Genomic DNA, 115343 nt, shown 5'->3' on the forward strand with positions numbered 1-115343 from the left:
TGGTTCATTCGTACTAACTGATGAGCATTTCCGTGCTTTCTTACACCATACAGAAAGAAAAGAACAAGTCCGCATCGGGGAGCGTGTAACCGGCCGTATTATTGACGTGAAAGATGATGGTACAATTAACATTTCACTTCTTCCTCGTAAAGAAGAAGGAATGGAAGACGATGCGGCAGTAATTTATGCATATATGGAAGAACGAGGCGGAGCAATGCCGTTTTGGGATAAGAGCCATCCAGAAGATATTAAAGAACGCTTTAACATGAGTAAAGCTGCATTTAAGCGCGCACTTGGTAAGTTGATGAAAGAAGAAAAAGTTTACCAAGAAGAAGGTTGGACTTACTTTAAAAAATAAAGTAAATGAAAAAAGAACTATTCTTTCTCTGAATTTTTAAGAGAAGGGATAGTTCTTTTTATTTTTAATAATGTATTCGCTCTATAAGGTAAACATTGAAAGAAGTAGGCAGGATGGAAGCTAAAGTTATAGAAGAGGTATGTTATAAAATTTTAAAAATATATGGTTAATTATTATATAGTTTTTTAAGTAAGATTTTGATTGTAGTATTTCTTATGTGATTCATTAAAAAGAATATAAGAATATAAGAGATTTATCGCAGTGTTTGTACTGTTTATCCCGCTATTCACCGGGCAGTAAGATCCTCACTGATTAAAGTTTCACTTTATGTATAAAATCTTGATAGCTTTTACACTATGTTTTGAATTTTTACAACGCTGACAGTATTAAAAATATAAAATAATTAGGATGATTATATGCATATTTGGACACTAACAAATTGGCGGAAATATTATAATTTAGAAGAGAAGAGTCATCGCATGGGACTACGATTAAAATTCGATAAAGATGTTGATCCTGAAGTGAGAAGAGCTATTAAAGAGTTTTGCAAATGGATACGCCGAGAATATTTTTTCCCGATTAGAGTACCTATTTATGTGAAATCTTCATATAAAATAAAGGCGATGGATGGTGAGTTGGTCTATGGTACTTTCTTTGAACCATTTAATCGGAATGATGAGCCGTATATTCGTATTTCGACAGGAGATTATTGTGATGAGCTAGAGAAAAGAGGAAAAGATGATGCTTTGGGAGGATATTTGTTTACTATTGCGCATGAACTAACGCATTATTTCCAATGGATTAATGATATAAAACTAACGAGAATTGGATATGAGAGGCAGGCTACTACTTATTCAGGGTATATTATTGATGAATATAAAGAAACTAGAGAGCATCCGTGAAATAGAAACTTTATAGGTAATTGGAAGTATGATAATAAGCAATGTGCTTGAATGAATGCCCTAATATTTAGAGGTTATCTGGAAGTAGATATCTGAATTATCAAACGAAAGTGAGTGTGAGTAATACGCTTTGACAAAGAGGTGAGCATATGAAATTTTATAATGCCGTATATCTTATAATTTCTTATGATAGAGAACTTATCAATAAAAGTTGTATGATTGCGGGGATCACAAAAAAATTAACAATATGTAAATAAGTTTGGCCTACATTTCAGGATTATTGATTTTTTCCCTTGGTGTAATAACATGAAACTGGAAATGTTTTAATAGTTTCTGATGTATTTTGTATACTTTTAGTTACAAGTGATCGAGAGAGAATAGATGAGATATTGAAAGAGAGGTACGAAAATGCAAGATAATGTACTGGAACAATTAATAAAGAGTCTCTCAGTATTATCCCTTGAAAAAGAACGCGAAATAGCAGCAGTTGATTTACATGATATATATGAGAGTGCTGAAAGGTTTGAAAAATGCTTGAAAATATTATGAATTCGAAACATTCTAAAGAAGACTTAATAGATGCGTTAATTGAAGTGGAGATAGAATTAGATCACATCAATTGGCATTATAAAAGCTTGAAGAAACAGTTGAAAATATTGATGAAAGATTAAAAAGCACAACCTTATGTAAAAAGATAAGGTTGTGCTTTTTTTAATTTCCTTGCGGTGAAACAAGAGTAAATGTATCTTTCAAATCACTATCATTTATTTTAATATTTGCCTTTTTTAATTCATCTTGTAACAATTTTTGGCTGAATGTAGGATCAGCAGTACGTTCTTCCTCTAAGTTTTTGCGAATAGAGTTTTTTACCTCATCGTAAGGTTTTAGATCTTTTTTATCAGTTAATTTAATAACGTGATAACCGTTTGATGATTTTACGGGATTGCTAATTTGTCCAACATTTAGTTTGTAGGCAGCGCTTTCGAATTCAGGAGCCATTGTACCTGAATTGAAGTATCCAAGGTCTCCACCTTTATCTTTTGATAGTAGATCTTGTGATTCTTGTTTTGCTAATTCTTCAAATGAAGCACCAGCATCTAGTTTACTCTTTATTTCTTTCGCTTCATTTTCGTCACTTACTAAAATGTGACTCGCTTTAATTTCTGGCTTATAGTGGTCTTTTACGTCTTTTTCTGTAATGCTTTTCTTAATCGCTTCATTCATAGCAAGTTTGAACTTAATTTGATTTTTGAAATCCTCTTCATCTTTTAAACGATTGTTTTCTAATACTTTTTTGAATTGATCTCCATATTGTTTTTTTACTTTTTCTACTTCTTTATTTACCTCTTCATCAGGTACTTTATATTTTTTTGTGATGACGTCTTGTGCCATCATTTCGTATAGCATGTCTTTTCCGTAACGATCTTTCAATTGTTTTTCGAAGTCGTCCTTCGTAACAGTCGAGTCTGTTGCTGTGGCGACTGTAGCTGATCCGTTTTTTTGTCCGCAAGCAGATAGCATCAATATACTTATTAGTGCAGTAATAATGAAAATATGTTTCCCTCTCATGCCAACACCTCATCCGAATATGTTATCGCTATTGTAGAATATAGAAGTGAACATGAAGTGAATTTTTAATGTTTTTTTCCTTTAAAATGTAAAAAAGTACATCAACATAATTGTTGATGTACGATGGAATCAAAGGTGATCGGTCTTTTTAGAGTATGCACGTTTACCTTGCTGAATATTTTTTTGCTCTTGCTCATTTTTTTGTGTGCGTTTTGCATTATTATCGCGTGCTTTTTTGTCGTTATCACCCGTATGTGGCATATGTATCAACTCCATTTCTAAACGTTGTACGTTTATCATTTCCTTTTTCGTAAAGACTATGTATAGCGGTGCATTTATGAAGGGTAAAGGTGGATTCGAAATGGATTTGAAGTTGAATTATACTGAACTTATAAAGAAGTTAATCGTTGTAATCATCGCAGGTTTATTAAACGCGATTGGGATGAATTTATTTTTAACGCCAGCGAAAGTGTATGCGAGTGGCTTTGCTGGATTGTCTCAATTATTATCACAAATATTAGGTGATTTTTTATCGATTCACATATCTACAGGAGTATTGTTTAGCTTATTTAATATTCCTGTCGTTATTTTAGCGTGGAAAAAGGTTGGAAAGGCCTTCACCTTTTTTAGTTTTCTTTGTGTTATATTTATGACTTTGTTTCTAGAAATCATCCCTGTTAGAGCGGTTTCGAATGATATCATATTAAATGCGATTTTTGGCGGGATTATTTCGGCAATTGGAGTAGGGATTGCTTTAAAGTGGGGTGCTTCTACAGGTGGATTAGATATTATCGCCATGATTTTATCGAAAATAAAAGATAAGCCTGTCGGTACATACTTTTTCTTTTTTAATGCAATTATCATTATCGCTGCTGGCTATGTATATGGATGGGAAAAAGCGTTATATACGCTAGTGACTTTATATGTATCAACGAGAATTATTGATGCGATTCATACTCGTCATGTAAAGATTACAGCATTAATTGTTACGAAGAATGGGGCGGACGTAAGAAAGGCGATTCACTCGCGATTAGTAAGAGGGATTACAACGATACCAGCAACAGGTGCTTATACGAATGAAAATAAAGAAATGTTAATGATGGTTATTACTCGTTATGAGTTATACGAATTAGAGAGGATTATTAAACAAGTGGACCCAAGTGCATTTACAAATATACTGCAAACAGTTGGGGTGTTCGGATTGTTTCGGAAAGATTAAAGAGGACCAAAGTTGGTCCTCTTTTTTAATGTACATTCGTAATGTTTTGCAATTGCTCTTGCATTTCACGGAGCTGAACTTTTTCAGCAGTTGAAGAGTTTGCGTAAGCGGATTGCAAAGCATTTTTTGCTCTATACACGAGATCTTGTTGCTCAGTACCGCTTGAACAAGATACGGCATTTTCAACAGCATCTTTAGCTTGTTGGAATAGTAAGTTCCCCATTTAAACCCCTCCAAAAGAAGAGTTACTTCTTGCCTTTTCTGCCTCAGCTAATGTACCTCTGTACGGGAATCTTGCATCATGCTTCATAACAGCATCGGCTCCTTGCTGGATAAAACGTTTTGATTTGTTCTTTTTACCCATTTGAAAAACCCCCTTTATTTAGCTGAAAACAATCGACGCGATGTCTCATGCGTCTACTTATAGTATGGACATTTGGCAGGAAACTATAAGTAGGGAATTTTTAGATTACAACCCAAGAACCTCTTCTAAATATAAAGCAATACCATCTTCTTCATTCGTTAACGTCGTATGGTTTGCGAGTGATTTTAATTCAGGTATGGCATTTCCCATTGCGATGCCGTGACCAGCAAATTCAATCATTTCAAAATCATTATCCTCATCACCGAAAGCGATAATTCGCTCTTGTGGAATGTTGTAATGACTAGAAATTTTTTGTAATCCAACCGCTTTATTTAATCCGCTTTTCACAATCTCAATAATCGGCCAAGGTGCGCCCCATTTTCTATGGTCGATTACTTCCGCGTGCATATCCGTTAAATGTTGACGAATTGCAGTGGAATGCTCGTCATGTGCATCAATTAATAAGCAGGTTGGATGATCGTTTAAAATATTTAATAAGTCTCCTGTAAAAATCTTAGGAGATCCGAATTCGAAAATATGTTTTTTATCTTCATCAATTTCACGAACATACACATCGTCCATAACTTCAGCGTATATATTTTTCACGCCGAAATCAAAGCAAGCTCGTACAATTTCTTGCGCTGTTGCTAGCTCAAGAGGGGAGTGATGTATACCCCAGTTTGAATCAAGAGGATGGTGTACGTACGCACCGTTAAAGTTTACGATAGGTGTATTCAGACCGAGTTCTTTATAGTAATCATAACTAGCGCGGAATGGACGTCCTGTTGAAATAACGACAACGTGTCCTTGTTCCTTTGCTTTTGCAATTGTATGTTTCGTTCGAGTGGAAATTATTTTGTTGTCTGTTAATAAAGTGCCGTCTAAGTCTAATGCGATTAAATGTTGTTTGTTCATAATTTCACCTCTTATAATAATTTTTTTATTTCTATCTGTATTTCCGTCTTTAATATGCAGAAATAAGAGGTTAGACCTGGTGAAATGACCATAGATGAAAATTTCACTATATATCCATCTTACGTCTCAAAGTGCTGCGGTGTCTACTATTTCTCGTTGGAAATTAAGAAAAGTCAACATCTTTTTAGAAAGTTCAAACAATGTTTCTTTCATTATGTACAAATTGTGAAAAGGGTTACATTGCCCGTGTGATGAGACTTATAATGAACATGTAATCTTCTCGTATATGTTTGACTCTCCTTTGAAACTAGCCTAGAGTAGGTTGGTTTCTTTTTTTTTCTACAAGTAGGAAAGAAATCCCTGCTTACGCTTGTGTCATTCATATATATGTACAAGAACGAGATGTAGTACTGTTTCCTAAACATGACAGAAAAGCTTTCTTTTAAAATGGATATACTAATGAGGCAAAGACGTCATGGAAGGAGAATGAAAATGGGACAAAATCGCAGGTTTCGTTCTGGACAAAAAGCGCCAAATGATGGGGTTTATGTAGAAATTGGTGAAACGGGAAGTATGGTGAAAAATCCGCAAATGGTACAATTAACTGCCGGTGAAAAGTTTCCAGATAATACGAATCATAACCGTCAGTGGACATATAAAAGAAAACCGTAACAGAAGCCGCAATCTTTATTGCGGCTTTTTTGTCATGACACATTATAATTTCATTTACCGCACTGTTTTGAGCAGCGTAATGAATGTTCCTGTTTTCTTTTTCCAATAATAAGTTTGAAAATACATAGGCAAAATTATTGTATAAAAAAGTCAGTTGGCGTATAATCAAATCAAAGGTCAAAGAAAGTCAAACTTTTGGAGGGCTGTAAAGATGGACTTAAATCAAATGACAACAAAAACACAAGAGGCGATTATGAGTGCCCAATCTTTAGCGGTATCTCATCATCACCAAGAGGTGGATACTGTTCATCTATTACTTGCATTATTAGAAGAGCAAGATGGATTAGCGGTACGTATATTTCAAAAAATGAATGTTGATATAGAAGCGTTAAAGCAAGGTGCTGAAAGCTTAATTAAAAAGAAACCTTCTGTAACGGGAAGCGGTGCAGAAGTTGGAAAATTGTATGTAAAGAGCGCTCTGCAACAACTGCTTGTAAGAGCAGGGAAAGAAGCAGAAAAACTGCAGGATGATTACATTTCAGTAGAACATGTATTGCTTGCTTTTTCTGAAGAAAAAGGCGATATAAATCAATTATTTACAACATTGCATATTACGAAAGATAACTTATTACAGTCTTTAATGACAGTTCGGGGGAATCAAAGAGTGACTAGTCAAAATCCAGAAGCAACTTATGAAGCGTTAGAAAAATATGGCCGTGATTTAGTGGCAGAAGTGAGAGCCGGGAAAATTGATCCTGTTATCGGCCGAGATAGTGAAATTCGACGCGTTATCCGCATTCTTTCACGTAAAACGAAAAACAATCCTGTTTTAATTGGGGAGCCAGGTGTTGGTAAAACAGCAATCGTTGAAGGATTAGCACAGCGTATTGTGAAAAAGGATGTACCTGAAGGATTGAAAGATAGAACGATTTTTGCGTTAGATATGAGTGCGCTCGTAGCTGGTGCGAAATTCCGTGGTGAGTTCGAAGAGCGTCTGCAAGCTGTATTAAATGAAATTAAAAAGAGTGAAGGACGCATTTTATTATTCATTGATGAACTTCATACAATTGTTGGTGCTGGTAAAACAGAAGGTGCAATGGATGCAGGGAATATGTTAAAACCGATGCTTGCGCGTGGTGAACTGCATTGTATCGGGGCGACAACGTTAGATGAATATCGTAAATATATTGAAAAAGATCCAGCGCTAGAAAGACGTTTCCAACAAGTATTAGCAGAAGAACCAACTGTTGAAGATACAATCTCAATTTTACGTGGATTAAAAGAACGCTTTGAAATTTATCACGGTGTAAATATTCATGACCGAGCGATTGTAGCAGCGTCAGTTTTATCAGATCGATATATTTCAGATCGCTTCTTACCGGATAAAGCAATTGACCTTGTTGACGAAGCATGCGCAACAATTCGTACAGAAATTGATTCTATGCCGACAGAATTAGATGAAGTAACGCGTCGTATTATGCAGTTAGAAATTGAGGAAGCAGCTCTTGGAAAAGAAACGGATCGTGGTAGCCAAGAGCGCCTAAAAACATTGCAACGTGAATTATCGGATTTAAAAGAAGTTGCAAGTGGTATGAGAGCGAAATGGGAGAAAGAAAAAGAAGACATTCACAAAGTTCGTGACTTACGTGAACATTTAGAACGTTTGCGCCGTGAATTAGAAGAAGCAGAAGGTAATTACGATTTAAATAAAGCAGCCGAACTTCGTCACGGGAAAATTCCTGCAATCGAAAAAGAATTAAAAGAAGCGGAAGAAATGGGCGCGCATAATAAACAAGAAAATCGTTTATTACGTGAGGAAGTAAGTGAAGAAGAAATTGCAGATATTGTTTCACGCTGGACTGGTATTCCTGTTGCTAAACTTGTTGAAGGAGAACGCGAGAAATTACTACGCTTAGAGCAAATCTTATCAGAGCGTGTCATCGGACAAGAGGAAGCAGTAAGCTTAGTATCAGACGCGGTTCTTCGTGCTCGCGCTGGTATTAAAGACCCGAATCGTCCAATTGGTTCCTTCATTTTCTTAGGCCCTACGGGTGTTGGTAAAACAGAACTTGCAAAAACGTTAGCGCAGTCTTTATTCGATAGTGAAGAGCAAATGATTCGTATTGACATGTCTGAGTATATGGAGAAACACGCAGTGTCACGCTTAATTGGTGCACCTCCTGGATATGTAGGATATGAAGAAGGCGGTCAATTAACAGAAGCGGTAAGACGTAAACCATATTCCGTTATTTTATTAGATGAAATTGAAAAAGCACATCCAGAAGTATTCAATATTTTATTACAAATGTTAGATGATGGACGCATTACAGATTCGCAAGGTCGTACAGTGGACTTTAAAAACACAGTTATTATTATGACTTCAAATATTGGATCTGCTCATTTACTAGACGGATTAGAAGAAGATGGTTCGATTAAAGAGGAATCAAGAGACCTTGTAATGGGGCAATTAAGAGGGCATTTCCGCCCTGAATTTTTAAACCGTGTTGATGAAATTATTTTATTCAAACCTCTTACAACGAATGAAATTAAAGGCATTGTTGATAAAATTGTAAAAGAATTACAAGGTCGTCTAGCTGACCGTCACATTACAGTAGAATTAACAGATGCAGCAAAAGAATTTGTTGTAGAAGCTGGTTTCGATCCAATGTACGGAGCTCGTCCGTTAAAACGATACGTACAACGTCAAGTGGAAACGAAATTAGCAAGAGAATTAATTGCAGGAACAATTACTGACAATTGTCACGTAGTTGTTGATGTAGAAAATAACGAATTAGTCGTTCATGTGAAATAAAAATAAAAAGAGTTCGGATAAAATCCGGACTCTTTTTTTAGTGTTGTTCTACTGGCTCGTTTGGAATTGCAGCTGAAATTGCTAGTACTAATACAGCAAGAACAACTGAGAAAATAGACGCTTGGTTAAAGTCGTATGTACCGCCAGTCATAGAGCCGATTACATAGCTCATCATATGTACAAGTAAGAACGACCAAATTAATGCCCAAATGAAACGCATATTTTACACCTCTATTCGTTCAATCTGTCCTTATTGTAACACAATTGAAAAAAGAATATAGAAAAATATTTGTAGATTTTTCAACGCAAATTTGCATTCCGTTCATACATTATAAAAGAGTGGTTTTATATGTTTAGAAAATAAGGCGGGGGAAAAATGAGTATTACGGAACGTTTTTTTTACTTAGAAAAAGAACCATGTGTTATTTATTTACCGGAGAAGCCAAATGGATTTTCTGTTATGCTCCTCGGTGATTATAACTACTTTATTGAGAATGGTACAAGTTTATGGACGCAACATGCGGGTAAATCTTATTTCTTACATGGTCTTATTGAGCAAGGCTACACGGTCTTTTCCTCTAATTTATACGGAAGACATTGGGGAAACGATCAATCTGTTCGTCTGGCAAAACGTTTATATGATGTTGTTTTGAGAAAAGAGACGTTAAATGCGAAAATGCACATTATGGCAGATGGTATGGGAGCGCTTGTGGCACTTGAAATGATGAACAAATATCCTGAATGTATTCGTTCTGTTGTTATGTTAAATCCGTGTTTAGATTTACCAGAATATGTGAGTTTTGAGAAAGAGCATAAGTTTTTTTACAAGAGACTCGTGAAGGAATTAAGTTTGGCGTATGATTCCAAAGAAGAAGAATTAGAATTAAAAATAAATAAGAAATCATTTACGCTTCTTCCATCTTGTGTACCTGTTAAAATTTTTGTATCAACACAAGAAAAAAGAGGGAGAAAACAACAGTTGCGTAAATATGAGAAAATGAGGCAATTAAATCAATGTGATACTTCTGTCTTGTTCCATCTGCAAGATGTGAAATATAAAATGGTTAGGCAAACGACCGATTTCTTTAAAAAATATGAAGAAGAATTGTGAAGCTCCCATATACATAAATGAGGAGCTATTTGCTTCAGAGGGAAAGGGTTGGTGGTATGGAACGCGTGCTGATAATAGGTGCACTTACGTTTGTAGGTTATCACCTTGTGAATAAAATGATCGCAGAAGAAGTAGAAGTGTATGGTCTTGATTTTGATGAATTCGATAGTATGACCAAAATTAATGAAGAGAAGTTATTGTTAATTGGGCGAAATGCGTTATTTACGTATTATTCGATAAGAGATGAAGATGGATGGAGATCGGTAGAGGAAGAGAGATTCGATACTGTCTACTTTTGCTTATATGAGCCAAATCAGCAATGTGGATTTCGGAATGAAAGAGTCATATTACAATATTTAAAGCGAATTATAAGAATGTGTGAAGAACAAAAAGTGAAGTTAAATTTAATTTCTTCTATTGAAGTAAGTAGTACAGGTGAATCCGAAAATAAGCGCCTATTTTTGAAAGTAGAAGAAGGATTGAAAAAAGGGAATTTAAAATATAGTGTATTTCGAGTTCCTACATTATATGGACCGTGGCAACCATCCTTTATGATGTATCATCAGCTCATTTTATCAGAATTAGACGAGAAAGAGTGCCGTTGTACGAGTGAGGAAAAAGGAAGTGATTTGCTTTACATTGAAGATGTATGTGAATACTTATGGGAGAATGGAACGAACGGGGCGCATCTTGGTATATACAATTTACTTAGTGGTAAACAGTCATTATGGGAAAAAGGTATGAATCTTTTACGCGCGGATGATAAAGTAAATAAAAATAATAATAATAATGAAATAAGAGATGAGGCTATTGAAGTCATTTCGATAAAAAGAAATACTCCGTTAGAATACGGTTTAAATAAGCAACTGGCACACATGAAAAAATATAAAGAGTTATACGAAGAGTAGCACGCGTGTTACACTATTGTATGTGAAAGTTTTAATGGAGAGGAAGAGTATAATATGAACGAAAAAAGCATGCAGTTTTTACAAATCGCAATGAAGCATTTACCAGAAGCAAAGGCAATTTTAGATGATAACGGAATTGCACTTGATATGGAGAAGGCACAGCCGGTGTTAGAATTGTTAATGAAAGTTATGAACGAAGCTTATGAGCTTGGGAAAGCAGATAAAGAATAAAATCCGTCTTTTTTGATGGAGGAGAGGCTCGAATCGTGAGTAGAAGCGGTTCGGGCCTTTTTATTTGGAATGAAATACGAAAAGGTATGATTCTGTTTCTTTTAATGAAAAATAAAGTGGATAATGCGTTAGCTTTCTGTTTTATGCGAAATATATTCTAGACAAAAATACATTTATGTTTTAAAATTAGTACCAAGTCATAATAATTGATATAAAACGGAGGGCTGCGATGTGAACGTGGGCATTTTAGGGATCGGAAGATATGTGCCAGAAAAAGTAGTCACAAATCACGATTTAGAGAAAATAATGGAAACATCCGATGAATGGATTCGTACGAGAACGGGAATTGCAGAAAGACGCATTGCCGATGATACAATAGATACTTCATATATGGCCGTAGAGGCTTCTAAAAAAGCACTTGAAGATGCAGGAATTAACGGAGAGGATATCGATCTGATTTTAGTAGCGACAGTAACACCAGATCGTGCTTTTCCAGCAGTTGCTTGTGTAATTCAAGAAGCAATAGGAGCGAAACATGCAGCTGCAATGGATTTAAGTGCAGCATGTGCTGGCTTTATGTACGGAATGATTACAGCGCAGCAATTTATTCAAACAGGAACTTATAAAAATGTATTAGTAGTTGGTAGTGATAAACTATCTAAAATTGTAGACTGGAACGATCGAAATACAGCAGTACTATTTGGAGACGGAGCCGGTGCTATCGTAATGGGAGCTGTTTCAGAAGGTAAAGGCGTTCTATCTTTTGAATTAGGAGCAGACGGAAGTGGCGGCAAGCACCTTTATCAAGACGAGTATGTTATGATGAATGGCAGAGAAGTGTTTAAATTTGCCGTTCGTCAACTTGGTGATTCTTGTCTTCGCGTTTTAGATAAAGCTGGTCTTACGAAAGAAGATGTAGATTTCTTAGTACCGCATCAAGCAAACATTCGTATTATGGAATCTGCAAGAGAGAGGTTAAATTTACCACAAGAAAAAATGAGTATGACAATTGAGAAGTTCGGTAATACATCAGCTTCTTCAATTCCGATTGCAATGGTAGAGGAATTGCAAAACGGACGTATTCAAGACGGTGATTTAATTATACTTGTTGGTTTTGGCGGCGGATTAACATGGGGAGCAGTCGCTCTTCGTTGGGGTAAATAAGGACTGAGAGAAAAAAAGGAGTGTATTTTGTATGGAAAAAAAGAGGGTCGTAATTACAGGACTAGGAGCTGTTACACCGGTCGGAACAGATGTTGAAACAGCATGGGAAAACATTAAAAAGGGTGTATCTGGAATCGGGCGACTTACAAGAATTGATCCAGAACTATTTCCAGCAAAAGTAGCAGCGGAAATTAACGACTTTGAAGTCGAGAAATATATTGATAAAAAAGAAGCGCGCCGTATGGACCGCTTTACACAATATGCAGTAGCAGCAGCGAAAATGGCAGTTGCAGATGCAAAGCTTGAAATTACAGAAGAAAACGGACCTCGAATTGGTGTATGGATTGGATCTGGTATTGGCGGTATGGAAACATACGAAGAACAATTTAAGATTTTTACTGAGAAAGGCCCGCGCCGCGTGAGCCCATTCTTCGTGCCAATGATGATTCCAGATATGGCAGCAGGTCAAGTATCAATCGCAACAGGAGCAAAAGGAATTAACACTTGTTCTGTAACGGCTTGTGCATCTGGTGCAAACTCAATTGGTGATGCATTTAAAGCAATTCAGCGTGGTGATGCTGATGCAATGATTACAGGCGGAGCAGAAGCACCGCTAACAAGTATGGCATTCGCAGGATTTAGCTCAGCGAAAGCATTAACATTTAATGAAGACCCAGCAACGGCTTGCCGTCCATTTGATAAAAACCGTAGCGGTTTCGTAATGGGTGAAGGTTCAGGGATTCTAATTCTTGAAGAATTAGAGCACGCATTAGCACGAGGTGCTCACATTTACGCGGAAATTGCTGGTTATGGTGCAACTGGAGATGCGTTCCATATTACAATGCCTGCTCCTGGTGGTGAAGGCGGAGTGCGTGCAATGCGTCAAGCTTTAGCTGATGCAGGCCTACAGCCAGAAGATATTGATTACATTAATGCGCATGGTACAAGTACGGATGCGAATGAAAAATATGAAACGATGGCAATTAAAGAAACTTTCGGTGAGCACGCGTATAAAGTAGCAATTAGCTCAACGAAATCAATGACAGGTCACTTATTAGGAGCAGCTGGTGCTGTTGAAGCGATTTTCTCTATTAAATCAATTACAGACGGAGTAATTCCTCCAACAATTAACTATGAGACACCAGATCCAGAATGTGACTTAGATTACGTACCGAATCAAGCGAGACATCAAGAAGTAAATGCAGTATTAAGTAACTCATTAGGATTCGGTGGTCATAACGCAGTGTTAGTATTTAAATCGTATAAATAATAGATGAAATAAGGAGTTTTTCCGCAATATATTGCGAAAAAACTCCTTATTTATTTTTACGTCTTTTTCTCCTGTAGCATATACATAAGAAAAAAGGAGGGATAAAGATGGGGGTTATTGAAACAGCTGAGTGGCTACATTTATATTATGGACGGCCAGAAAAACTTTGTGAGAAATTTACGAAGTATATTCCGTTGCCAAAAGAAAGGTTGTATCGCTTTTTAATTTCAAAAGGGATGTATCGTCCGGTCATGCGTGGGGAAAAGGAAATTAAAGAATTAGAGGAAAAGGAAATTTGGAAAGAGTTGAGCCTGGAGTATGATAAATTGAAAAATTGGTTGAAGGGTCCGGATGTCCCTGTCTTTATTTTATTATCAGATTCCTATAATCGAACTGTGCAAGAAGAGTATAACGGTAGGGCTGGATTATCTATGCGTCATGTTATTTTCTTATTCGTATGTGGACGGAATTCGGTAGAAGAATTAAAAGTGTTATTGGCGCATGAATATCATCACATATGTAGGTTACATCAAATTGAGACGAAAGAAACAGAATATACATTACTTGATACGATGATTATGGAAGGGCTAGCTGAGCAAGCAGTGACGGAAAGATATTCAGAAAAAAACAATGCACCGTGGACGGCGTATCTTTCAAAAGAAGAGGCTATTTATTATTGGAAAAATGTTGTACATGAAAGAATAAGTATAAAACGAGGAACAAGGGAACATGACATCTTATTAAATGGATTTCACTCTTATCCGAAGATGCTTGGCTATGCGCTTGGATTTCATATTGTCAAAGATTGTGTAACTTTGGAAGGAGAAGATACACTTTCTTTATTATCTATAGATGCAAAAGAAATATTGAATAAAGCAAATACATTTCATATATAAAAAAACAGGAGCTTGATTTCCTGTTTTTTTTAGTATTAATAGAAGAAAAAATAATAATTAGAATATATTTCCTTAAGTGGAATAAAGTTAAGCAAAAATGAACATAATGATTGGTACAAACAGTAGTGAAGTGAGGGGTAGTGAATGTTATATCTACATGATGTATGGGTAAATTGGTTTGAAGGTGAAGAAAATGGGTATAACGTTTGTCATTTTTACGAATGGCGGAAAGATGATACGATTGAGCTATTAGATCAAGTGCCATTATTAAAAGTAGATGCCACATTATATCATTACATCGAGAACGAATTGTTAGAGCTTCCGCAAAAAATGCTGGAAGACGTACATCATAAGGCTTATATTCGTAAAAATCATGAACGTTTGCAGCAAGAGTATTGCTTTGTTGTTACAGATGGAAAAGGAATTATTGCGATTGACACAATTGGTTACAATGTACCAATTCGCAAAAGCAGACTTATACCACGCCAAGAGCAGATGGTATATGAGATGGTAGAAAACGTACAAGCAGAAAAGTATGAGTTCCAAGTAGAAGAAACAGAAAAAGAACACCACATTTTATCACCATCGCCTTTCATTATGAATGGCTTGACTCGTAAAGAACGACAGCTAAAACAATTATTATTTATGGCGTTAGATCAATTACATACAACGAAAAATACAGCAGAGATTCGCTATTGGTACACAGAGTGGGATCCATCAGCATATGGAACGGTTCAACATATGGAGTTCGAGGATATTTGGGCTAGACTGTATGATGAAGCGAAAGCTGGCTGGTCTGAGAAACATGAACAATTATGCGAGCGTCTCGTAAAAGGACAGCCATTTTTTGAAAAGTTATGGGAAATGGAAAATGAGCAAAAGGTAAATTAAAAAACCGCCAATTGGCGGTTTTTTAATTTTGTAGAAATCCAGCTCCAGCAGCGAGCTCTTCGTGTCTAAGAACCTTCCGCATAAGAAGACAAAAAGCGTCTTCTATGTGAAAGAACCTTAGCCAGTCAGAGCTGAACGAGCCGCTTTCGCTTATATGAAATCCGGCTCCTAGTCCTTCGCGTCTAAGAACCTTCCCCACGAGAAGGTAAAAAGCACCTTCTGTGGGAAAGAACCCTAAGCAGTCGCCTCCGCTTTATATGTTACCTACGTTTTCTGCTTAGTCCCATTGCGTTTTCTACTTTGCGTAGTTGTTTGAATGCAACGCGGTTTGCTTTTTCTGCACCTTTGTCTAGAATTTCGTCTAGTTCTGGTGAGTTGATTAGTTCGTTATATTTGTCTTGGATTGGACGAATTGCTTCTACGACTACTTGCGCTAGGTCGCCTTTGAAGTCGCCGTATCCTTTTCCTTCGTACATTGTTTCAATTTCTTCAACTGTTTTTCCAGAGAATGAAGAGTAGATTGTTAATAGGTTAGAGATACCAGGTTTGTTCTCTTTATCAAATTTCACAATACCTTCAGAGTCAGTAACAGCACTCTTAATTTTCTTTTCAATTGTTTTTGGCTCATCAAGCATACTGATCATTGATTTTGGATTCGGATCAGATTTACTCATTTTTTTCGTAGGTTCTGTTAATGACATAACACGAGCTCCTACTTTTGGAATACGAATTTCAGGCATTGTGAAGATTTCACGGTAACGTTTGTTGAAACGCTCTGCTAAGTCACGTGTTAATTCGATATGTTGCTTTTGGTCATCACCAACCGGCACGATTTCAGTGTTGTAAAGCAAAATATCAGCAGCCATTAATGGTGGATACGTAAGTAATCCAGCTGGAACTGAATCTCTACCAGAAGCTTTATCTTTATATTGCGTCATACGCTCTAATTCTCCAACGTAAGCAACAGATTGCATGATCCATCCTAGTTGAGCGTGTGCTGGTACTTCTGATTGTACAAATAAAGTAGCTTTTTCAGGGTCAATGCCACATGCTACATAAAGTGCAGCAAGACTGCGGATGTTTTTACGAAGTTGTACGGGATCTTGAGGTACTGTAATCGCATGTTGGTTTACAATACAGAAATAACAGTCGTGTTCATTTTGAAGCTCTGTAAACTGCTTCATTGCTCCTAAATAGTTTCCAAGTGTAATCGTTCCACTTGGCTGAATACCAGAAAAGATAACTGACATAAGTAATTCCTCCTAAAATAGAATGCGTGATGGGGGAAGAGAAGGCAAACAAAAAAGCCCATTCATCCCAAAAACTATAGGGACGAATGGACCGCGGTACCACCCTAATTATTTCACTACCGTGAAATCTCTCTAATCCATAATAACGTTTGGATATAACGCCAAAGCCTACTACTTTCGGTTCGGTTTGGTGCTCAAAAGCCCATTCCATACTGTACAATTACTTGTTCACACCAACCACAAGCTCTCTGAAATTGCCTCAATATGTACTCTTCTTTATCATCGCATACATATAAATTTATTTATTGTTACTTTAGCTCTTTTAATATGAAAGAACTAAAGTTTTATAACAAAATGTTTTGCTGATTATTATATCATATGGGATAGTGTTTGCAAACTACATCAAAATAGTAAAGCTAATGAGGGTCGAGAACAACCCAAGAACGATACCTGTAATACAAATTGGATATGTCCATTTGAATGAATATGTTTTATAAATACGTTCTTTCTTATCTGTAGGCTCCTCGACTTCTTCAATTAAAGAGTCAATCTTTTTGTTCGTACCAAATACTCTTTGGAATGCGTAAATGGTTACATTGAAAAAACCATTTTGAAATATGTATAAAAAACCACCGATAAGAATAAAAAACAGTGCAATATAAAACAAGATGTTGACAAAATTCAACAAAAATTGCGATGAAATGAGGAATGCGCCAATACTAGAAGCGATTATCGCTATGAAAATTAGTATACAAGTATGAAAAAAAACTTTATTCAAAATGTTCCCCTCCGTCAAAATATTACTAGAATTATTATACTATAAAAGCTATAATATGTACTAGAATTAATTTTTTGAAAATTATACGCAATTAAAGGTCTGATTTCAAGATGATGGTAGCAATGTTAACGTATCCCTTTACAAAAAAATAAAAATATAAACATTTTATTAAAAATTTTAACAAAAAAACAAAAAACTATATTCACAATTGTTATATTATATGTATAATGAAAATTGTAGAAACTTGGAGATTATTCTTTCAATTCTACTTTTTAACAAGTGAGGGTACAGGAAGTGCAAGTAGGGGAGGTAACACAACATGAAGAAAAAGATACCGTTATTAGTTGCATCGACGTTGACAGTCAGTATGTTAGGGGCTTGTAGTTACCAAAAAGAGGATAATAAAGCAGGCGCAAAAGAAAAATCCTCAAACAAACAAGTGTTAAATTTAACCGAAACAGCTGAAATTCCAACTATGGATACGACGTTATCAACAGATGCAACATCTTCTAACATCATGAATAATACAATGGAGGGATTATATCGTCTGGGGAAAGATGATAAACTTGTTCCAGGTGTCGCGAAATCTTATGAGAAATCAGAGGATGGCAAAAAGTATGTATTTAAATTACGTGAAGATGCGAAATGGTCTAATGGTGACCCTGTAACAGCGAAAGACTTCGTTTATTCTTGGCGAAGAGCTGTAGATTCAAACACGGGTGCCAAGTTTGCTTACATACTATTTGATGTTAAAAATGCGGAGAAAGTTAACAAAAAAGAATTACCAGTTGAAGAACTTGGTGTAAAGGCAATTGATGATCATACACTTGAAGTGGAATTAGATAATCCTGTTCCTTATTTTGTAAGTTTAACAGTCTATCCAACATTGTATCCTTTGAATGAGAAGTTTGTAACAGAACAAGGAGCAAAATTTGGATTAGAATCCAATACGACACTTTATAATGGTCCATTCGTATTAAATGAATGGAAGCATGAACAAAGCTTCAAACTTAAGAAAAACCCAACGTATTGGGAAAATAAAGAAGTAAAACTTGAGGAAATAAACTTCAATATTGTTAAGGATCGTTCAACTGCTATAAATTTATATGAAACGAAAGCAATTGATCGTGTAGTGTTAACATCAGAGTTTGTAGATAAATACAAATCAGATGCTGATTTCAAAACGATTAAGAGGCCATCTACACAATTTATTCGCTTAAATGAAAAGAATAAATTTTTAGCAAATAAAAATATCCGAAAAGCAATTGCAATGTCCTTTGAACGTGAAAATATCGGAAAAGTTATCTTAAACGATGGTTCAGAGGGGATATATGGTTTTGTTCCGAAAGGCTTAGCAAAAGGTCCGAATGGAAAAGACTTCCGTGAAGAGAACGGAAAGCTTATAAAAGAGGATATTAAAGAAGCTCAAAAGTACTGGGAAGCTGGTAAAAAAGAACTTGGTGTAGACAAAGTAGAGTTAGAGCTATTAAACTTTGATACTGATGATGCTAAAAAAATCGGAGAGTATTTAAAAGGCCAATTTGAAAAGAACTTACCTGGTCTAACAGTTCCGACAAAAATGCAGCCATTTGCACAAAAATTAAAACTTGAAGCAAGTGGAGATTATGCGATGTCGTATGCCGGATGGAGTCCAGATTATATGGATCCAATGTCATTCCTTGAAATGTATACAACAGGTAATGCGCAAAACAAAGTAAATTATGCAAATTCAGCGTATGATGATTTAATTAAAAAAGCAAAAACAGAAGTTGATGTACAAGCTCGCTGGGATGCACTATTAAAAGCGGAAAAACAACTGCTTGAAGATGCTGCGATTGCTCCAGTATATCAACCTGGAAAAGCATATTTACAACGTGGCTCAATTACTGGCCTATTAGAACATAAATATGGCGGAGAATTTAGCTATAAGTGGGTTGAACTCAAAAATTAAAAATGGTTTCCATCATGAATAAGGGTATATGCCTATGATGGGCATATGCTCTTATTTTAAAAAAATAAAAGTAAGAATATTTTAAACTATCTTATTGCTTTTGAGAAAAACGGGGAGGTGCTTGACTATGGGACGTTATGTATTAAAACGTTTCGTGTACATGGCTTTGACATTATTTTTAATTACTACACTGACTTTCTTTTTGATGAAATTACTTCCGGGTTCTCCGCTTAAAAACCAGGAGAAGCTATCACCGGCACAAAAAGAAATCATTCTTGAAAAATACGGATTGAATGATCCGGTACCAGTTCAATACGCACGTTACTTAGGTAACTTAGCAAAAGGTGATTTAGGGGTATCATTCCAATATGATAACCGTCCAGTAACAGATATGATTGTGGATCGTATTGGACCATCAGCACAGCTTGGTTTACAAGCGATTATATTAGGAACATTTATCGGTTTAATTTTAGGAATCGTTGCGGCACTTCGTAACAATACGTGGGTCGATTATGGAGCGACAATTATTTCCGTACTCGGGATGTCGGTACCATCATTCGTATTCGCCGCTTTACTACAATATTTCGTAGGGGTAAAACTTGGTTGGTTCCCAGTAGCGTTCTGGAAAGGACCAGAGTTTACAGTAATGCCTACAATTGCTTTATCGATGGCAGTTATCGCAACAATCGCACGTTTCTCTCGTGCAGAATTAATTGAAGTTATGCAAGCCGATTACATTTTAACAGCGAAAGCTAAAGGAATTAGCCAAGGCGTTATCATTGTCAAACACGCACTTCGTAACGCATTAATTCCAGTAGTAACAATTTTAGGACCAATGGTTGCGGCATTAATTACAGGAACACTTGTTATCGAGCAAATTTATGCTGTACCAGGACTTGGGGAACAATTCGTTAAATCTATTACAGTGAATGACTATACAGTTATTATGGGAACTACGATTTTCTATAGTGCGATCTTCATTTTAGTTATTTTCATTGTCGATATTTTATACGGAATTATTGATCCTCGTATTCGTTTAGCGGGAGGGAAAAAATGATGAAAGATGTACAAAAATTATCTCCAGATTTATTTCAACAAGCCAATCAAAATAATGTTGATAATGAAGTCATTGCCCGTCCAAGCTTAACGTTTTGGCAAGATGTAAGAAGACGTTTGTTCCAACATAAAGGTGCGATGCTTGGTTTCGTATTATTAAGCCTTATTATATTACTAGCGATTTTTGGGCCGATGGTAAGTAAACACTCGTATAAAGAGCAAGATTTAGGTCGTGCGAAAATGCCACCAAAAATTCCAGTTATTGAAAATGTTCATTGGTTACCATTTGACGGTACAGATCAATATGGTGTTGACCAATATGAAAAACGTGATATTAAAGAGTACTTCTGGTTTGGTACAGATGATCTTGGTCGTGATTTATGGACAAGAACATGGGAAGGTACACGCGTATCATTATATATCGCTCTTTTAGCAGCAGCGATTGACTTAGTAATTGGGGTTGCATACGGAGGTATTTCAGCGTTTTATGGCGGCAGAGTAGATAATATTATGCAACGTATTATGGAGATTATTAACGGTATTCCATACTTAATCATCGTTATCTTAATGGTAATCATTATGGGATCTGGTATATGGTCAATTACACTCGCAATGGCAATTACAGGTTGGATAGGGATGTCGCGTATCGTTCGTGGACAAATCCTGAAATTAAAAAACCAAGAATATGTATTAGCATCTCGTACATTAGGTGCAACAAATACACAATTAATTGTGAAACATTTAATTCCAAACGTAATGGGACCTATTATCGTAATGACAATGTTTACAATTCCATCAGCGGTGTTTGGTGAAGCGTTCTTAAGTTTCATCGGTTTAGGAATTCAGCCACCATTTGCGTCACTAGGTTCTCTTGTAAATGATGGTTATAAATCTATTCAAACGTATCCGCATATGATGTTCATCCCTGCGGTTGTCATCAGTATATTAATTTTAGCGTTTAACTTAATGGCAGACGGATTACGCGACGCGTTAGATCCAAAAATGCGTAAGTAAAAGAGGGGAGAGGCAAAGATGAAAACATTGTTAGAGGTAAAAGATTTACAAGTCTCCTTTGATACACATGCAGGTGAAGTACAAGCTGTACGCGGCGTTACTTTTGATTTGAAAAAAGGAGAGACATTGGCGATTGTAGGAGAATCTGGTTCAGGGAAATCAGTTACTTCTAAAGCGTTAATGGGATTAATTCCGAATCCTCCTGGACGCATTAAAAATGGTGAGATCGTATTTGAAGGTCGTGACTTAACGAAATTAACAGAAAAAGAAATGCAGCAAGTACGTGGTAAAGATATCGCGATGATTTTCCAAGATCCAATGACATCATTAAACCCAACGATGACAATTGGAAATCAAATTATGGAAGGCCTTATTAAACACCAAGGGATGAGTAAAGCAGACGCACGTAAAGTTGCTTTAGAATTAATCGACCTTGTAGGTATTCCAAATCCAGAAGCTCGTTTAAAACAATATCCTCACCAATTCTCAGGTGGTATGAGACAGCGTGTAGTTATTGCGATGGCGTTAGCTTGTAACCCGAAATTATTAATTGCCGATGAGCCGACAACAGCGCTAGACGTTACGATTCAGGCACAAATTTTAGAACTTATGAAAGACATTCAGCAAAAAACAGAAGCGGCAATTATTTTCATTACGCATGACTTAGGTGTAGTAGCAAACGTTGCTGACCGAGTGGCAGTTATGTACGCTGGTAAAGTTGTTGAAATTGGAACTGTAGATGAAATTTTCTATAATCCGAAACATCCATATACTTGGGGCTTAATCGCATCTATGCCAAGTTTAGATGGCTCAGAGGAAGAGTTATATGCAATTCCTGGAACGCCTCCGGATTTATTAAAGCCGCCAAAGGGTGATGCTTTTGCACCACGTAACCCACAGGCACTAAAAATTGATTTTGAAATGGACCCACCTTTATTTAAAGTAAGTGATACACACTATGCGGCAACTTGGTTACTTCACGAGCAAGCTCCAGAAGTAAAACCGCCGGCAGTTGTTGAAAAACGTATTCTTCAAATGAAAGCAGGTGAACAACATGACTAAACAACGTGAGAAATTAATTGAAGTAAAAAATGTAAAGCAGCACTTCGACGTGAGTGGTGGTGTTGTCAAAGCGGTTAATGATATTTCATTTGATATTTACCGCGGAGAAACATTTGGTCTTGTAGGAGAATCAGGTTGTGGTAAATCAACAACTGGAAGAACGATTATTCGTTTATATGATGCAACTGCTGGTGAAGTATTGTTCGATGGTGAAAACGTACATGGTAAGAAATCACGCGCAGAATTGAAGAAATTCAACCGTAAAATGCAAATGATTTTCCAAGATCCATACGCATCATTAAATCCTCGTATGACAGTAGGGGATATTATCGCAGAAGGTATTGATATTCACGGATTAGCGAAAAGTAAAAAAGAGCGCATGGATCGTGTCCATGAATTATTAAACACAGTTGGTTTAAATAAAGAGCACGCAAACCGTTTCCCGCACGAATTCTCAGGTGGACAACGTCAGCGTATCGGTATCGCTCGAGCGCTTGCTGTAGAACCAGAATTTATCATTGCCGATGAGCCGATCTCAGCACTTGACGTATCGATTCAGGCGCAAGTTGTAAACTTACTGAAAAAGCTACAAAAAGAAAAAGGTCTAACATACTTATTCATTGCCCATGATTTATCGATGGTAAAATACATTAGTGACCGCATCGGCGTAATGTACCGTGGGCAAATTGTAGAACTTACAACAAGTGAAGAGTTATATGCGAATCCAGTTCATCCATATACGAAATCACTATTATCAGCAATTCCGCTACCAGATCCAGATTATGAGCGTAATCGTAAACGTATCGTATACGATCCATCGCAGCATGATTACGGTAGCGAAGTGCCAACAATGCGTGAAATTCGCCCAGGACATTTCGTACTATGTTCTGAAGCGGAGTATAAGAAATATAAAGAGATTTATCAATAATAAAAAAAGCCATTCTTCCATTAAGGAAGGATGGCTTTTTTCTACTATATAAATGAGTTGTCGGTAAGTCGATATAAATTGCATTTATTAATAACTACATCATGATCAAACAAGTGCTACTGTGCCTGAACAGAACCAATCTCGTCTTGCTCTTCTGGTTTCACAAGTGCGTAACGTTCCCACGCCCTGCTTTTCCAGCGGAAGAACATAATAATGGCACGCGTCCATTCGTCGATGGCGATCGCTAGCCAAATACCAACGAGCCCCATATCTAAATGAAAGGCGAAAAAGTAACCTAGTGGTAAACTCATTAACACCATAGAGAATGCACCGATTAAAACAGGATATTTTGCATCACCAGCTGCACGAAGCGAATTAATGATGACGATGTTCATCGTACGTCCCGTTTCAAGTAATACACTTAGTAAAAGAACACTTGCGCCTAACCCGATAATGTGCGGATTATCTGTAAACAGTCCCATTAATTGTGTACGGAATGTAATAACGAGAGCGACCATACATAAAGTTACACCAATCGCCCATTTTACACTTTTCCACAAGCGTTCGTATGCTTCATCCTTTTCCCCACCACCAACAAGGCGGCCAATAATAATGGCTGTTCCCATACCAATCGCAATTGCAAATAAATAAGTGAACATGGAAATGTTAGTAGCGTATTGTCTAGCAGCTAATGATTCCGTTCCTAAGTACGTTGCGTAATAAAGGAAGACGATTTGACAAGCTTGATACATCACTTGTTCAAATGCAGATGGAATGCCGATTTTTAAAATTTTCCCAATGTATTCTTTGGATAAAGTGAAGTAATATTGTAATTTCACACGATATTCCATAACGCGGTATAGTAACCAGAAGAAAACAATAAGTGCGATCAATCGACTGATAGCGGAAGAAATTGCAGCCCCTTGTACACCGAGCTCTGGGAAACCAAATTTCCCAAAAATGAGTGCGTAGTTTCCAGCGATATGAATAATATTCATTCCGAGTGAAATAAACATCGCTTGCTTTGTAAAACCGTGTACACGGATAATTGCGGCTAATGAGTTAATGATAGCTTGCAGGAAGATAGCCCCTCCGACGATAGATAAGTAGTTTTGCGCATACGATAGTACATCGCCTTGTAAGTTCATTGCGAGCATCATATGTTTCGAAAATAAAAGAAAACCAGCGCTTATAACGAGCCCAACTATTAAATTTAATGTGACGGCTAATGCTGATATTTTAGATGCTTCCATAAAGCGTCTGGAACCGAGGTATTGAGATACAACGATAGCAGCGCCGTTCCCGATGACTTCTAATACCAAAATCGCAATATGAAGATATTGATTCGCTGCACCAACCCCAGATACAGCATCGTCTGATAATGCACTTAACATGAACGTATCAGCGATCCCCATCAACATAAAAAGAAAAACTTCTAGAAAAATAGGCCATGTTAATAAGAATAAACTTAATTTCTCTGTCGGCCCATTTTTGGCCTGAATTGCTGTCATGTCCGTCCCCTCTTTACCGATATCTATTTTTAGCAAAATGTATCGTAACATACTTTCTTATCCTTTGCACTCATTTTAGCCTACATATTTTTAATATGAAGGGACTGCTACTTTATGTTAAAAAGGGTGGGATAATTATACATAAAGTATTATGAAATATAAAATTTGTTTTTCTCTGATAATTTAGAAAAATATAAAAATAATTATTTCCGGCACTTTAGTAAGGGGAAACAGCAATATAAAACGTTTACAAAGATATATTTTTTAACAGAAAACTTTAATGAAATAGAAATATAAATATACAAAAAATATATTTGTGTGTATAATATGAATTATTAGAACATATATATATTTCTTTCTGTTTGAAAATGAAAGGGCTAACATTTTTTTGGAGGGTGGAAGTATGAAAAAAAAGATACCAGTTTTTGTAGCATCAACAGTAGCGATGAGCATGATGTTAGGGGCATGTAGCTATCAAAAAGATGAACCGCAAGCAAACGCAAAAGGGGATAGCGGGAAAAGCGGTGCGAAGCAAGTTATTAACTTAATTGAAACACAAGAAATTCCAACGATGGACACAGCATTATCAGCTGACGCAGTTTCTTCAAGAGTAATGAACAATACGATGGAAGGCTTATACAGTTTAGGAAAAGATGATAAGCTAGTTCCAGGTGTAGCGAAGGAATTTAAAAAGTCAGAAGACGGTAAAAAGTATACGTTTAAGTTACGTGAAGACGCGAAATGGTCAAACGGTGAGCCTGTGACAGCGAAAGATTTCGTATACGCATGGCAAAGAGCGATTAATCCAGATACAGCTGCGAAATCAGCTTATATTATGTACGATATAAAAAATGCAGAGAAAATTAATAAAAAAGAGATGAGTCCTGATCAACTAGGTGTAAAAGCAATTGATGATTACACATTAGAAGTTGAATTAGACAATTCCATTCCATATCTTGTAGATTTAATGGTATATCCAATCTTCTATCCTGTGAATGAGAAGTTTGTTAAAGAGCAAGGTGCAAAGTTTGGTTTAGAAGCAAATACAACACTTTATAACGGACCATTTACATTAAGCGATTGGCAGCATGAACGTAGCTTTAAAATGACAAAGAACTCATCATATTGGGACAATAAAGAAGTGAAGATTGAAGAAGTAAACTTTAATATTGTAAAAGATACATCTACGCCAATTAACTTATATGAAACAAATGCAATTGATCGAGCGTCGTTATTAGCGGAGTTTATCGATAAATATAAAGGAAAACCAGATTTCCAAACAGTAGAAGATACATCTGTATTCTTCCTACGTTTAAATCAAAAAGATCCAGCTTTAGCAAATAAAAATATTCGTAAAGCAATTTCACTTGCTTTTGATCGTAAGCCGTTCGTTGATACATTATTAAACAACGGTTCTAAGGCCGCGACAGGATTAATTCCTGATAACTTCATTAAAGGACCAGATAAAAAAGATTTCCGTGCTGTAAATGGGGATATTGTAAAACCAAACGTGAAAGAAGCGAAGAAATATTGGGAAGCTGGTAAAAAAGAACTTGGTAAAAATGAAATCGAATTAGAATTATTAAATGAAGATGTAGAGTTATCAAAGAAAACTGGTGAATATTTAAAAGGTGAATTAGAAAAGAATTTACCAGGTTTAACAGTGAAAATTAAACAACAACCATTCGCGCAAAAACTAAAATTAGAAGATGCGGGCGATTATGTCATGTCATTCTCTGGATGGAGTGCGGACTTCCCAGATCCGATTACATATCTTGATATGTTTGTAACAGATGGGTCACAAAATAAGATGAAGTACTCTAATCCGAAATACGATGAAATCATTATGAAGGCGAAAAAAGATGGAAGCGATGTAAATGCTCGTTGGAAGAACTTATTAGAAGCAGAAAAAATGTTACTTGATGACGCTGCGATTGTTCCAGTATATCAACGTGGTAGAGCATACTTACAAAGAGAAACAATTAAAGATATGTACAACCATAAATATGGCGGAGATTTAAGCTTTAAGTGGGCATCCGTAGGAAAATAAAAAAAAGCAGGCTAATGAAGTGACCCCTAAAAGTTAGACACGGTTATTTCATTAGGCAGCTTGATAAAAGTGAGTCCGGTATTGTACCGGGCTCATTTTTAATTTTGCCTTAATCCGTTTCGTATTATAATAATCTATATATTTTTCTAATTCTATTTTAAAGTGCTCTACATTTTCAAATTCTTTTATGTAGAGGAACTCCGACTTCATAATCCCAAAGAAATTTTCTATTACTGCGTTGTCGTAACAGTTGCCTTTTCGAGACATACTCTGGACGATAGCTCTTGATTCAAGTGTACGGACGTACTGTCTCATTTGATAATGCCATCCTTGATCCGAATGCATCAGTAGCTGGTGGGTTTCAGGTAGACGTTCCAATGCTTTCTCTAACATGTCTGAAACAAGCGAATACGTCGGTCTAGAACCAATTGTATAGGTAATAATTTCACCATTATACAAATCTAATACAGGTGATACATACAGTTTTTCTCCAAACAATTTAAACTCCGTGATGTCTGTTACCCACTTTTGATTCGGTGCATCTGTATAAAAATTACGCTCTAAAATATTAGGTGCAATTCTACCGACTTTTCCTTTATAGGATTTATATTTCTTCATACGCACAACACACTTTAACCCAAGCTCTTTCATAATGCGCTGAACCTTCTTGTGGTTCACTTTCTGGCCACGATTCGTTAATTCATCACGAATGCGACGGTAACCATAACGACCTTCATTTTCCTCATAAATCGCTTTAATCTCAGCTTTCAAATCGGCATCTACATCTGGACGATTCATTTTCTTTACTAAATCATAATACGTGCTTCGAGGAATAGTAACTAGCTCCACGAGTGCCTTCACCGAATATTTATGCCTTAATTCGTAGACTACTTGCGCTTTGTCTTGTTTTGTGATTTTTCCTTGTTTTGAACTAAGGCATTTAACTTTTTTAAGTACTCATTTTCCATCTCAAGCTGTTTAATGCGTGCTTCAAGTGCTTCGACTGACCCTTCAGCTAAAGGTTGTTTTAATTGTTTATTTGAATCTTTTTTCATGGATGGACGCCCCTTTTTCTTAGATTGAAGAGCATCAATTCCTTGTGTTTCGAGCTGTTTTTTCCAAACAGAAATCGTTGAAGGGGCAGGAATATTAAAGATAGCTGCCGTCTCAAATAAGGACATACCGTTTTCAATCATAAAGTTTAGTACGTCTAGTTTAAATTGTTGTGTGTAATTTGTACATCGTTTTAGAAAAGCTTCCAGACCATTCTGTTTATATTGGTTTACCCAATTCAAGATGATTGTGTCATTTATACCGAGCGATCTACCTATTTCTCGATAACTTTCATTTCCGTTCAAATAACGTAGAACGATTTGTATTTTTTCATCAGCTGTAAATTTAGCCATAGAAAAACTGCACCCCCAATTGTTAGACTGTGTCTAACAATTGGGGTGCAGTTCATAACTACCTGCTTTTTTTTTAATACGTGCGTTTCTTATAAATGCCTTTTCCGCCAACTTGATTCCAGCCGGATTGTACATCCAAACTTTTGTTAACAAACTTCATTTTTTCTTTTCCACCAAAGAGCTTTTCGCCGATGCTATTTGTAATAACACCAATCAATGCTGTTATTCCGATGATGAGGGCAGCAACCGTAATAAAATCAATAAAAAAAGCAATCATTTGCAAACTCCCCCTTTGCCTGTCTGTATGTTTATTGTATGAGATAAAAAATGAAAAAGAAAGAAATGTCAGAAAAATTTTTAGTTTACTTTAGAAATCGTGTAGACAAGAGGGAGAATGTTTGTTAAGATTAGAACAGATGTTCCTTTTTATTCTCATTTATATAGTCTTACATTTCTTAATTGAATTATCAAGAAAAAGTAAGAAAACGTTCTCTTTTTCATAGGGAAGATTATAGATAAATAACTATATATTATATGAAAAATCTATGGGAAGTGAGTATTAAAGGGATTGAAAGTTATTGTTAAAGTACAGCTGAAGTGAGCATAATCATGTTACATAGCAGTGGAATACACGGAAGAGTTTTCTCAACTAGCAGGAAATTTACTGTATATTTCTTGCAAAATCTATTGTATAATGATTATAGAAGTTACTTATTAAAAGTAATTGTTGTTTATTATAAGTTGTTGCTTACATGAAATGCGAGTTTTGTACTTTTCAATAAGACAAGTTATCGCGAAAAATTGCTGAAGTTAGAAATTAAAACTGTATTTAGTACAGAATTTGTACTCTTTAAGGAGAGTGAGCTTTGTATGGTAACATTATATAGTTCTCCAAGCTGTACGTCTTGTAGAAAGGCGAAATTATGGCTAGAGGAAAATCATATTCCTTATACAGAACGTAATATTTTCTCAGATCCATTAACGATTGAGGAAATTAAAGAGATTTTACGTATGACAGAAAGCGGAACGGATGAGATTATTTCTACTCGTTCGAAAGTTTTCCAAGAATTGAATGTAAACTTAGAATCTTTACCACTTCAAGATTTATATAAGATGATTCGTGACTATCCAGGGATTTTACGTCGTCCAATTATGATTGACGAGAAACGCCTTCAAGTTGGTTACAACGAAGACGAAATTCGCCGTTTCTTACCACGTACAGTAAGAACGTTCCAATTACGTGAAGCACAACGTCTTGTAAATTAATTATAATAATATGAAAACCTTCTACCTATTATATAGTAGAAGGTTTTTTTTAATGTTTCACATTGCGTAATCGAACTTGTTTTACGATAAAGCCGATGCATAAAATAGTGAAAATGAACAAATAAGGAAGGCTTGCAGTGAAACTTGGGTTGTTATGAAAAAAGGTTGCAAGTCTGTCTTCATGTGTAACCATTTTCCCTGCAGTATAGGCAAGAATCGCTGCACCGCAATAAATGAGGAATGGAAATCGTTCCATAAGTATTAAAATAAGTTTACTGCCCCAAATAATAATAGGGATAGAAATGAGTAAGCCGATTATGACGAGTAAAAATCTCCCGTGAGCTGCACCTGCAATGGCAATAACATTATCAAACCCCATAACGAGATCCGCGAAAACAATTGTCCGCACGGCTTGGAATAAAGTTGTTTTTCCTTGAATAGCAGAAAGGTCGTTGTTATCATCAGTTAATAAATTGACCGCAATTAATGTAAGTAAAACCCCGCCAATCAATTGTAGAAATGGAATGTCGAGTAAATAGACAGCTAGTATAGTAAGGACAATTCTTAGTACGATTGCTAAAAGAGTACCAATCAAAATAGCTTTATTTCGTTTTGATTCAGGTAAATTTCGGCTGGCTAGTGCGATGACGATTGCATTGTCACCACCTAATACAACATCGATACCGACAATCATTAGTACGGATGTTAAAAACTCTAAGTCCATTCGTCTGCCTCCATTTATGATGTTTTAATAAGCGAACTATATGTATGTGATGAAGAAAGTTGTTGTTAAATAATCTCTTCCAATAGAAGTTTCACTTTATTACAGTGTACGGGGGAATGTGGAAATGTATGTCCAAATTTTTTGTGAATAAGAAATCGCTATAATAATATATTTATGTAGAGGATCGAGTAAGGTAGGCATATAACTATTTTTGTAAAATAAATCGATTTTATTTCCCTTCTGGAGAATCTTATCATAAAATGAGAGTACAAGAATCTATTGATTTGTCATATGAGTGGGGAATCCCTTCATAACAATTCTAAGCAGGAAGGGAGAGTTGTATTTTGGATATTGAAAGAATTAATGATTATACGATGAAATTTTTTATTACGTACATTGATATAGAGGACAGAGGGTTTAATCGTGAAGAAATTTGGTATGATCGCGAACGAAGTGAAGAGCTCTTTTGGGAGATGATGGACGAAGCTCGTGATCATGACGATTTCTTTATTGATGGGCCGTTATGGATTCAAGTGCAAGCAGTCGATAAAGGGATTGAAGTACTTGTCACGAAAGCAGAGCTTTCAAAGGATGGACAAAAGCTGGAACTACCGATAGGGGTAGACAAAATTATAGATATTCCTCTAGATGAAGGCATCGAATCATTATTTCAACAAGAATTAGTCGAAGAGGTAGAAGAACAAACAGGAACAAACTTTAATGAAGATGGTACGTTTGGCTTTTTAATTAAATTTAATGATTTTGAAGATGTCATTTCATTAAGTCATCGTCTTATCTTTGAAGATATAAAAGATGAGCTGCATTCATTTGAGGACCGCTATTATGTATATGTGGAATTCGATGAAGTGCTACATGATGAAGAAGAAATCGATCGTATTTTAAGTATTATTTTAGAATATGGAGAAGAATCAACTTTAACAATTCATCGTGTAAGTGAGTATGGGAAACAAATTGTGAAAGAGCATGCGCTTGAAACGATTCGCAATAATTTTCCTGCTAAAACGTAGGCCGATTTCTGTAGTATGAAATCGGCTTTTTATATGAAGAATAGGAAAGCTTTCTTAGTTAGGAGGTAAGAGATGAAAAATACGTTAAAGCTGATCTTCTTTGTCCTGCTATTGTTCGCATTATTTGTTTCGTTACGTATGTTTATTGATGTAGCATTTTATTCAGATGTGATTGGGATAAAAGATGTTTCGATTTTAGGTATTATTAGTATTTTGTTTACAGTATCTGCATTTTTGATTGGTTGTGTTATTTTCTTAGAAAATCGGCATCCATCTAAAACACTTACATGGTTAATTGTGTTAGGTATTTTTCCGGTATTTGGCTTCTTTGCTTATTTATTATTTGGACAAAATTTTCGGAGAAAAAGAATGTTTCAAAAGAAGGCATTACTCGATGAACAGGCATTTTTACAATATAAAGGGCATGAAGATCATGAAGAACGAATTTTGCGCAATCACAAACATCAGGAGCTATTATTTCGTTTAGCAGATCGATTAGGTGCTTTAAATATTTCATTTCAAACTGAAACGAGAACATTAACAAATGGAGATGAAACGTTTCGGGCTATTTTAGATGGGCTAAAACGAGCGAAACATCACATTCATATGGAATATTACATTGTGCGTGATGATAAATTAGGAACAGAAATTAAAGATATTTTAATACAAAAATCAAAAGAGGGCGTTGTTGTTCGCTTTTTATATGATGCGGTTGGAAGTTTTAAGTTATCGAAATCGTATATTGATGAATTAAACGATGCAGGTGTAGAAATGATTCCGTTCTTTCCTGTGCGCTTTCCGATTTTAAACGATAAGATTAATTATCGAAATCATAGGAAAATTGTTGTGATTGATGGGAACGAAGGGTTTGTAGGCGGATTAAATATCGGTGATGAGTATTTAGGGAAAAATAAATATTTTGGCTTCTGGCGAGACACGCATTTGTATTTACGTGGTGAAGCGGTTCAAAGTTTACAGCTTATTTTCCTTCAAGATTGGTTTTATATGACTGGAGAGGCTGTGCTAGCCCCTGAATATTTACAAGCAAAAGCAGTTGAGGGTGATCATTGGGGAGGAGTGCAGTTAGTCGCAGGTGGCCCTGATAATAAGTGGGAAACGATTAAGCATTTATATTTCGCAATGATCGCTTCTGCTCGGAAATCTATTTGGATTGCAACGCCGTATTTTATTCCGGATGATGATATTTTATCCGCATTAAAGGTTGCTGCACTTGCTGGTATTGATGTTCGTTTATTAATGCCGAGTAAACCTGATAAGCGTACTGTCTTTTACGCATCGAGATCGTACTTCCCAGAGCTTTTAGACGCAGGAGTAAAGATATATGAATACGAAAAAGGTTTTCTTCATAGTAAAATTGTCATCGTTGATTCTGATTTAGCTTCAATTGGGACAGCTAATATGGATATGAGAAGTTTTCATTTGAATTTTGAAGTAAATGCCTTTTTATATGATACAGATAGCATTAAAAGACTTGTTCAAGACTTTAAAGATGACTTAGAAGAATCAAGTGAAATTCATGTTGATCATTTTCATAAAAGACGTCTTCATAGACGAATTGTTGAATCAACGTATCGGTTATTATCACCTTTATTATAAAAAGAGATGTCCGAAATTGGGACATCTCTTTTTTAAAAGGAATTTGTAACAAATTGTAGAATATAAGGAGCTGAAAGGGTGTGATTACGATATTTATCGCTAAAAGAGAAACTGGAGAAAAAATTCATTTACTCTATAATTGTAATGAAGAGCTTTTGCGCCGTATGCGTCAACAGGAACGATTCTTTTGTGTAGCTTGTGGAAAGGAAGTGCAAATGAAATTAGGAAAACAAAAAAGTTGGGATTTTGCTCATAAAAAAGTGGATTCATGTCTTGCCTTTTATGAAGCGGAATCAACGTATCATATGCACGGTAAAGAATTGTTATATAGATGGTTCAAACATCAAAACTTTCAGGTGGATATAGAGTACTACCTTCCAGAAATTAAGCAACGACCAGATGTTTTTGTAGAGAGGGCGGGCAGAAAAATTGCAATTGAATACCAATGCGCAAACCTCGCTATAGAGCAGCTGTATAAAAGAACATATTCGTATTGGCAAGCTGGTATACAGGTCATTTGGATCGCTGGTGGAAATCAATTGAAAAAGCAATCTGCATATTGGATGAAATTCTCCTCACTTATGGCTTTCTCCTTACAATCTTATCCTCAACCATTTCTTATTTTCTTCTGTTCGAAAGAAAAATCATTTATGAAATGTGCATTTGTCACTCCATTTTCTACAAACATCTTTTTCGCGCATACTGTATATTTACCAACCGATAAAACTACTTTTGAAATGCTTTTTTCTCCGGTTCCTTTCGAGAAAGAGATACTAAGGGAAGAGTGGAAGAAGAGAAAGAAATACTTTCGCCAAAATGCCCTGCCGATTTGGAATTATAATTATAAGTCATTATTACGCCTCTTATATCAATTTAAATGTACCCCAGCGAGCTTTCCTTCTGAAATTGGTGTTCCACTTCCTTCTGGATTTGCTTTTCAAACAAACCCATTTATATGGCAAGCTTTTCTATATATGAAGTGTATAGGGGAGCTTGCAGTAGGAGAGTGTATTTCTCTTCAATACGTGTGTAGTTATGTAAAAAGGTATACGAAAAGGCGGATACTTCCGTACTTTTCACAGCAAACATGGAAAGTGGCAGTTAATGAATATATGACATTTTTATGCTATATAGGTGTATTGCATAAAGTGGGAACTTATACGTACCGAAAAATAAGGGGTGTAGTGATGTTAAAAACAGAGGAGGAAATTATGAAACATGATGAGATTTGCTTAATACATGCGCTATCTTTATTTGAGGCAAATTTTAACATGAGAGGAGGAAAAGGGGATATAATAAAGAATGATTGTGAAGGAATTACATAAGAAAAAAACGAATTGTACTTAAGTAGAGATATTTAAAGGAGGGCTTAAAGGATGTCTGAACAAAACAAAGCGAAAGCATTACCAGATCGCAACGAGATTGAAGAAGCAAGTACGTGGCGATTAGAAGATATTTTCCAAACGGATGCAGAATGGGAAAAAGAATTCCAGGCTATTAAAGAGCTATTACCGAAGTTAACTGAATTTAAAGGGAAACTTGGTGACTCTGCGGACAATTTACTTGAGGCATTGCAATATGAAGATGAAATTTCAATGCGATTAGGTAAGCTATATACATATGCTCATATGCGTTACGATCAAGATACAACAAACTCTGTATATCAAGCATTAAATGATCGCGCAACAAATTTATATTCACAAGTATCTAGTAGCACAGCGTATATTGTGCCTGAAATTTTATTGATTTCAGAAGATACACTGCAAACATTCTTGAAGGAAAATAGAGATTTAAGTGTATATGAACATGCATTAGAAGAAATTACACGTCAACGCCCGCACGTATTATCAGAAGCTGAGGAAGCTTTATTAGCGGAAGCATCTGAAGTAATGAGTTCATCAAGCAATACTTTCGGTATGTTGAATAACGCGGATTTAAAATTCCCATCTATTAAAGGTGAAGACGGAGAAGAAATAGAAATTACACATGGTCGTTACATTCAGTTTTTAGAAAGTGATGATCCTCGTGTTCGCGAAGATGCATTTAAAGCTGTATATGAAACGTATGGGAAATTTAAAAACACATTCGCAAGTACGTTAAGCGGAGCAGTAAAACGTAATAATTTCAATGCACGTGTTCGTAAATATGATTCTGCTCGCCAAGCTGCACTGAGCAATAATAATATTCCGGAAGCAGTATACGATCAACTCGTTGAAACGGTAAATGACAATTTACATTTATTACACCGTTACATCGATATTCGTAAGCGTGCATTAGGACTTGATGAGCTTCATATGTATGATTTATATACACCACTTGTACCAGAAGTGAAAATGAATGTGAAATACGAAGAAGCGCAAGACCTTTTATTAAAATCTTTAAACGTACTTGGTGATGAATATGTTGATATTTTGAAGGAAGCATATGAAAATCGCTGGGTAGATGTGTATGAGAATAAAGGAAAACGAAGCGGGGCATATTCATCTGGTGCATATGGAACAAATCCGTATATTTTAATGAACTGGCATGATAATGTAAATAATTTATTTACACTTGCTCATGAGTTTGGTCATTCGGTGCATAGTTACTATACAAGAAAAACACAACCGCACGTATATGGTGATTATTCCATCTTCGTAGCAGAAGTGGCATCAACTTGTAATGAAGCGCTTCTAAATGATTATTTACTAAAAACGACAGAAGATAAGAAAGAGCGTCTATATTTATTAAATCATTATTTAGAAGGATTCCGTGGTACTGTATTCCGTCAAACGATGTTTGCAGAGTTTGAACATATTATTCATAAGAAAGTACAAGAAGGACATGCAGTTACGCCAGATATGCTAACGGAAATCTACTACGATTTAAATAAGAAATATTTCGGTGAGGCTTTAGTAATCGACGAAGAGATTGGTTTAGAATGGTCTCGTATTCCGCACTTCTACTACAACTATTACGTATATCAATACGCAACAGGATTTAGTGCAGCGACAGCTCTATCTAAACAGATTTTAGAAGAAGGACAACCAGCAGTAGAACGTTATATTAACGAGTTCTTAAAAGCAGGAAGCTCTGATTATCCAATTGAAGTGCTGAAAAAAGCAGGAGTAGATATGGCATCTCCTGAACCAGTAAAAGAGGCATTACAAGTATTTGAAGAGAAATTAAATGAGTTAGAAGCATTATTATTTGAAGAAAAGTAATGAAAAAAGACGAGGGATTGTACCCTCGTCTTTTTTGTTGAATAGATTCTATGTCGATATTTGTCGAAAAAACAAGGTGGATTTCTTTGTTTTTTTAACTGAAAGGATAGTTTTACGGCTGATTTTTGAAATTAAAACCCTTTGAATCGTTTTTTATGATTGAAATAAGAGAGAGTGATCACGATGATTCCGAATAAAAGAGGTAAGGCAATAATTTTAGGAAAAGCTTGTAGCAGAGAGAGGATGTACAAGAAAAAAGAAACGATGACAGCTAGAAAGAGAAGAGCAATATAAGATTTTTTCATAAATAAACCCCCTAAATGACCTTTTTTATAGCTTATTCAAAAATGAAAACGTTTAGAATGTGACAAAAGTGTGAAATTCGACAAAAGGGGTTGTCATCTGGCGTCGAATCTTGTAATATAATAAGCGTGAACGAATTCACATACAAACATATACCCCTTTGTTTGAACGTGAAAATTTCTCCCATCCCCTTTAATATTTTTATAAGCCGTAAAGAAAAAGACCTGGTGTTTACACCAGGTCTTTTTCTTTTGCTATCCATTTCCAATAACGTTCGCATTTTACTTCAATCATTTGTACTTTTCGTTTCAGTTGTAATTTTTTAAGTTCGCGCTCAATTTCTTGTTGCGAACAGTCATAAATAAATGCTACTTCTTTTGAAGATATAAATTGTGTTGCTTCTAGTAACACTTCTAAAGGTGGTAATGGTTCTGGCTCAATTTCACATTTTACAAGTTCTTTTAATAATTGTACGTATACATCGTAGGAATAATTTCCAGCGATTTTAATACCTTCTTCATCTGAATTCGCATGAAAAAAGACGAGGGAGGGTATTTCTGTAATATGCATCTCATTCGTGAATTTCAAGTCACATTGGAAAGCTTTTTTTGCACTAGCAGAATGTAGATCTTTTTTAAATTCTTCTACATCAATATTGCTATCTTTCGCACATGCAAGTAATAGTTCGCAGTCAGGGTTTGATACATTTTCAAGAAAAATGTATTCTTGGAGTTTTCGCAAAAACTTCGAACCTGCTTTTCGGCCCTGTAACTCCGCTGCCTTAATTGCCATCGAAACTAAATATGGTGTTGACGATGCTTCTTGCATATGTACCTTTCCATCACATGAAAAACCTTGTAAACTTGTTGTCTTTTCCCACACAAATCGAATATTAGCAGGTTTATTCCATTTGTGTGAGGAAGCGTTCGTTCCATCCACTTTTCCTGTTACGATATGACGAATAGAGAAGTATTTCCCGTATTCAAGCCATAGTTTAATAATAAAAGGCTCAATTTCCCAGCAATCTTTACAAAGTGGATCAATAAATAAATATGCTTCTACAGACTTATGCTCGCATGCGGAAGGAGATGGCATATTTATATGCTTTGCTTCCTGCTTATCCATTACACTTCACCTGTTTCGTTTGGAGTATTAACCATATGCTGAGCGGTTAATGCTAAACGTTCAAAAACAAACTCTCTTATATGACCATGCACCCCAGTATCGTCCATTGCTTGCTCCATACATGATAGCCAAGCCTCTGCTCGTTTTGGAGTAATCTCAAACGGAAGATGGCGTGCTCTTAACATAGGATGACCATGTTCTTCAGTGTACAAATTAGGACCACCTAAATATTGTGTTAAAAATTGCTTCTGCTTCCTAGCGGTTTCTGTTAAATCTTCCGGGAAGATGGGAGATAAGTCAGGGTGTTTACTGACATAGGAATAAAATGTATCTACTAATATTGCAATGCATTGCTCACCGCCAATTGCTTCAAATGGTGTCATCGGTTGCTTGCTCATCCTTTATAAACTCCTTTTTCCATGAAATGTATATCTATTGTAGCAATGGAATGTTCGAGAGGGCAAATAAACAGCCTTCTCAAACATTCTTTGCTTATTCTACGGATGTAAATTTTTTTAGTGAGGTATATCCACTAGCGAAACATATTCACTAGTGGAATTTTCACTTTAGCGTGCTTTGTTTTGTTTGGCAAGGAAAAAGCGTTTTACTTTGTTATTTGTATGACGAACAGGTATGTTATGTTGCGTTAATAAATGAATAAATGCAGCTTTTCCTGTTTCTTCATCTTGCACTTCAAATTCAATTTCATAATCATCGTGATTGTAATAGAAACTATGATCAAAGACAAGCGTTCCACCTTTAAATAATGTTTCGGCTCTTTCTGTTGTTAAACTACCCATATATGTTAAAGCAGAAACAGGAATTTGTAATTTGTGTAGTTGATCTACTACTGCTCCTTGAATGATTGTGTTTGTTTCCATCATCATTTTTGCTTCGTCTTCTGTTACGACTTGATGCGTTTCTAATAAGCCGATTTCTGCAGGTTGTTTCAACGTTAACGTATAAGTTTCTCCTTTATGACGAATACGAAGTGCAGAGCCAGCTTCTTTTAAAGAGAAGTCAGGTGTTTCAAAGTAGTGATTCACTTGTTTCGTAAATGCTTCAATAGAAAACGATTTACATAATGTATCGAATTCTTCTTTTGTAACGATATTTTTGAATTCAATTTCAATTTCTTGTGTCATTGTATGATCTCCTTTTGAAAAATAATTCTTTACACATTATCGCTTTTTCATAAATTTGGTTCAATGTTTTATTTGTTTGCGTCCATGTTATGATACAATAATACTGTTAAGTAAGACAGGAAGTTGAGATGGAGGAGTTAGAGCATGCAAAATAAAATCCAAGTTAAGAGCGTAGAAAAGAGAGAGAATGCTCTTATTTTTTGTGCGGAAAATAGTGAAATAGAGGTAAAGGAGTTAAGTGCGCGTAATCACGTACTTGTAGACTCAGACAATTTATCATTTTTATATATCTTAGAAAACGAATCATCTTTCATTTATGTAAGTATTCCGCACACATGCTGGGAAGCAATGCATGAAGCGATGAATAATGATGTGGTCATGTTCGTCCGCGTGAATGACATTGAAATGGAATTAGAAGGATTAAAAGAAGAAGTAGAATATTTAGTTGAAAATATTGAAGGTAATGCAAATTACGGAGAAGAACTAGTAACTGCTGTAGAAAAAGTATTTCTATAAGCAAATGGATTGATTTTGGTGGTGGTTGAAATGAATCGAAATTGGGAAGAATTTTTAGCACCTTACCACCAAGCGGTGGCAGAGCTGAAAGTGAAACTAAAAGGAATGCGTACTCAATTTGCAATGTTAACAGAGCATTCTCCAATTGAGTTTGTAACAGGAAGGGTAAAGTCGGTTGCAAGTATTATTGATAAAGCGGAGAAGAGAAATGTACCGCTAGACCGATTGAGAGAAGATATGCAGGATATTGCTGGGCTTAGAATGATGTGTCAATTTGTTGATGAGATTAAGCCTGTTGTAGAATATCTTCGAAAACGAAATGACTTTGAAATCGTGGAAGAACGTGATTATGTCACGCAAAAGAAAGATAGCGGTTATCGTTCTTATCATGTTGTCATTAGTTATCCTGTTCAAACGATTCAGGGTGAACAAAAAGTATTGGTAGAAATCCAAATACGCACGCTAGCAATGAACTTTTGGGCAACAATTGAGCATTCTTTAAATTATAAATATAGTGGACGTTTTCCTGAAGATATTAAAATACGCTTGCAACGTGCAGCTGAAGCGGCGTTTTTATTAGATGAAGAAATGTCTTCTATTCGTCTTGAAATTCAAGAAGCGCAAAAGGCTTTTTCAAGAAAGCAAGAAACGAAAGATTCCGAATCATAAACTAAAGGGTGTTGGGCGATGAAATTTACAATTATGTCAAAGGGAGATCAATCATCAGATACACTGGCAAGCACGATGAAAGAGTACTTGCTAGATTTTGGATTTATAATGGATGAAAAGGAACCCGATATTGTAATTTCTGTTGGGGGAGATGGAACGCTTTTGTATGCGTTTCATCGTTATTATAATCGATTGGATGAAACAGCATTTGTTGGTGTACATACAGGACATTTAGGTTTCTATGCAGATTGGTTACCGACAGAAGTAGAGAAATTAGTAATTGCGATTGCAAAAACACCATTCCAAGTGGTGGAATATCCGCTTTTAGAAGTTATTATTCGCTATGTGAATGGAAGTAAAGAGTCACAGTATTTAGCGATGAATGAGGCGACTGTAAAAAGTGCAGAAGGTACATTAGTAACAGAAGTAGAAATACGCGGAGAATATTTTGAAACATTCCGCGGGGACGGCCTTTGTATTTCTACTCCTTCAGGAAGTACTGCGTATAATAAAGCGCTTGGCGGAGCAATTATTCACCCATCTATTGAAGCGATTCAAATTGCAGAAATGGCGTCCATTAACAATCGTGTGTTTCGTACCGTAGGATCGCCACTCGTATTGCCGAAGCATCATACATGTGTGTTAAAGCCGGCTGCAGGAATGAACTTACAAATTACAGTGGATCATTTAACGATGGTTCATCAAGATGTGAAATCAATCCAGTATCGCGTCGCAAACGAGAAAGTACGATTTGTTCGTTTCCGCCCGTTCCCGTTCTGGAAACGAGTTCGTGACTCGTTTGTTGCAGATAAATAGAAAGGGTTATATATTTGAACAGATTTACATTGAAATGGGATATAGGGCTGGCTGAAGAGGGAACTTTAGTTAGGGAATTTTTGAAAACGAAAGGTATTTCTAAAGCCGCTTTAACGGATATAAAGTTTCACGGCGGGGCAATTGAAGTAAATGGTCAACATGCGAGTGTTCGTCATCAGTTGCGCGCTGGTGAAGAATTACGTGTCTTTTTTCCAGTGGAGGAAAGAAGTGAAGGGATGATTGCAGAAGATATCCCTTTATGCATTGTATATGAAGATGATGCGGTTCTTATCATTAATAAAGAAGCGAACATGTCAACGATTCCGTCTAGAGAACATCCGACAGGGAGTGTTGCCAATGCGCTTTTATCTCATTATGATAAGCAGCATCTTGCAAGTACAGTACACATTGTAACACGGTTAGATCGTGATACTTCAGGGCTTATGCTTATTGCAAAAAATCGTTTCGTGCATCATCTTTTATCGAAGCAACATCAACAAAAAGCTGTGAAACGAACGTATGAAGCAATTGTTCACGGTGAGATGGTAGAACGAGAAGGAATGATTGATGCGCCAATTGGTCGAAAATCTGATAGCATTATTGAGCGAACGGTTTGTGAGGATGGACAAAGGGCAGTTACTCATTTTAAAGTAATTGATAGTACATATGATAAGACACATGTAGCGCTGGAGCTTGAGACAGGAAGAACGCATCAAATTCGTGTGCATATGGCTCATATAGGACATCCATTACTCGGTGATAACTTATATGGAGGAAGAAGAGATGAAATGAAACGGCAAGCACTTCATAGTAAATCTTTGACGTTTTATCATCCTATTTTAGAGAAAGAAATGTCTTTCACTATAAAGATTCCAAGCGATATGCAAGAATTACTTATGAATACTTAAAAAGGGAGCAAAATTCTTATATTATAAAGAATTTTGCTCCCTTTTTTCTTAGCGGAATAATATTAAAATTTGGTTTTCACCCGTACGCTTTATAACGAAAAATCCACTTTCGGCTTTTGTAGCAATGCCATTGTCATTTGGACGACAATATCCATGCGTTTCGCAAGTGCCGTCATCACGTACTAATATTTGCCCAATTAATCCGACAGGAAGCCACTCCGCGCGATCTTTTCTTGCTACATATTTGCAAGCTGGATCCCATTCTGTATTTAAAAGAGGTTGTATTTCTTCGGTTTCCGTCCATACATATTGGCGTTTTCCAAAGTTATCTGTTTTATAACGTTTTTGCCAACTTAAAGCCCCGCTATTTCCTATAAGTGCAGGGGTTGCACTAGATATTCCTAAAATGAATGAATCGTGTGAAGTAGCTATCCGAATTTTTTCTTCGCTACTAAATGTAACGAAATAACCGATATCAATAGGTTTATGGTCTTCTGTTTCAAACATTTGTGCAAAATCCGTTCCGCTTGCATTGTAAGACGCGCCCTCAATGTACATTTCTCCATTATGGGCAAGCCATTTAGCACCGATATTATGGTCGGTGTCGTTTACACCATTTGCAATAAACCAAGAATAAGCTTCTTCTGCAGTGCCGAAGCGCCCCATAATATGGCTACCTGCAAAATGAGCTGTTGATGTATGATGACCTTCCGCATGAGAAGAGGATCCGTTAGCGATAGTTGCGGTTCCTTCTGCGTGTGCTGCTTCGCCTAAAGCAATCGTCTGTTTACCCTCCGCATGAGAATAAGCACCGCCTGCTGTCGTTTCACTTCCCTCACTATGCGAACTATGTCCAGTTGCTTTTGAGTTTGATCCTTCTGCATGAGAGAATGAACCTTTTGCGTGTGTTAATAAGCCTTCCGCATGTGCTGCCATGCCCTCCGCATGAGAGTGAAGCCCTTCCGCATATGCATATCGGCCGCCCCTTTTAACTTTTGTATTTTCAGGTGTAGGTGTCTCAATTATGAGTGGTTTTTCAGTTTGTATATCATTCGATGAAGCTAATGCTTCTTTTATTTTTTTTACTTTGTTTATAATAGCAGCTGGAATTTCTGGTTCCACTTTTTTATTTATTGCTGCAGAAATATTTTCTTCCGCCTTTTCTTCTGTTTGGTTAGAATGTAGTACCTGTTCATCTTGATTTGAGAGCTGTTTATTTTTTTGTTGCATCTTTATTTTTTTACGATCGATTATGCGGCTCATCACAGCATTTTCTAAAGAGACATATGTTGGTTTTACTTTGCTTTTTTTTGATGACTCTTGTTCTTCCAGTTCTTCTATCGCTGCAGCCCGAATACTACACCAGTTGTTAATTCCGTACATGGGCAGATATAAAGGGGGAAATTTTCTTTTTTGTTTAGAAGATTTTTTCTTCATTCTGTCACCTCCTGCGACATTATATGTAGGGTAATTAAAAAAAGATGCACTTTATTGCATCTTTTTTTAATTACTTTACCTAGTTTTATATGAAATCTGCCTAAATAATACAGTAATCTCTCGCTAAGTAAGGTAGTTATGAAATTGGACGGAATTTCTCAGCGACAAAAGGTAACGAAGAAGGGACAGAGATAGTCTCCATTTCAGGATAACGTAATCCGGTTAATTTGCCTCCAAATACAGCACCAGTATCAATATTGACTGTCTGATTGACGAATCGAGGTTCTTTTACTGGTGTATGTCCATATACAATCCAAGCTTGTCCCTTGTATTCTTGCGCCCAATCGCGACGGACAGGTGAGCCATCGGCATGCTTTTCTCCTGTAATATCGCCATATAATACAAAGGTTTGTACTTTTTTATCTCGTCTTCCTATGTAATCTTGCTGAATCCCAGCGTGACATACGATTACTCTTTTTTTATCTAGTATGTGGTAGAGCGGTGATTGCTCATAAAGAGTGATAAACTTTTCTTTTATAATGTTTTGCTTATGAGAAGGAAGTGCCTCATATTCAGCAACAGTTGTTTCAAGTCCGTGAGCGATTGTTACATTACGCCCAAGGAAAAATCGATATAGTTTATTACAGTGATTTCCAGGAGCGTAATAAGCTTCTTTTTTATGTATGACAAGTTCCCATACAATTTCAATCATACGTAATGAATGAGGACCACGGTCTGTAATATCACCAACGAATGCAAGTTTACGTTGTTCAGGGTGAATCGGTAGACCGCTACTCCAGTTATATCCTAGTTTCTCTGTTAAATTTTGAAACTCTTGGAAGCATCCATGAATATCTCCTATAATGTCATATTTCATATTTAAACCTCCATCGTATTTTTCATTAGTATATCTAAAAAAAGATAGAGATAAAAATATAGCGTTTTTCTGTTGTTCATTTAAACATAAAGATTTTCGTTCTTGAGCGAACATTTAAAATGAATCCAATCGCAATCATGTATGTAAGCAGTGAACTTCCTCCGTAGCTCATAAGAGGTAATGTTATCCCTGTAATGGGAAGTAATCCGATTGTCATCCCGATATTTTGAAATACTTGGAAAGTAAACATTCCGATTGTACCAGCGCAAATGTAACTACCGAAAGGGTCATTACTTTCTAAAGCGATATGAATCATTCGAAAAATGAGTAAGAAAAAAAGTGAAATAATGACACTTGCGCCTAGAAATCCAAATTGTTCAGCGACATTAGTGAAAATAAAATCTGTATGTGGTTCCGGAAAATATACTTGTCCATTTTCCCACCCTTTTCCTTGCATTTCTCCGGATCCAGTCGCTAAGAATGCTTGTCTTAATTGATAGCCTTGCGCATCATATTTGTAAGGTGCTAACCATCCGTAGAAGCGATTTAATTGATATTCTTTTAAAATGTGTGCTTTAAAGAAATCTGTGTGAGTAAAAAAAATATATATTAATGTAGATCCAGCCACGAAAGTACCTGAAACTAATCCGAAAATAAAACGCCATCGTATGCCAGAAACTAGTATCATTGCTGCAAGCATCGCTGAAATGACCATTGTGTTTCCTAAATCTGGTTCTTTTGCAATAAGTAGTAGTGGTGGCAAGCTTGTCGCAAATATTTTTCCAAGTAATAAAAAATCGTCACGCATTGTTCGGGAAAAATATTTCTCATTATGATTTGCTATAATTCGTCCAATGACGATAATTAAAAACAATTTCATAATTTCAGAAGGCTGAAAATTTCCGATGCCTGGGAGCCTGTACCAAGCGGTAGCGCCTTTAATTGTAACGGCACCTGGTACTTGAAGTTCTAGTCCAATAAGTAGTACCATTGCAAAGCTATACAAATACCAAGCAATTTTTTGATAACGATCGAAATCAATAATCATAATAACACCAATGGCTATAAATCCAATGAAGTACCATTGGATTTGCTTTAGTACAAAATTGACGTTTTGTAAAAATGGCGGTAAAGAGGCTTGCGCACTTGCAATAGCACAACAACTAACAATCCCAATGGCAAATAAAATAAATAGTAATACGTAGTCTATTTGATATTGAGAATTTGGATCTTTCAATGTAGGTATTCCTTTCTACTGCTCTTTATAGTAATGGATTTTATAGTATGAGAAAGAATGTATGAACTATACGAATGATTCACATATAGTCCATACACTTTTAATTTTGCAGAGTAGTTTAATTGTTTAACTCTTTAATAATTATATCCAAACAATGTGAAAGACGTACATGTGCGTCAGGAAAAATATCTATTTGATGAAGATAGTATTTTAAGGAACTTTTACACCATTGGTAAGCACTAAGTAGAGCTGCTCTATAGTCCGTAGTATTTTGTAAAAAGCCATATTCTTTTGCTGTTATAACGAGGTGTGTGAAATCTTCACAACCTTGAAGGAGCTTATTGTGTATTTGTTGTCCAGCATGGTAGCGAAATTGACTTAAAGGCTCAGAAATGTATATTGCATTTCCTTTAGAAAGTAAAGAAATCCATGAGGCCATATCAACACTACAAGAATATTGTCGCTCTTTAAGGGTGCCAAAAGGCTCAGTGAGAAATTTTTTTCGGAACAAAGTAGTTGTAGGCTCACCGATAATGTTGTGCCCGCCCTTTAACATCCAATTACCTAAAAATATCCCGTTTAAGGGGGTGTCTTCACTATATAACCTTTGTGTTGGATGGGCATCACCGATTAGATTTCCACAATCATCAATACGTACTCGATAAGAAGTAACAAGAGCAAGATTTTTATTGAAATCTTGCTCAAAATAGGCCATCATTTTTTGTATTTTATGCTTATAAAACACGTCATCGTCCATTAAAAAATTTATATACTCACCATTTGATTTTTCTATGAGCATAAGGTCATTGTGAAATTGTCCTAGAGTAGGTAGATTTCGAATGTATGTTATATTTTTATAATTTGGTAAGTATTGTTCGTGTATTAAAGTTTCTGTTTCATCATTTGTACTATCATCACCGATGATGATTTCAATATTTGAATAAGTTTGTGCCAATGCACTTTCTAGAGCGATTTTGAAATAATGGGGTCGATTATAAGTGGGAATAAGGATGGAAACGAGAGGTAGATCCTTTTCACTCGTCATACATAACTTCCTTTCAGAAGCTTTTTTTTGTAAGAACAATGTCTTGGTAACTTGTATATTCATGTCTGCCGCACCATAAACCATAATGCGGCTTATTGATTACTTCTAGGCCGTACTTATTCAATAGATTGTAAATATCTGTCTCAGGATAAGCAACTGCGAAGTTGGGAATATCTTTATTTACAACATAGCAATTTTCAATTCGATCATAAAAACCTAATGTACTTTGTCCTGCATTTAAATAATAGGATGATTCAGGATTTATTAGAAAGAATGTAATGAAACATCTCCCATCTTTTTTTAATACACGTACAATTTCAGATACGTAATGTTCTAATTCTTTTGGGAGAAGATGCGTAAATACAGAAGTTAAAAAGATAAAATCGAATGTCCCGTCCTCATAGGGGAAACGATATTGAGAGGCATCTTCTTTACCCTCTGGATTATAGAATTGATTGTATATGTCAACATGTTCAAAATGAAAATTATTACGCATAGTTGAAATGTTATTTTGACACCAAGTAATCCCATCTTTAAACAAATCAAATCCATAATACGCTCCATCAGCAGTTAAGTAATTCATTAATGGTACAGCCATTCGGCCGACGCCGCAGCCTACATCTAATACTTTTTCGTTTGATTTTAAAGCGCCAATTTGAATAAAATGCTTTAGGAACTCTTTTCCAACCTTTTTGAAGTCGCCACCTACATATTGGACGAGTTCAGGAGGGGGGAGTAAAGTTATTTCTTTGTCAAGTTCGCTCATGAATATGCCCCTTTCTTGTGTAAAAAGATGCAGTAAACAGTATCTGTTTTATCCAGTTGTTTGCAGTAACTCTATTAATAAAATTTTCAATTTGTAGTGAGAGAACACAGGAAAACGATTGTTATATGTAAGGAGATTCCGAAAAAATACTTTATTGGGTTAGAAGTGAAAGAAGGATGAGTGAAAATGGAATCTCCTATAGATTAAATCTTTTTTATTCTTTTCTCCAATAAACGCCAAATACATCAATTTTAGTAATAGGGGCTTTTAAATTTCGTTGATTTCTAAAGTCTGTCACAGCTTCAGCGCATGGCGGTAGCCCGTAGTCATCGATAATTATATAGCCACCTTTAGAAACTTTATCATATAAATTCACGAGACCATCCATGGTGGATTCGTACATATCACCATCAAGCCGTGCAATTGCTATTTTTTCAATTGGTGCTGTTGGTAAAGTATCTTTAAACCAACCTTTTAAAAATTTTACTTGATTATTTAGTAAATCATATTTTTTAAAATTCTCTTGTACTTGTTCTAAAGAGACGCGCAAGTAATCAAATGTGTGTAAATAATCACCGTAATCTTTTGGATATTGTTCTAGATTCGGTGCTGGCAAACCTTCAAATGAATCTGCGACCCAAACATTACGATTCGTAATGTTGTTTGCTTGTAAAAAACCATTCATAAAAATGCATGATCCTCCGCGCCATACACCTGTTTCAATAAAATCTCCTTCTATATTTTCACGAACAACGGTTTCCATTGCCTCTTGTAATTGGTTCATACGTTCTCGACCGATCATGCTATGTGCTGCTCTTGGCCAATCCATTCCATCATGACGTTCACTTTTTGAAACATTTGGTTTTACAATTTTTAAGTTATGGTTTTCGGCATATTGTTTAATGAATAAAGGGAGGGGGACTGTAACTGGTTCGAATTCTAGTTCTTTCGAAATATGTAGAGATGCGGGTAAGTATGCCTCATATTCTAACCATATTTCAAATAAAATTGTTTTCTTTAGCAATTCGAGATAAAGCTGAACAGCAGATTTACTTTCCATATTTGTGCCTCCTGCAAAATGTCATACAACAATATGATTATGTAGATAGCGAATGTTTCATGATTGAATTTGAAATTGAAAAAGCAGTAAAACTGATATCAGTTTTACTGCTAAGTAAAAAATTAAGCAACTTTTTCAATAATAATGGATGCGTTCGTACCAAGAGCTAATGATAGCCCAAGCCCTGTAACAATTACTTCAACTAATGATGGAGTTGTCGTAATTTGCGTAATTGCTTGAACAACGATAGGTGCTCCAACTGAGATTAAAGTGGCCCCAGTACCTGGAACAGATACCCCATTTACTTGGATTGTAAGTCCTCCTAATAGACTTATTGCCGCAGTATATACGATAACAGTGATTTTATAGAATCCAGTTTCACTAATTACGAAAGTATCAGGATCTAATTGAGAAATTGCTGTGCCAAACTGAGATCCAACAGTATTAAATGGTACTGGATCATTAATTCCAAAATCTAATGAAATCCCACCGGAGTTAAATGCATACAATCCTGCTGGAAGCCCTAGTCCGGATGGTCCAGTAGGCCCGGTAGGTCCAGTAGGTCCAGTAGGTCCGGTAGGTCCAGTAGCCCCAGTGTCACCAGTAGGCCCGGTAGGTCCAGTAGCCCCAGTATCACCAGTAGGCCCGGTAGGTCCAGTAGCCCCAGTGTCACCAGTAGGCCCGGTAGGTCCAGTAGCCCCAGTATCACCAGTAGGCCCGGTAGGTCCAGTAGTACCAGTGTCACCAGTAGGCCCGGTAGGTCCAGTAGGCCCGGTAGGTCCAGTAGGTCCAGTAGGCCCGGTAGGTCCAGTAGGTCCAGTAGGCCCGGTAGGTCCAGTAGGTCCGGTAGGTCCGGTAGGTCCAGTAGGTCCAGTAGGCCCGGTAGGCCCAGTAGGCCCGGTAGGTCCAGTCGGAAGGGTAAACGGCGGTATCGGTGGTAATGTTGGTCCTACAAGATTAGGGTCAAATGCACTAGCTGATAAAGATTCATCGGGATTTAATCCATCTGAATAATTATTATTTGACATAAATTCACCTCCATAAAGCGTTCATTATATAGTAGATGCAAAACCGAAAGAAAATGACACGGACATTTGAATTATTGAAAAGAAATCTTAAACTGCTTGAACAATTTAAAAAAATGGAAAGTTTAGTATATGTATAACATATGATTGATTTGGAAGAGGGTGATTATGTTGAACAAGCAAGGGATTACAATTAGTTTATGTATGATTGTTCGGGATGAGGAGGAGACAATAGCTCGTTGTTTAGATACAGTTGAGAAAATTGTGGATGAAATTATAGTAGTTGATACAGGTTCCGTCGATCGAACGAAAGAAATCGTAGAGAAATACACTTCTAACATATATGATTTCCAGTGGATTGATGATTTTGCGGCAGCAAGAAATTTTTCTTTTTCAAAAGCGACGCAAGAGTATATATTGTGGCTAGATGCAGATGACGTATTATTAGAAGATGCTCAAGAAGCATTGAAACTCTTAAAAAGAGAATTAGATCCTAAATTTGATGCTGTTTCGATGCCTTATCATCTTACGATGGATTCTAACGGGAAACCTTTATATTGTACAAAAAGAAATCGTCTTGTAAAGCGTGAAAAACAATTTCAATGGTTTGGAAAGGTTCACGAGTATTTAGCTATTGCTGGTGAGACTTTTAGTAGTAAAGTTGCTATTACACATAAAAAAGAAAAAAAAGTCACAAACCGTAATTTGAAAATTTTTCAAAACACTGTAGCTGCAGGAGAAGAGTTGAGTTCGAGGGATTTATTTTATTACGCAAATGAATCTACAGATAATCAAAAATATGATGATGCAATTCTTCTTTATGAAACATTTCTTAATCAAGACGAAGGATGGTATGAAGAAAAAATTTATGCATGTGGTAAGTTAGGAGATTGCTATGCGAAACTCGGAATGTGGGAGAAGGCAATCGAATCTTGTGTGAAGTCGTTTCGGTATGACGTCCCTAGAGGAGAGAATTGTACAAGAATAGGATATATATATATGGAACAAGAAAAATATAATGAAGCGATATTTTGGTTTAAACTTGCAACGGAAGTACCAATGGCAACTGAAAGTCCTTTCCATAGTCCAGCTAGCTACACATGGCTACCCTATTTACAAATGTGTATTTGTTATAGCAGGTTAGGGGAGCAGGATAAAGCGTATTATTACAATGAATTAGCAGCTTCTTATGTTCCGAATAATGCTGCAATTGAATATAACCGTAAATATTTTCGTGGAGTTTTTGATAAACCATATAAAGTGTAATAGGTTTTGTTTTTTAGAAATGATTTATCGTTATTCTAACTCTAATAGATTGGTTATATATTAGAGTATCAGTAACGTAACCAATATGGATAAAAGATTTTATACTGCTATTTGCGGGCTAATAATCAGTGGGGGATGAACAAAATCTGCACTTTATAGAATTCATATGAGATTTATATTTCAAATTCAAATTGCATAAGGAGTGTGTGAAATGAATCGGGAGAACAGCTCTTTATATGAAGAAAAATCCGAACATTATTATAATGCAGCGAATCCAAATTTATTAAAACATATAAAAAAGGAATGGAAAGAAGTTCTTGATATTGGTTGCTCGAGTGGTGCATTGGGAGCAGCTATTAAAGAAAATGGTACACGTGTATCAGGAGTGGAGGCCTTTCCGGAGGCGGCAGAAAAGGCAAGAGAGAAACTGGATCACGTGATTTTAGGTGATATAGAAACGATGGATCTTCCTTATGAGGAGGGGCAATTTGATTGCGTCATATTTGGAGATGTATTAGAGCATTTATTTAATCCATGGGCTGTGATTGAAAAGGTTAAGCCATATATAAAGCAAAATGGTGTGATTTTAGCTAGTATACCGAATGTTGCTCATATTTCAGTATTAGCGCCTTTACTTGCTGGAAATTGGACGTATACAGAATATGGTTTATTAGATAAAACGCATATTCGTTTTTTTACATTTAATGAAATGCTAAGAATGTTTTTAAAAGCAGGATATGTTATTAGTAAAGTAGATCGTGTATATGTTGATCATAAAATGTATGAGCCGCTTATTGAGGAGTTATATGGAATTTGTAAAAAATATCGTCTTGGAAGTGGCTTCATGGCTGAGACAGTTGTATTTCAGTATATTATTGAAGCTGAAAAATCACAATTATGAGTGGTGCAGACAAAACCATATTATTTGTTACATGTATAAATGATCGGAAATTGTATGCAAACTGCGTGCGACATATATTGCAATTGTTAGTACCTCCAGGGTATATTGTTCAATTTATGCCGATTCGAAATGCGAAAAGTATGACGAGTGGGTACAATCAAGCCATTTCGCATCCAGCGAAGTATAAAGTGTATTTACATCAAGATGTTTTTATTATAAATAGAGCCTTTTTATACGGATTACTTCAATTATTTGAGGAACATGAACACCTTGGTATGATTGGGATGGTCGGAGCGCAATATGTGCCTCCAACTGGTGTATGGAACGAAGGGCGTGGAATTGTAGGAAAAGTCATCGGCTATATGAATGATTTGTTTTATATGGCAAGTTTAGAACAACCGTATCACGAATCAAAAACATTTATTCCTGTAGAATGTATTGACGGTTTATTAATGGCGACACAATATGATGTTCCGTGGCGAGAAGACTTATTTGACGGATTTGACTTTTATGATGTATCTCAATCATTTGAATTTAAAAAAGCAGGATATACAGTCGGTGTACCTGTACAGCGCGATGCTTGGTGTATCCATTATCATTTTGATGTGAATATGACCAACTATGAAAAGCATCGAAAAATATTTGTGGAACACTATATGTCAGATGTAAATAAGGAAGAATAAGGGGGGGACAAAAATGAAAGATCATACAATATTAGTCGTTGTTTGTGTAAATAATGAAGAGCTTTTCAAACAATGTGAGAGCCAAATAAGAAACATTTTTGTTCCCCCTGGTTATGTCGTGCAAATTTTTCCGATACGAGATGCGCAAAGTATGGCAAGTGCATACAACCGAGCCCTTTCATATCCAGCGAAATACAAAGTGTATATACATCAAGATACATATCTTATTAATCGAGACATGTTTTCTACACTTATATCTCTTTTTAAAGAAAATGAAAAGCTTGGTTTAATAGGAGTCGCTGGGGCTCAGTTTTTACCGAATAACGGGATATGGTGGGAAGGAAAAAATTTAGTAGGGAAAGTGATTGAGTATAGAAAACAGAATTATCAATTATTAAATTTAGATCAGGTTTTTTATGATAATCAACCATTTTTGTCAGTTCAGGCAATTGATGGTTTATTCATGGCAACGCAGTATGATATTCCGTGGCGAGAAGATTTGTTTCAAGGGTTTCACTTTTATGATGTGTCACATTCTTTAGAGTTTCAAAGGGCTGGTTATTTAATCGGTATCCCAAATCAAGCAAATTTATGGTGTATTCATTACAACGGGGATGAGTTTGATGCGGATACATATGAGAAGTACCGGAAAGTGTTTGTAGAACATTACAAAGATATATTATCTCCATCATAAAGGAGAGATGCAGGGTGAAAGGAATTATTTTAGCAGGTGGAACTGGATCGAGATTATATCCAATAACGAAAGTAACGAATAAACATTTACTTCCTGTTGGTCGGTATCCGATGATTTATCATGCGGTATATAAGCTAAAACAATGCGATATTACAGATATTATGATTATTACAGGTAAAGAGCATATGGGGGATGTTGTTAGCTTTTTAGGGAGTGGTCATGAATTTGGCGTGTCCTTTACGTATCGTGTGCAAGATAAAGCGGGCGGAATCGCACAGGCGTTAGGACTTTGTGAAGATTTCGTCGGGAATGATCGTATGGTAGTTATATTAGGGGATAATATTTTTTCAGATGATATTCTTCCGTATGTTGAAGAGTTTGCAAATCAAAAAGAAGGTGCGAAAGTGCTATTGCAATCTGTAGAAGATCCCGAAAGATTTGGCGTAGCACATATTCAAAACCGAAAAATAGTTGAAATTGAAGAAAAGCCGAAAGAGCCGAAAAGTTCTTATGCGGTTACGGGAATTTATTTGTATGATTCAAAAGTCTTTTCTTATATTAAAGAATTAAAACCTTCTGCACGGGGAGAACTTGAAATTACAGATATAAATAATTGGTATTTAAAACGAGGGGTACTTACTTATAATGAAATGAGCGGCTGGTGGACTGATGCGGGAACTCATGCTTCTCTTCAAAAGGCAAATACGTTAGCACGGGATATTAATTTTGGGAAACAGTTTAACGGAGAATAGGTGAGAATATGAAAGTTGTAGAAACAAATTTTACCGATGCAAAATTGTTAGAACCGAGGTTGTTTGGAGACGAGCGTGGCTTTTTTTCAGAGAGCTATAATAAGCAGGTGCTAGAAACATTAGGGATTACGTATTCATTTGTACAGGATAACGTATCTTATTCGGCTAAGGCAGGAACGATTCGGGGACTACACTTTCAAAAAAAACCGAAGGCACAAACGAAACTCATTCAAGTTATGCACGGGGCAATTTATGATGTTATCGTTGATTTGCGAAAAGAATCACCAACATTTAAACAATGGAAAGGGTATATTTTAAGTGCAGATAACCATCGACAATTGCTAGTGCCAAAAGGGTTTGCGCATGGATTTTGCACGCTTGTCCCGCATACTATCGTTATGTATAAAGTAGATGAATATTATAGCGCAGAGCATGACTCAGGATTACTTTGGGAAGATAAAGATTTAGCAATTCCTTGGCCAGTAACAGATCCTATATTGTCTGGTAAGGATCAGATATTACCATTACTAGAGGAATATGAAGATAGTTTTTAAGTAGGAGCGTTGTTTATGAATATATTAGTAACAGGTGGGGCTGGATTTATTGGAAGTAATTTCGTTCATTACATGCTACAAAGTTATGAATCATATAAAATTATTAATTACGATGCATTAACATATAGCGGGAATTTAAATAACGTAAAATCTCTTCAGAATCACCCGAATTACTCTTTTGTAAAAGGAGAAATTCAAAATGGAGAGCTATTAGAATACGTTATAAAAGAGCGAGACGTACAAGTGATTGTAAATTTTGCAGCTGAATCACATGTGGACCGTAGTATTGAAAATCCGATTCCTTTTTATGATACAAATGTAATTGGGACGGTCACTTTATTAGAACTAGTTAAAAAATATTCGCATATAAAACTTGTGCAAGTATCAACGGATGAAGTGTATGGCTCTTTAGGGAAAACAGGGAAGTTCACAGAGATAACGCCGTTAGCTCCAAATAGTCCATATTCTTCCAGTAAGGCGAGCGCGGACATGATAGCTTTATCTTACTATAAAACATATCAATTACCGGTTATAGTAACGCGTTGTTCTAACAATTATGGGCCGTACCAGTATCCAGAAAAATTAATTCCGTTAATGGTTACGAATGCACTGGAAGGAAAAAAACTACCGTTATATGGTGATGGTTTAAATGTAAGAGATTGGTTACATGTAACGGATCATTGCAGTGCGATTGACGTTGTTCTGCATAAGGGACGTGTAGGAGAAGTATATAATATAGGTGGAAATAATGAAAAAACAAATGTAGAAGTTGTGGAACAAATTATTACTCTTTTAGGAAAAACAAAAAAAGACATTGAATATGTTACAGATCGTTTAGGACACGATCGTCGTTATGCGATTGATGCAGAGAAAATGAAGAATGAATTTGATTGGGAACCGAAATATACGTTTGAACAAGGATTACAAGAGACGGTGAAATGGTATGAAAAGAATAAGGAATGGTGGAAACCACTAAAAGACCAGTAAGGGGCATGTTAAATGAAAGAGAGGGTTATCATAACAGGAGCAAACGGTCAATTAGGAAAGCAACTATTTGAAGAGTTAGATTCTGAAGAATATGATATATATCCATTTGATAAAAAGTTATTAGATGTGACAAATATATCCCGAATACAACAAGTGGTACAAGAAATAAAACCACATATAATTATTCATTGTGCTGCCTATACGAAAGTAGATCATGCGGAGAAAGAACAGGATCTTGCATATAGAATAAATGCAATTGGAGCTCGAAATGTAGCGGTTGCTTCACAATTAGTAGGAGCAAAGCTAGTTTATATTAGTACTGATTATGTATTTCAAGGTACCAGACCAGATGGATACGACGAATTTCATAGTCCAGCGCCGATAAATATATATGGAGCCTCTAAGTATGCAGGGGAGCAGTTCGTCAAAGAGTTACATAATAAATATTTTATCGTTCGCACATCGTGGCTATATGGTAAATATGGAAATAATTTCGTGAAAACGATGATGAGATTAGGAAAAGAAAGAGATGAAATATCTGTTGTAGCGGATCAAGTTGGCTCGCCTACGTATGTGGCGGATTTAAATATGGTTATTAATAAGCTCATTCATACTTCTTTATACGGTACATACCACGTATCAAACAGAGGCTCATGCTCTTGGTTTGAATTTGCACAAAAGATATTTTCGTATACAAATATGAAAGTGAATGTATTACCTGTTTCAACGGAAGAATTCGGGGCTGCAGCTGCGAGGCCAAAATATTCTATCTTTCAACATAACATGCTACGATTAAATGGTTTTTTACAAATGCCGTCTTGGGAAGAAGGATTAGAGCGGTTTTTTATAGAAACCAAAAGTCATTAACAAATTTCTGTTAATGACTTTTTTGTTTGCCTTTAAGCGGTTTTATGGTACTATAATTATAGTATCAGGTACTAATAACAAGTATAAGTATTTCTGGGAGGATATATCATGGAACTATTACAAGGGAAAACATTTGTTGTTATGGGCGTTGCGAACCAAAGAAGTATTGCATGGGGAATTGCTCGCTCTTTGCATAATGCAGGTGCAAAATTAATATTCACATATGCAGGAGAACGTTTAGAAAGAAATGTTCGTGAATTAGCGGACACATTAGAAGGACAAGAATCACTTGTATTACCTTGTGATGTAACGAATGATGAGGAACTTACAGCTTGCTTTGAAACAATTAAACAAGAAGTAGGTACTATTCACGGTGTAGCACATTGTATTGCTTTTGCAAATCGCGATGACTTAAAAGGTGAATTTGTAGATACTTCTCGCGATGGATTTTTACTTGCACAAAATATTAGTGCATTCTCTTTAACAGCTGTAGCAAGAGAAGCGAAGAAAGTAATGACAGAAGGCGGAAATATTTTAACATTAACATACCTTGGCGGCGAGCGCGTTGTGAAAAATTATAACGTTATGGGTGTTGCAAAAGCTTCATTAGAAGCGAGCGTGAAATATTTAGCGAACGATTTAGGTCAACATGGTATTCGCGTCAACGCTATTTCTGCAGGACCAATTCGTACGTTATCTGCAAAAGGTGTAGGCGATTTCAACTCAATCTTAAGAGAAATTGAGGAGCGCGCACCACTTCGTCGTACAACAACTCCAGAAGAAGTTGGCGATACAGCAGTATTCCTATTCAGTGATTTAGCACGTGGAGTAACAGGAGAAAACATTCACGTTGATTCAGGGTATCATATCCTAGGATAAATATAATATTAATTTTTAAAGGACAATCTCTAAATGCTGAGATTGTCCTTTTTATTTGTTCTGAGAAAGAACGATTTTTAACGAAAGTTCTTACCACGTGATGAATATAACTATAATAGAACACGATTTATTCAGCTACGTATGGAAGTGGGAGGGACGAGTGTGAAGAATAAAAATAAAAGTTCAACAGTTGGAAAACCGTTGTTATATATCACGCAAGTAAGTTTAGAACTTGCTGCACCGAAAATAAAAAGGATTATCCTGACAAACTTTGAAAATGAAGATCAAAAAGAGCAAAGTAATAGACAAGAAAATATTGTAAGCAGTGCTGTGGAAGAGGTATTAGAGCAAGAACAACAAGAAGAGCAGCAAGTGGAAGAAAAAATAGAAGAAGAGGAAAAAGAAGAACATGCAGAACAAGAAGAACCAGAACCAGAACCAGTAAGAACTGTCCCGTATAATAAATCATTTAAGGATATGAATAATGATGAAAAAATTCATTTTTTACTAAACCGCCCTCATTACATTCCGAAAGTAAGGTGCAGAATAAAAACAGCTACAGTTTCTTATATTGGATCGATCATATCGTATCGTAATGGCATTGTATCTATTATGCCGCAAAATAGTATGAGAGATATTAGGTTGTCTATAGATGATATCCAATCGATTAGTATGGCCGGCTTTTAAATATGTAAAGGTGGTAGAAAGCTTCTACCACCCCAATAGTTTTTTAGTTTACTTTACGATAGAAACGTCGCGTAAGCATTGAATCGCACAGAAACAGCTTAAATCAACAGTAAGGCAAGTAGTTGTAGATATTAATCTTGCATTTGGTACAGCTAAAAACGTACAAATTGGATCGTCACCAGGTGGTACCGGAGTACCGTCACCTAATACTACAGTTAATACACGTAGCACAGCACAGCTATCATCATCTACGCTTTCCACACGGAAAATTGGAGATCGGCAGCTAGTAAGGCTTGCTGATGGTGCAAATGCTTCAAAAGGTTCTCCAGTTTTTGTGTATAAAATAAAAGGGCGTGTATTTGCTACTGATGCAGTATTATGTGCACCTAAGAATGGGATTTCACAACCAGATCCACATGTTGTTGTAGAACAATCTTGTAATTCATTGATGAATTTTACAACGTCAACTACACAATGAGAAGAGCCATGGTGTTTATTTTCGTTACAACTCATTAATGTCACTCCTTATCTTCTTGTTTGTATTTACATTAATAAGATATTGGAGTCGAGGAGATTTGGTCACAATCTCAAGACCTTTTTTTTTAAATAGGCGAAAGAGGATAAGGGAAGGTGGAATTATGCTGTTTACAAGCTGGCTTTTATTTTTTATTTTTGCGTTAGCTGCTTTTAGGCTCACTCGTTTAATTGTATATGATAAAATAACAGCCTTTTTGCGAAGACCATTTATTGATGAATTAGAGATTACGGAGCCGGATGGAAGTGTATCAACGTTTACAAAAGTAAAAGGTAATGGATTAAGAAAGTGGATTGGCGAATTATTAAGCTGTTATTGGTGTACAGGTGTATGGGTTAGTGCTTTTTTATTAGTTTTATATAATTGGATTCCTATCGTTGCGGAGCCGTTACTTGCATTATTAGCCATTGCAGGAGCAGCAGCAATCATTGAAACAATTACAGGATATTTTATGGGAGAATAATATATTTTCATAATACGAGAAAAAGCGGAGTTTAAAAGAATGAGGGAACGGAAATAAAGAGTTGTTCATATAGTAAATAGACAGAATTGACAGTAGAGGAGATGTTTGCTGTGAGCAATAATCCAAGGCAGAATTCATATGACCTGCAGCAGTGGTATCATATACAGCAACAACACCAAGCACAACAACAGGCATATCAAGAACAATTACAACAACAAGGATTTGTGAAGAAAAAGGGATGCAATTGTGGGAAAAAGAAGAACACAATAAAACAATATGAAGAATGAAACACTCATGCTACTGTGAGTGTTTTTTATTATATATAAAAAGCGGTATTTCTGTATTAGAAATACCGCTTTTTACTAGCTAATTTGTGCAACTGTTAATGCTGCAGCACGAATGTCTACAGTTCCAATCAACTCAACTGGTACAATTTGAATTAAGTCACCAGGATTTAAGTTAATAAGAATAACCCCACTGGATACGTCTACTTCACCAGTACCAATAACGTTAGAACGAACGGCTGTACCTGATCCAGGAATAATGTTAGCTGGTGTACCTAATGATAAGAAGAAACGACCAGCTTCTGGTGCAGTAGGTACGTTATCAAGACTAATTGTTAATGTATAACTGATTTGATAAATACCAGCTCGTAGAATTCGAATGCCATCTCCGACACTTACTGTATCGTTGATTACAGGAACAGTAATATTTGGATTTGGACTTACGCTAGGTAATAATAGTGGTGTAAATAGTGAAGCGAACTGAGGTGCAGAAGCATTGAAAGCAAAACCAAAGGCAGGTAGTGTACTAGCTGGCTTCGCCTCACAATCAATTTTAGTAAATTCGCAATCAGAAGAGAACATGTTTTTCACTCCTTTATCTGTTTCTACTTTCAGTTAATGAAAAGGACAGGTTCTATGTTCTAGACAAGTTCCCAATTTTAAGAAATTTACATAATAATACTCTTTAAGCATGGATTGGGTGGCAGATAATTCTGCCACCCAATCCATGCTTAAATCAGTATTTAGTTTTATATAGAAACATCGCGTAAGCATTGAATCGCGCAGAAACAACTTAAATCAACAGTCAGACAAGTGGAGGTTGATATTAGTCTTGCATTTGGTACAGCTAAAAACGTACAGATTGGGTCGTCACCAGGTGGTACAGCGGTACCATCACCTAAAACTACAGTTAATACACGCAATACAGCACAGTCATCATCATCTATACTTTCTACGCGGAAAATTGGAGATCGGCAGCTAGTAAGGCTTGAAGATGGTGCAAATGCTTCAAAAGGCTCTCCAGTTTTTGTGTATAAAATAAAAGGACGTGTATTAGCTACTGATGCATTGTTATGTGCACCTAAAAATGGAACTTCGCAACCAGATCCACATGTTGTCGTTGCACATTCTTGCAGTTCATGTATAAAACGAACGACATTCGATACACAGTTGAAATCACACTCATGTTGATGATCTTCATTACAATTGCAGCTCATTATGTTCACTCCTTCTCGTGAGTTCTGACATACACTATTACAATATGAGTGGGATATGGCTGATATTACGTTAATTCTTATGATAAAAACAAGGAATTTATATAGGAGGGATGTACATAACACATTATAAAAAAAAAGACATCCTTATTTAGTGGATGTCTTTTCAGGTAAGTCTTTTCGCACAGTATATAAAAAACGAGATATATCTAATTTCTTTCCTCTGAAAAATTGCGGAGAAGAAATGTAAAGTTCTTCTTTCGCACGTGTAATGGCGACATAAAGTAATCGGCGTTCTTCTTCTAATGCTTCAGAAGTTTCCGTAACACGATCATTTGCATCTTTTAAAGAAGAAGTATGCGGCAGGATCCCATCACTCGCTCCAAGTAAAAAGACACATGGAAATTCAAGGCCTTTTGCGTTATGAATTGACATAAGTGAAACGGCATCTTTTTGCGGCATTGTTTTTAATGCTTCCATTTCTTTTTGACCTTGAATCGCTTCGTCAATAAATTGTAAATAAGCTGGAATATCGGTGAAACGAGTTGCAGACTCCATTAATTCTTCCAACATTTCTTCTTGTATGTCTTTATGCATCGTAAAGGAAGAACGATCGTTACTTTGTAAGTACTCTAAATATTTTCCTTTACCATGAATGATTTCTTTTAATGCTTTTTTCGGTTCTAATTCTTTAATAAATTTAATAAAATCAATACGCTCATTTACCTTTTTCACTTGAAAAGGTTTTAAGCTCGGATTTAATAGTAAGAAATGAAGAAGAGAAGGAAAACGGCCTTCACCATATTTCCATTGTTCACGTTCAATAAATGAAATACAATCATCACGTCCGATATACATCGTCGGTAATATGTTTGAAAGTGATTCTAGTCGAAACGGCTCAATCACGAGTCGTAAATGATCTAATACAGGCTTAATTAAAGAATGTTCATAAAATGATTGGCTCGCCCCGTGTTTAATAAACGGGATTTTATGAATGGTAAGCTGATCAAGTAACGAACGACTTACAGAATGTGTGCGATACAGTAAACAAAAATCTTTATAGTTTCGTTCACCGCTATCTACTTTTTCTTGAATGAGCTGTAAAATTTGATTTGCTTCATCAAGAGTTGTAGCAGGTCTTGCATAAAAAGGTTGTACACCTTCCTCACGAACGGAGTATAGCTCTTTATCAAAACGTTCTTGATTTAATTTTATAACTTCATTTCCAAGCCCGACGATAAAGGGATTGGATCGATAATTCGTATTTAGTGCAATGATTGTTGTGTTATCAAATTCTTTTGGAAAAGATAAAATAATTTGGTGACTTGCCCCTCGCCAGCCATAGATAGCTTGATCATCATCACCTGCGATGAATAAATTATTTCTTGGTGTGGCTAACAATTTTACAATTTCATATTGTGCATACGATGTATCTTGAAACTCATCTACTTCAATGTAGTGAAAACGTTGTTGTAATTGAGTTAGTAAAGGAGCATTATTTTCTAACATATAATATGTTTCCAATAAGATGTCATCGAAATCAATATAATTGTATCGTTGTTTTACTTCTTCAAAACGTTCATATACTTCTTTAAATTCTTGTTCCACTGGTGTTTTCGCTTTTACATCTTTCGGACGATTTAATTTGTTTTTCTCAAGTGAAATCATTGCGAGCATCGTTTCCGCATCGTAATCGTCTTTTAAACGCAATTCTTTTAAGATTTTCTTTATCATAATTTGTTTATGTTTTTCATTTGCTAAAATTTGCTGATTATACCCTTGACTACGAAGCAATTTTAAGAAAACAGAGTGGAATGTACCAGCAACAACGTAGCTACTTGCTGCATGATTCATACCTGGTAACTTCGCGACACGACTTCGGATTTCTTCAGCTGCTTTTTGTGTAAATGTAAGTAATAAAATATTTCGTGGATGAACTTGTTTTACATTTACTAAATAACCAACGCGAGTTGTTAAAACAGATGTTTTCCCGCTTCCAGCACCAGCTAGTGTGAGAACAGGACCTTCGGTTGTGCGCACGGCTTCTAGTTGTTTTTCGTTTAAAAAAACATTTTGTTGTTCGAGAGCGCGGAAATAAGCCGCATCTACATCTTCTTCCATAATTAAATGGGTAGATGTTTTCGGAATATGATATGTCGCACGCGGAATATCAGCGTGTGTTAATGATTTTTGTGAAAATTTTTCTTGTGTCATATGTTCACCTTCAAAACTATAGCATCAACATTTAACTTTAGCGGAAGAAAAAGAAAATAGCAATGTAAAAAACAGGAGGGGTCACCTCCTGCTTTCAAATTACAATTCTTTTATCATTACGACGTGCGGGATATTTGCTTCCATAAATACATCAGAACTCGTTACATATCCAAGTTTTTTATAGAAATCTTCAGCATGTGTTTGAGCATGAAGTTTCAATTTTGGTAGCGAATTTTCTTTTGCATACGCTTCAAGCGCATCCATAACAATTTTTCCGATGCCTTTTTTTCGATGGGAACCTAGCACGCAAATGCGTTCCATTTTTCCGATACCATCAAGGGTGCGAAAACGTCCAGCACCAACTGGAACATCATTGTCATATATAACAACGTGTGTTGAAGTTTCTTCAAACTCATCGTACTCTTCTTCAGCAGAGACACGTTGTTCATTTACAAACACTTGTTTACGTACAGAGAATGCATCTCTTAGTTGTTCGTCCGTTTGTACAATCTGTGCGTGCAAATTAGTTGTTCTCCTTTCCAAGGTGGAATGTTTCGTGTACAGTCCATGTTCCATTTTCTAATTGATATAGAAGATGGAAACGATCAATTGGTTGTTCATAATAGAAATCTTTCATACGTAATCGACCTAATACATCAGCATGCTCTGCATCTGATAAGCCTTGTCCGATCGTTAAGTGAGGTACGAAAGCATATTCGCGTTCTTGCGTGAATAACCCGCCATGCATTTCTTCATTTAAGAAAGTAAGTTCAGGTGTTTTTTCTACTTTAAAATAAAGGACGTTATTAACAGGTGCGAATGAACCAACTTTCCCAACATGAAGGGTGAAAGGGTTCGTTTTACCTGCGATTGTATGTAGCTCGTTTACAATCGATTCTAATTGTTCATCTTGCGTCTCAAAGGGTGTTTTCAATGTAATATGTGGCGGAACTAATGCGTAGTGCGGGTCATAACGCTTACGCAATCCGTTCGCTTTATCTTGAATCATTTTAGATGGAAAAATTACAATGCCTAATTTCATGTTCCAATTCCTCCCTTTGTAAGTCTAGTTAGATTTTGAGATAAATAAATCTCTTTATCTATTATATCAAATTATTCTGAATACTGCTCTCTATTATTTCATTGATAGAATATGAGAGAAGGCTTTCGGTAAATCAGTTTTCCAATATTTCCAAGTATGATTACCTTCAAACTCCTCGTAATGCGTGATGAAATTTCTATTTATAAGAAGCGTATTTAACTCACGGTTCGGTTCTACGAAATCAGATACTTGTCCATCAGTACGTTTTACAGCCGTTTCTTCTGTGCCAATGACGTGATACAGTTCTAATGCTTGTGGATCTTTGAAGTCTTTTGCTAAGTTCATCACTGTCTCATCCACAAATGGTGATTGCATAACGACTTTACCGAATGTATGCGGATACATAAGTGCAGTCATAAAGGAAACTGTTCCGCCAAGAGAATCACCAATTAAAACACGACCTTTTCCCATTTGATACGTTGGATAATTTTCATCAATATACGGTGCAAGTTCATGAGCAAGGAAACGAATATATGCAGCATTTTTTACTTCATTTGGGAAATATTTTTCTTTACGATCATGTACATTTTTATATGGAATACCGACAATAATTGTACGGTCAATTTCTTCAGTTTCACGAAGGCGCTCAATTACACGGTGCGCTTTACCGAGCTGAAAATAATCTCTACCATCTTGTGCAATTACAACTGTATGTTTGTGCAGTGGTGTGTAATTTACTGGTAAATAAACGAGAAGAGTAACGTCTTCTTGAAGCGATGCGCTATAAAATGAAATTTCTTCAATTCTCCCTATTGTTTGACTCATGTAGATCCCCCTAAATAAAAATTTACTGTAACGATTGTAAGAGCGACGCTTGTAGTGAAAAAGGAAATAATTATTCACTAATTGGTGCCTTAATTTCTATTTTACCATAATGGTACGAAGAATCTAAAAAATTAGTATTTAAGTTATGAAAGAAAACGGATATAATGAAGTGGGATTTTTGACAGGTGAGAGGGGAGACAGGGTTTGAAACAAGAAAAATCAATCGCACTACCATTAGCTATTTCTATAATTGCCATTTCCTTTGCAGCAGTTTTTGTAAAGATGTCCTCAGCACCATCTTCAATATTAAGTATGTACCGCTTATGGATTATCGTACTTATTATGCTGCCTATCGTATGGAAAAAAAGAGAGGAATTTAATAGGATCCAAATGAAAGATTGGGGCTTTTTAATTGGATCTGGTTTCTTTTTAGCACTTCATTTTCTTTTATGGTTTGAATCTTTAAAGCATACAACAGTTGCTAGTTCAACAATTATTTTGGCACTTCAACCGATCGTATCTTTAGTTGGAGGTTTTTTTCTGTTTAAAGAAAGAACAACATATTCAGCCATTGCAACGATGGGAATCGCTATTCTAGGCGTAATGTGCATTGGTTGGGGAGATTTAGGTTTAAGTAAGCAAGCAATTTATGGAGACATATTATCCTTTCTAAGTGTAATAGCAGTTGTCGGTTATTTATTTATCGGGCAAACGACAGTAAAGAAAGTATCACACTGGATTTATAGCTTTACAGTCTTTGCATTCGCAGGTCTTTTTATGGGGATTTATAATGTCATATTGCAAGTACCCTTTACAGGTTATACGAAGTGGGATTGGACCGTTTTTCTTTTACTTGCGGTTGTGCCGACAGTGTCACATGTAATTAATAACTGGCTATTAAATTATGTAAATGCAACGACAATTTCAATGAGTATTTTAGGAGAACCTGTTGGAGCATCTATACTTGCGTTCTTCTTACTTGGAGAAAAATTAAACGCAATGCAAATTATCGGTAGCATGCTCGTATTGTTTGGTGTATCTGTTTTCTTATTACAGCAACAAAAGCGAACATCAAAAAATGTCGTAAACGAGCCGGTGTATACACAGGAATTATAGTGTTAGGGGAGAAAAGGGAAGTTGTGATACTTCTCTTTTTGTTTTATAGAAATACGGGCGTAGAAGGGGGAGGGAAATGGCAGAGATATTAAAGAAGTATATGAAGAATCTTACAACATTAAGTGAAGAAGAGCAGCAAATGATCCTCAGTGAATTACAAATTGAAGAATATAAAAAAGGAACAGTGCTCCTAAGACAAGGAAATGTTCCGTTAAAATGTTATTTTGTATTAAAAGGATGCGTTAGGCAACATAGTATAGATGAAGCAGGGAAAGAAGTTACATCAAATTTTTATACAGAAGAACAGGCAATTTCGAATTTCAACCATCATAAACAAGATAAATCTTCATCATATACGTTAACGTGTTTAGAAGATTGTATTGTAGTTGTTGGTGATCTACATAGTGAAAAGGACATGTATAATAAGTATTCACAATTAGAAGAAATGACGCGTAAAATGATCGAGTACAATTTCGGTGAAGTACAAGATGAACTTGCTGTATTTATCTCATCGACACCAGAAGAACGATATAAAACATTGTTACGAAAACGCCCGTATTTAATTAATCGCGTTCCACAATATCAGCTAGCAAGCTATCTTGGCATGACACCAGAATCATTAAGTAGAATTAAGAAACGGCTTAATTAGAGTGTTTACCACCTTTCAATAGTAGCCATATCGCAAGTCCTAATTCACCTGCAATCATAGGTAATTGGAATAGTGATTGTATGATTGAAATCATTGTATCGTATTGTGTAAACATTGTATTCATGACGTGAATTAGCATATAACCGGTAGCAGCAATGAACAGCAGTATACTAATAAACTTTGGTATCTGTTTAGAGAGAAAAGTTACATATCCTAAAACGAAAAGATGCAATCCAAAAATAATCAATCCTACAGACCAAATGTATTCGAATGCACTGAGAAACAACATCGTATATGTTTCTGGATTCGCAATTGTATTTTTTGAAAGCAACAATGCCAATATTAGATTGAATATAGCAATCCCAAGTATAGCTGTATACATAAGACGAAGCCAAGCTGCTAGTAATGAGAGGCTAGTATGAATTGGTTTTAGAAAGAAATAAAGAGCCCATGCGGCGACAATATCAGTAATAAAAATGGTAATCCACCCGAAGATTTCTGCTTTGAAAAGTGAATTTGAAGTTTGGATATTATGGAATGTTGTACTCGCATCTCCTTGTATAACGAGATTTCCATGAACAAAACCGTAAGAAAAAAATGCAATGAATGCCATAACAAGAAGAGAGGTACCAGCAAATAAGGCGTACTTTCGTTCAGTCATAATACGTCCTCCTTTTCTAATATTGTTTTCATTGTAATAGGGAAGAGGAGGAGATTCATTGACTTAAATCAAGAGGGGGAAAGTTTAGTGGAATTTCCATCAAAAAAAGATGTATGGTTATATCCGATTTTTTTTGTTGTCATAGGAGCGTGTTTTGCTCCTATATTTGCAGAGAGAGAATATTTTCTTTTATTTTTTACGATTCCGTTAGCCATAGTATTTATTTTTGGGTGGTTTTCAACCAAATATATTGTGGAAGAGGAAATGATTATCATTAGGTCAGGTTTTATTAAAAAACGTATTTTTATACGAGATATAAAACAAATTTCAAATACGAAAAATCCAATAGCAGCTCATGCTCTATCATTCGATCGACTTGAAATTGTTTACGATACACATAAAACAGAAATTATTTCTCCAAGAAATAAAGAACAATTTATTAATCTTGTAAAAAGTAAAAACTCAAATATTGAAATCAAGTAAAAGAGTGGCTACGAAGCCACTCTTTTACTTTGGATTTGTCATATAAGGTTGTACATGAATGACACATAGGTCACGGAATTTGCCTTCAGCAGTTGTGACAATTACGACTGCTCTACCTGCACTTTTTCCAGTAATCGTCACGGTGTCACCTTTTGGATATATGGTGATGATATCAGAATTCATATTTGACCAAATAAGCTCTTTATTTGTTGCTTGTATTGGCAAAATGGAAGCTGATAAAACAATATTTTGTCCCGTTTTTATTTTTAATTTATGCTTTTCCATATGAACACCGATGACTGAAATAACAGAAGGAGCAATTGAAATTTTAGGCGGGTTAGGTTGCATGTTTAAACAAGACGCAGAAGTATTTGTGATAGGTGAAAATTTTCGTGTTTGTTGTTGCTGGAAAGCTGCTAACATATTGGAGTCCCCTTTCTGTATAAGTGCTGATATTCATACTATAAAGGAGTAGTGTTATGTTAAATTTAACGAAACATAAAGAATTTGTTAAATTTGATAAGAAGATTGTCGAACTGTAAAAAGCTCTGCTGTTACGATAACAGCAGAGCTTTTTTTATAAATTATGACGATGTTGTTTTTCGAAATCCTCAAATTGCTCTTCAACTTCTTTTGAAGGTTGTGTTAGTAAACTAACAACTATGATTACTAGTAAACTAATAGTGAAACCAGGAATCATTTCGTATAAGAATTTTGTTAAGAATTCAAACTGAGTCCAGATAATAACAGTAGCGGCACCAGAAATCATACCGGCAAGTGCGCCCCACTTCGTCATACGTTTCCAATATAAGCTTAATAAAATAGCAGGTCCGAATGAAGAACCAAATCCAGCCCAAGCGTATCCAACAAGAGCTAAAATCGTATCATTTTGTTTAAGCGCTAATGCGCACCCAACTAATGCAATAACAAGTACAGCCATACGACCGACAAATACAAGTTCTTTATCAGATGCAGAACGTTTAAAGAATGTACGATATAAATCTTCAGTTACAGCACTAGAAGTAACGAGTAGCTGAGATGAAATTGTACTCATAATCGCTGCTAGAATGGCCGCTAATAAAAATCCAGTAATAAGTGGATGGAATAAAATTTTCCCAAGTTCAAGGAAAATTGTCTCTGGATTAGATAATGTCAACTCTTGTTGTGAATAGTATGCAATACCGATCAGACCGGTAAACATAGCTCCGACAACAGAGAAAATCATCCAGCTCATACCAATTCGTCGTGCACTTTTAATTTCTTTTACAGAAGAAATCGCCATAAAGCGTACGATAATATGAGGTTGTCCAACATAACCAAGGCCCCATGCGAATAATGAAATAATTCCTAATACAGAAGTGCCTTTAAAAATATCTAATAATGTTGGATCAATCGATTTAATTGTACTAAATGCAGGACCAAGTCCATTTACATTCATAATTGTAACGGTAGGAACAAGAATAAGAGCAACTACCATAATGATTCCTTGCACGAAGTCTGTCCAACTTACTGCTAAGAAACCACCAAATAATGTGTAAGCGACAACAACGCCTGCTACAATGAATAATCCAACATGATAGTTCATGCCAAATGAATTTTCAAATAATACAGCGCCTGAAACTAATCCTGAAGCTACATAAAAAGTAAAGAAAATCATAATAACAAGTCCGGATACTAAGCGTAGCATATGAGATTTGTCGTGGAAACGGTGTTCCAAAAATTCTGGAATAGTAATAGAGTTGTTTGCAATTTCTGAGTAGGTACGTAAGCGAGGAGCAACATAAAGCCAGTTTGCGTATGCGCCTAGTGTTAGGCCGATCGCAATCCAACTACTACTTAATCCAACGCTAAACATTGCACCGGGTAATCCCATTAAAAGCCAACCACTCATATCGGATGCTCCAGCACTTAATGCTGTTACTGCGGGGCCTAGTGTACGCCCGCCAAGCATATAATCTGTTAAGTTGGACGTTCGTTTGTAGGCGAAATAGCCGATTACTAACATCCCGAGCATGTAAATAGAGATAGAAGTTAAAGTTAACATCTGCGTACTCATGTAGTTCCCCTTTCTTTTGTCAGGTCTTTTGATGCGTTATGCATATTTATCCCGCATAAACGGGCAGTAAAACTCCCACCTTAAAATTGGCTGGGCAAGGAAGTTAGGTGGGAGATCAACTGTCCGTAAATGCCCGATTGGTTCAACTAATAATCAGTGGGGATGAACCCCCCCCACTGATTAAAGTTTCACTTTATAATCTATCATGATTATTCTGAAAAATCCATATAGAAATACGAATTTTCAGAAATGTAAGCGTTTTTTGATGTCATTTTACTTTTTTAATATATAATATTCATACAAAAAACCTTATTTTTAATAGAGTATTTATTATATTTACATAAAAAGAGGTTGTTTTGTCAATATAATATTGAAAGGAAAGAAAAATAAAATTTTTAAAAAAGTATTGACTTGTGAAAAAAGTCAGGTCTATAATGAGTGCAACTTAAAAAAATGCAAGCGTTGATGAAGAAGAGTACACATGATGAACATGTCAGAGAGCTGATGGTTGGTGCGAATCAGTATGGAATTGATGTGGAATGGGCTTCGGAGCTTCCAAACCGAAACGAAAGAAGTAGGCTTTGGCGACATGATCTCATCGATACAAGAGACACGTATTGTTTTTGATACGGTAAAGTGCGTTACATTTGTAACGAATTAAGGTGGCACCACGGGAGTACCCGTCCTTTCTATAGGATGAGTACTCCCTTTTTGTGTATAAAAAATTAAATAAATGAAATCGTTTAAGTAAGAAGAGTACGTATATTGGAGACGTTACAGAGAGCCGGGAATAGGTGGGAGCCCGGTACGGTGCCATATACGGAATGGGCTTACGAGAGGTATGCTGAACAATTATTTTCAGTAGGCAACCCGGGTTCCGCCGTTACAAGGATAAGGTATAAAATTTGTACCTGAACAAAGCGGGATGCTTTTGCATCCAACACGAGGTGGTACCGCGGTATATTTATCGTCCTCTACATATTTTTGATATGTAGGGGACTTTTTTATTTTTCAGAGTGAGGTGAAGGACATGATGACGAAAGAAGAATTTATAAAACAAAAAAGAGAGAGAAAGACATTTTTAGTAATCACTGAAGAAGAAGGAGATAGCATTACGCCAATTTCTTTATATAGACGTATGAAAGGAAAGAAGAAATTTTTATTAGAAAGTTCACAGCTTCATCAAGATAAAGGGCGTTATTCTTGCTTAGGATGTAATCCTTATGGAGAAGTAAAAAGCGTTGGTACGGAAGTAGAACGAACGATTTTCGGGCAAACAGAAAATTTACAAGGTAACGTACTACAAGTGTTAGAAGAAATAATCGCACCATCACAAGTAGACAGCCCATTTCCATTTTGCGGAGGAGCAGTTGGTTATATTGGATATGATGTCATTCGGCAGTATGAAAACATTGGAGCGGATTTACACGACCCATTAAATATTCCGGAAGTACACCTTTTACTATATCGTGAGTTTATCGTTTACGATCATTTACGCCAAAAGTTGTCGTTTGTATATGTATGCAGGGAAGATGAGTCAGCAGATTATGAGGAAGTATACGAAAGGCTGCGAGTATACAAAGAGGAAGTGCTACAAGGAGAAGAAGCTGAAGTAAATGAAATACAATCCACATTATCATTCACTTCTTCTATAACGGAAAAAGAGTTTTGTGAGATGGTAGAAACGGCGAAAGAACATATAAGAGCCGGAGACATATTCCAAGTCGTACTGTCACAGCGTTTGCAAAGTGAATGTATTGGTGATCCATTCGTGTTATACCGAAAACTTCGAATTGCAAATCCATCACCATATATGTTCTATATCGATTTTCAAGATTATGTTGTACTCGGTTCTTCGCCGGAAAGTTTGCTATCAGTAAGGGAGAATAAAGTGATGACGAATCCAATTGCTGGTACAAGGCCGAGGGGGAAAACGAAGAGGGAAGATGAGGAAATCGAAAAAGAACTGTTAGGCAATGAGAAAGAGCGAGCAGAGCATATGATGCTTGTAGATCTTGGGCGAAACGATATTGGTAGAGTGAGCGAAATCGGCTCGGTTACGATAGATAAATATATGAAAGTAGAAAAATACTCTCACGTTATGCACATTGTATCTGAAGTTTACGGAACATTACGAAAACAAATGAGCGGATTTGATGCATTAGCGTATTGCCTACCAGCAGGAACAGTGTCGGGAGCTCCGAAAATTAGAGCGATGGAAATTATAAATGAGCTAGAGAATGAAAAAAGAAATGTATACGCGGGTGCAGTTGGATACGTTAGTTTTTCAGGAAATCTTGATATGGCGCTCGCTATTCGAACGATGGTCGTGAAGGATGAAAAAGCATACGTTCAGGCAGGAGCGGGAGTTGTTTATGATTCAGACCCAGTAGCTGAATATGAAGAAACGTTAAATAAAGCGAGAGCACTATTGGAGGTAATGAAATGATTGTACTAATTAATAATTATGATTCATTTACTTATAACTTGTATCAACTGTTAGGTGAATACGAAGAAGATATTGTAGTCGTAAGAAATGATGAAATAAGGATAGAACAACTAGAAGAGATGAATCCAACAGGAATTGTGCTTTCACCAGGACCAGGAAAACCGGAGGATGCTGGCATTTGTATCGACGTCATCCGTCATTTTTATAAGAACGTTCCCATATTAGGGATTTGTCTTGGCCACCAAGCGATTATAGCTGCATTTGGAGGAGACATTGTTAGAGCAGAACGTATTAAACACGGAAAAACATCGCGTGTGAAACATAACGGAACGTCAATCTTTTCATACGTTACACAGCCGCTAACGGCAATGCGCTATCATTCCCTTGTTGCAGAGCAAACGAGCTTGCCAGAGTGTTTTGACATACTAGCGACAGCGATGGACGATGGAGAAATAATGGCAGTCCGTCACAATTATTATCCGCTCTTCGGATTACAGTTTCATCCGGAATCAATCGCAACAGAAGAAGGCGGAAAGTTAATACGTGCCTTTTTAACAGAAGTAAAAGAGGAGGAAAGAGTATGAATAACTATCTTCGTAAATTAGTGGAGGGTCAACATTTAACAGAAGAGGAAATGTATAAAGCAGGACTACTTTTATTAAGTGAAAACATATTAGAAAGTGAAATTGCAGCTTTCTTAGTCTTACTGAAAGCGAAAGGTGAAACTGCAGAAGAAATATACGGTCTCGTTCGGGCTCTTCGCGAAAAGGCATTGCCGTTTTCGAACCATATACAAGGAGCAATGGACAATTGCGGGACGGGTGGTGACGGTGCCCAAACGTTTAATATTAGTACAACATCGGCATTTGTACTGGCAGGAGCTGGCGTAAAGGTTGCAAAACATGGTAATCGAGCTGTTTCTAGTAAAACAGGAAGTGCAGATTTATTAGAAGAACTCGGTGTAAATATTAGCAGTACCCCAAACGAAATTGATTATTTATTAGAGCATGTCGGCATCGCATTTTTATTCGCACCAGCGATGCACCCAGCATTAAGACGCATTATGAAAATAAGAAAAGAATTGAATGTGCCGACGATTTTTAACTTAATTGGTCCTTTAACAAATCCGGTAAATTTAGAAACACAATTTGTCGGCATTTATAAACGAGATATGTTACTACCAGTTGCGCAAGTATTACAGAAGCTGGGAAGAAAACAAGCGCTTGTCGTAAACGGAAGTGGATTTTTAGATGAAGCATCATTACAAGGGGAAAATCACGTAGTCCTTTTAAAAGATAATGAAATAGTAGAAATGAGTATTGATCCAGAAAAGTATGGTTTTTCAAGAGTGAAAAATGAAGAAATTAGAGGGGGGAATTCAAAAGAAAATGCAAAGATCACAGTCGGCGTATTGAGCGGAGAAAAGAGTGTTTATCGCGATACAGTTTTATTAAATGCAGGTCTAGCCCTTTTCGCAAATGGAAAAACAGAAACGATTGAGGAAGGAATTAAACTAGCGGCACATAGCATTGACTCTGGAAAAGCATTAACCAAATTAAACTTATTAATTGCAGCAAGCAACGAAAAATTAGAAAGGGTGAACTAAAGTGGGGACGATTTTAGATGAAATTGTAGAACAGAAGAAAAAGGAAGTTGCGGAGTTATATGAAATATATACACCCGTAAAAGCAAAAAGAAAGACACATTCACTTGTAGAAGCGTTACAGCAGTTTACTGTCATTGCAGAAGTAAAGCGAGCATCACCATCAAAAGGAGATATCAATTTACACGTTGACGTACGAAAACAAGTGGGAATATACGAAGACTGCGGGGCAGGAGCAGTATCTGTTTTAACAGATGGTCAATTTTTTAAAGGATCGTTTCACGATTTACAAACAGCAAGAGAAGAAAGTAACATTCCGCTTTTATGTAAAGATTTCATAATCGATAAGATTCAAATCGATAGAGCGTATGAAGCGGGAGCAGATATTATTTTACTAATCGTAGCAGCGTTAACGAAAGAGAAGTTAAAAGAGTTGTATAGCTACGTGTTAGAAAAAGGATTAGAAGCGATTGTTGAAGTTCATGATGAACAGGAATTAGAAACTGCGATTGTATTAAATCCGCACGTTATTGGCATTAATAATCGTAATTTAAAAACGTTCGAAGTAGATTTAAGCCAAACTGAAAAGCTTGGAAAAAGATTGAATGAGGAGAAACTACTTTGGATTAGTGAAAGTGGCATTCATTCAAAAGAAGATATTATTCGTGTTAAAAGAGCTGGAGCCAAAGGTGTATTAGTTGGAGAGGCGCTTATGACATCATCTTCTATTAATAGTTTTTTTGAAGATTGTAAGGTGAATATATGAAAGTGAAAATTTGCGGCATCACTGATGTGGAAACAGCGAAAAGTGCGTGCGAATATGGCGCAGATGCACTCGGATTTGTTTTTGCAGAAAGTAAACGGAAAATCACTCCAGAGAGAGCGAAAGAAATTATTCAGGAGCTTCCAGCCAACGTGTTAAAAATCGGTGTTTTCGTAAATGAATCAGTAGAAGTGATCCAGAAAATTGCAGATGAGTGTGGGTTAACACATGTACAACTACATGGGGATGAAGACAATCATCGAATTAGAAGATTGAATATTCCGTCTATAAAAGCTCTCGGAGTGACTTCGGAGGACGATATGAAAAATGCTCAAACATATGAAACGGATTATATATTGTTTGATAGTCCGAAAGAAAAGTTTCACGGGGGAAATGGAAAGAAATTTTCATGGGAGTTACTCGCACATATGCCAAAAGAGTCGCGAGAGAAAACGATATTAGCTGGTGGATTAAATGCTCTTAATATAGAAGAAGCAATTCGAACTGTTCGGCCTTATATGGTTGATGTGAGCAGCGGAGTAGAGATAGAAGGAAAAAAAGATGTAGAGAAAATAAAACAATTTATTATAAAAGCGAAGGAGTGTTCCAAATGAACTACGCATATCCAGATGAAAAAGGACATTACGGTATATACGGAGGAAGATACGTTCCAGAAACGTTAATGCAATCTGTACTAGAACTAGAAGAAGCATATAAAGAAGCGATGCAAGATGAGGCATTTCAAAAGGAATTAAATCATTATTTAAAAACGTACGTTGGAAGAGAAACACCGCTTTATTTCGCTGAAAATATGACGAAGTATTGCGGAGGTGCAAAGATTTATTTAAAACGTGAAGATTTGAATCATACAGGAGCTCATAAAATTAACAATACAATTGGTCAGGCACTTCTTGCGGTGCGAATGGGTAAGAAAAAAGTTGTCGCTGAAACAGGAGCTGGACAACACGGAGTTGCAACAGCTACTGTATGTGCTCTTCTCGGGTTAGAATGCGTCATTTTTATGGGAGAAGAAGATGTAAGACGTCAAAAATTAAATGTGTTCCGAATGGAATTACTCGGAGCGAAAGTAGAAAGTGTAGCAGCAGGTAGCGGTACATTAAAAGATGCGGTAAACGAGGCGCTTCGTTACTGGGTTTCACATGTGCATGATACGCATTACATTATGGGATCTGTTCTCGGACCACATCCATTCCCGCAAATTGTCCGTGATTTCCAAAGTGTAATTGGGAATGAGACGAAAAAACAATATGAAGAATTAGAAGGGAAATTACCAGAAGCAGTCGTTGCTTGCATTGGTGGTGGGAGTAACGCGATGGGTATGTTTTATCCGTTCGTACATGATGAAGAAGTTGCTCTTTACGGCGTAGAGGCAGCTGGAAAAGGCGTTCATACAGAAAAGCATGCAGCCACTTTAACGAAAGGAAGCGTCGGTGTTTTACACGGATCAATGATGTATCTTCTGCAAAATGAAGAAGGGCAAATTCAAGAAGCACACTCTATTTCAGCAGGACTCGATTATCCAGGTGTTGGTCCAGAACATAGCTTGCTAAAAGATATTGGCCGCGTTTCTTATCATTCGATAACAGACGAAGAAGCATTAGAAGCATTTCAATTATTAACGAAAAAAGAAGGCATTATCCCGGCCCTAGAAAGTTCACATGCTGTCGCATACGCCTTAAAATTAGCTCCGCAAATGAAGGAAGATGAAGGACTTGTTATTTGTTTATCTGGCCGCGGCGATAAAGATGTAGAGAGTATAAAACGTTATATGGAAGAGGTGTAAAAAATGGGAGTAGAAAAAATTAAAGCAGCGTTTGAAAATGGCAAGAAAGCATTTATTCCGTACGTAATGGGCGGAGATGGTGGACTTGAGAAATTAAAAGAAAGAATTCGTTTTCTAGATGAGGCTGGAGCAAGCATCGTTGAAATTGGTATTCCGTTTTCAGATCCAGTCGCAGATGGTCCAACGATTCAAAGAGCAGGAAAGCGAGCGTTAGATAGCGGTGTAACATTAAAAGGCATTTTTCAAGCTTTAGCGGAAGTAAGGAAAGAAGTACAAATGCCATTTGTTCTTATGACATATTTAAATCCGGTACTTGCATTCGGAAAAGAGCGATTCATCGAGAACTGTATGGAAGCAGGTGTAGACGGCATCATCGTACCAGACTTACCGTATGAAGAACAAAATATTATTGCTCCGTTACTTCGAGAGGCAAACATTGCGCTCATTCCACTCGTTACCGTAACGAGCCCTATTGAAAGAATTGAAAAAATTACGAGTGAATCAGAAGGGTTCGTTTATGCTGTTACAGTAGCGGGCGTAACGGGAGTACGTCAAAACTTTAAAGAGGAGATTCATAGTTACTTAGAAAAAGTAAAATCACACGTCAACTTACCAGTAGTCGCTGGATTTGGCATTTCAACAAAAGAACATGTAGAAGAAATGGTTACAATATGCGACGGAGTTGTCGTTGGAAGTAAGATCATTGAGCTTTTAGAAAATGAAAAGCGAGAAGAAATATGTGAATTAATATATGCAACAAAACAAAAAGAAGAGGCGTAGTCTCTTCTTTTTGTTTTGCGTAATAAATGTTAAAATATACAGAAAATACATATAATTCAGAGGGTGAGAAGGCATGCTAAGACGGAAATTACTATATCTTCTTTTAACTGTACCACTATACGCTTGGCTCATTAGCATGACGAAAATAGAGTTGATGGCTCTATTTTTAGGATATGTATTCATCTTTTCAAATTTAAATCGCATTCAAGAACAGTCTATTTTAGAAATATGTATATTTTCGATTAGTGTAGAATTATTTAGTATCGTTTCGATTGTATTATTAAACGAATTATTCAGGTGGATTCATTCATTTGAATTAATGAAATTTGGAAATATTGTATTGCAAGTAATATGTGCTTATATTGTGTTTGTTGTGTTAGATAAAATAGTCGGACAGCAGACAGTTTTTCAGGATAATAGAAAATGGGAGTGATTTAAAAAAGGAGCTAAACGGCTCCTTTTTTAAATCTGTTGTAAAAACAATTGAAAATTATGACATCTGTTATATAATAGTTAAAAATTGTATTTTATAACGAAATGAGATGATAACATGGTCATATTGTTGGCACTTATCCCAATTATAATGATTTTCATTTGTTTATTTTTATTTAAACAAACGTCATTAAGGTCTTCGTTAATTTCTTATGCTGTGTCTGTTGGAATCGTTTTACTCTCGCCAACGTTTCGATTAGGGATAAGTGAAACTGTGCACGCAACGATTAAAGGGTGGTTAATTTGTTTTATTGTCGGGTACGTTTTATTTTTCGGTATTTTTTTATTTCACCTCATGAACAAAATGGGGTACATCGATCAAGTAGCACGTTTTCTAGAAGAAGTTACTCAGGATCGCTTATTACAAATGCTGCTTATGTGTTTTGGCATTTGCCCGCTTATTGAATCAGTAAGTGGATTCGGTATCGGCTTCATGGTTGCAGCACCTATTTTTCTTTCACTAGGATATAAACCATTTCAAGCTGTACTGCTCTCATTTATCGGCTTACTAGCTAGTTCATGGGGCGCAATGGCAACTGGTACGATTATCGGTTCGCAGCTAATAAATATGCCTCTTACAACACTTGGTACAAATACAGCGCTATTAAGTATTCCGATGTTTGCTTACTTTATTATTCTTTCTTTACACGTTGTTGGCGGCTGGCAAGCGATTATAGAAAAGTGGAAAGAAGGAGTAGGATTCTTTCTATTATTTTCTCTCGGAATCTATCTTTCTAACGCATACGTAAGCGTGGAACTAGCCGGGATATTAAGTTCTATCGTTACGATTACATTTGGCTTTCTTATCATTAAATTAAAAGGAAAAAGTGGGCAAAATCTTATAACAGAACATGCGGCTGCAACGGAGAGAGAAGTATCCATTATAAAAATTATTAGCCCTTATATATTTCTAACAGTTTGTATTTTACTTTCTCGCCTCGTTCCAGCATTACATGATTTGTTCAGATCATATGCGGTTCTTGATTTGAAATCATACTCTTACAAACTAGAGTTACTATATTCACCAGGATTTTGGCTCGGTATGACTTGCTTATTTACTATTATTTTCTTCCGCATCCCGTCTAATATTATTAAACAATCACTCTTGCAAACGATCAAACAATGGATTCCTTTTGCGATTACGACGACAATGTTTATCGCCATTTCAGAACTAATGGGTGCATCAGGCATGCATTCATTACTCGCAAAGACAGCTGGTGAAACATTTGGAACCTTTTTCGTTTTCGTTGCTCCGTTTATTGGCGCTATTGGTGGATTTTTAACAGGTAGTAACGCAGGATCAAATGCAATGTTTATAAAACTACAAATGCAAACCGCACAAAACGTAGCACTCCCGTGGCAATATGTCACAACACTTCAAAACACTGCATCATCAGTAGCGACAATCGCTTGTCCATCACGGATTACACTAGGTGCTTACTTATGTAATATCCCTTACCGTGAAAATGAACTATTAAAGAAGACGACGTTAATGATCTTTGGTGCGGTATTACTTATAGTAGTGGAAGTTATTTTCTGGTATATGTTGAGAAATTGAAAATTCTCCTATATTTAGGAGGATTTTCTTTGTTACTGGATAATGCTTTAAATTATGAAAAGCTGCTACTAAATGAATAGGAGATGAAATGTATGGCACTAAAAAACTACGGCGTGTTAAAAGGTACAGCTATACAATCAAAGATAGGAAAAGGGTAACTAACTGTTACAATTTATTTAGCTAATTATAACTAAAGTGAATTAAATATATCAGTAAGCCCTGCCAGTCAAGTGGTTGGCTAGCGGGCGGGGGAACTGCGGGCAATTTCTAAATATGATTGAACAACAACGTGGCTAGAAATGGTGAACGTGCATGCTGCGAAATCAGAAAAAATCAATCAGATGGCGCAAGGTTAAATCCTAAACACTAGAACAATGGATCTTCCGCCTCGAATCATCTAAGTCAACATGGATAAGATGAACGTTCAACGACTATCTCGTATAACTGACGAGAGTACATCACAAGCTTATGGTGGTGGGAAAATCCTCTATCTCTAAGTAGATAAATATATAGTCTGCGCTCATGTGAAAATATGAGAAGTTCATAAGAGAACTGGCTAAGGAATTGCGCCCTTAGTTGAACGAGATACATTTGATTAAATCTATCAAATCTCATTGAATCTATCGAACGTATGTGCTACGATAAGTTTAATGAGGTAAGAATAATAATGAAATTTTTACGAGTTAGTCAAGTATCAGAATTAACAGGTTTGCATCCGAGGAGTCTTACGAGAATGCTGGTGGAACACGCTACGATTCAGAAGAACAAATCTTTCATTAAAGGAGTTACATTCTGATGATATTGGCGAAGAAAGTTAGACTGATTCCAACGCCTGAACAAGAAAAAGTGCTGAGAAACCATGCTGATGCTGCAAGATTTACTTATAACTATTGTAAAAGAATGAGTGATAGATACTATAAGCTATTTGGAAAATCTGTTTCACAGTTAGCTTTACAGAAACGATTTACAAAGATCAAGAAGCGAAAGAGATATGAGTGGTTAAAAGGCATTAATGCACAAGTGCCAAAACAGGCTTCAAAAGATTTTGATATGGCGAGAAAACATTCGTTCAAAAAGTACAAAAATGGTTATCACACTTCTTATAAATCCAAAAAAGATGTAATCCAAGGATTTTATGCCAATTATGAAAGACTAGTTATAGGAAAGAAAGTAGTTCATATTCAGTCTATTGGAGAAGTGAAAACAAGCCAACAACTACCAAGAAACAAAAAACCATCCAATCCAAGAGTTACATTTGACGGTCGTCACTGGTGGATTAGTGTGGGGTTCCAAGAAGATTTTGAATTCCAAGAACTAACCAATGAGTCGATTGGTGTGGATGTTGGGTTAAAAGAGCTGTTTGTAGCTTCTAATGGTATGAAAGAACGAAATATAAACAAAGATGCCAAGGTTAAAAAACTTTTGAAAAGGAAAAAGTCAGCACAAAGAGATATGTCTAGGAGATTTAAAAAAGGTGTAAAAATTCAATCTGCCGGATATGAAAAAGCGAAAGCTGAGCACCTGCGGTTATCTAGGAAAATTACGAATATCCGAAATAACCATATCCACCAAGCAACAGCTAAATTGGTGAAAACCAAACCAATGAGGATTGTTGTGGAAGACTTATCTATCTCAAACCTGTTAAAAAACAAAAAACTATCGAAAGCATTTTCCTTTCAAAAATTAAACTTCTTCTTTCAATGTTTATCATACAAGTGCGAGAAGTATGGCATTGCGTATGTAAAAGCTGATAAATGGTTCGCCTCAAGCAAGATTTGCTCATGTTGCGGCGTGAAATACGACCATTCAGTTCAACCAGAAGGACAGTGGAGTTTAAAAATACGTGAGTGGTGTTGTGCTTCATGCAATAGCCATCACGATCGGGATGTAAATGCGTCGATAAATTTATCAAGATGGGTAAAATTAAATGCTTGATAATAGGAGGTAACGATACTGCCTCGTGTGGAGTGTTATACCCCTCGTCCCTTTGGGGTTGCGAGAACACTTTGAAGCACTAATTTGTGTAAATTTGATTGAATTGTATAGATTTAGTTAAGTTTATCGTATCGGAAAACTCCTCATTATCAAGTTCATTTACAAGATGAAGCAGGAGTAGATTATCGTATTGCAATTAACGTGAAATCGCAAAGTTATCCGTCAGAAGTTTTATATTTTGCGAGCGACAATATTCATTCAGAAGCAATTCATATTTTACCGACATTACCATTCGGTTTTACAGAAATAAAAAACAATGAACCGAAAGTAGCTTTAGACTACGTAAGAGGTAATGTATTTGATTCGAAACAAATGATTCCTTTACCTGCTGAAAAAGCAGGAGTAGATAATGATTTAAATGAAAAAATAGAACGTTATATAAAACGAGCAATAGAAGAAAAAGCGATTATTTACGCGTTTGGTGAAAGATGGCGACCAGAAGAAGATACACCCGATTCTTATTTTCACTTCAAACCAGGAAACGGTATACACGATATTCATATGAATCAAGGGAATGTAGAAAAATGGAAAGGTGATAATGGTATATGGCAAGACGGAGGAATACTCATTCACTTCGAAAAGGAGGAAGAATGGATCGGTATCTTTCTTGCCTTCCAGTCGCAGTCATGGTGTACCGACGAAGGTGGACATGCACGTGTTCCGGTTGAGCATTGTGATTATAAGAGGAATAATTGAGGAGAGGAGGGCGTTCAAAAAGAACGCCCTCTTCTTATTTTATAAAACGAAAAACTAACAAGTGTAGAAATACAAGAGAAAAGCAGTGCCACACTAGAAAACGCAATGAGATACATATTATATTTCATCACTTTGCTAATTAGTTGGTTACTATCATATTGGAACAGTCCCGCTATGATGTTGAATAAAAATAAAACGATAAACATGACGATAACCCCGTCTATTGATCCTTTAATGTCTGGTTTACTTAAAGCGATATGTGCGGAAATGCAAATGGCGATAAATAAAAATAACCAAAAGGAAGGATTCAATAAATTACCGATTGTAAATAAGCTTTTCAATAATACAAACGTCGATAAGAGCATGTTTTGGATCATTTCTATATTAATAGAAGTAGAAGCAATCGTTTTTTCGAGAGTTGTATTAAATAAAAAATATGATTCTGGTACGAAATAGCGCATTAAAAGGATTAATGCAGTAATACCAGAAATAATAGGGCCAATGCCGATGAAGAAATTCCCAATTCGTTGATATACACTTTTATGATTGTATTGATGTTGTACGTAGCCTAAAGCCCCTTGACTTGTATCTGTTGGGAAAAACTGCGTTGCTACAATTTTATGACGAAACAGCACGCACATAATGGCATGTCCAAGTTCGTGAATCGGAACACCGATCCAAGCCGTTAATAGGAATCCTTTTCGTCCAAAAGCTCTCGACCAATACATCCGTGTGAGAGATTCTAAATAACCTAATAAAAATCCAATTACAATGATAACGCCAATTAAGGAAAATAATTGGATTATGCTTGTAAGGAGTATTTGAAAAATTGAGTTTACCAATTCCATTATCTTTCATCCAATCTGTTAAAAATGTTATTTGTTCTGTTTCATAATAGCATTATTTTTCAAGATTGCTAGCACATATATTTTCTTTCGGAAGAAGGATTTCATAATCTTTTTCTTGTAGTCATGTTTTATGTACAAAGTCATATATTGAATTTGTAACACCCTATAAGGTATATGCTTAAGGAGGGATTAGAGAATGAAATGTCCGTCATGTCATACAGAACATGCAGTAGAGGCAAAGTTTTGCGGGAATTGTGGACATTCGTTAACGGAAGAAGTAGTGGCAAGTAGTGGCAAAGAAGAAGGGCAGGAACAAGCGCGTGTGGCACAAGAAAAGGAAACGCGTCCAAATGAAACGGTAGAACAAGCGAAGCGGTTTGCGAGCGGCTATTTTCAATTTTTTAAACGTGCATTACAAGCACCGACAGCGATTATGAAAAGCGGCACTATTGAAGTACGAAATGGAATTGTAAGTCTTGTTCTTATTTGTTTTTTAGGAGCATGTATTTTTTATAGAATGATGAGTGCAGCATCAGCAGTTACGAGAACATTTGCACCAGATATATCTACTCCCACGTTTTTTGGAGAATCTATAACGGTCTTTTTCTTTTTATTAATTTTAACTTTATTTGTCGGATTTATTATTTTTGTAAGTGGTAAGATGATGAAATCATCTTTTTCGTTTCTTGAAGTATTTGGTATATGGGGAACGATAGCGACGCCGGCTATTGTCATATTAGTTCTTTCTTTTCTTTTTAGTTTTTTATTAATCTTTTTCTTACCGATATTATTATCGGTAGTTGCAACTTATATAGGGATTAGTATAACTGTAGCCGTATTAAAACTAGACAATGGCGGATTAGATCTCGTTTACACACTTATTATTGCAAATGTTTTAATTGGAATTGCAACGTTCATTGTACTTTGGTCTTACATTAGCACGATAATTCAAGCCTTAACACAGGGAATAACTGGCTTCTAATGAAAAGGTGGTTGACTGAATGAATGTATGTACAAAGTGCGGAGTTCAGTTTGAAGATGGTGTACAATTTTGTCAAAACTGCGGGATGAAGAGGGGAAGTCCTGCAGTAAAGAAGAACATGAGCGGTGGTACAAAAGTTGGCATTACACTGTTAGCACTATTTGTTATAGCGATTATTGGATTGTATTTGTACGGATCATCGTATTATACGCAGGTGGCACAAGTAGACCGGATGATTACGATTTTACAAGAGCGGGACGGAGAGAAATTAGCTGAGATCGTTACGGCAGATGATCCATCGGTTATGATAACGAGAGAGAGTTTAACGCCTCTATTTTCATATATAAAAGAAAATCCATCTTACGTAAATGAATTAAAAGGATATTTGAGACAAGGTGAAAAACAACGGGACGGAATAGAAAGGGCTGATTTTTCATTAACGAAAGACGGAAAGTATTTCTTTATATTTGATCGGTATAAATTGAAAGCGAAGACGTACTATACAACTTTGCTTACAAATGAAAAAGGCGTATCGTTAAAAATGAACGGAAAAGAAATTGATAAGACAGATGACAAAAAGTTTGAGAAGCAATATGGGCCATTTCTTCCGGGAAATCAAGTGTTTCAATCAGAATATAAAAATGACTATGTAAAACTATCACGTGAGGAAAAGGTTGTACTTATGAAACAAAGCCAAAATAACGTAACGATAGATTTAACGTTGCAAGGTCAATATATTACAGTTCAAACGAACGCGCCTGGTGCAACATTGTACGTAAATCAAAAACCAGTTACAGCGCTCGCAGGAGAAGAAATTACATGGGGGCCTGTAGCGACTGATGGAAGCGCGAAAATTTATTTAGAACGAAATGGAGAAAATGGACGGGAAACGACAAAAGTAGAGACGGTAACGGCACTTTCGTCTTATAATCTTCCATTCCAAACGAAAAGTGCAGAAAAAACAGTTGTTTATAATGTTACCCCGTCACCTACGACTGGGTATGTATATAATGGTTTCATCTTTCCTGATAGTGATATTCGAAAATTAACGAGCACAGATTTAACCTATTTATCGAAAGAACAGTTGAAAATTGCTAGAAATGAAATATATGCAAGGCATGGACATATTTTTCAAACGAAAGATATGCAAGCGTATTTTGCAAAACAGTCTTGGTATAGAGAAAATCCTTATTTTACAGGAAAGTTAACAGATATCGAAACTTATAATATTGAACTAATTAAATCAAGAGAATAGAGCGCGGGAAAAAGGTACAGTGCAGATTACTGTACCTTTTTTATGATTATTTAGCTGGACCAGGATCCCTAGAGAAAAAGATATGAAAGAGAAATGTGACTTTACTTGCTCCCCCTGATGTACTGGCTTGCACATCAGATAAAGAACTAGACGTTAAAGCAGCTTCGGAATGAGGAGGGACGATTATTTTAAGCGTATCATCTGATTCTGATGATGCAGTAACTGTTATTGTATCGTCAGAAAAATTTATAATTTTAACAGTACCGACTGGAAAGATGGCCTTGCGAGCGTGTGATGCAGAAGCGAAGCGGGTAGCTTTCCAAATAGTTTGTGAGAAAGTGTCATTGTCAGATAACCAAGCACGAGCACTGTATAAAGTTACACTAACGGTAAACTCCTGTTCAAGCGGAAGGGCGGGTTTCGGTTCTATCGGTTCCTCTGGAAGCTGGACGAGAAGGCCGGCGCACATGTATGTTTCACCTACTTTCAATAGCTACTGTTATAGCATATTAAACATGTTGTTTATAAGACACGACGGTTACCTATTCATGCATAGGTTTGTGCACCAAATTTGAAGATGAAATTCTCTTTCTTTACAATGGAAGTAGGTGTTATTTCTATAAAATATGGAAAACGTAAAGAGTATGTAAAAAAGAAGGAGTGGTAAAGTGAACTATGTCATTATTGGCGGAGATGCAGCTGGTATGAGTGCAGCTATGCAAATTGTTAGAAACGATGAAACTGCAAATGTTGTGACGCTAGAAAAAGGTGAAATCTATTCATACGCTCAGTGCGGATTACCTTATGTTATTAGCGGTGCTATCGCTTCAACTGAAAAATTAGTTGCGCGCAATGTAAAGACATTTCGTGATAAATATGGCATTGATGCAAAAGTGCGTCATGAAGTAACGAAAGTAGATACGGAAAAGAAAATGGTGTACGCAGAACATACGAAGACGAAAGATGTTTTTGAATTTCCATATGATCGATTATTAATTGCGACTGGAGTGCGTCCTGTTATGCCAGAATGGGAGGGACGGGAATTGCAAGGCGTTCATCTTTTAAAAACAATTCCGGATGCTGAGCGCATATTAAAAACGCTAAAAACGAATAAAGTTGAAGATGTAACCATTATTGGCGGCGGTGCAATCGGACTGGAGATGGCAGAAACATTCGTCGAACTTGGTAAGAAAGTAAGAATGATTGAACGAAATGATCATATCGGTACGATTTATGATGCAGATATGGCAGAGTACATACATAAAGAAGCAGATAAGCATCATATTGAAATTTTAACGAATGAAAATGTAAAAGCGTTTAAAGGGAATGAACGAGTAGAAGCAATAGAAACGGATAAAGGTACGTATAAAGCAGATCTTGTTTTAGTGTCGGTTGGAGTGAAGCCAAATACTGATTTTCTTGAAGGGACAAATATACGTAAGAATCATAAAGGAGCAATCGAAGTAAATGCATATATGCAAACGAATGTGCAAGACGTATATGCAGCCGGTGATTGCGCAACGCATTACCACGTTATAAAGGAAATTCATGATCATATCCCCCTCGGAACGACTGCCAATAAACAAGGGCGACTTGCCGGACTTAATATGGTCGATAAACGAAGAGCATTTAAAGGCACGTTAGGCACAGGCATTATTAAATTTATGGATTTGACACTCGCAAGAACAGGCTTAAATGAAAAAGAAGCAAAAGGGCTACACATTCCGTATAAAACGGTCAAAGTAGATTCTACAAATATGGCGGGCTATTATCCAAATGCAAAACCACTTTACTTGAAATTACTATATCGCTCCGATACGAAACAATTATTGGGCGGGCAAGTAATTGGAGAAGAAGGCGTAGATAAACGTATTGATGTGATCGCGATGGCGCTTTTCAATAAAATGAGCATTCATGATTTAGAAGACGTCGACTTAAGTTATGCACCACCATATAACAGCGTTTGGGATCCAATTCAGCAAGCGGCAAGGAGAGCAGAATAGCACTTTTTAAAGTGCTATTTTTTTGTTAAAGGGGAATTATCATTTTTGTCGAATGAAGAGGGTTGGGAAATAGTTACATATGAGGAAGGGGAGTTTTTTATGATTGTAGCACTTCAAAAAATTCAAGAATCAGAAAAAGAAATATTACGTAATTTGTACGCATTATATCTTCATGACCTTTCTAAGTTCACTATGAATATAACTATCGGAGCGAACGGGTTTTTTGAATACGAAGGTTTGCATATGTTTTGGAAAAATGACGGAATCACGCCGTATTTTATAAAAGTTGATCATAGTATTGTAGGATTCTTATTACTACTGGAAAGTCCGTTTTTGAAGAAGGAAAATGATTTTGGTATTAATGATATTTTCATATTGAATCAATATAAAGGAAAAGGAATCGGTAAACAAGCTGTTGAGAATTTACTAGAAGAGAAAAGAGGACAATATTTCGTTATCGAACTTGTAAAAAATGTACCAGCAGTGTCGTTTTGGAAGAAAGTATATAAAGAACTGAACATTGAATTTGATGAGAGAGAGCAGTTAATTGATGAGGAAGAATGCCTCGTTCAAACGTTTAAAATTTAATGAAATTGGTGTTCCTTTTATATTACTTTGAAATTTAACTTTATCCCGCAAAAGCCCGATTGGTTCAACTAATAATCAGTGGGGATGAAGACCCCTATTGATTAAAGTTTCACTTTATTTTGAATATACCGTTCCCCCTTGAAAACATATTACTAATCGCTTATATTTTCATATAGTATTTATTTTTTAAACGAAGCAATGAACGAACCAGGGGGCGCAGTATGGCAATTAATATGAAAACAATCGAAGAATGGATTGTTGAATCAAATACAAGACATGAAGAAGACTTTGGACACGTTGTAGAAGAAATGAAAGAAGTATGTGTCGGACTTGATAACGCGACATTAATTTATACGAAAAATGTATTTTGTTTCGGTAAAAAAGTAGAAGTATTTTTCTTCTTCCAAGACCATGTCGTGATCGGACAAGAAAAAGACGAATATATTGAGATTGAAAAATTAAAGTATGATGATATTACAAATAGTAATTTAAAAACAAATGACAAAAATACAACGTTAGAATTAAAGTTTGCTAACGGACAATCTATTAATTTAGATAGTTTAAATGATAACTACGGTACGAAAAATTGGTTATTTGCTAGACAAATTAAGAGTATTTTTAAGTTAATCTAGTAAAAAGCAGGCCCATAAAGGTCTGCTTTTTTACTTATTTCCTATTACACAAAGGCATCCTCTTTCTTCGTAACATTTCACACTTTTAAATCCTGTCTTATAAAATAGGTTTATTAATTCTTCAGTCGTTTTACATTTTTCCATATGATATTGAATTTTGAAAGTTTCAGCCACTAATAAAAAGGAGCCGTCCGATCTTAAGACGCGAAATACTTCTTTTATATCTTGTTCAATATCAGGCCAAAAATAATGAGTTTGAAAGGCGGTAATGAGATCGAAGAAGTTCGTATGATGTGGAATAGAAGACACGCTTGCTTGTTGAACAATTACTTTTTGTTTTTGAACATCTTTTGCATTTGTCTGTATAGAATTTTTCACAGCTTGATCGGAGTAATCAATCCCATATATTTCCCCAAGTGGAGTTCGTTTTGAAAGAGTGTGTATGGTTTTGCCTCCACCACAGCCGATGTCTAATACGACTGCATCTGTCTTTATGTGTACTTTCTGTAATGCCCAATTTATTAATCTCGTATGTCCAGCGTTCATAATACAAAGCATGGAGGAACCAATTGTTCCGCTAGGATTTTTTGCTTGCTGAATTAACCGTTGTAAAATGTTCAAGTTAAATTCTCCTTTTATGTAAGAATATATACTCATTTCTCTTTTTATAAATTAAATCCTTTAAAAAAGCACGCCGATTGACGGCGTGCTTTTAACTATGCAAAGCCCCTTTTAACCAATTTCGCGCCCGATATGCCCCAACTGGAACTTGAATAAGAGATGTTTCATTCCCAGCATCAATTCCGTACAATTGATCACATGAATTTGTATCAAAACTTAGTAAAGGATGCCCACCCATCCCCATAGCAGTTGCAGCAAAAACGAGTTTATGAACGAGGATACCAGCTTCCATTTGGTGAATACGGTATCCTCTATAGCCTAATGCATTTGTATAGTAATCTTTCTTTCCGACTACATGTAAGCAAAGTGGTACTTGAAAAAGGTTTACGTTATCCATCGTCATACTAGATTGAAGGAGATAACGAAGGTCCCCATATCGAAGTGGTTGTATGGAATGTGTTTTACTGTTATAAGTGTAAGCGCCGTTTTCTATATCTTTTACGTTATAGAAACATCCATATAATGAGACGCGTGCATTTTCATTTACATACTTACCATCAAGGTCGCTGTAATAGGGGAAGGAGAGGCTCGCTTCTTGTAGTAAAGTAGCGAGCTCAGCTGCATCCCATTTCGTTAAAATAAAGTCCGCATCAGGAGAATATCGTTTTTTACAAAGTTGTAGGAAATCATACGATAACCGTTCTACTTTCGGTAGCTGTACAGCGTACGTATTATGTTGATAGTGCTCTTCATGATGTAGTGTTTGGAAGTGTGCTGTCGATTCAATCATAGAAGCTTCATTTATTTTTGTTATCATCGGATGTTCATTTACATGTTTTGAGCGAACGAAATGTTCATGTGCTAACGGCGGAATTTGTTGCAACAACTCATGAGAAGTAACTGTTTTATTTTCACGGTAATCATTGTGAAACCAATTAGTTTCTGGTTCTGTACTTAAAGGAATGACGGCATACACACTTTCTTCAACTTCTGACAATCCGAGTAAATGATTCAGTGCACGGTCTAGAAATTGAAAGTATACGCCATTCGTATAACCGAACTGTTTTGCACATTCTAGTAATTGTCCAATGAGAACCCCGCTATCTAATCCTTGAAGGCGATATGAAAAGTTATTGTATTTAAAGAAGTTTTTCCAAAACATAGTGGATACGAATGCGGCACCGAAACAATCATGTATATTACAGCGATTACCGAGTGCGTCTGCTAAATAAGAATCGAAATTTCCTTCGCGAAGGAAAATAAGTCGGTGATGCGCGGCGTCATAATGGTAAATGCCGTCTGGATAATCGTCAATCTTTAAATAGATATACAATTCATTCGGATATAAAGCACCGCCTGAAGGAATGGATCTGCGTAATACATTTCTCTCGCTATTTAGCTGACATAATTGTGTTACACCAAATGAATACCAAAGATAGTGACCAATCTCATTTAGAGTAGGTGTAGTAGAAGAGTTCGATAAAGATAACGGGATTTCTAAGGAGAGCGGGATGGTAGGTACATTTCGATATAATTTATAAGGAAGCGGTGCGTCTTTCCAGTCCACCTCATGATTCGGCATAATTTCATCAATAGAGAAATGGAGATGATGTAAAAAAGTATCTAGCTGCATGAAATCCCTCCTTTACTATGGAAACGGGTGCGGATGTGGATTTAATTGTTCATTTGTTAACGGTTCAGCGCTATATCCAAGTGTCATCGGTACGGTATAGACTCTATCTAATCCTGTAACACGAGTAAGGTGATGGCCGAATGTCATCGGTAACATGCCTGGAATAATGACTTTTACACAGTGTAGTCCGTTCTTTTCTATAAGGGGAACGGTTTGATCTACAACGATTATTTCAAGATTAGATTGATGCAAACGATTTAAAAGTTGGTGGAGATCGGATGTTAAATCCATATCAAATGATTGTGATACATTCATTTCTTGGAACGTTTGCACCGGTGCATCTTCTCGTAAAAGGAAGTGAAGACGTTCTTCCGTTTCTTTCAATCCGTACAGCATACTATGGTCTTCCATTTTATTAACGAAATAAGGATCTTGTAAGCATTTTTCATAGTATTCTCTTTTGTGCTCGAGCTCATCGTCTGTTATAAGTAACATGCCTGCTATTTCTTGAATGGCACTTTTTAAAGCTCGAATAGGATCTAAATGAGCGCCTCCCGCACAAACAACGTTCATTCCATTTTCACGCGTATTTTTTGCAATTACCCATAAGCTAGGAATGCCGTGTTCCATCGTCGCGTTAAAAGCGTGTAATTCATACCCGGTAATTGTACGTAACCGCTGAATCATTAATTGTAATTCTGTATCGTTTGCTGAATTAAGATCAAGGCGGGGAAGAGGTAATTCGGCATACCAAGTGAGTAAGAAGGCATCACGCTCTACAATTTCTAAAATGCCGTGAAAAATCGCTTCTTCTAAACTACCGCCAATTGCACATCCATTTGATGTTTCATACACGAAAGCATCTCGATGACCAAGGCTATAATAAGCAATTGATTCAGGAACTAAAAGTGGTCTGTTTTGTGATAAAGAATATCCCCATACCCAGTTTTGCTCATAATCAGGATCAAACGGCTTAAATGGAAAATTATCACGATTGTAGTGTTCATTTGTATGCACACCGAGTGTAAGGGGATTTAGTGCATGTTCCTCTAAATCATGAAAACTACCATGCACATTTGTCTTTTTCCCGCGAGGCGACATACCGCAATATCGTTCTAAACCTTCTAAAATAGCAGTTGCTTCACTGACTGCAAATGAATGAGTTCGGCCTGCAACACCTTCATTTCCAAACATTAATGGCATGTTTATAATGACGTCAGCGAATGGTAATAAAGAATGCTGCATTTTGCCGTTCAACATACCGACCCGATAATCTAAATAGTCTCTCGTTAAAAATGTGTTTAATTCATGAATGGAACGGCAGCGATACGTTTCGGTGCTTACTTTTAAACTCGGTTGTAAAGAAACTTCCGCCGCATCCGCAGTATCATCAGGTAAACTACTACATACAGGACAGAGAGGATCTGGAAGAAAAGAATGCCGCGTACATTGTAATGTTTGTAAGTTTAGTAAAATAAGTTCATTTTCTAAAGAAGAATGGTTATGAGTTAATATTTTTTCTGTTTCGGCACAAATAAGATGGCACATTTGTAACATTCCATTTTGGGTGGCACGTACATCACGCCTCGTTCCATTTTCGGCTTTAAAGGCATATTTCCGCTGTAGTTCCCACATTTCTTTTTGATCAAAGCCAGCGATAAAACGGCGTCCATCAGAACAATGGGAACATCCGGGCGTAAGAGGATGAATGTAAGGACCGATAATACCTTCGCCAAATGAAGTGAAACCACGAAGCCACGGAATATGATTTGAGCGAAAAATAAGTTCGGCATCATGATGAATAGTAGAAGGAGATCCGTCATGTAATACGAGAGCGAGATGAATATTTTCAGGGAGTTCTTCTGTAAGGGTATGTTGACGAATGATGGAATATTGTTCGCATAATTGATCATGTACATAGTCTGCGAGTAGGCCATCTCCTATAAGCAATATATTTTGAATCATAAACCGTCCTCCTTTGCAATTAATACCCCATACACACTGTCTAAGTTTTCTTTCAAAAATGGTTCGATTGCTAAATCAAACACGAAGGGATAAAAATTATGTTCTTCTAAATGCTGTAAGGCAAGCTGTAAAGATTGCGCACTTGGAATTTCTTCTTCCGCTTGTATCTCCACCCTAAAAGAATCAGTGTCATATAAAATAATAGATGAGTCATACAAAATATTAGCTCTGTAAGGAATTTCTTCATTTTGAATGTGAAAGAGTGATAGTTGTAGTGCGTTTCGTAACGCTAACGTCATATTTATATTAGATGCACCGTACCATCTATCATTTATACCGATCCAAACGACAGGGAAACTAAGAATCTCTTCGCTCATTGCTATTTGAGGTGTTTCATGGATTGTAGAGAGAGCATCGTAATAAAATCTACAATGTTTATCTTGAATATCAGTTAAATCAACAGTTGTAAGTTCTTCTAGCGTATGTGACTGCCGCTCATACAGTTTATTGTTTAAATGTTGCTGTAGTGCCCGGTAAAATCCTTCTGTCATCGTTTCTCCAGCACCGATACCGATATCGTTATGTTCAGGAATAAGGCGGTGAATGATTTCTGCTACATATGTTTCAATTCCTGTTAAACCAGCTTCTCGGCGTGCTTCATTATGAGTCAATCCACTGCAAGTCATAAGAGGCAGAAGGGGAGCTGGGCCATCTGATAGTGGAGTGGCTACTTGAATATAGCACTGTGATAACGGTAATTGATATGAATCTTGTTCATCCCATACATGGAATATACCGGCTTCTTTAGAAGTTAGTGAGTCAAAAAATCGGAATACATCAGTTGAAGTATGTTGGTTCGACCGATGCTCAAGTTTTTCAGAAAGATTTTCTATCGTATCAATTGTAAAACTTTCATCAGTTGCAAGAGGATGTTTTATAAAAGAATGCCACGTTCCTTCGAGTGTTTCATAGTTTAATAAAAAGAATTGTGCTTCTTTTTCCCGATGTGAATCATCTGCGACATGCTTAAATAATTCAAAAACGATTACATTTGTTAACATTGCAGATGTAATTGGTGAGAAGGAATCCGATGAATTTTCATTTTGTAAAGTCGTTTCATGTAGTCGATGCCATGCGGATTCCCAGCATTCATCACGATTTTCCGTTACGACAGGCCCAGCTATACCGAGTGTAGATAAACAAATAGCTGGTATGAAATTCTTTTTCGTTTCTCTACAAATAGTGTGAACTGTTTGTAAACCATCAATGTCTCCATTTTGAGAAACATATAAAATCCAATCAAAAGGTTCGAATACTTCATGCAAGGGACGGTCAATTGTAGTATCGATTTCTTGAACAAGTACATTGTTATCAACTTCATATGCACGTTCTATTAGCTCATGTATTCTGTCATAGTTTGTTTCATCACGATCTGTAACGAGGTAATGAAATGTAGGTAAACCAGATTCTAACAAAGAAGAAACTAAGGAAGTAAGCATATCCCCAGAACCAAGTACAAGTACATTTGCCCCGCGGTACGTTTCGAATTTTAAAGCACCTGAATGAGAATCAGCTTCTAAAAATTCAATTTGTGAAGCATATCTGTCGAGTAATGAACTGTTTAATTCATGAGGTGCATCTTGATTTGCATCGCGAACGAAACCATTTTCATATAAAACCTCTCCAATTTCAAATACACGATTTTGATAGGGGAGAGGGAGTCCATCAGTTATTTCTGCTAAAGAATAATTACCGTTAAACATGGGCATTAATTTTTCAATCCAGTCATAAATTCCAGCACCGTCCATGCGAAATGAACTGGCGTTATTTCGAAAATAGACACCCCCGTTTGAATCGGGGAGGAAGAAAGTATCCTTATTTACTTTAAGTTTTGCATGAATTGGAAGGTTATTCATTTTAATCCTCCTTACGTTTAGGCATACATTATTACTTTATGTCATGAAATTTGTCCCGTATGAACACAATAAAAAAAGGCTGTAGAATGATTCATTCTACAGCCTTTAATAGGTTAAAAATCTATCAACCTTCTAATAATAATGATTTTGGATCTTCAAGCATATCTTTAACAGCAACAAGGAAGCTAACTGCTTCTTTACCATCAACAATACGGTGATCGTAAGATAGTGCAAGGTACATCATCGGACGGTTTTCCATACGTTCTGCATCAATTGCAACTGGGCGTACTTGGATTTTATGCATTCCTAAAATACCAACTTGAGGGCTATTTAGGATTGGTGTTGACATTAGAGAACCGAATACACCACCGTTTGTAATTGTAAATGTACCACCTTGTAGTTCTTTTAATGAAAGTTTGTTATCGCGTGCTTTCATACCTAAATTACGAATTTCGCTTTCGATTTCAGCGAAGTTTAATTGGTTAGCATCGCGTACAACTGGAACAACTAATCCATCTGGAGCTGCTACTGCAATACCGATATCATAGAATTTTTTGATGATAAGCTCGTCACCTTGAATTTCAGCATTTAATAATGGGAATTGTTTTAATGCTGCAACAACTGCTTTTGTGAAGAATGACATGAAGCCAAGACGTACATCATGTTTTTTCTCGAAAGCATCTTTGCGTTCTTTACGTAATTCCATGATCGCACTCATATCAACTTCGTTAAATGTTGTTAACATTGCAGATGTTTGTTGAACTTCTACAAGACGTTTTGCAATTGTTTGACGGCGGCGGGACATTTTCACACGCTCAACTGGTTTTTCGAATTCAGTTTTTGCAACTGGAGCAGGAGCTGGACTCTTTGGAGCAGCTGGTGCTTCTTTTGGTGCTGCAGCATGAGCTTGTACATCATGTGGTCTCACGCGTCCAAGTGGATCTGTGCTACGTACGTCGTTTAAGTCGATTCCTAATTCACGAGCCATTTTTCTAGCAGCTGGTGATGCAATAGGACGGTTCGTATTTGGTAAGCCTTGTAGACCCGTAGTTTGTTCAGCATTTGGAGCTGCAGCTTTCGGTGCTTCAGCTGTTTCTTGTTTTGGTTGCTCAGCAGCTGGAGCAGGTGTACTTACTGCAACTGGTGCTCCATTAGCATCTAAAATTGCGATAGTTGCGCCAACTTCAACTGTATCCCCAGGTTCGCCTAGTAACTTCGATACAATACCTGAATCTTCTGCAATGATTTCTACATTGACTTTATCAGTTTCAAGCTCAACAACGCTGCCACCTTTCTCAACTTTGTCGCCTACGTTGATAAGCCATTGTGAAATAGTTCCTTCGGTAATAGATTCTGCAAGCTCAGGTACTTTAATTTCGATCATTTTAAATGTCCTCCCCTTATTTGCCTAACGGTGTGTTTTTTCTTCTTTTGTCTTCGGTAATCTCCATTTGTTAGCCGGGCCTTGGGCAGAATATCTGCCCAAGGAACAAGCTAGAAACCTTCATTATTACTTTTTAGTTGCTGTAAACTTCAATTTCTTGTTTATCTTGACGGAAGTTATACTTCACATCTAAAGCATGTGCAACAATTAGCTCTTGCTCAGCTTTATGTGCGAATGGATCGCCGCCAGATGGACTAGAGCGATCAGGACGTCCAATGTAACCTGTTTTCACTTTATCTCCAGCAAGTTCGAACAGAATTGGAGCCATGTAATGCCACGCGCCCATATTACGAGGTTCTTCTTGAACCCAAATGATTTCTTCTAAGTTTTTAAAGCGTTTAATAATAGATTGAACTTTCTCAGCAGGGAATGGGTACAATTGCTCAATACGAACGACATGAACTTCGTCTAAGCTGTACTCGTGTTTACCAGACTCGATTTCTGCTGCTAAGTCAATCGCCATTTTACCTGTACTTAAAACAAGACGTTTTACTTTATTTGGTTTCATACCAAGGTTTTCTTGTTCTAAAGCAGGTTGGAAACGTCCTTCGCTTAACTGGCTAGCAGTTGAAAGCGTAAGTGGGTGACGTAACAAGCTCTTCGGCGTCATCAGTACTAATGGTCGAACAGCTTCTGTTCCTAAGATAGATGCTTGACGACGTAGGATATGGAAGTATTGTGCCGCGCTCGTTAAGTTTGCAACTGTCCAGTTATTCTCAGCAGCTAACTGTAAGAAACGCTCTGGACGTGCGCTAGAGTGCTCTGGTCCTTGACCTTCATAACCGTGTGGTAATAGAAGAACTAAACCAGATTTTTGACCCCATTTTGCTCTTCCGGCTGAAACATATTGATCAAATAATGCTTGCGCAGTATTTGAGAAGTCACCATATTGTGCTTCCCACATAACAAGAGTTTCTGGAGCGAATACGTTATAACCATATTCGTAACCAACAACAGCAGCCTCTGATAACGGACTGTTATGAACAGAGAATGAAGCATTAATGTTTGGTAAACGGTGTAATGGTGAATATGTCTCATTTGTTTCTGTATCGTGCAGTACGATATGACGGTGTGCGAATGTACCACGCTGTGAATCTTGACCAGTTAAACGAATTGGCGTACCTTCTTGTAAAATAGAAGCGAATGCTAACGATTCAGCAAGTGCCCATTCAATTTTACCGTTCTCTTCAAGAGCATCTTTACGGCGCTCAAGAATTTTCTTCACTTTTGGATATACGTTAAATCCTTCTGGCCAAGATAGTAGACCTTCGTTAATTGCACGAAGTGAGTCAAGTTCAATACCAGTATCGATTGGTTGAATACCTTTTGCAACAACATCGGGCACTTTAACGTGAATTGTTGCATCGCTCGTATCAGCTGGTGGTACTTGTGCATAATCGGATTTTAATTGCTCTTGTATAAACTGTGTAATTGTTTCAACCTCATCTGCATTTAGAACACCAGCAGCTTGTAATTGATCTGCGTAAATTGCTCTTACAGTAGGGTGGTTTTTAATTTTTTTGTACACTTGTGGTTGCGTAACCGCTGGGTCATCCATTTCGTTATGACCATATCGACGGTAACCGATTAAATCGATTAAGAAGTCTTTTTGGAACAACATGCGATATTGAATCGCAAGGTTAGCAGCTGCAAGACAAGCTTCTGGATCATCAGCGTTCACGTGAACAATCGGAATATCGAAACCTTTTGCAAGGTCACTTGAATATTTCGTAGAACGAGAATCATAGCTATCAGTCGTGAAACCAACTGCATTGTTTGCGATAACATGAATCGTTCCGCCTGTTTGATACGCGTTCAATCTGCTTAAGTTCAACGTTTCAGATACAATACCTTGACCAGGGAATGCAGCATCACCATGAACTAAAATTACGAATGATTTTGAAGTGTCTTGATCTGGAAGACCAGATTTTTTACGATTCTCTTGAGCAGCACGTGCGAAACCTTCGACTACAGGATTCACGAACTCAAGATGACTCGGGTTATTTGCTAATGTCACGCGAGTGCTAATTTCTTCGTTACTAACGACTTGTTCTCTACCTAAGTGGTATTTTACGTCGCCAGTCCAGCCAGAATTGGCTACTGCGCCTTCTATTTTTGCATGTTTGAACTCAGCAAACATGTGACTATATGGTTTTTCTAATACGTGAGCAAGTACGCTTAGACGACCGCGGTGAGCCATACCAATCATGACATCCTCTACGCCGTTCTTAGCACCTTCTAGAACAATTTCATCTAAAACAGGTACAAGCATATCAACGCCCTCGATAGAGAAACGTTTTTGCCCAACGAATGTTTTATGCAAGAATTGCTCGAAACCTTCAACAGCTGTTAAACGTTTTAAAAGAGCAGTTCGTTTTTTATTTGATAGTGGTTGACGCAATGAATTTGATTCCACCATTTGATGCAACCACGCGCGTTCTTCACTATCTTGTATATGAGAAAATTCATAAGCTAAAGATTTTGTATAAACGTCTTTTAATCTATGAATTACATCAAGTGCAGTGTGAATACCTTCTGGTGCATCTTGCCATACTGTTTTCGCTGGAATCGCTTTCAAGTCAGCATCGCTCAGTTCACTCATTGCTTTCTCAAGAAGTGATTGTCCATTTGCAGCATCTTCCATCGGGTTAATGTGAGCCAACGTATGCCCGAAAGAACGAATTTGCTCAACAAGTTGAACGACTTTAAGAATCTTTTCAATGTTACCTGTGTTTTGAGGAGAAAAATGTGTTGCTGTGTTGTCCCCTGTTACGACATCATCTTGAAACGAAGGAGCTCCAAAAATTTCAAAAAGCTCTTGTAATTCCGGATCAACAGAACCTGCTCCAGTTACGTAAAGATCATACTGCTCAATAACATAACCAAGGTTCGGACCGTGGAACTTGGCCCAAGGGTTTGTCGTTGTATTCTTCCTCGTCATTTGTTTAAACCTCCCAATGCATATAATCCTTTTCCATACAAAGGTGCATTTTGCTCTTTTTCAATAAGTAATGAATCAATAATCAATGTAAATGTTTTCTTTACTCTTATGTTATTACAATAATTTACATAATACCAAACACTATTACTTATCTGTTTTGTAAAAAAACATTCACAATAACTTATCACCCAAGTTAATCTTTCACTTTATAAAGTAATTTTACAGAAAAATGGGGTGGATATATTTGGTATGCCTATACTAATAGCTATAATTGTTGCATTTAAATATAGGGACAATAGTTAGAATGTTTTGATAAAAATTAGTTTGAATTATGTATATTGAAATAATAAGCGCTTTCATAGATATTATACAACAATATAACGGGATATAGTATAAAAAATAAAAAATTATGAATTTAGCGTAAACTTTATTTCGATAGTGTTAACTATCGAAAGGAAAATGAAGGATTTCTACAAAAAAAGTTGTTAAACATAAAAAATGGTTCATAACCCGTTAGTTTCTATAAATATGCCAAAAAACACCGTAAAACCAATAACACATTTCATCTAATAAAGAAGAGAATGAAATATTTTAAAAGGATAAAACAAATATGAAGATATTAAATTTAAAAAAAGTTGAGGAGGAAATATAGTAACGATTACATACAGTGTTCCATGTTTTATTACAAAATAGACGTGCTGAAATCGAACAAGTTTCTTCTATATAAATAGAGTGAAAAATGATTAGGATGAATGTAAAGGAACCTTGACGTAAAGTTTACTTTACATATATACTCGATATATGGGAGGAGGGAGAAATTTCCTTGGAAAATAAAATGGTCGAATACCGAAAGAAATTTGGACTATCTCAAGAAAAACTGGCTGAGAAACTCGGGGTTTCCAGACAAACCATTATCTCAATTGAAAAAGGGAAATACGATCCATCACTTCCGCTAGCATTTGAAATAGCGAAAACATTTCAGACAACGATAGAACATGTATTTATTTATGAAGGAAAAGAAGAGGGGGAATAGGGATGAATTATTCACAAAAGTACTTTGTAATTATGGGTGTTATTTTTCTATTTATGAGTGGATTTATGATATTAACAGGTATAATGACGCATTCTGCACCACCAGCTATAACGTATCCATTGCTTGGAATGATGATTATGAGTTTCTGTCTAAGCTACTTACACCCGCAATTTAAAGAAAAAGATGAGCGAATGAAACTCATTCGTTATAAAGGAATGTTCTTCAGTTTTTTTGCGTTAACGGCATATTATCTTCTTTTCTCTATTGGCTTAAACTTAAAAATACTTACACTATCTGCTACTGAATTATTGAATATACTTATGGCACTTACGATGAGTACCGTCTTTATCTCATTTGTTGTTTTGGCAAAAAGATATTAAGATGGAAGAGAGAAAGGAAGATTAACATATGCAAATGATGTATGCTTTTGGCATTGGGCTTGTATTATTTTTAGCTGTATTCTTATTTATTCGTAAAGACGTTCAAGGCGGGACGTTAACGAAACGAGGATTTTATAAAATGATCGGCTGTTTAGTTGTTATGTTTATAGCGATTATTGTAATGATCGTTTTAATAAGTCAGTCACTATAGAATGTAAAAACGGAACCTTACTTCGGTAAGGTTTTTCTTTATTGTTCGACCTAAAAATTACCACTAAATCCATTTACTATAAATTACTTATATTATATAATCAAATTAAATGATAGATAAGGAGTGTAGTATATGAATAAAAAAACTATCTTCTATTTATTAACTTGTCTACTACTTGTAGCTAGTACTACTTATATAATATGTAACAAAAGAGAACAAGTGCCACCTATATTAGTATCGGACGAACAAGAATACTATGTTACAAATGAACCTGCCAAAATAGAAGAAGTTGGGCAAAAACTTGGCGAAGTAACAAAGAAAATTAAAACAAGTAAAAAACCTACTAAAAATAGAGAACCTAATACATTACAAGAGAAAACAGAAGTATTCACAATGATTGAGGGAGAAAAAAGTGATTACCAGCCTTTAATCATAAAGGAAACTTATAGTGATGAATATAGGGTAGTGAGGCCGATGTTGAAGCAAGTATTATGATGAAAAGGAGATTCTTTTGTAGACATTAATTTCGTATCCGTGGGTGTTAAGAAAAATATTTGTCTTTTTCCTCCTATCGGTGCTGTTTACATTTTGATGAATAGAGGAGCGATACAAAAGAGAGATTTTATATTTATTATTTGCTGCTATGAATATATCACTTTGGTTATTGCTTATGATTTTTGATTGGAGTATGTGGATGGTAGTAGGGCATTATTTGTTTGGAGCAGTTGTTATTGTTTTTTCGAATATGAATAAGAGCTAAGCCAGCAACCTTAAAGTTGCTGGTTTTTATTTTGCTATTTATAATGAAGAAACAAATTTTTAATAGAGAGTAGTGGGCGTTATGAGATGGAAAGAGGGAACGTTTGAAAAAATAGACACGAATGACTCATCTGTTGAGCAACTTATAAACACGTTTAAGGAACAAAACTTAATTGGTGGAGCAATAATAAGCTGTTTTAAAGTGCATAACGAAAATTTTTTTAAAGAAATACCACATTCGAAAGATGGATATGAGCACTTCTTTAGAAGAATCTTCAACTCTTTAGACATAATCAATAACTTAGAAGAGTTAAAAATACATACATCAGACAAATATAAGTTTCGTTTTAAAGAGCAGCTGGCAGTTATGCTTGATGGTAGCATTGCTGCGCAAATTTTGTGGGGCGGAGCATATGAAGGGTTTAAGGAACGACCAGTTATCGCAAAACAATTAGCAGTCAATGTATGTCAATATATGTTCCAAGATCGATACGAAGATATTAAAGTGTTCGAAAGCTATCGCCCTTGGACAGATTGGTTTTACGATGTTGCGTGGGATGTTACTTGGATGGTGTTAGATAGTAGGGAACAGAAAATGTGGTTCATTTGTGCTACGGATACAGATTGATAGAAGGGGGACCTTGTAGGAATGCTGCAAGGCCCTTTATCTTTTGGAAATTAATAGAAAACGAATCATATAAATGCTATACTAAAAAATGTTTGTAATGTCAGTTTCATAATATTGTATGATGCTGACTTACTAGAAAAGATAAGAGGAGAATGAGCGTGCAAAAGATAAAGAGATTATTGCTATTAATGATGGTAGTAGGATTAACAGCAGGTGTTTTAGCAGGGTGTGCAAATCCGAAAGATACTACAGAAGAATTTTTAACAGCGATACAAAAAGGTGATGTAGAAAAGGCTCGTACATTTGTTGAGAGTGACAAGGAATTTAATAAACTAAATGAAAAAACAGATGATGCTGAGGCAAAAGCAATGCTAAGTGCAATTACAAAGAACTTTAAATTTGAAAAGATAGAAGAAGTATCGAAAAAGGATGACAAAGCAGAAGTGAAAGTGAAAATTACATCTGCTGATCTATCCGTTGCTGTAACAAAAGCAGTGGGAGAAGTTATGCCAATGGCTTTCGCTAGCGCATTTAGCGAAGACAAAGAACAATCTGAAAAAGCGATCGAAAAAACAATGACCTCAACTATCATCAAAAACTTAACGGATAAAGATGCAGCAATGGCAACTCGCGAAGTTACATTGAACTTAAAGAAAGACAAAGATGGCGACTATAAAATCGTTGCTGACGATAACTTGAAAGAAGTATTGTTTGCCAATGCAAAGTCTTTGGAGAAGATGTTTGGTGGGAAGTAATTGAATGAGATAAAAAAGAGACACCATATCACGTAGAAGGTTGATATGGTGTCTCTTTTTTATGAACCTGGAGAGGTTTGAACTCACGAAATTAATTATATAAATTAGATATTGTGTTTTTGGAATTCAAGACATAAAGCTAGTTGTAACAGAGGAGGTACTGTATTCTATGTTTTCTTATGCGGATCCTGTAACGTAGAAAGGTAAAATTTCTGGACCAGATTTTAATTAGTGTTCCTTCAGCTTTAATGAGGAGGTGTACGAAGATGTTGTGACTATGCCTGCTGGATACTATTAATTGTGAAGTTAAATAAGACAACAATTTATTAGAGGAAGATTAGTTAGTTTAAGTATCAGATTTAGGTGTTTAACAGGGGTACTAATTAATTTCAGTTCTTCCATGAAAAATTATAGAAAAAGTATGGATAAACAAATTCTTGTTTTAAGTGAATTTTGTAAATGTGGGGGCTGCTTTAAATAAAGATGGTCAAACACTATGTAAATAATTGAGAGTATTAAAATATGCAGAATTGCATATTAAATATTTAAAATCTTATGCTAACCTTATAATGCGAAATATAACATTTGTTGGTAATGATTCATTTTTGAAAGATAAAAAATGAATCATTACAGTGGTATACAATTCACTGTCCTATAGCATAAACGATAATAACGAAAGCTATTTGAAGTCCATTGAAGGAAATAAGTTATTAAAAAAGATTCCATATAGGGAATTTGTTGAAAATTCAGATTCTACAAATGTCATCTTATTTTTAATGTCTTATAAGAGTGACGCCATTAGAGGGCAAAATATTGTAGTTGACTATGGATATACAATTGTATAAATAAATCATCTTGAGAATTAAGGGTGTGGATAATGAGTTTACTAATTAAAGATTTAACAAAGAAATTTGACGAGCATGTTGCAGTGAATAATTTGAATATCGAGATACCAAAAGGTGAAATATTTGGATTCTTGGGCGGGAATGGAGCAGGTAAAACGACTACATTTCGAATGATACTTGGCCTTTTATCGAAATCAAGCGGAACCATTTCATGGAATGGTAAGCCTATAAATTATGATGTAACGGATAAGATTGGGTATTTACCCGAAGAACGTGGGCTTTATGCGAAAATGACTGTCAAAGAACAAGTTAATTTTTTTGCAAAATTAAAGAACATGAAAAGTAAAGATGCAGAAAAAGAACTTCACTATTGGCTGGAGCGTTTTAATATTACTGAGCATCTGAACAAAAAGGTAGGAGAACTTTCTAAAGGGAATCAGCAAAAAATTCAGCTGATAACAGCGATTATACATAAGCCTGAACTTTTAATTTTAGATGAACCATTTAGTGGTTTAGATCCAGTAAATGTTGAAATGTTAAAAGAAGCTGTTCTTGATATGCAAAAACAAGGGGCGTCGATACTTTTTAGTTCACATCGTATGGAACATGTGGAAGAGTTATGCCAACACATTTGTATCATGCACAAAGGAGTACCTGTTGTTCAAGGAGATATTGCCAAAATTAAAAGTGACTTTGGTAAAAAGAATGTTGTAATCGTTGGCGATCATGACTTTGATCATTTGAAAGAAATAAAAGGTGTAGAAAGTATGAAGAAACGTAAAAATGCAGTTACTCTTAAAATTTCATATGAAGAAGTTTCGCATGTTTTATTTAAAGAGATAACGAAATTAGGTTTTGTTAAAAAATTCGCAGTAGAAGAACCTACATTAAATGACATCTTTATTGAGAAAGTAGGTGCACAGCATGAATAGTTTCTGGACGATTTTTTTACAAAACTATAAATCTAAGGTAAAAGCTACATCATATATTGTTATTACAATCATGATTTCTATGTTAATTATAGGAATGATGAATTTTGAAAAAATTTATAACTATTTTGTAGGTAACGAGGAAGAGCAAGTTGTCGTTGTTACAGAAAAAGAAGAATTATATACAACAATTCAACAAGTGTTTAAAAATGTCGATAGTAAGATACATGTTAAACATAGTACGGATAAACAAAAAGCAGAATCAGGTGTTAAAGATGGTAATTATACATATGCAATCGTTGTAGAGGAATTGGATAATAAGCAACTAAAGGCTACGTATATAACTGAGACAGATACAAATCAGCAAGATGTTAGTAAGGTTCAAACGATTTTATCTCAAATACAATCTTCTAATTTCGCGCAGCAATTAAATCTATCACAAGATGAATTAAAGGTGTTAACAATGCCAGTAGAAATTCATACCAAAACTATATCAGATAAGGTTAAAGATGGAAAACATACAGAGGGTGTAGGGATTTTAATTAATACCTTTATCATGCTAAATTATTTAATGATATTATTGTATGCTGCACAATTAGCTACAGATGTTGCAACAGAGAAATCTTCTCGTGTCATGGAGTTAGTTGTTTCAAGTATTTCGCCTACCAAACATTTATATGCGAAGCTATTTTCAACATTATCAGCAGGTATTACGCAAATCATAATTTGGTGTTCGGTCGCAACTGTTGGGTATAAAACATCAGTTAATGATTCGGAAAATGATATTTTAAACAGTATTGATTTTAATTCTATTGCTCCTACTTTAGTGGTGTATGGGATTCTATTCTTCACATTAGGATTCTTATTATATGGCTCATTATCTTGTCTACTCGGCTCTATTATTAGTCGTATAGAGGAATCTTCTCAAGCTGTTATGCCGTTAACATTTATGTTAATTGCTGCTTTATATATCGCACTTTATGGAATGTCAAATCCAAGTAGCACGGTTGTTACCATTACTAGTTATATACCTTTCTTTACTCCTATTGTTATGCTCGTTCGAATTGGATTCCTCAATATCCCAGTATGGGAGATTGCGCTTGCATTAGCGATTCTAATCGCAACAATATGTATGATGATTGGTTTAACGAGTCGTGTTTACCGCGGTGGCGTATTATTATATGGTAAAGGCGCATTTAGTAATATCAAAAGGGCAATCAAGTTAGGGGAAAAATAAGATTGGTTTATTCATATTTAAAAAGACTACATAGTTAATCTATGTAGTTTTTTGTTGTTACGATAATTTTTATATATAAATTATCGTATTAAGCTATTTTTCAAAGAGAACTTTAAAAAGATCCCAAAAGAGAGTAAAGAATCGAGTTCTGGCGAACAACGCAGAGCGATGATTGATATAATTTATGTTTTTCTCCAAAATGAAGACAAGAAGTAGGGGGGGAATTTAGTTTTAATAATAATCATTTATTTGCTACATAAAGAAAACCCCTTGAATATCAAGGGGTTTTTCCTATGATCCCGACTGGCCTCGAACCAGCGACCTCCACCCTGTCAAGGTGGCGCTCTCCCTGCTGAGCTACGGGATCCCAACTATAAATATTACGATCAGCAATGTGTTTTCATTTCATTCGTGTAATCGAAGGATTTGTATAATTTATTGAATATTGTAACATTTGATGTATTCCTATAATAGCAACAAACTTTAATAGTGTAAAGATGTAATTTTCTGGATATTATCATTCCAATTTGTATATAAAAAATAAGCCCCGAAGAGCTTATTTTAATAATAATATCACCGCGATTATCAATGATATTTTCAAAAATACAATCATAAATAATGGAGCTCGTTCATGAGCTATCGTCCTGTAACTGTCATTCCTGCTGTGTAAATTGTATCTACAGAACCGTCAGCACTTACAACTTCAACTTTATAGCGATATGTTCCATTGTCTGAAATGTTTTCGCCATATCCTGTGAAAGTAGAAATTTCATCATTACTTCCAGCTGGAACCCATTGATTTTGCCAATGGAAGAAAGTATCATATTCTCCCCAGTTATCGCCATATTTTTTCTCGATGCTGACATTGTAATGAATATCTTCAGCTCGTTCATTTGTAATTCTTGCAATTACGTTTTGACCAAAGCTATATTCTGTAGCGTGTACTTGAACTGTAACACCATTCAACGTTTCGCTAGGACCACAAATATAACGACAGAACTCGCTTGCTCCGTCAGCATGTGCCTTCGGTGTATCAATGTTCATAGCTGTTAAACCACCTAAAGCTAAAGCTCCTGTTAATAATACTTTACCAAATGTTTTCACTTGAAATTCCCCCTAAGTATATTCTCAATTCGTTCCATAGATATCACATTAAGTAGTTTTATAACATTAATCTAATCGAACGCTTTTTTCCTCGAGTGTATTCGCTATGAATCTTTCATCTTGTAGTAATCTAACCTCTACATAAAATTTCATAGTTTTGATTCCATATATGTATCATGATTTACATAGAACAAATCTGTTAATACGTTTTGGTTATTTGCTTATTCCACCACTCTTTATTACCTTTTATTGGTAAAACGTTGATTTTATTATATACCATTATTATCTATTTACAAGAAAAAATCATACTGTATGCAAAAATGCATAATAAAAAACACTACTTGTATTCTGTAATTCAGAATACAAGTAGTGTTGGGTTTCAATTAATATTTAATTGGAACTTAATGCTAACTTTTTATGTTTAACAGTATACAATATATCATCGTTAATTAAAGTCATAATTGATAAATCTTGTTCAGGGGACGCTCTTCATGCTGAGCTACGGGATCTTCAAAAGGGAAAGTATAAGCGATTATGATAGTAATGTATAAAGGGATAATGATGAGAAGCGAATTTAGTAGAAAGTAGTCTTTGGATGTAGAGGTTATATTATTTCCGATACCAATCCAAAGGACCTTCATCACTCAAATCAACAAGAAAAGGGAACAAGAAGTGTAAAGGTAAGCTTATGAGTTCTGGCATAGCGTTCACTGTTTTCTTTGATAGATATTGCCTCCCAAAACAATACGGACAATCTTTTTCAAATGTCATGAGTATCGACCATACATCTTTTACTTTCCATTTCGTTTTACAATACGTACAACGCGCCATTGAGTTCCTCCTCAGTTTAAGGTGCTTTCTAATATATTCTACTTTATTGTACGAAAGTCATTTGAATTTGATGTGGTAAAATGCAAAACAAGCCTAACCACGTTCTACATTCAGGAAGGGGCTAGGCTTGTTTTAATTTCGATCAAAGTCTCTTTGTATCAGGCTGTTTATACATTGCCTAGATAGCTTCGCGTTAAATTCGGGAGAATAATTTTTCCATTTTCACTGTATTTTTCGAATAGATCTGATAGGAGAAAAACAAAGTTTTTATACTGTTCGTCATTTTCTTTCGGAGCATAAGACGCTGATAAATTTCTTCCCAAAAACCCTTCATAATCAAAAAGTAAATCATTTTGATATTCTTTAAACTCATACTTGCCATCTTTAAAAAAGCTGTTAAATACTTCTGGATTTTCATCTATTCCACCGCTAAAGCCTTTAAAGTTTGGGCAGGTTTTCTGGCAAATTTCTGCATTCTCTTTAATAAGTGGACTAGTTAAATCTCTACTATTCCAAACAAGAGCAACATTTGCTTTTTGTTTTAAAATTCGTTGGCATTCGATTTTGAAAGCCTCTTTATCAAACCAATGAAATGCTTGGGCAACAGTTACTAAATCTACACTATTTTCTTTTAAAGTAGTATTTTCAGCAGTTGCTTTTATGGATTGAAAACGAGAATATAGTTTTAACGATTGCTCAGCGATCTTCCTCATATCATGATTTGGTTCAACTCCAATAACATGTAAACCACTTTCAAGCAGCTGGCGGCTAAATATCCCTGTACCTGAACCAATATCAGCCACAATCCGATTCCCTTTCAGTTGGTTAGCTGAAAGCAAGTACTCAATATATTCATTAGGATAACTAGGGCGATATTTTGCATATATATCGGCCCTGTCAGTAAAATTTTCTGTTGTTTTCACAGTACTACCTTCTTTCTTACGATATTATGTACAGAAATAGAAATTAAATATGAATTCCGGCATCAGTCTCTAAGTCTACAACTTAAGAGTCCAGCTAAATAGAAAGGCTCAGTTTCTGTATTCAAATATCCTTTATCCGTTTAGTATACTATTTTAGATAATATCTTCCAAAAGACTAGAATGGCTTACTCAATTATGTTTTAAAGGGTATATTTTTATGGATTTATTTAATAATTTATGAGCGATTGTATGTCGTATTACGTTTACTTAGGTAAGAGATTTTCATTTTTGCTATTTAAATTGGCCAATATATCCTTTTTACAATTTACTGAAAATCATGTATAACAGAGATACATGATTATTTTATCTCGCTATTTGCGGGCAGTAAGATCCCTTACCTCGAAATTCAGCAAAAGTAAAGAAGTTAGGTTGGAGTCGGGCTGCCCGTAAAAGTCCGATTAGTGAGGGTTGATGAAAGTTTCACTTTATAAATATTCAGAAGTAGAGGGAGAAAAGTTGTAATGGTAAGAAAAACGTTCAAGATGCGCGTGTCTAAAAATAGAACGATTTCGATTAATGGATCGATTCTTGATGTGGATGTTACACATGATGAATTTTTACAAGAGTTTGTTGAGTGGGTTGATTCTAAAGGTTGGTCGTTTATGGGGATAACGGATGAGATTACGCCCGAGGAAGCTAGTCAAAAGTTAATAGATTCGTTGATTGATGAGAAGGATAAGAAAGAGTAATTCCTTCTTATTTTTATTGTATATTTATGTTCTTTATCGTAAAAATATGATATAGTAAAAAATAGTGAAAATTCTTCCAGTTTAATACAAATTACATATGATTGGTAGATTTATTATTTTGTTAGGGGAGTAAATGGAAAAGGGAGAGTCATATGGTAAATTTTAAGAAAATTTTGGTTTTTATTACAGTTATTTGTTTGTTTTTGTTGACACCTATGACATTGCGTGCTGAGACGAATATTGGAGTAAATCCAGAACAAGTTGCACCACCACCTGCAGAAGGACCGAATGTTTTTAGTCAGTTTGCAACGACAATTGATGCGAAAACAGGAGATGTTTTGTATGACAAAAACGCATATCACCGAGCATATCCTGCTAGTACGACGAAGGTGTTAACAGCGATTTTACTCATGGAGCATACGAAGCCAGAGGATCAATTTACATTTTCACAATTAGCGTTAGATCAAGAGAAGAGTAATTATCAAATTGAGTTTCAACCTGGAGAGACAATTAATAGAAATACTGCGCTTATGATTTTAATGGTGCTGAGTGCGAATGATGTGTCGTATGCGATTGCGGAGCGGATTGGCGGGAGTGTTGAGAATTTCGCCAATATGATGAATGAGAAAGCGAAGCAATTAGGGGCGAAAGATAGCCACTTTGTAACACCGAATGGATTGCATGATCCGAACCATTATACGACGCCGTATGATATGGCTATGATTACGAGAGGTGTGCAAAAATATCCTGAAATTTTACAAGCGATGAATACGAAACGAACGACAGTTACGACGTCTAGCCAGACGGTGTCTATTTTTAATAAATCTACTTATTTTGAAAATCCATATAGTATTGGTGGTAAGACGGGGTTTACGAATGAAGCGCGTAATACACTGGTTTTATTAAATGAGAAAGATGGAAATCGTATTATAAATGTAGTAATGGCTTCTCAAAGACCTGAAATTTATGAAGATTTGAAGCAAATGGCGGACTATTCTTTCGGTCAATTTACGAAGCAAACAGTGCTCGATAAACATAATTGGCATCAAAAAACAACATATTTAAATAAAGATGTTAGTTCTGAGTTGGAAAAAAGTGCAGAACTTATGCTTAAGAAAGATGAAGGGAAAAATGTGAAAACTATTTTCCGGGCAGCTTCATTAGATAAAGAATCTTTGTATCATAAAGGAATACATCGTGGTGAGGTAGTTGGTGCAGTTGATATTACGAAAAATAATCAAACAATTGCGACGGTAAATGTTCTTTCAACAGAAGATGTCACTTTTGCGATGCCTAAAAAAGATACAGTTGCATCTGAGGGAAAAGAGTCAAATGTGAAAGTAATAAGTGTTGGGATAGGCGCAATTGTATTATTTGGAGCCATTTTATATGTAGTGCTACGCCGAAATACAAAAGGAATGAAAACAGAAGAAAAATAACGTAGTAGTAAAAAGACTGTGGAGAGATTTTGTCACAGTCTTTTTTTATACTAAAGAGACATTTAACTAATAATTGTAAATTTTCTTATTGCAATAATTTAAAGTTCGTTATATCATTTACTTGTGTTCTTGTTAAAGAACAAAATGAACATTGCATACTTCAAATAATATAAAACAACGGAGAGGGAGAGAGACGATGAAATTAATTTGGAAGGTAATTAGCAACGCAATCTCATTTGTTTTATTTGCATTGATGGTTTTTTTAGCTTTTGTAGTTATTTCTTCAAAAGCGAGCGGTGGTGATCCGACAGTGATGGGATACCAATTTAAGAGTGTTCTTTCAGGATCAATGGAGCCGACGTTTTTAACAGGATCAATCATTGCAATAGAACCAAACAAAGATGGTTCTAAATATCAAAAAGGTGATGTTATTACCTTTAAAGAGAAAGATCAAAAAATTATCACTCACCGTATTATCGGTGTGAAAGATACAAATGGAAAAGTAATGTATGAAACAAAAGGGGATAACAACAACGGACCAGATTTAGAGCCAGTACTTGCAGAAAATGTAGTTGGAAAGTATGCAGATATTACAGTTCCGTACGTTGGTTATTTACTGAATTATGCGAATTCAAAAGCGGGAGCAGCATTACTTCTTATTATTCCAGGAGTCTTTTTACTTGGTTATTCCGCGATTTCTATTTTTGGGGCTATTCGTAGCATTGACGGAGAAAAGAAAGATAAAAAAGTAGAACAATCCGTCTAGTTCGTTTGGTTATACTTTCCGTTTAGGAAGTTAACAAATATATATATTAAGGGGATATGGACATGACTTTAAAGAAAAAATTAGGAATGGGTATTACATCAGCAGTACTAGGAGCAGCGTTAGTTGGTGGAGGAACATTTGCGTTTTTCAGTGATAAAGAAGTGTCAAACAATACATTTGCGGCTGGGACACTTGATTTAGCATTAAATCCATCAACAGTTGTTAACGTATCGAATTTAAAACCTGGGGATACAATTGAAAAAGAATTTAAACTAGAAAATAAAGGCTCTTTAGATATTAAAAAGGTTCTACTGAAAACAGATTATAATGTAGAAGATGTAAAGAAAGATAATAAAGATGATTTTGGTAAACATATTAAAGTAACATTCTTAAAAAATGTAGATAAGCATGAGACAATTGTGAAACAAACTACTTTAGATAAATTAAAAGGTGACACACTTACAGCTGTAGATAATGATTTATCGGCTTGGTTCTGGGATGAAAAAGGTATTTCAGCAGGTAAATCTGATAAATTCAAAGTGAAATTTGAGTTCGTTGATAATGGAAAAGATCAAAATCAATTCCAAGGCGATAAGTTACAATTAAATTGGACGTTTGATGCACAACAAACAGCAGGTGAAGAAAGATAATAACAAAAAGGGCTATCACATGGATAGCCCTTTTTCTATTTTTCTAGTATTTGTCTATCAATTTTAATAGTTCTTTACTATAATATAGATAATGTTCTGTATAAAGAACGTAATGTTCGATGGGGGAGATTAAGATGCTGAAAAGACCGCGGAATTTTAAAAAGATGCTTATATTGCCGTGTATGTGTTCTATTACGTTTTATTTAGGATCTCAAATTATGACGCATACAGAAGCGGCGTTCATTCATGAAACGAAAGTGGAAGCGACGCTTTCTACAGCAATTATATTTCCGAAAACAGTTAATACGTTAAAAGAGCAATCTGAGAAACATAAACAGTTTATTGAGCGTGAGTATGGAACGATGAAGGGGAAATCGAAAGCAACTTCTATTGAAGAAATAAAACAGGCGATTTCTGTATGGCAACAAGGGCGTGAGAAAATTGTTGCTGAGAAGGAAGCTCTGCAAAATGTATATACTGAAATAGAGGCTCCTTACAATCAAATACAAGAAGAATTAAAGGTAAATAAAGATGAGTCGATGCAGCAAGTGTCCGTATATGTAAATGAAGGCTTTCGCAGTATCAAAGAGAAACGTGACTATATTGAGAAAGAAATTAGCTTGAAAGCTATCGATGAGCAAATTCAGTCTCTTCAGCAACAATTAAACGTTGCAATTGAAGCGGAAGGACAAAAGAAAGCAGAAGAACAAAAGAAAGTAGAAGAGCAGAAGAAAGCAGAAGAACAAAAGAAAGTAGAAGAACAGAAGAAAGTAGAAGAGCAGAAGAAAGCAGAAGAACAAAAGAAAGTAGAAGAGCAGAAGAAAGCAGAAGAACAAAAGAAAGTAGAAGAACAGAAGAAAGCAGAAGAACAAAAGAAAGTAGAAGAACAGAAGAAAGCAGAAGAACAAAAGAAAGTAGAAGAACAGAAGAAAGCAGAAGAACAGAAAAAAGCGGAGTAACTGCTTTAGTGAAACAGCTGGAAAACAAGAATGTGGTGCAAGAGATAATGAACGAATAAGCAAAACTAGTAATATTTATATGAGTGTGAGGGAACGTTAGCCCTCACCTCTTTGTTTTTCTTTTTTAAATGCATTTGAGTGTGAAAAAAGTTATAAATTAGTATAAAGTATCACGTTTTATTTTCTGAAAAATCTAAATAATATTGAGAAATAAAAATAACTGAAAATATTAATAAATTTGTGTTGTGTTTATATAGAATTGTTCGTTATAATGAACATAAGGTTTTTAAAAAAGAACACATATTAGCTAAGCTAATATAGTTTTCTTTAAATCACTTATTGAAAAATAAGTGATAAAAATATAAAAAACAGCTAGGGGGAATTGATTGTGAGTCTGAAAAAGAAATTAGGTATGGGAGTTGCATCAGCGGCATTGGGGTTATCTTTAATTGGTGGAGGAACATTTGCATTCTTTAGCGATAAAGAAGTATCAAACAATACATTTGCAGCTGGGACGTTAGATCTTACATTAAACCCTAAGACGCTTGTAGATATTAAAGATTTAAAACCAGGGGATTCTGTTAAGAAAGAGTTCTTATTACAAAACAGCGGTTCTTTAACTATTAAAGACGTTAAATTAGCAACAAAGTATACTGTTAAAGATGCAAAAGGTGATAATGCTGGTGAAGACTTTGGTAAGCACGTTAAAGTAAAATTCCTTTGGAACTGGGATAAACAAAGTGAGCCTGTATACGAAACAACTTTAGCAGACTTACAAAAAGCTGATCCAGATCTTTTAGCTAAAGATATCTTCGCTCCTGAGTGGGGAGAAAAAGGTGGATTAGAAGCTGGTACAGAGGACTATCTATGGGTACAATTTGAATTTGTAGATAATGGAAAAGACCAAAATATCTTCCAAGGTGATACATTGAATTTAGAATGGACATTCAATGCTAACCAAGAAGCTGGGGAAGAAAGATAATAAAAAAAGGCGGGTATCCCCCGCTTTTTTTTATAAAGAAAAAGAAGTGCTGGTTGTACGCACTTCTTTCTATTATTATTTTTGATTTTGCTTCCACTTTGTAAATTCAAGAAATTCACGAAATTGTTCTTTGGAGACACCGGAGTTCATTGCATCTTTAACGAGTTGTGTCCATTCGGAGTCTAGGTTAGTTTCCTTTGTTTTTTCATCATGAAGTAAAGTATCAACTGGAATTTGTAGAACTGCTGCGATCTTTTCAAGAAACTGAATGGAAGGGTTTTTTTGTAAATTTCGTTCTATAGAACTAATGTAAGATTTAGCAACGCCAGCTTTTTCGGCAAGTTCAGTTAATGAAATCCCTTTTTGTAAACGAAGGCGTTTTATACGTTCTCCAATCATATTTGCGCACCTTTCTATCAATATGTAGTTGTCTTATGATGTCATTATTATAACATAAACTTCGTTAAAAAGAACAAACCTATTGAGCCTGACTGGATGGCTTCATACGTTGGAAAAATTGCTCGATGTCTTGCATGGCGATACCAGCATCTAGAGCTTCAAGTATTAAATCAATCCATTCTTGATCCAGTGCGTCTGTCTTATCTTTGTACAAATGTAATTCCTCCCTAATTATCGGTCATAATTGCTGCTACAAAATACATGATAATGCAATCGGATTTTGTGTTTTATATAGTGAATTATCAAATATTGTGTAGATGAAACAAAGATAAAATCCCCATTAAACTCCCTCTATGGAAATTATAAATTGTTCGATAAAAACTTTCAATATTTTCAGAAAACATTGTTGAATTGTGATATATTCGTATGCTAACTATGAAATTTTTACAAATATATTAAAAACATTACATAATGTGACTAAATATTGAAAAAATATTGAATTTTTAATAAAATTCAATTTGTAATACATATTATTTATTAGGGGAGGAAATATGGGATGAACAAGAAACCGTTCAAAGTTTTGTCATCAATCGCTTTGACAGCTGTATTAGGCCTTTCATTCGGAGCTGGCACTCAATCTGTATATGCTGAAACGCCTGTGAATAAAACAGCTACGAGCCCAGTTGATGATCATTTAATTCCGGAAGAACGTTTAGCAGATGCGCTAAAAAAACGTGGGGTAATTGATTCGAAGGCTTCAGAGACAGAAACAAAGAAAGCAGTCGAAAAGTATGTAGAGAACAAAAAGGGTGAAAATCCTGGAAAAGAAGCAGCAAATGGGGACCAGCTTACGAAAGATGCATCCGACTTTTTAAAGAAAGTAAAAGATGCGAAAGCAGACACGAAAGAAAAATTAAATGAACCAGCAACAGGGACACCTGCAGCGTCAGGCCCAGTTAAAGGCGGACTAAATGGTAAAGTGCCAACTTCTCCAGCAAAACAAAAAGACTATAACGGTGAAGTTCGTAAAGACAAAGTACTCGTTTTACTTGTAGAGTACGCTGACTTTAAACATAATAATATCGACAAAGAGCCTGGATATATGTATTCTAACGATTTTAATAAAGAACATTATGAAAAAATGTTATTCGGTAATGAGCCATTCGCATTAGAGGATGGCAGCAAAATCGAAACGTTTAAACAATATTACGAAGAGCAATCTGGCGGTAGTTATACAGTAGACGGAACAGTTACAAAATGGTTAACAGTTCCTGGTAAAGCTGCTGATTACGGTGCAGATGGTGCGACAGGTCATGATAATAAAGGGCCAAAAGGACCACGTGATTTAGTAAAAGATGCATTAAAAGCAGCTGTAGATAGTGGTATTGATTTATCAGAGTTCGATCAATTTGATCAATACGATGTAAATGGTGATGGAAATAAAAATCAACCAGATGGTTTAATCGATCACTTAATGATTATTCATGCGGGTGTTGGACAAGAAGCAGGCGGTGGTAAATTAGGCGATGATGCAATTTGGTCGCACCGTTGGACAGTTGGACCAAAGCCATTCCCAATTGAAGGTACACAAGCGAAAGTTCCATATTGGGGCGGAAAGATGGCAGCATTCGACTACACAATTGAACCAGAAGATGGAGCGGTTGGTGTATTCGCACATGAATATGGTCACGATTTAGGTCTTCCAGATGAGTACGATACACAATATAGTGGTCAAGGTGAGCCGATTGAAGCTTGGTCTATTATGAGTGGCGGAAGCTGGGCTGGTAAAATCGCAGGAACGACGCCAACGAGTTTCTCACCACAAAATAAAGAGTTTTTCCAAAAAACAATTGGTGGTAACTGGGCAAATATCGTAGAAGTAGATTACGAGAAATTAAATAAAGGTATCGGTCTAGCGACATATTTGGA

General features: G+C 35.9%; 119 protein-coding genes, 1 tRNA gene, 4 pseudogenes and 3 other annotated features (2 of these 127 cut by a window edge). Of the genes and pseudogenes, 77 read left to right on the forward strand and 47 right to left on the reverse strand.

Going from position 1 to position 115343, the window contains the following annotated elements:
- The 3 genes and pseudogenes from AC241_RS05895 to AC241_RS05905 form a co-directional block, all read left to right on the forward strand.
- Positions 1-358, forward strand: the final stretch of a protein-coding gene (locus AC241_RS05895; protein WP_000281261.1) for a CvfB family protein. Its footprint begins 497 nt before the window's first position; only the last 358 of its 855 coding nucleotides appear in the window; its start codon lies off the left edge, out of view; the stop codon is at positions 356-358.
- A 416-nt stretch (positions 359-774) separates the two neighbouring features.
- Positions 775-1260, forward strand: a complete 486-nt coding sequence (locus AC241_RS05900) for a hypothetical protein (protein ID WP_029442129.1) — start codon at positions 775-777, stop codon at positions 1258-1260.
- Between the two features lie 408 nt (positions 1261-1668).
- Positions 1669-1931: pseudogene (locus tag AC241_RS05905) on the forward strand (hypothetical protein).
- Between the two features lie 40 nt (positions 1932-1971).
- On the opposite strand, the gene prsA reads toward AC241_RS05905, so the two are convergent.
- Complete coding sequence (gene prsA / locus AC241_RS05910; protein ID WP_029442131.1) at positions 1972-2829, reverse strand: peptidylprolyl isomerase PrsA; 858 nt, start codon at positions 2827-2829, stop codon at positions 1972-1974.
- 129 nt (positions 2830-2958) lie between these two features.
- Positions 2959-3090, reverse strand: coding sequence for a DUF3941 domain-containing protein (locus tag AC241_RS05915; RefSeq protein ID WP_050842856.1), 132 nt, complete (start codon positions 3088-3090; stop codon positions 2959-2961).
- A gap of 100 nt (positions 3091-3190) precedes the next feature.
- Between AC241_RS05915 and AC241_RS05920 the strand changes: the two genes are divergently transcribed.
- Positions 3191-4048, forward strand: coding sequence for a YitT family protein (locus tag AC241_RS05920; protein ID WP_016082482.1), 858 nt, complete (start codon positions 3191-3193; stop codon positions 4046-4048).
- A gap of 25 nt (positions 4049-4073) precedes the next feature.
- Here the strand turns inward: AC241_RS05920 and AC241_RS05925 are convergent, their stop codons facing one another.
- The 3 genes from AC241_RS05925 to AC241_RS05935 form a co-directional block, all read right to left on the reverse strand.
- The gene (locus AC241_RS05925) at positions 4074-4271 is read right to left on the reverse strand and encodes a DUF3813 domain-containing protein (RefSeq protein ID WP_050842858.1); all 198 of its coding nucleotides are present in this window, start codon (positions 4269-4271) and stop codon (positions 4074-4076) included.
- Positions 4272-4412: a hypothetical protein gene (locus AC241_RS05930; RefSeq protein WP_000516816.1), complete on the reverse strand. Its 141-nt coding sequence runs from the start codon at positions 4410-4412 to the stop codon at positions 4272-4274.
- 105 nt (positions 4413-4517) lie between these two features.
- The gene (locus tag AC241_RS05935) at positions 4518-5327 is read right to left on the reverse strand and encodes a Cof-type HAD-IIB family hydrolase (RefSeq protein WP_001041241.1); all 810 of its coding nucleotides are present in this window, start codon (positions 5325-5327) and stop codon (positions 4518-4520) included.
- A gap of 492 nt (positions 5328-5819) precedes the next feature.
- Here AC241_RS05935 and AC241_RS05945 point away from each other — a divergent pair, with 492 nt between their 5' ends.
- Entirely contained in the window at positions 5820-5999 is a 180-nt protein-coding gene (locus tag AC241_RS05945) for a YjzC family protein (RefSeq protein ID WP_016082481.1), read from the forward strand.
- 211 nt (positions 6000-6210) lie between these two features.
- Positions 6211-8811: an ATP-dependent chaperone ClpB gene (clpB, locus tag AC241_RS05950; protein ID WP_050842860.1), complete on the forward strand. Its 2601-nt coding sequence runs from the start codon at positions 6211-6213 to the stop codon at positions 8809-8811.
- Between the two features lie 37 nt (positions 8812-8848).
- Here clpB and AC241_RS05955 read toward each other — a convergent pair whose 3' ends face one another.
- Entirely contained in the window at positions 8849-9031 is a 183-nt protein-coding gene (locus AC241_RS05955; protein ID WP_001211116.1) for a YjzD family protein, read from the reverse strand.
- A gap of 156 nt (positions 9032-9187) precedes the next feature.
- On the opposite strand from AC241_RS05955, the gene AC241_RS05960 reads away from it, so the two are divergent.
- From AC241_RS05960 to AC241_RS05990, 7 genes are all read left to right on the forward strand, one after another.
- A complete protein-coding gene (locus AC241_RS05960) occupies positions 9188-9922 on the forward strand; it encodes a lipase family protein (protein ID WP_016082478.1) in 735 nt (244 codons plus the stop codon).
- Between the two features lie 29 nt (positions 9923-9951).
- Entirely contained in the window at positions 9952-10830 is an 879-nt protein-coding gene (locus tag AC241_RS05965; protein ID WP_103574448.1) for an NAD-dependent epimerase/dehydratase family protein, read from the forward strand.
- Between the two features lie 54 nt (positions 10831-10884).
- Positions 10885-11061, forward strand: a complete 177-nt coding sequence (locus tag AC241_RS05970) for a ComZ family protein (RefSeq protein WP_001986215.1) — start codon at positions 10885-10887, stop codon at positions 11059-11061.
- Between the two features lie 231 nt (positions 11062-11292).
- Entirely contained in the window at positions 11293-12225 is a 933-nt protein-coding gene (gene fabH, locus AC241_RS05975) for a beta-ketoacyl-ACP synthase III (protein ID WP_016082476.1), read from the forward strand.
- A gap of 31 nt (positions 12226-12256) precedes the next feature.
- Entirely contained in the window at positions 12257-13495 is a 1239-nt protein-coding gene (gene fabF / locus AC241_RS05980) for a beta-ketoacyl-ACP synthase II (protein ID WP_000412656.1), read from the forward strand.
- 107 nt (positions 13496-13602) lie between these two features.
- Positions 13603-14391 carry a DUF2268 domain-containing putative Zn-dependent protease gene (locus AC241_RS05985; RefSeq protein WP_016082475.1) on the forward strand — a complete coding sequence of 263 codons (789 nt, stop codon included), beginning with the start codon at positions 13603-13605 and terminating at the stop codon, positions 14389-14391.
- 144 nt (positions 14392-14535) lie between these two features.
- Positions 14536-15282: a YjbA family protein gene (locus AC241_RS05990; RefSeq protein ID WP_000966129.1), complete on the forward strand. Its 747-nt coding sequence runs from the start codon at positions 14536-14538 to the stop codon at positions 15280-15282.
- Positions 15283-15542: 260 nt separating this feature from the next.
- Here the strand turns inward: AC241_RS05990 and trpS are convergent, their stop codons facing one another.
- Both trpS and AC241_RS06000 read right to left on the reverse strand, forming a co-directional pair.
- Positions 15543-16532 carry a tryptophan--tRNA ligase gene (gene trpS, locus AC241_RS05995; protein ID WP_029442135.1) on the reverse strand — a complete coding sequence of 330 codons (990 nt, stop codon included), beginning with the start codon at positions 16530-16532 and terminating at the stop codon, positions 15543-15545.
- 75 nt (positions 16533-16607) lie between these two features.
- Positions 16608-16824: a binding site (T-box leader), on the reverse strand.
- A gap of 105 nt (positions 16825-16929) precedes the next feature.
- On the reverse strand, positions 16930-17310 hold the full coding sequence (locus AC241_RS06000) for a DUF3899 domain-containing protein (protein ID WP_001044985.1): 381 nt from the start codon (positions 17308-17310) through the stop codon (positions 16930-16932).
- Positions 17311-17629: 319 nt separating this feature from the next.
- Between AC241_RS06000 and AC241_RS06005 the strand changes: the two genes are divergently transcribed.
- The 5 genes from AC241_RS06005 (at position 17630) to AC241_RS06025 (ending at position 23321) form a co-directional block, all read left to right on the forward strand.
- Complete coding sequence (locus AC241_RS06005) at positions 17630-19261, forward strand: peptide ABC transporter substrate-binding protein (RefSeq protein ID WP_016082473.1); 1632 nt, start codon at positions 17630-17632, stop codon at positions 19259-19261.
- 127 nt (positions 19262-19388) lie between these two features.
- Positions 19389-20318, forward strand: coding sequence for an oligopeptide ABC transporter permease (gene opp3b, locus AC241_RS06010; protein ID WP_000534166.1), 930 nt, complete (start codon positions 19389-19391; stop codon positions 20316-20318).
- Positions 20315-21331 (forward strand): oligopeptide ABC transporter permease, encoded by a 1017-nt coding sequence (opp3C, locus tag AC241_RS06015; RefSeq protein WP_016082472.1) that lies wholly within the window; start codon positions 20315-20317, stop codon positions 21329-21331. The genes opp3b and opp3C overlap by 4 nt, the downstream gene beginning before the upstream one ends.
- 18 nt (positions 21332-21349) lie before the next feature.
- Positions 21350-22393, forward strand: a complete 1044-nt coding sequence (locus tag AC241_RS06020) for an ABC transporter ATP-binding protein (RefSeq protein ID WP_000854346.1) — start codon at positions 21350-21352, stop codon at positions 22391-22393.
- Entirely contained in the window at positions 22386-23321 is a 936-nt protein-coding gene (locus tag AC241_RS06025) for an ABC transporter ATP-binding protein (protein ID WP_016082471.1), read from the forward strand. Before AC241_RS06020 ends, AC241_RS06025 begins: the two co-directional genes overlap by 8 nt.
- A 116-nt stretch (positions 23322-23437) precedes the next feature.
- Here the strand turns inward: AC241_RS06025 and AC241_RS06030 are convergent, their stop codons facing one another.
- A complete protein-coding gene (locus tag AC241_RS06030) occupies positions 23438-24883 on the reverse strand; it encodes an MATE family efflux transporter (protein ID WP_050842864.1) in 1446 nt (481 codons plus the stop codon).
- Between the two features lie 352 nt (positions 24884-25235).
- Between AC241_RS06030 and AC241_RS06035 the strand changes: the two genes are divergently transcribed.
- Positions 25236-26882, forward strand: coding sequence for a peptide ABC transporter substrate-binding protein (locus AC241_RS06035; protein WP_029442138.1), 1647 nt, complete (start codon positions 25236-25238; stop codon positions 26880-26882).
- Between the two features lie 51 nt (positions 26883-26933).
- Here AC241_RS06035 and AC241_RS32675 read toward each other — a convergent pair.
- A protein-coding gene (locus AC241_RS32675) for an IS3 family transposase (RefSeq protein WP_155417050.1) occupies positions 26934-28288 on the reverse strand; the annotation gives its coding sequence in 2 pieces (ribosomal slippage) (positions 26934-27835 and positions 27835-28288; 1356 coding nt in all).
- Between the two features lie 73 nt (positions 28289-28361).
- Positions 28362-28565 (reverse strand): hypothetical protein, encoded by a 204-nt coding sequence (locus tag AC241_RS06050; protein ID WP_000559971.1) that lies wholly within the window; start codon positions 28563-28565, stop codon positions 28362-28364.
- Between the two features lie 593 nt (positions 28566-29158).
- On the opposite strand from AC241_RS06050, the gene spx reads away from it, so the two are divergent.
- Positions 29159-29554 carry a transcriptional regulator Spx gene (gene spx, locus AC241_RS06060; RefSeq protein WP_000258267.1) on the forward strand — a complete coding sequence of 132 codons (396 nt, stop codon included), beginning with the start codon at positions 29159-29161 and terminating at the stop codon, positions 29552-29554.
- 49 nt (positions 29555-29603) lie between these two features.
- Here spx and AC241_RS06065 read toward each other — a convergent pair whose 3' ends face one another.
- On the reverse strand, positions 29604-30278 hold the full coding sequence (locus AC241_RS06065; RefSeq protein WP_029442139.1) for a TerC family protein: 675 nt from the start codon (positions 30276-30278) through the stop codon (positions 29604-29606).
- A 344-nt stretch (positions 30279-30622) separates the two neighbouring features.
- On the opposite strand from AC241_RS06065, the gene mecA reads away from it, so the two are divergent.
- The 4 genes from mecA to pepF all read left to right on the forward strand — a co-directional run bounded on the left by mecA (position 30623) and on the right by pepF (position 36126).
- Positions 30623-31306: an adaptor protein MecA gene (mecA, locus tag AC241_RS06070; protein ID WP_050842866.1), complete on the forward strand. Its 684-nt coding sequence runs from the start codon at positions 30623-30625 to the stop codon at positions 31304-31306.
- Between the two features lie 72 nt (positions 31307-31378).
- A complete protein-coding gene (locus AC241_RS06075; protein ID WP_029442140.1) occupies positions 31379-32923 on the forward strand; it encodes a cardiolipin synthase in 1545 nt (514 codons plus the stop codon).
- 80 nt (positions 32924-33003) lie between these two features.
- Positions 33004-34248 carry a competence protein CoiA gene (locus AC241_RS06080; RefSeq protein ID WP_050842868.1) on the forward strand — a complete coding sequence of 415 codons (1245 nt, stop codon included), beginning with the start codon at positions 33004-33006 and terminating at the stop codon, positions 34246-34248.
- Between the two features lie 51 nt (positions 34249-34299).
- Positions 34300-36126, forward strand: a complete 1827-nt coding sequence (gene pepF / locus AC241_RS06085) for an oligoendopeptidase F (RefSeq protein WP_029442141.1) — start codon at positions 34300-34302, stop codon at positions 36124-36126.
- 131 nt (positions 36127-36257) lie between these two features.
- On the opposite strand, the gene AC241_RS34670 is transcribed toward pepF, so the two are convergent.
- The 4 genes from AC241_RS34670 to AC241_RS06105 all read right to left on the reverse strand — a co-directional run bounded on the left by AC241_RS34670 (position 36258) and on the right by AC241_RS06105 (position 38699).
- Complete coding sequence (locus tag AC241_RS34670) at positions 36258-36431, reverse strand: hypothetical protein (RefSeq protein WP_000750354.1); 174 nt, start codon at positions 36429-36431, stop codon at positions 36258-36260.
- Positions 36432-36660: 229 nt separating this feature from the next.
- Positions 36661-37554 (reverse strand): ClpXP adapter SpxH family protein, encoded by an 894-nt coding sequence (locus AC241_RS06095; protein WP_016082463.1) that lies wholly within the window; start codon positions 37552-37554, stop codon positions 36661-36663.
- On the reverse strand, positions 37554-37952 hold the full coding sequence (locus AC241_RS06100; protein ID WP_000043386.1) for a globin domain-containing protein: 399 nt from the start codon (positions 37950-37952) through the stop codon (positions 37554-37556). The genes AC241_RS06095 and AC241_RS06100 overlap by 1 nt, the downstream gene beginning before the upstream one ends.
- A 168-nt stretch (positions 37953-38120) precedes the next feature.
- The gene (locus AC241_RS06105) at positions 38121-38699 is read right to left on the reverse strand and encodes a CYTH domain-containing protein (RefSeq protein WP_000191122.1); all 579 of its coding nucleotides are present in this window, start codon (positions 38697-38699) and stop codon (positions 38121-38123) included.
- A gap of 144 nt (positions 38700-38843) precedes the next feature.
- Here AC241_RS06105 and AC241_RS06110 point away from each other — a divergent pair, with 144 nt between their 5' ends.
- Genes AC241_RS06110 through AC241_RS06125 form a run of 4 tightly spaced genes read left to right on the forward strand, consistent with a single transcriptional unit; the run spans position 38844 to position 41608 of the window.
- Complete coding sequence (locus AC241_RS06110) at positions 38844-39215, forward strand: UPF0738 family protein (protein ID WP_001180003.1); 372 nt, start codon at positions 38844-38846, stop codon at positions 39213-39215.
- A 30-nt stretch (positions 39216-39245) separates the two neighbouring features.
- The gene (locus AC241_RS06115; protein ID WP_001081482.1) at positions 39246-39884 is read left to right on the forward strand and encodes a GTP diphosphokinase; all 639 of its coding nucleotides are present in this window, start codon (positions 39246-39248) and stop codon (positions 39882-39884) included.
- A gap of 18 nt (positions 39885-39902) precedes the next feature.
- Positions 39903-40700 (forward strand): NAD kinase, encoded by a 798-nt coding sequence (locus tag AC241_RS06120; RefSeq protein WP_000673190.1) that lies wholly within the window; start codon positions 39903-39905, stop codon positions 40698-40700.
- Positions 40701-40714: 14 nt separating this feature from the next.
- On the forward strand, positions 40715-41608 hold the full coding sequence (locus AC241_RS06125) for an RluA family pseudouridine synthase (RefSeq protein WP_050842870.1): 894 nt from the start codon (positions 40715-40717) through the stop codon (positions 41606-41608).
- Between the two features lie 48 nt (positions 41609-41656).
- On the opposite strand, the gene AC241_RS06130 is transcribed toward AC241_RS06125, so the two are convergent.
- From AC241_RS06130 to AC241_RS06160, 7 genes are all read right to left on the reverse strand, one after another.
- Complete coding sequence (locus AC241_RS06130; protein WP_029442143.1) at positions 41657-43045, reverse strand: peptidase G2 autoproteolytic cleavage domain-containing protein; 1389 nt, start codon at positions 43043-43045, stop codon at positions 41657-41659.
- Between the two features lie 136 nt (positions 43046-43181).
- Positions 43182-43922 (reverse strand): bis(5'-nucleosyl)-tetraphosphatase PrpE, encoded by a 741-nt coding sequence (gene prpE / locus AC241_RS06135; RefSeq protein ID WP_029442144.1) that lies wholly within the window; start codon positions 43920-43922, stop codon positions 43182-43184.
- A 76-nt stretch (positions 43923-43998) separates the two neighbouring features.
- Positions 43999-45159 carry an FtsW/RodA/SpoVE family cell cycle protein gene (locus AC241_RS06140; protein ID WP_000654703.1) on the reverse strand — a complete coding sequence of 387 codons (1161 nt, stop codon included), beginning with the start codon at positions 45157-45159 and terminating at the stop codon, positions 43999-44001.
- Positions 45160-45277: 118 nt separating this feature from the next.
- Positions 45278-46204: a glycosyltransferase family 2 protein gene (locus AC241_RS06145; RefSeq protein WP_029442145.1), complete on the reverse strand. Its 927-nt coding sequence runs from the start codon at positions 46202-46204 to the stop codon at positions 45278-45280.
- A 13-nt stretch (positions 46205-46217) separates the two neighbouring features.
- On the reverse strand, positions 46218-46970 hold the full coding sequence (locus AC241_RS06150; RefSeq protein ID WP_029442146.1) for a class I SAM-dependent methyltransferase: 753 nt from the start codon (positions 46968-46970) through the stop codon (positions 46218-46220).
- Positions 46971-47184: 214 nt separating this feature from the next.
- The gene (locus AC241_RS06155; protein ID WP_043937653.1) at positions 47185-48030 is read right to left on the reverse strand and encodes a TylF/MycF family methyltransferase; all 846 of its coding nucleotides are present in this window, start codon (positions 48028-48030) and stop codon (positions 47185-47187) included.
- A 122-nt stretch (positions 48031-48152) separates the two neighbouring features.
- Positions 48153-49058, reverse strand: a complete 906-nt coding sequence (locus AC241_RS06160; RefSeq protein ID WP_050842871.1) for a BclA C-terminal domain-containing protein — start codon at positions 49056-49058, stop codon at positions 48153-48155.
- Between the two features lie 165 nt (positions 49059-49223).
- Between AC241_RS06160 and AC241_RS06165 the strand changes: the two genes are divergently transcribed.
- The 10 genes from AC241_RS06165 to AC241_RS06210 all read left to right on the forward strand — a co-directional run bounded on the left by AC241_RS06165 (position 49224) and on the right by AC241_RS06210 (position 57325).
- Entirely contained in the window at positions 49224-50321 is a 1098-nt protein-coding gene (locus AC241_RS06165) for a glycosyltransferase (protein ID WP_050842873.1), read from the forward strand.
- A 211-nt stretch (positions 50322-50532) separates the two neighbouring features.
- Positions 50533-51222 carry a class I SAM-dependent methyltransferase gene (locus AC241_RS06170; protein WP_016082453.1) on the forward strand — a complete coding sequence of 230 codons (690 nt, stop codon included), beginning with the start codon at positions 50533-50535 and terminating at the stop codon, positions 51220-51222.
- Positions 51219-51905: a glycosyltransferase family protein gene (locus AC241_RS06175; RefSeq protein ID WP_016082452.1), complete on the forward strand. Its 687-nt coding sequence runs from the start codon at positions 51219-51221 to the stop codon at positions 51903-51905. The genes AC241_RS06170 and AC241_RS06175 overlap by 4 nt, the downstream gene beginning before the upstream one ends.
- A gap of 13 nt (positions 51906-51918) precedes the next feature.
- Positions 51919-52599 carry a glycosyltransferase family protein gene (locus AC241_RS06180; protein WP_016082451.1) on the forward strand — a complete coding sequence of 227 codons (681 nt, stop codon included), beginning with the start codon at positions 51919-51921 and terminating at the stop codon, positions 52597-52599.
- Between the two features lie 14 nt (positions 52600-52613).
- Positions 52614-53351: a sugar phosphate nucleotidyltransferase gene (locus tag AC241_RS06185; RefSeq protein WP_000676160.1), complete on the forward strand. Its 738-nt coding sequence runs from the start codon at positions 52614-52616 to the stop codon at positions 53349-53351.
- Between the two features lie 8 nt (positions 53352-53359).
- On the forward strand, positions 53360-53905 hold the full coding sequence (gene rfbC, locus AC241_RS06190; protein ID WP_050842875.1) for a dTDP-4-dehydrorhamnose 3,5-epimerase: 546 nt from the start codon (positions 53360-53362) through the stop codon (positions 53903-53905).
- A gap of 15 nt (positions 53906-53920) precedes the next feature.
- Complete coding sequence (gene rfbB, locus AC241_RS06195; RefSeq protein WP_050842877.1) at positions 53921-54892, forward strand: dTDP-glucose 4,6-dehydratase; 972 nt, start codon at positions 53921-53923, stop codon at positions 54890-54892.
- A 12-nt stretch (positions 54893-54904) separates the two neighbouring features.
- Entirely contained in the window at positions 54905-55759 is an 855-nt protein-coding gene (gene rfbD / locus AC241_RS06200) for a dTDP-4-dehydrorhamnose reductase (RefSeq protein ID WP_016082448.1), read from the forward strand.
- 108 nt (positions 55760-55867) lie between these two features.
- Positions 55868-56638: an enoyl-ACP reductase FabI gene (fabI, locus tag AC241_RS06205; RefSeq protein ID WP_000421885.1), complete on the forward strand. Its 771-nt coding sequence runs from the start codon at positions 55868-55870 to the stop codon at positions 56636-56638.
- 141 nt (positions 56639-56779) lie between these two features.
- Positions 56780-57325, forward strand: a complete 546-nt coding sequence (locus AC241_RS06210) for a spore coat CotO family protein (protein WP_080990745.1) — start codon at positions 56780-56782, stop codon at positions 57323-57325.
- A gap of 48 nt (positions 57326-57373) precedes the next feature.
- Here the strand turns inward: AC241_RS06210 and exsY are convergent, their stop codons facing one another.
- Positions 57374-57838: an exosporium assembly protein ExsY gene (exsY, locus tag AC241_RS06215; protein WP_001277739.1), complete on the reverse strand. Its 465-nt coding sequence runs from the start codon at positions 57836-57838 to the stop codon at positions 57374-57376.
- Positions 57839-57963: 125 nt separating this feature from the next.
- On the opposite strand from exsY, the gene AC241_RS06220 reads away from it, so the two are divergent.
- On the forward strand, positions 57964-58323 hold the full coding sequence (locus AC241_RS06220; protein WP_000899664.1) for a DUF1360 domain-containing protein: 360 nt from the start codon (positions 57964-57966) through the stop codon (positions 58321-58323).
- Positions 58324-58424: 101 nt separating this feature from the next.
- Entirely contained in the window at positions 58425-58610 is a 186-nt protein-coding gene (locus AC241_RS06225) for a hypothetical protein (RefSeq protein WP_029948404.1), read from the forward strand.
- Between the two features lie 75 nt (positions 58611-58685).
- Here the strand turns inward: AC241_RS06225 and exsF are convergent, their stop codons facing one another.
- The 6 genes from exsF to AC241_RS06255 all read right to left on the reverse strand — a co-directional run bounded on the left by exsF (position 58686) and on the right by AC241_RS06255 (position 63902).
- The gene (gene exsF, locus AC241_RS06230; protein WP_016082446.1) at positions 58686-59189 is read right to left on the reverse strand and encodes an exosporium protein ExsF; all 504 of its coding nucleotides are present in this window, start codon (positions 59187-59189) and stop codon (positions 58686-58688) included.
- 167 nt (positions 59190-59356) lie between these two features.
- Positions 59357-59824 carry a spore coat protein CotY gene (gene cotY / locus AC241_RS06235; RefSeq protein WP_016082445.1) on the reverse strand — a complete coding sequence of 156 codons (468 nt, stop codon included), beginning with the start codon at positions 59822-59824 and terminating at the stop codon, positions 59357-59359.
- A 144-nt stretch (positions 59825-59968) separates the two neighbouring features.
- Entirely contained in the window at positions 59969-62035 is a 2067-nt protein-coding gene (locus AC241_RS06240; RefSeq protein ID WP_016082444.1) for an ATP-dependent helicase, read from the reverse strand.
- 99 nt (positions 62036-62134) lie between these two features.
- Positions 62135-62557, reverse strand: coding sequence for a GNAT family N-acetyltransferase (locus AC241_RS06245; protein WP_000543305.1), 423 nt, complete (start codon positions 62555-62557; stop codon positions 62135-62137).
- 1 nt (position 62558) lies between these two features.
- The gene (locus tag AC241_RS06250) at positions 62559-63077 is read right to left on the reverse strand and encodes a YjcG family protein (RefSeq protein ID WP_016082443.1); all 519 of its coding nucleotides are present in this window, start codon (positions 63075-63077) and stop codon (positions 62559-62561) included.
- Between the two features lie 93 nt (positions 63078-63170).
- Positions 63171-63902: an alpha/beta hydrolase gene (locus AC241_RS06255; RefSeq protein ID WP_050842881.1), complete on the reverse strand. Its 732-nt coding sequence runs from the start codon at positions 63900-63902 to the stop codon at positions 63171-63173.
- Positions 63903-64106: 204 nt separating this feature from the next.
- Here AC241_RS06255 and AC241_RS06260 point away from each other — a divergent pair, with 204 nt between their 5' ends.
- Together AC241_RS06260 and AC241_RS06265 are read left to right on the forward strand one after the other, a co-directional pair.
- The gene (locus tag AC241_RS06260; protein ID WP_016082441.1) at positions 64107-65018 is read left to right on the forward strand and encodes a DMT family transporter; all 912 of its coding nucleotides are present in this window, start codon (positions 64107-64109) and stop codon (positions 65016-65018) included.
- A gap of 76 nt (positions 65019-65094) precedes the next feature.
- Entirely contained in the window at positions 65095-65667 is a 573-nt protein-coding gene (locus AC241_RS06265) for a Crp/Fnr family transcriptional regulator (protein WP_016082440.1), read from the forward strand.
- Here the strand turns inward: AC241_RS06265 and AC241_RS06270 are convergent.
- On the reverse strand, positions 65660-66328 hold the full coding sequence (locus AC241_RS06270) for a DUF4386 domain-containing protein (protein ID WP_048564880.1): 669 nt from the start codon (positions 66326-66328) through the stop codon (positions 65660-65662). The genes AC241_RS06265 and AC241_RS06270 overlap by 8 nt on opposite strands.
- Before the next feature lie 87 nt (positions 66329-66415).
- Between AC241_RS06270 and AC241_RS06275 the strand changes: the two genes are divergently transcribed.
- A complete protein-coding gene (locus AC241_RS06275) occupies positions 66416-66811 on the forward strand; it encodes a PH domain-containing protein (RefSeq protein ID WP_043937643.1) in 396 nt (131 codons plus the stop codon).
- A 24-nt stretch (positions 66812-66835) separates the two neighbouring features.
- On the opposite strand, the gene AC241_RS06280 is transcribed toward AC241_RS06275, so the two are convergent.
- Together AC241_RS06280 and putP are read right to left on the reverse strand one after the other, a co-directional pair.
- Positions 66836-67234, reverse strand: coding sequence for an Ig-like domain-containing protein (locus AC241_RS06280; protein ID WP_000878735.1), 399 nt, complete (start codon positions 67232-67234; stop codon positions 66836-66838).
- 154 nt (positions 67235-67388) lie between these two features.
- Complete coding sequence (gene putP / locus AC241_RS06285; protein WP_016082436.1) at positions 67389-68867, reverse strand: sodium/proline symporter PutP; 1479 nt, start codon at positions 68865-68867, stop codon at positions 67389-67391.
- 453 nt (positions 68868-69320) lie between these two features.
- Positions 69321-69558, forward strand: a binding site (T-box leader).
- Positions 69559-69600: 42 nt separating this feature from the next.
- Positions 69601-69845 (forward strand) — a binding site (T-box leader).
- Between the two features lie 52 nt (positions 69846-69897).
- Between putP and trpE the strand changes: the two genes are divergently transcribed.
- The 12 genes and pseudogenes from trpE to AC241_RS06345 form a co-directional block, all read left to right on the forward strand.
- On the forward strand, positions 69898-71316 hold the full coding sequence (gene trpE, locus AC241_RS06295) for an anthranilate synthase component I (protein ID WP_050842883.1): 1419 nt from the start codon (positions 69898-69900) through the stop codon (positions 71314-71316).
- Positions 71313-71900 carry an aminodeoxychorismate/anthranilate synthase component II gene (locus tag AC241_RS06300; RefSeq protein ID WP_050842886.1) on the forward strand — a complete coding sequence of 196 codons (588 nt, stop codon included), beginning with the start codon at positions 71313-71315 and terminating at the stop codon, positions 71898-71900. Before trpE ends, AC241_RS06300 begins: the two co-directional genes overlap by 4 nt.
- Positions 71897-72922: an anthranilate phosphoribosyltransferase gene (gene trpD / locus AC241_RS06305; protein ID WP_016082433.1), complete on the forward strand. Its 1026-nt coding sequence runs from the start codon at positions 71897-71899 to the stop codon at positions 72920-72922. The genes AC241_RS06300 and trpD overlap by 4 nt, the downstream gene beginning before the upstream one ends.
- 1 nt (position 72923) lies before the next feature.
- Positions 72924-73685, forward strand: coding sequence for an indole-3-glycerol phosphate synthase TrpC (gene trpC / locus AC241_RS06310; protein WP_050842888.1), 762 nt, complete (start codon positions 72924-72926; stop codon positions 73683-73685).
- Positions 73682-74296, forward strand: a complete 615-nt coding sequence (locus AC241_RS06315) for a phosphoribosylanthranilate isomerase (protein WP_050842890.1) — start codon at positions 73682-73684, stop codon at positions 74294-74296. The genes trpC and AC241_RS06315 overlap by 4 nt, the downstream gene beginning before the upstream one ends.
- Positions 74293-75486, forward strand: a complete 1194-nt coding sequence (trpB, locus tag AC241_RS06320; RefSeq protein WP_016082430.1) for a tryptophan synthase subunit beta — start codon at positions 74293-74295, stop codon at positions 75484-75486. The genes AC241_RS06315 and trpB overlap by 4 nt, the downstream gene beginning before the upstream one ends.
- Positions 75487-75489: 3 nt before the next feature.
- Entirely contained in the window at positions 75490-76266 is a 777-nt protein-coding gene (trpA, locus tag AC241_RS06325) for a tryptophan synthase subunit alpha (RefSeq protein ID WP_016082429.1), read from the forward strand.
- 73 nt (positions 76267-76339) lie between these two features.
- Entirely contained in the window at positions 76340-76699 is a 360-nt protein-coding gene (locus AC241_RS06330) for a DUF4029 domain-containing protein (RefSeq protein WP_043936706.1), read from the forward strand.
- Between the two features lie 117 nt (positions 76700-76816).
- Positions 76817-78316, forward strand: a complete 1500-nt coding sequence (locus AC241_RS06335; protein WP_050842892.1) for an L-lactate permease — start codon at positions 76817-76819, stop codon at positions 78314-78316.
- Positions 78317-78399: 83 nt separating this feature from the next.
- A pseudogene (locus AC241_RS35125) lies at positions 78400-78471 on the forward strand (DUF2278 domain-containing protein); the annotation flags it as partial.
- A gap of 640 nt (positions 78472-79111) precedes the next feature.
- Complete coding sequence (locus tag AC241_RS06340) at positions 79112-80251, forward strand: RNA-guided endonuclease InsQ/TnpB family protein (RefSeq protein WP_050842894.1); 1140 nt, start codon at positions 79112-79114, stop codon at positions 80249-80251.
- 135 nt (positions 80252-80386) lie between these two features.
- A pseudogene (locus AC241_RS06345) lies at positions 80387-81007 on the forward strand (DUF2278 family protein); the annotation flags it as partial.
- Positions 81008-81021: 14 nt separating this feature from the next.
- On the opposite strand, the gene AC241_RS06350 reads toward AC241_RS06345, so the two are convergent.
- Positions 81022-81855 carry a hypothetical protein gene (locus AC241_RS06350; protein WP_050842896.1) on the reverse strand — a complete coding sequence of 278 codons (834 nt, stop codon included), beginning with the start codon at positions 81853-81855 and terminating at the stop codon, positions 81022-81024.
- Between the two features lie 196 nt (positions 81856-82051).
- On the opposite strand from AC241_RS06350, the gene AC241_RS06355 reads away from it, so the two are divergent.
- Both AC241_RS06355 and AC241_RS06360 read left to right on the forward strand, forming a co-directional pair.
- On the forward strand, positions 82052-82837 hold the full coding sequence (locus tag AC241_RS06355; protein WP_050842898.1) for a zinc-ribbon domain-containing protein: 786 nt from the start codon (positions 82052-82054) through the stop codon (positions 82835-82837).
- Positions 82838-82856: 19 nt separating this feature from the next.
- On the forward strand, positions 82857-84092 hold the full coding sequence (locus tag AC241_RS06360) for a TcaA 3rd/4th domain-containing protein (protein WP_043936717.1): 1236 nt from the start codon (positions 82857-82859) through the stop codon (positions 84090-84092).
- Positions 84093-84138: 46 nt separating this feature from the next.
- On the opposite strand, the gene AC241_RS06365 is transcribed toward AC241_RS06360, so the two are convergent.
- Positions 84139-84561, reverse strand: coding sequence for a hypothetical protein (locus tag AC241_RS06365; protein WP_016082422.1), 423 nt, complete (start codon positions 84559-84561; stop codon positions 84139-84141).
- A 199-nt stretch (positions 84562-84760) separates the two neighbouring features.
- On the opposite strand from AC241_RS06365, the gene AC241_RS06370 reads away from it, so the two are divergent.
- The 3 genes from AC241_RS06370 (at position 84761) to AC241_RS06380 (ending at position 87315) form a co-directional block, all read left to right on the forward strand.
- Positions 84761-86095, forward strand: coding sequence for a CoA-disulfide reductase (locus tag AC241_RS06370; protein WP_050842900.1), 1335 nt, complete (start codon positions 84761-84763; stop codon positions 86093-86095).
- A gap of 99 nt (positions 86096-86194) precedes the next feature.
- Positions 86195-86683: a GNAT family N-acetyltransferase gene (locus AC241_RS06375; RefSeq protein ID WP_050844810.1), complete on the forward strand. Its 489-nt coding sequence runs from the start codon at positions 86195-86197 to the stop codon at positions 86681-86683.
- A 221-nt stretch (positions 86684-86904) separates the two neighbouring features.
- Entirely contained in the window at positions 86905-87315 is a 411-nt protein-coding gene (locus AC241_RS06380; protein ID WP_000996808.1) for a DUF3908 family protein, read from the forward strand.
- A gap of 30 nt (positions 87316-87345) precedes the next feature.
- Here AC241_RS06380 and AC241_RS06385 read toward each other — a convergent pair whose 3' ends face one another.
- The 6 genes from AC241_RS06385 to odhA form a co-directional block, all read right to left on the reverse strand.
- Positions 87346-87936, reverse strand: coding sequence for a class I SAM-dependent methyltransferase (locus tag AC241_RS06385; RefSeq protein ID WP_050842902.1), 591 nt, complete (start codon positions 87934-87936; stop codon positions 87346-87348).
- A gap of 91 nt (positions 87937-88027) precedes the next feature.
- Positions 88028-89569 carry a SagB family peptide dehydrogenase gene (locus AC241_RS06390; RefSeq protein WP_048564889.1) on the reverse strand — a complete coding sequence of 514 codons (1542 nt, stop codon included), beginning with the start codon at positions 89567-89569 and terminating at the stop codon, positions 88028-88030.
- Between the two features lie 15 nt (positions 89570-89584).
- Complete coding sequence (locus AC241_RS06395) at positions 89585-91534, reverse strand: TOMM precursor leader peptide-binding protein (RefSeq protein WP_048564890.1); 1950 nt, start codon at positions 91532-91534, stop codon at positions 89585-89587.
- Positions 91531-93450: a putative thiazole-containing bacteriocin maturation protein gene (locus AC241_RS06400; protein ID WP_050842904.1), complete on the reverse strand. Its 1920-nt coding sequence runs from the start codon at positions 93448-93450 to the stop codon at positions 91531-91533. Before AC241_RS06400 ends, AC241_RS06395 begins: the two co-directional genes overlap by 4 nt.
- Positions 93451-93574: 124 nt before the next feature.
- On the reverse strand, positions 93575-94834 hold the full coding sequence (gene odhB / locus AC241_RS06405) for a 2-oxoglutarate dehydrogenase complex dihydrolipoyllysine-residue succinyltransferase (RefSeq protein ID WP_000569892.1): 1260 nt from the start codon (positions 94832-94834) through the stop codon (positions 93575-93577).
- A 133-nt stretch (positions 94835-94967) separates the two neighbouring features.
- Positions 94968-97835, reverse strand: a complete 2868-nt coding sequence (odhA, locus tag AC241_RS06410; protein ID WP_043936726.1) for a 2-oxoglutarate dehydrogenase E1 component — start codon at positions 97833-97835, stop codon at positions 94968-94970.
- An 823-nt stretch (positions 97836-98658) separates the two neighbouring features.
- Between odhA and AC241_RS06415 the strand changes: the two genes are divergently transcribed.
- From AC241_RS06415 to AC241_RS06455, 10 genes and pseudogenes are all read left to right on the forward strand, one after another.
- Positions 98659-98868: a helix-turn-helix transcriptional regulator gene (locus tag AC241_RS06415; RefSeq protein ID WP_000428506.1), complete on the forward strand. Its 210-nt coding sequence runs from the start codon at positions 98659-98661 to the stop codon at positions 98866-98868.
- Positions 98869-98870: 2 nt separating this feature from the next.
- Positions 98871-99248 (forward strand): hypothetical protein, encoded by a 378-nt coding sequence (locus tag AC241_RS06420; protein WP_050842906.1) that lies wholly within the window; start codon positions 98871-98873, stop codon positions 99246-99248.
- Positions 99249-99276: 28 nt separating this feature from the next.
- Positions 99277-99459 carry a DUF3976 domain-containing protein gene (locus tag AC241_RS06425; protein WP_001178302.1) on the forward strand — a complete coding sequence of 61 codons (183 nt, stop codon included), beginning with the start codon at positions 99277-99279 and terminating at the stop codon, positions 99457-99459.
- 132 nt (positions 99460-99591) lie between these two features.
- Complete coding sequence (locus AC241_RS06430; RefSeq protein ID WP_050842908.1) at positions 99592-99954, forward strand: hypothetical protein; 363 nt, start codon at positions 99592-99594, stop codon at positions 99952-99954.
- 28 nt (positions 99955-99982) lie between these two features.
- Positions 99983-100219 (forward strand): annotated as a pseudogene (locus AC241_RS35860) (hypothetical protein).
- Positions 100220-100300: 81 nt separating this feature from the next.
- On the forward strand, positions 100301-100846 hold the full coding sequence (locus AC241_RS06440) for a hypothetical protein (RefSeq protein WP_043936730.1): 546 nt from the start codon (positions 100301-100303) through the stop codon (positions 100844-100846).
- 158 nt (positions 100847-101004) lie between these two features.
- Entirely contained in the window at positions 101005-101601 is a 597-nt protein-coding gene (locus AC241_RS06445) for a DUF4878 domain-containing protein (protein ID WP_043936732.1), read from the forward strand.
- A gap of 632 nt (positions 101602-102233) precedes the next feature.
- Complete coding sequence (locus tag AC241_RS32685) at positions 102234-102446, forward strand: SDR family oxidoreductase (RefSeq protein ID WP_224413567.1); 213 nt, start codon at positions 102234-102236, stop codon at positions 102444-102446.
- Positions 102447-102478: 32 nt separating this feature from the next.
- Entirely contained in the window at positions 102479-103378 is a 900-nt protein-coding gene (locus AC241_RS06450; protein ID WP_043936733.1) for an ABC transporter ATP-binding protein, read from the forward strand.
- Positions 103371-104612, forward strand: coding sequence for an ABC transporter permease (locus tag AC241_RS06455; protein WP_043936735.1), 1242 nt, complete (start codon positions 103371-103373; stop codon positions 104610-104612). The genes AC241_RS06450 and AC241_RS06455 overlap by 8 nt, the downstream gene beginning before the upstream one ends.
- A gap of 294 nt (positions 104613-104906) precedes the next feature.
- Here the strand turns inward: AC241_RS06455 and AC241_RS06460 are convergent.
- From AC241_RS06460 to AC241_RS06475, 4 genes are all read right to left on the reverse strand, one after another.
- A tRNA-Val gene (locus AC241_RS06460) sits at positions 104907-104979 on the reverse strand.
- 269 nt (positions 104980-105248) lie between these two features.
- Positions 105249-105716, reverse strand: a complete 468-nt coding sequence (locus AC241_RS06465; protein ID WP_016082408.1) for a hypothetical protein — start codon at positions 105714-105716, stop codon at positions 105249-105251.
- 609 nt (positions 105717-106325) lie between these two features.
- Complete coding sequence (locus tag AC241_RS06470; RefSeq protein ID WP_043936736.1) at positions 106326-106547, reverse strand: hypothetical protein; 222 nt, start codon at positions 106545-106547, stop codon at positions 106326-106328.
- A gap of 167 nt (positions 106548-106714) precedes the next feature.
- On the reverse strand, positions 106715-107470 hold the full coding sequence (locus tag AC241_RS06475; RefSeq protein WP_043936737.1) for a class I SAM-dependent methyltransferase: 756 nt from the start codon (positions 107468-107470) through the stop codon (positions 106715-106717).
- A 521-nt stretch (positions 107471-107991) separates the two neighbouring features.
- On the opposite strand from AC241_RS06475, the gene AC241_RS06480 reads away from it, so the two are divergent.
- From AC241_RS06480 to calY, 6 genes are all read left to right on the forward strand, one after another.
- On the forward strand, positions 107992-108219 hold the full coding sequence (locus AC241_RS06480) for a hypothetical protein (RefSeq protein WP_000251856.1): 228 nt from the start codon (positions 107992-107994) through the stop codon (positions 108217-108219).
- Between the two features lie 152 nt (positions 108220-108371).
- Complete coding sequence (locus AC241_RS06485) at positions 108372-109658, forward strand: D-alanyl-D-alanine carboxypeptidase family protein (protein WP_050842910.1); 1287 nt, start codon at positions 108372-108374, stop codon at positions 109656-109658.
- A gap of 196 nt (positions 109659-109854) precedes the next feature.
- Positions 109855-110424, forward strand: a complete 570-nt coding sequence (gene sipW, locus AC241_RS06490; RefSeq protein WP_000767802.1) for a signal peptidase I SipW — start codon at positions 109855-109857, stop codon at positions 110422-110424.
- Between the two features lie 62 nt (positions 110425-110486).
- A complete protein-coding gene (locus tag AC241_RS06495) occupies positions 110487-111074 on the forward strand; it encodes a CalY family protein (RefSeq protein ID WP_000172852.1) in 588 nt (195 codons plus the stop codon).
- 134 nt (positions 111075-111208) lie between these two features.
- Entirely contained in the window at positions 111209-112033 is an 825-nt protein-coding gene (locus tag AC241_RS06500; protein ID WP_050842912.1) for a DUF4047 domain-containing protein, read from the forward strand.
- Positions 112034-112421: 388 nt separating this feature from the next.
- Positions 112422-113015, forward strand: a complete 594-nt coding sequence (gene calY, locus AC241_RS06505; protein ID WP_016082403.1) for a biofilm matrix protein CalY — start codon at positions 112422-112424, stop codon at positions 113013-113015.
- 75 nt (positions 113016-113090) lie between these two features.
- On the opposite strand, the gene AC241_RS06510 is transcribed toward calY, so the two are convergent.
- Both AC241_RS06510 and AC241_RS06515 read right to left on the reverse strand, forming a co-directional pair.
- A complete protein-coding gene (locus AC241_RS06510; RefSeq protein WP_000578866.1) occupies positions 113091-113414 on the reverse strand; it encodes a helix-turn-helix domain-containing protein in 324 nt (107 codons plus the stop codon).
- 79 nt (positions 113415-113493) lie between these two features.
- Positions 113494-113628: an anti-repressor SinI family protein gene (locus AC241_RS06515; RefSeq protein WP_000276219.1), complete on the reverse strand. Its 135-nt coding sequence runs from the start codon at positions 113626-113628 to the stop codon at positions 113494-113496.
- Between the two features lie 342 nt (positions 113629-113970).
- Here AC241_RS06515 and inhA1 point away from each other — a divergent pair, with 342 nt between their 5' ends.
- On the forward strand, positions 113971-115343 hold the 5' portion of the coding sequence (gene inhA1, locus AC241_RS06520; protein ID WP_050842914.1) for a M6 family metalloprotease immune inhibitor InhA1. The gene runs 1024 nt beyond the window's last position; 1373 of the gene's 2397 nt are visible here — the first part of the coding sequence; the start codon lies at positions 113971-113973; its stop codon lies off the right edge, out of view.

The sequence above is a fragment of the Bacillus thuringiensis genome (assembly GCF_001182785.1).
Classification (GTDB): Bacteria; Bacillota; Bacilli; order Bacillales; family Bacillaceae_G; genus Bacillus_A; species Bacillus_A thuringiensis_S.

What these genes read in the sequence shown, in the direction of transcription:
- AC241_RS05900 (WP_029442129.1), top strand. Translation starts at nt 775, where the DNA reads ATGCATATTTGGACACTAACAAATTGGCGGAAATATTATAATTTAGAA.
- prsA (WP_029442131.1), bottom strand. Translation starts at nt 2,829, where the DNA reads ATGAGAGGGAAACATATTTTCATTATTACTGCACTAATAAGTATATTG.
- AC241_RS05915 (WP_050842856.1), bottom strand. Translation starts at nt 3,090, where the DNA reads ATGCCACATACGGGTGATAACGACAAAAAAGCACGCGATAATAATGCA.
- AC241_RS05920 (WP_016082482.1), top strand. Translation starts at nt 3,191, where the DNA reads ATGGATTTGAAGTTGAATTATACTGAACTTATAAAGAAGTTAATCGTT.
- AC241_RS05925 (WP_050842858.1), bottom strand. Translation starts at nt 4,271, where the DNA reads ATGGGGAACTTACTATTCCAACAAGCTAAAGATGCTGTTGAAAATGCC.
- AC241_RS05930 (WP_000516816.1), bottom strand. Translation starts at nt 4,412, where the DNA reads ATGGGTAAAAAGAACAAATCAAAACGTTTTATCCAGCAAGGAGCCGAT.
- AC241_RS05935 (WP_001041241.1), bottom strand. Translation starts at nt 5,327, where the DNA reads ATGAACAAACAACATTTAATCGCATTAGACTTAGACGGCACTTTATTA.
- AC241_RS05945 (WP_016082481.1), top strand. Translation starts at nt 5,820, where the DNA reads ATGGGACAAAATCGCAGGTTTCGTTCTGGACAAAAAGCGCCAAATGAT.
- clpB (WP_050842860.1), top strand. Translation starts at nt 6,211, where the DNA reads ATGGACTTAAATCAAATGACAACAAAAACACAAGAGGCGATTATGAGT.
- AC241_RS05955 (WP_001211116.1), bottom strand. Translation starts at nt 9,031, where the DNA reads ATGCGTTTCATTTGGGCATTAATTTGGTCGTTCTTACTTGTACATATG.
- AC241_RS05960 (WP_016082478.1), top strand. Translation starts at nt 9,188, where the DNA reads ATGAGTATTACGGAACGTTTTTTTTACTTAGAAAAAGAACCATGTGTT.
- AC241_RS05970 (WP_001986215.1), top strand. Translation starts at nt 10,885, where the DNA reads ATGAACGAAAAAAGCATGCAGTTTTTACAAATCGCAATGAAGCATTTA.
- fabF (WP_000412656.1), top strand. Translation starts at nt 12,257, where the DNA reads ATGGAAAAAAAGAGGGTCGTAATTACAGGACTAGGAGCTGTTACACCG.
- AC241_RS05985 (WP_016082475.1), top strand. Translation starts at nt 13,603, where the DNA reads ATGGGGGTTATTGAAACAGCTGAGTGGCTACATTTATATTATGGACGG.
- AC241_RS05990 (WP_000966129.1), top strand. Translation starts at nt 14,536, where the DNA reads ATGTTATATCTACATGATGTATGGGTAAATTGGTTTGAAGGTGAAGAA.
- trpS (WP_029442135.1), bottom strand. Translation starts at nt 16,532, where the DNA reads ATGTCAGTTATCTTTTCTGGTATTCAGCCAAGTGGAACGATTACACTT.
- AC241_RS06005 (WP_016082473.1), top strand. Translation starts at nt 17,630, where the DNA reads ATGAAGAAAAAGATACCGTTATTAGTTGCATCGACGTTGACAGTCAGT.
- opp3b (WP_000534166.1), top strand. Translation starts at nt 19,389, where the DNA reads ATGGGACGTTATGTATTAAAACGTTTCGTGTACATGGCTTTGACATTA.
- opp3C (WP_016082472.1), top strand. Translation starts at nt 20,315, where the DNA reads ATGATGAAAGATGTACAAAAATTATCTCCAGATTTATTTCAACAAGCC.
- AC241_RS06020 (WP_000854346.1), top strand. Translation starts at nt 21,350, where the DNA reads ATGAAAACATTGTTAGAGGTAAAAGATTTACAAGTCTCCTTTGATACA.
- AC241_RS06025 (WP_016082471.1), top strand. Translation starts at nt 22,386, where the DNA reads ATGACTAAACAACGTGAGAAATTAATTGAAGTAAAAAATGTAAAGCAG.
- AC241_RS06030 (WP_050842864.1), bottom strand. Translation starts at nt 24,883, where the DNA reads ATGTTACGATACATTTTGCTAAAAATAGATATCGGTAAAGAGGGGACG.
- AC241_RS06035 (WP_029442138.1), top strand. Translation starts at nt 25,236, where the DNA reads ATGAAAAAAAAGATACCAGTTTTTGTAGCATCAACAGTAGCGATGAGC.
- AC241_RS06050 (WP_000559971.1), bottom strand. Translation starts at nt 28,565, where the DNA reads ATGATTGCTTTTTTTATTGATTTTATTACGGTTGCTGCCCTCATCATC.
- spx (WP_000258267.1), top strand. Translation starts at nt 29,159, where the DNA reads ATGGTAACATTATATAGTTCTCCAAGCTGTACGTCTTGTAGAAAGGCG.
- AC241_RS06065 (WP_029442139.1), bottom strand. Translation starts at nt 30,278, where the DNA reads ATGGACTTAGAGTTTTTAACATCCGTACTAATGATTGTCGGTATCGAT.
- AC241_RS06075 (WP_029442140.1), top strand. Translation starts at nt 31,379, where the DNA reads ATGAAAAATACGTTAAAGCTGATCTTCTTTGTCCTGCTATTGTTCGCA.
- pepF (WP_029442141.1), top strand. Translation starts at nt 34,300, where the DNA reads ATGTCTGAACAAAACAAAGCGAAAGCATTACCAGATCGCAACGAGATT.
- AC241_RS34670 (WP_000750354.1), bottom strand. Translation starts at nt 36,431, where the DNA reads ATGAAAAAATCTTATATTGCTCTTCTCTTTCTAGCTGTCATCGTTTCT.
- AC241_RS06095 (WP_016082463.1), bottom strand. Translation starts at nt 37,554, where the DNA reads ATGGATAAGCAGGAAGCAAAGCATATAAATATGCCATCTCCTTCCGCA.
- AC241_RS06100 (WP_000043386.1), bottom strand. Translation starts at nt 37,952, where the DNA reads ATGAGCAAGCAACCGATGACACCATTTGAAGCAATTGGCGGTGAGCAA.
- AC241_RS06105 (WP_000191122.1), bottom strand. Translation starts at nt 38,699, where the DNA reads ATGACACAAGAAATTGAAATTGAATTCAAAAATATCGTTACAAAAGAA.
- AC241_RS06110 (WP_001180003.1), top strand. Translation starts at nt 38,844, where the DNA reads ATGCAAAATAAAATCCAAGTTAAGAGCGTAGAAAAGAGAGAGAATGCT.
- AC241_RS06115 (WP_001081482.1), top strand. Translation starts at nt 39,246, where the DNA reads ATGAATCGAAATTGGGAAGAATTTTTAGCACCTTACCACCAAGCGGTG.
- AC241_RS06120 (WP_000673190.1), top strand. Translation starts at nt 39,903, where the DNA reads ATGAAATTTACAATTATGTCAAAGGGAGATCAATCATCAGATACACTG.
- AC241_RS06130 (WP_029442143.1), bottom strand. Translation starts at nt 43,045, where the DNA reads ATGAAGAAAAAATCTTCTAAACAAAAAAGAAAATTTCCCCCTTTATAT.
- prpE (WP_029442144.1), bottom strand. Translation starts at nt 43,922, where the DNA reads ATGAAATATGACATTATAGGAGATATTCATGGATGCTTCCAAGAGTTT.
- AC241_RS06145 (WP_029442145.1), bottom strand. Translation starts at nt 46,204, where the DNA reads ATGACGAGTGAAAAGGATCTACCTCTCGTTTCCATCCTTATTCCCACT.
- AC241_RS06150 (WP_029442146.1), bottom strand. Translation starts at nt 46,970, where the DNA reads ATGAGCGAACTTGACAAAGAAATAACTTTACTCCCCCCTCCTGAACTC.
- AC241_RS06155 (WP_043937653.1), bottom strand. Translation starts at nt 48,030, where the DNA reads ATGGAAAGTAAATCTGCTGTTCAGCTTTATCTCGAATTGCTAAAGAAA.
- AC241_RS06160 (WP_050842871.1), bottom strand. Translation starts at nt 49,058, where the DNA reads ATGTCAAATAATAATTATTCAGATGGATTAAATCCCGATGAATCTTTA.
- AC241_RS06165 (WP_050842873.1), top strand. Translation starts at nt 49,224, where the DNA reads ATGTTGAACAAGCAAGGGATTACAATTAGTTTATGTATGATTGTTCGG.
- AC241_RS06170 (WP_016082453.1), top strand. Translation starts at nt 50,533, where the DNA reads ATGAATCGGGAGAACAGCTCTTTATATGAAGAAAAATCCGAACATTAT.
- AC241_RS06175 (WP_016082452.1), top strand. Translation starts at nt 51,219, where the DNA reads ATGAGTGGTGCAGACAAAACCATATTATTTGTTACATGTATAAATGAT.
- AC241_RS06180 (WP_016082451.1), top strand. Translation starts at nt 51,919, where the DNA reads ATGAAAGATCATACAATATTAGTCGTTGTTTGTGTAAATAATGAAGAG.
- rfbC (WP_050842875.1), top strand. Translation starts at nt 53,360, where the DNA reads ATGAAAGTTGTAGAAACAAATTTTACCGATGCAAAATTGTTAGAACCG.
- rfbB (WP_050842877.1), top strand. Translation starts at nt 53,921, where the DNA reads ATGAATATATTAGTAACAGGTGGGGCTGGATTTATTGGAAGTAATTTC.
- rfbD (WP_016082448.1), top strand. Translation starts at nt 54,905, where the DNA reads ATGAAAGAGAGGGTTATCATAACAGGAGCAAACGGTCAATTAGGAAAG.
- fabI (WP_000421885.1), top strand. Translation starts at nt 55,868, where the DNA reads ATGGAACTATTACAAGGGAAAACATTTGTTGTTATGGGCGTTGCGAAC.
- AC241_RS06210 (WP_080990745.1), top strand. Translation starts at nt 56,780, where the DNA reads ATGGAAGTGGGAGGGACGAGTGTGAAGAATAAAAATAAAAGTTCAACA.
- exsY (WP_001277739.1), bottom strand. Translation starts at nt 57,838, where the DNA reads ATGAGTTGTAACGAAAATAAACACCATGGCTCTTCTCATTGTGTAGTT.
- AC241_RS06220 (WP_000899664.1), top strand. Translation starts at nt 57,964, where the DNA reads ATGCTGTTTACAAGCTGGCTTTTATTTTTTATTTTTGCGTTAGCTGCT.
- AC241_RS06225 (WP_029948404.1), top strand. Translation starts at nt 58,425, where the DNA reads ATGTTTGCTGTGAGCAATAATCCAAGGCAGAATTCATATGACCTGCAG.
- exsF (WP_016082446.1), bottom strand. Translation starts at nt 59,189, where the DNA reads ATGTTCTCTTCTGATTGCGAATTTACTAAAATTGATTGTGAGGCGAAG.
- cotY (WP_016082445.1), bottom strand. Translation starts at nt 59,824, where the DNA reads ATGAGCTGCAATTGTAATGAAGATCATCAACATGAGTGTGATTTCAAC.
- AC241_RS06240 (WP_016082444.1), bottom strand. Translation starts at nt 62,035, where the DNA reads ATGACACAAGAAAAATTTTCACAAAAATCATTAACACACGCTGATATT.
- AC241_RS06250 (WP_016082443.1), bottom strand. Translation starts at nt 63,077, where the DNA reads ATGAAATTAGGCATTGTAATTTTTCCATCTAAAATGATTCAAGATAAA.
- AC241_RS06255 (WP_050842881.1), bottom strand. Translation starts at nt 63,902, where the DNA reads ATGAGTCAAACAATAGGGAGAATTGAAGAAATTTCATTTTATAGCGCA.
- AC241_RS06265 (WP_016082440.1), top strand. Translation starts at nt 65,095, where the DNA reads ATGGCAGAGATATTAAAGAAGTATATGAAGAATCTTACAACATTAAGT.
- AC241_RS06270 (WP_048564880.1), bottom strand. Translation starts at nt 66,328, where the DNA reads ATGACTGAACGAAAGTACGCCTTATTTGCTGGTACCTCTCTTCTTGTT.
- AC241_RS06280 (WP_000878735.1), bottom strand. Translation starts at nt 67,234, where the DNA reads ATGTTAGCAGCTTTCCAGCAACAACAAACACGAAAATTTTCACCTATC.
- putP (WP_016082436.1), bottom strand. Translation starts at nt 68,867, where the DNA reads ATGAGTACGCAGATGTTAACTTTAACTTCTATCTCTATTTACATGCTC.
- trpE (WP_050842883.1), top strand. Translation starts at nt 69,898, where the DNA reads ATGATGACGAAAGAAGAATTTATAAAACAAAAAAGAGAGAGAAAGACA.
- AC241_RS06300 (WP_050842886.1), top strand. Translation starts at nt 71,313, where the DNA reads ATGATTGTACTAATTAATAATTATGATTCATTTACTTATAACTTGTAT.
- trpD (WP_016082433.1), top strand. Translation starts at nt 71,897, where the DNA reads ATGAATAACTATCTTCGTAAATTAGTGGAGGGTCAACATTTAACAGAA.
- AC241_RS06315 (WP_050842890.1), top strand. Translation starts at nt 73,682, where the DNA reads ATGAAAGTGAAAATTTGCGGCATCACTGATGTGGAAACAGCGAAAAGT.
- trpB (WP_016082430.1), top strand. Translation starts at nt 74,293, where the DNA reads ATGAACTACGCATATCCAGATGAAAAAGGACATTACGGTATATACGGA.
- trpA (WP_016082429.1), top strand. Translation starts at nt 75,490, where the DNA reads ATGGGAGTAGAAAAAATTAAAGCAGCGTTTGAAAATGGCAAGAAAGCA.
- AC241_RS06330 (WP_043936706.1), top strand. Translation starts at nt 76,340, where the DNA reads ATGCTAAGACGGAAATTACTATATCTTCTTTTAACTGTACCACTATAC.
- AC241_RS06335 (WP_050842892.1), top strand. Translation starts at nt 76,817, where the DNA reads ATGGTCATATTGTTGGCACTTATCCCAATTATAATGATTTTCATTTGT.
- AC241_RS06340 (WP_050842894.1), top strand. Translation starts at nt 79,112, where the DNA reads ATGATATTGGCGAAGAAAGTTAGACTGATTCCAACGCCTGAACAAGAA.
- AC241_RS06350 (WP_050842896.1), bottom strand. Translation starts at nt 81,855, where the DNA reads ATGGAATTGGTAAACTCAATTTTTCAAATACTCCTTACAAGCATAATC.
- AC241_RS06355 (WP_050842898.1), top strand. Translation starts at nt 82,052, where the DNA reads ATGAAATGTCCGTCATGTCATACAGAACATGCAGTAGAGGCAAAGTTT.
- AC241_RS06360 (WP_043936717.1), top strand. Translation starts at nt 82,857, where the DNA reads ATGAATGTATGTACAAAGTGCGGAGTTCAGTTTGAAGATGGTGTACAA.
- AC241_RS06365 (WP_016082422.1), bottom strand. Translation starts at nt 84,561, where the DNA reads ATGTGCGCCGGCCTTCTCGTCCAGCTTCCAGAGGAACCGATAGAACCG.
- AC241_RS06375 (WP_050844810.1), top strand. Translation starts at nt 86,195, where the DNA reads ATGATTGTAGCACTTCAAAAAATTCAAGAATCAGAAAAAGAAATATTA.
- AC241_RS06380 (WP_000996808.1), top strand. Translation starts at nt 86,905, where the DNA reads ATGGCAATTAATATGAAAACAATCGAAGAATGGATTGTTGAATCAAAT.
- AC241_RS06390 (WP_048564889.1), bottom strand. Translation starts at nt 89,569, where the DNA reads ATGCAGCTAGATACTTTTTTACATCATCTCCATTTCTCTATTGATGAA.
- AC241_RS06395 (WP_048564890.1), bottom strand. Translation starts at nt 91,534, where the DNA reads ATGATTCAAAATATATTGCTTATAGGAGATGGCCTACTCGCAGACTAT.
- AC241_RS06400 (WP_050842904.1), bottom strand. Translation starts at nt 93,450, where the DNA reads ATGAATAACCTTCCAATTCATGCAAAACTTAAAGTAAATAAGGATACT.
- odhB (WP_000569892.1), bottom strand. Translation starts at nt 94,834, where the DNA reads ATGATCGAAATTAAAGTACCTGAGCTTGCAGAATCTATTACCGAAGGA.
- odhA (WP_043936726.1), bottom strand. Translation starts at nt 97,835, where the DNA reads ATGACGAGGAAGAATACAACGACAAACCCTTGGGCCAAGTTCCACGGT.
- AC241_RS06420 (WP_050842906.1), top strand. Translation starts at nt 98,871, where the DNA reads ATGAATTATTCACAAAAGTACTTTGTAATTATGGGTGTTATTTTTCTA.
- AC241_RS06425 (WP_001178302.1), top strand. Translation starts at nt 99,277, where the DNA reads ATGCAAATGATGTATGCTTTTGGCATTGGGCTTGTATTATTTTTAGCT.
- AC241_RS06430 (WP_050842908.1), top strand. Translation starts at nt 99,592, where the DNA reads ATGAATAAAAAAACTATCTTCTATTTATTAACTTGTCTACTACTTGTA.
- AC241_RS06440 (WP_043936730.1), top strand. Translation starts at nt 100,301, where the DNA reads ATGAGATGGAAAGAGGGAACGTTTGAAAAAATAGACACGAATGACTCA.
- AC241_RS06450 (WP_043936733.1), top strand. Translation starts at nt 102,479, where the DNA reads ATGAGTTTACTAATTAAAGATTTAACAAAGAAATTTGACGAGCATGTT.
- AC241_RS06455 (WP_043936735.1), top strand. Translation starts at nt 103,371, where the DNA reads ATGAATAGTTTCTGGACGATTTTTTTACAAAACTATAAATCTAAGGTA.
- AC241_RS06470 (WP_043936736.1), bottom strand. Translation starts at nt 106,547, where the DNA reads ATGGCGCGTTGTACGTATTGTAAAACGAAATGGAAAGTAAAAGATGTA.
- AC241_RS06480 (WP_000251856.1), top strand. Translation starts at nt 107,992, where the DNA reads ATGGTAAGAAAAACGTTCAAGATGCGCGTGTCTAAAAATAGAACGATT.
- AC241_RS06485 (WP_050842910.1), top strand. Translation starts at nt 108,372, where the DNA reads ATGGTAAATTTTAAGAAAATTTTGGTTTTTATTACAGTTATTTGTTTG.
- sipW (WP_000767802.1), top strand. Translation starts at nt 109,855, where the DNA reads ATGAAATTAATTTGGAAGGTAATTAGCAACGCAATCTCATTTGTTTTA.
- AC241_RS06495 (WP_000172852.1), top strand. Translation starts at nt 110,487, where the DNA reads ATGACTTTAAAGAAAAAATTAGGAATGGGTATTACATCAGCAGTACTA.
- AC241_RS06500 (WP_050842912.1), top strand. Translation starts at nt 111,209, where the DNA reads ATGCTGAAAAGACCGCGGAATTTTAAAAAGATGCTTATATTGCCGTGT.
- AC241_RS06510 (WP_000578866.1), bottom strand. Translation starts at nt 113,414, where the DNA reads ATGATTGGAGAACGTATAAAACGCCTTCGTTTACAAAAAGGGATTTCA.